At 64.8% G+C, this 115,343-nt stretch carries 105 protein-coding genes and 1 pseudogene (2 of these 106 cut by a window edge); 44 read left to right on the top strand and 62 right to left on the bottom strand.

Annotated features, from left to right (window positions below; all coding sequences use genetic code 11):
* Both trpC and moaC read left to right on the top strand, forming a co-directional pair.
* Positions 1–717, top strand: partial view of an indole-3-glycerol phosphate synthase TrpC gene (gene trpC / locus JQ603_RS01920; protein ID WP_212336065.1) — the 3' portion only. 105 nt of this gene lie to the left of the window's left edge; 717 of the gene's 822 nt are visible here — the last part of the coding sequence; its start codon lies off the left edge, out of view; the stop codon is at positions 715–717.
* A 1-nt stretch (position 718) separates the two neighbouring features.
* A complete protein-coding gene (gene moaC, locus JQ603_RS01915) occupies positions 719–1,237 on the top strand; it encodes a cyclic pyranopterin monophosphate synthase MoaC (RefSeq protein WP_018642268.1) in 519 nt (172 codons plus the stop codon).
* Between the two features lie 4 nt (positions 1,238–1,241).
* Here the strand turns inward: moaC and JQ603_RS01910 are convergent, their stop codons facing one another.
* Positions 1,242–1,406, bottom strand: a complete 165-nt coding sequence (locus JQ603_RS01910; protein WP_026311877.1) for a Flp family type IVb pilin — start codon at positions 1,404–1,406, stop codon at positions 1,242–1,244.
* 311 nt (positions 1,407–1,717) lie between these two features.
* Here JQ603_RS01910 and JQ603_RS01905 point away from each other — a divergent pair, with 311 nt between their 5' ends.
* On the top strand, positions 1,718–4,438 hold the full coding sequence (locus JQ603_RS01905) for a bifunctional diguanylate cyclase/phosphodiesterase (protein ID WP_212338120.1): 2,721 nt from the start codon (positions 1,718–1,720) through the stop codon (positions 4,436–4,438).
* Between the two features lie 187 nt (positions 4,439–4,625).
* Here JQ603_RS01905 and JQ603_RS01900 read toward each other — a convergent pair whose 3' ends face one another.
* The gene (locus JQ603_RS01900; RefSeq protein ID WP_212336064.1) at positions 4,626–5,963 is read right to left on the bottom strand and encodes a S41 family peptidase; all 1,338 of its coding nucleotides are present in this window, start codon (positions 5,961–5,963) and stop codon (positions 4,626–4,628) included.
* Positions 5,964–6,259: 296 nt separating this feature from the next.
* Here JQ603_RS01900 and JQ603_RS01895 point away from each other — a divergent pair, with 296 nt between their 5' ends.
* The 8 genes from JQ603_RS01895 (at position 6,260) to JQ603_RS01860 (ending at position 12,877) form a co-directional block, all read left to right on the top strand.
* Positions 6,260–7,393, top strand: coding sequence for an alpha-hydroxy acid oxidase (locus tag JQ603_RS01895; protein ID WP_212336063.1), 1,134 nt, complete (start codon positions 6,260–6,262; stop codon positions 7,391–7,393).
* Between the two features lie 14 nt (positions 7,394–7,407).
* Positions 7,408–8,034: an HAD family hydrolase gene (locus JQ603_RS01890; protein WP_212336062.1), complete on the top strand. Its 627-nt coding sequence runs from the start codon at positions 7,408–7,410 to the stop codon at positions 8,032–8,034.
* A gap of 157 nt (positions 8,035–8,191) precedes the next feature.
* Positions 8,192–8,386, top strand: coding sequence for a hypothetical protein (locus tag JQ603_RS01885; RefSeq protein ID WP_212336061.1), 195 nt, complete (start codon positions 8,192–8,194; stop codon positions 8,384–8,386).
* A gap of 230 nt (positions 8,387–8,616) precedes the next feature.
* Positions 8,617–9,828 (top strand): molybdopterin molybdotransferase MoeA, encoded by a 1,212-nt coding sequence (locus JQ603_RS01880; RefSeq protein WP_212336060.1) that lies wholly within the window; start codon positions 8,617–8,619, stop codon positions 9,826–9,828.
* 176 nt (positions 9,829–10,004) lie between these two features.
* A complete protein-coding gene (gene lexA / locus JQ603_RS01875) occupies positions 10,005–10,706 on the top strand; it encodes a transcriptional repressor LexA (RefSeq protein WP_145665872.1) in 702 nt (233 codons plus the stop codon).
* Positions 10,707–10,879: 173 nt separating this feature from the next.
* Entirely contained in the window at positions 10,880–11,083 is a 204-nt protein-coding gene (locus tag JQ603_RS01870) for a hypothetical protein (RefSeq protein ID WP_212336059.1), read from the top strand.
* A 195-nt stretch (positions 11,084–11,278) separates the two neighbouring features.
* Positions 11,279–11,710 (top strand): hypothetical protein, encoded by a 432-nt coding sequence (locus JQ603_RS01865; RefSeq protein ID WP_183238978.1) that lies wholly within the window; start codon positions 11,279–11,281, stop codon positions 11,708–11,710.
* 225 nt (positions 11,711–11,935) lie between these two features.
* Positions 11,936–12,877, top strand: coding sequence for a GAF domain-containing protein (locus JQ603_RS01860; protein WP_212336058.1), 942 nt, complete (start codon positions 11,936–11,938; stop codon positions 12,875–12,877).
* A gap of 9 nt (positions 12,878–12,886) precedes the next feature.
* Here JQ603_RS01860 and JQ603_RS01855 read toward each other — a convergent pair whose 3' ends face one another.
* Entirely contained in the window at positions 12,887–15,169 is a 2,283-nt protein-coding gene (locus JQ603_RS01855) for a ComEC/Rec2 family competence protein (protein ID WP_212336057.1), read from the bottom strand.
* A 98-nt stretch (positions 15,170–15,267) separates the two neighbouring features.
* Positions 15,268–15,501, bottom strand: coding sequence for a DUF2171 domain-containing protein (locus JQ603_RS01850; RefSeq protein ID WP_212336056.1), 234 nt, complete (start codon positions 15,499–15,501; stop codon positions 15,268–15,270).
* A 386-nt stretch (positions 15,502–15,887) separates the two neighbouring features.
* Here JQ603_RS01850 and JQ603_RS01845 point away from each other — a divergent pair, with 386 nt between their 5' ends.
* Complete coding sequence (locus JQ603_RS01845; RefSeq protein ID WP_212336055.1) at positions 15,888–17,216, top strand: MFS transporter; 1,329 nt, start codon at positions 15,888–15,890, stop codon at positions 17,214–17,216.
* A gap of 64 nt (positions 17,217–17,280) precedes the next feature.
* On the opposite strand, the gene JQ603_RS01840 is transcribed toward JQ603_RS01845, so the two are convergent.
* Positions 17,281–17,652, bottom strand: a complete 372-nt coding sequence (locus JQ603_RS01840; protein ID WP_212336054.1) for an SPW repeat protein — start codon at positions 17,650–17,652, stop codon at positions 17,281–17,283.
* A gap of 267 nt (positions 17,653–17,919) precedes the next feature.
* Here JQ603_RS01840 and JQ603_RS01835 point away from each other — a divergent pair, with 267 nt between their 5' ends.
* Both JQ603_RS01835 and glnA read left to right on the top strand, forming a co-directional pair.
* A complete protein-coding gene (locus JQ603_RS01835; RefSeq protein WP_026311880.1) occupies positions 17,920–18,102 on the top strand; it encodes a hypothetical protein in 183 nt (60 codons plus the stop codon).
* 128 nt (positions 18,103–18,230) lie between these two features.
* Positions 18,231–19,661, top strand: a complete 1,431-nt coding sequence (gene glnA / locus JQ603_RS01830; RefSeq protein WP_212336053.1) for a type I glutamate--ammonia ligase — start codon at positions 18,231–18,233, stop codon at positions 19,659–19,661.
* On the opposite strand, the gene JQ603_RS01825 is transcribed toward glnA, so the two are convergent.
* Together JQ603_RS01825 and JQ603_RS01820 are read right to left on the bottom strand one after the other, a co-directional pair.
* Complete coding sequence (locus JQ603_RS01825; RefSeq protein ID WP_212336052.1) at positions 19,662–20,048, bottom strand: nuclear transport factor 2 family protein; 387 nt, start codon at positions 20,046–20,048, stop codon at positions 19,662–19,664.
* 7 nt (positions 20,049–20,055) lie between these two features.
* Entirely contained in the window at positions 20,056–21,732 is a 1,677-nt protein-coding gene (locus JQ603_RS01820) for a glutamine--tRNA ligase/YqeY domain fusion protein (RefSeq protein ID WP_212336051.1), read from the bottom strand.
* 144 nt (positions 21,733–21,876) lie between these two features.
* On the opposite strand from JQ603_RS01820, the gene gltX reads away from it, so the two are divergent.
* The 10 genes from gltX (at position 21,877) to JQ603_RS01770 (ending at position 32,495) form a co-directional block, all read left to right on the top strand.
* A complete protein-coding gene (gene gltX, locus JQ603_RS01815) occupies positions 21,877–23,304 on the top strand; it encodes a glutamate--tRNA ligase (protein ID WP_212336050.1) in 1,428 nt (475 codons plus the stop codon).
* 145 nt (positions 23,305–23,449) lie between these two features.
* Complete coding sequence (gene gltA, locus JQ603_RS01810) at positions 23,450–24,754, top strand: citrate synthase (RefSeq protein WP_212336049.1); 1,305 nt, start codon at positions 23,450–23,452, stop codon at positions 24,752–24,754.
* 94 nt (positions 24,755–24,848) lie between these two features.
* Positions 24,849–25,370 (top strand): GFA family protein, encoded by a 522-nt coding sequence (locus JQ603_RS01805; RefSeq protein ID WP_245003345.1) that lies wholly within the window; start codon positions 24,849–24,851, stop codon positions 25,368–25,370.
* Between the two features lie 99 nt (positions 25,371–25,469).
* A complete protein-coding gene (locus tag JQ603_RS01800; protein ID WP_245003344.1) occupies positions 25,470–26,174 on the top strand; it encodes a hypothetical protein in 705 nt (234 codons plus the stop codon).
* Between the two features lie 126 nt (positions 26,175–26,300).
* Complete coding sequence (locus JQ603_RS01795) at positions 26,301–27,479, top strand: ROK family transcriptional regulator (protein ID WP_212338114.1); 1,179 nt, start codon at positions 26,301–26,303, stop codon at positions 27,477–27,479.
* A 60-nt stretch (positions 27,480–27,539) separates the two neighbouring features.
* On the top strand, positions 27,540–28,826 hold the full coding sequence (locus JQ603_RS01790) for an ABC transporter substrate-binding protein (protein ID WP_212336048.1): 1,287 nt from the start codon (positions 27,540–27,542) through the stop codon (positions 28,824–28,826).
* Positions 28,823–29,746 (top strand): carbohydrate ABC transporter permease, encoded by a 924-nt coding sequence (locus JQ603_RS01785; RefSeq protein ID WP_212336047.1) that lies wholly within the window; start codon positions 28,823–28,825, stop codon positions 29,744–29,746. The genes JQ603_RS01790 and JQ603_RS01785 overlap by 4 nt, the downstream gene beginning before the upstream one ends.
* The gene (locus JQ603_RS01780; protein ID WP_212336046.1) at positions 29,739–30,596 is read left to right on the top strand and encodes a carbohydrate ABC transporter permease; all 858 of its coding nucleotides are present in this window, start codon (positions 29,739–29,741) and stop codon (positions 30,594–30,596) included. The genes JQ603_RS01785 and JQ603_RS01780 overlap by 8 nt, the downstream gene beginning before the upstream one ends.
* A 25-nt stretch (positions 30,597–30,621) precedes the next feature.
* Positions 30,622–31,731 (top strand): ABC transporter ATP-binding protein, encoded by a 1,110-nt coding sequence (locus tag JQ603_RS01775; protein ID WP_212336045.1) that lies wholly within the window; start codon positions 30,622–30,624, stop codon positions 31,729–31,731.
* On the top strand, positions 31,728–32,495 hold the full coding sequence (locus JQ603_RS01770; protein ID WP_212336044.1) for an SDR family NAD(P)-dependent oxidoreductase: 768 nt from the start codon (positions 31,728–31,730) through the stop codon (positions 32,493–32,495). Before JQ603_RS01775 ends, JQ603_RS01770 begins: the two co-directional genes overlap by 4 nt.
* Positions 32,496–32,644: 149 nt before the next feature.
* Here the strand turns inward: JQ603_RS01770 and lpxB are convergent, their stop codons facing one another.
* Genes lpxB through lpxA form a run of 3 tightly spaced genes read right to left on the bottom strand, consistent with a single transcriptional unit; the run spans position 32,645 to position 35,488 of the window.
* Positions 32,645–33,823 (bottom strand): lipid-A-disaccharide synthase, encoded by a 1,179-nt coding sequence (lpxB, locus tag JQ603_RS01765; RefSeq protein ID WP_212336043.1) that lies wholly within the window; start codon positions 33,821–33,823, stop codon positions 32,645–32,647.
* A complete protein-coding gene (locus tag JQ603_RS01760; RefSeq protein WP_212338112.1) occupies positions 33,820–34,677 on the bottom strand; it encodes an LpxI family protein in 858 nt (285 codons plus the stop codon). Before JQ603_RS01760 ends, lpxB begins: the two co-directional genes overlap by 4 nt.
* A 19-nt stretch (positions 34,678–34,696) precedes the next feature.
* Positions 34,697–35,488 carry an acyl-ACP--UDP-N-acetylglucosamine O-acyltransferase gene (gene lpxA, locus JQ603_RS01755; RefSeq protein ID WP_212336042.1) on the bottom strand — a complete coding sequence of 264 codons (792 nt, stop codon included), beginning with the start codon at positions 35,486–35,488 and terminating at the stop codon, positions 34,697–34,699.
* 159 nt (positions 35,489–35,647) lie between these two features.
* Here lpxA and JQ603_RS01750 point away from each other — a divergent pair, with 159 nt between their 5' ends.
* Positions 35,648–35,971, top strand: a complete 324-nt coding sequence (locus JQ603_RS01750) for a KTSC domain-containing protein (RefSeq protein WP_212336041.1) — start codon at positions 35,648–35,650, stop codon at positions 35,969–35,971.
* A gap of 23 nt (positions 35,972–35,994) precedes the next feature.
* On the opposite strand, the gene fabZ is transcribed toward JQ603_RS01750, so the two are convergent.
* The 15 genes from fabZ to JQ603_RS01675 all read right to left on the bottom strand — a co-directional run bounded on the left by fabZ (position 35,995) and on the right by JQ603_RS01675 (position 56,556).
* Complete coding sequence (gene fabZ, locus JQ603_RS01745; protein WP_183238958.1) at positions 35,995–36,456, bottom strand: 3-hydroxyacyl-ACP dehydratase FabZ; 462 nt, start codon at positions 36,454–36,456, stop codon at positions 35,995–35,997.
* Positions 36,453–37,520 (bottom strand): UDP-3-O-(3-hydroxymyristoyl)glucosamine N-acyltransferase, encoded by a 1,068-nt coding sequence (gene lpxD, locus JQ603_RS01740; RefSeq protein ID WP_212336040.1) that lies wholly within the window; start codon positions 37,518–37,520, stop codon positions 36,453–36,455. Before lpxD ends, fabZ begins: the two co-directional genes overlap by 4 nt.
* 136 nt (positions 37,521–37,656) lie before the next feature.
* Positions 37,657–40,197 (bottom strand): outer membrane protein assembly factor BamA, encoded by a 2,541-nt coding sequence (gene bamA / locus JQ603_RS01735; protein WP_212336039.1) that lies wholly within the window; start codon positions 40,195–40,197, stop codon positions 37,657–37,659.
* A 174-nt stretch (positions 40,198–40,371) separates the two neighbouring features.
* Positions 40,372–41,523 (bottom strand): RIP metalloprotease RseP, encoded by a 1,152-nt coding sequence (gene rseP, locus JQ603_RS01730; RefSeq protein WP_212336038.1) that lies wholly within the window; start codon positions 41,521–41,523, stop codon positions 40,372–40,374.
* Between the two features lie 44 nt (positions 41,524–41,567).
* Positions 41,568–42,791 (bottom strand): 1-deoxy-D-xylulose-5-phosphate reductoisomerase, encoded by a 1,224-nt coding sequence (dxr, locus tag JQ603_RS01725; protein WP_212336037.1) that lies wholly within the window; start codon positions 42,789–42,791, stop codon positions 41,568–41,570.
* 4 nt (positions 42,792–42,795) lie between these two features.
* Entirely contained in the window at positions 42,796–43,638 is an 843-nt protein-coding gene (locus JQ603_RS01720) for a phosphatidate cytidylyltransferase (RefSeq protein ID WP_212336036.1), read from the bottom strand.
* The gene (locus tag JQ603_RS01715; protein ID WP_212336035.1) at positions 43,635–44,393 is read right to left on the bottom strand and encodes an isoprenyl transferase; all 759 of its coding nucleotides are present in this window, start codon (positions 44,391–44,393) and stop codon (positions 43,635–43,637) included. The genes JQ603_RS01720 and JQ603_RS01715 overlap by 4 nt, the downstream gene beginning before the upstream one ends.
* A gap of 12 nt (positions 44,394–44,405) precedes the next feature.
* Positions 44,406–44,969, bottom strand: coding sequence for a ribosome recycling factor (gene frr, locus JQ603_RS01710; protein WP_057756077.1), 564 nt, complete (start codon positions 44,967–44,969; stop codon positions 44,406–44,408).
* 66 nt (positions 44,970–45,035) lie between these two features.
* Positions 45,036–45,752, bottom strand: a complete 717-nt coding sequence (gene pyrH, locus JQ603_RS01705) for a UMP kinase (protein ID WP_212336034.1) — start codon at positions 45,750–45,752, stop codon at positions 45,036–45,038.
* A gap of 60 nt (positions 45,753–45,812) precedes the next feature.
* Positions 45,813–46,736: a translation elongation factor Ts gene (tsf, locus tag JQ603_RS01700; RefSeq protein WP_212336033.1), complete on the bottom strand. Its 924-nt coding sequence runs from the start codon at positions 46,734–46,736 to the stop codon at positions 45,813–45,815.
* A 133-nt stretch (positions 46,737–46,869) separates the two neighbouring features.
* On the bottom strand, positions 46,870–47,865 hold the full coding sequence (locus JQ603_RS01695) for a 30S ribosomal protein S2 (protein ID WP_211411005.1): 996 nt from the start codon (positions 47,863–47,865) through the stop codon (positions 46,870–46,872).
* A gap of 212 nt (positions 47,866–48,077) precedes the next feature.
* Entirely contained in the window at positions 48,078–50,570 is a 2,493-nt protein-coding gene (locus JQ603_RS01690) for a caspase family protein (protein WP_212336032.1), read from the bottom strand.
* A gap of 199 nt (positions 50,571–50,769) precedes the next feature.
* Positions 50,770–51,543 (bottom strand): carbonic anhydrase, encoded by a 774-nt coding sequence (locus JQ603_RS01685; protein WP_212336031.1) that lies wholly within the window; start codon positions 51,541–51,543, stop codon positions 50,770–50,772.
* Positions 51,544–51,872: 329 nt separating this feature from the next.
* Positions 51,873–55,376, bottom strand: a complete 3,504-nt coding sequence (gene dnaE / locus JQ603_RS01680) for a DNA polymerase III subunit alpha (RefSeq protein WP_212336030.1) — start codon at positions 55,374–55,376, stop codon at positions 51,873–51,875.
* 457 nt (positions 55,377–55,833) lie between these two features.
* The gene (locus JQ603_RS01675; protein WP_212336029.1) at positions 55,834–56,556 is read right to left on the bottom strand and encodes an outer membrane protein; all 723 of its coding nucleotides are present in this window, start codon (positions 56,554–56,556) and stop codon (positions 55,834–55,836) included.
* A gap of 253 nt (positions 56,557–56,809) precedes the next feature.
* On the opposite strand from JQ603_RS01675, the gene JQ603_RS01670 reads away from it, so the two are divergent.
* The 4 genes from JQ603_RS01670 to JQ603_RS01655 all read left to right on the top strand — a co-directional run bounded on the left by JQ603_RS01670 (position 56,810) and on the right by JQ603_RS01655 (position 60,186).
* Positions 56,810–57,118, top strand: a complete 309-nt coding sequence (locus JQ603_RS01670) for a DUF3551 domain-containing protein (RefSeq protein WP_212336028.1) — start codon at positions 56,810–56,812, stop codon at positions 57,116–57,118.
* Between the two features lies 1 nt (position 57,119).
* The gene (locus tag JQ603_RS01665; protein WP_212336027.1) at positions 57,120–57,368 is read left to right on the top strand and encodes a DUF3551 domain-containing protein; all 249 of its coding nucleotides are present in this window, start codon (positions 57,120–57,122) and stop codon (positions 57,366–57,368) included.
* A 161-nt stretch (positions 57,369–57,529) separates the two neighbouring features.
* Positions 57,530–58,828: an MFS transporter gene (locus JQ603_RS01660; RefSeq protein WP_212336026.1), complete on the top strand. Its 1,299-nt coding sequence runs from the start codon at positions 57,530–57,532 to the stop codon at positions 58,826–58,828.
* Positions 58,829–58,935: 107 nt separating this feature from the next.
* Complete coding sequence (locus JQ603_RS01655) at positions 58,936–60,186, top strand: hypothetical protein (RefSeq protein ID WP_212336025.1); 1,251 nt, start codon at positions 58,936–58,938, stop codon at positions 60,184–60,186.
* Positions 60,187–60,622: 436 nt separating this feature from the next.
* On the opposite strand, the gene JQ603_RS01650 is transcribed toward JQ603_RS01655, so the two are convergent.
* Complete coding sequence (locus JQ603_RS01650) at positions 60,623–60,793, bottom strand: hypothetical protein (protein ID WP_212336024.1); 171 nt, start codon at positions 60,791–60,793, stop codon at positions 60,623–60,625.
* Between the two features lie 49 nt (positions 60,794–60,842).
* Entirely contained in the window at positions 60,843–61,247 is a 405-nt protein-coding gene (locus JQ603_RS01645; protein ID WP_212338111.1) for a response regulator, read from the bottom strand.
* Positions 61,248–61,322: 75 nt separating this feature from the next.
* Here JQ603_RS01645 and JQ603_RS01640 point away from each other — a divergent pair, with 75 nt between their 5' ends.
* The 5 genes and pseudogenes from JQ603_RS01640 (at position 61,323) to JQ603_RS01620 (ending at position 67,315) form a co-directional block, all read left to right on the top strand.
* Entirely contained in the window at positions 61,323–62,327 is a 1,005-nt protein-coding gene (locus JQ603_RS01640; RefSeq protein WP_212336023.1) for a chemotaxis protein CheB, read from the top strand.
* A gap of 11 nt (positions 62,328–62,338) precedes the next feature.
* Complete coding sequence (locus tag JQ603_RS01635) at positions 62,339–62,617, top strand: hypothetical protein (RefSeq protein WP_212336022.1); 279 nt, start codon at positions 62,339–62,341, stop codon at positions 62,615–62,617.
* A gap of 166 nt (positions 62,618–62,783) precedes the next feature.
* Positions 62,784–65,951, top strand: a pseudogene (locus tag JQ603_RS01630) (CheR family methyltransferase).
* The gene (locus JQ603_RS01625; RefSeq protein ID WP_212336021.1) at positions 65,948–66,697 is read left to right on the top strand and encodes a Crp/Fnr family transcriptional regulator; all 750 of its coding nucleotides are present in this window, start codon (positions 65,948–65,950) and stop codon (positions 66,695–66,697) included. The pseudogene JQ603_RS01630 and the gene JQ603_RS01625 overlap by 4 nt, the downstream one beginning before the upstream one ends.
* A 369-nt stretch (positions 66,698–67,066) precedes the next feature.
* Positions 67,067–67,315, top strand: a complete 249-nt coding sequence (locus JQ603_RS01620) for a DUF6894 family protein (RefSeq protein ID WP_212336020.1) — start codon at positions 67,067–67,069, stop codon at positions 67,313–67,315.
* Positions 67,316–67,374: 59 nt separating this feature from the next.
* Here the strand turns inward: JQ603_RS01620 and JQ603_RS01615 are convergent, their stop codons facing one another.
* Positions 67,375–68,148, bottom strand: coding sequence for a helix-turn-helix transcriptional regulator (locus JQ603_RS01615; protein ID WP_212336019.1), 774 nt, complete (start codon positions 68,146–68,148; stop codon positions 67,375–67,377).
* A gap of 108 nt (positions 68,149–68,256) precedes the next feature.
* Here JQ603_RS01615 and JQ603_RS01610 point away from each other — a divergent pair, with 108 nt between their 5' ends.
* Entirely contained in the window at positions 68,257–69,336 is a 1,080-nt protein-coding gene (locus JQ603_RS01610; RefSeq protein WP_212336018.1) for a quinone oxidoreductase family protein, read from the top strand.
* Between the two features lie 130 nt (positions 69,337–69,466).
* Here JQ603_RS01610 and JQ603_RS01605 read toward each other — a convergent pair whose 3' ends face one another.
* From JQ603_RS01605 to JQ603_RS01565, 9 genes are all read right to left on the bottom strand, one after another.
* Complete coding sequence (locus JQ603_RS01605; protein ID WP_174719152.1) at positions 69,467–70,168, bottom strand: ABC transporter ATP-binding protein; 702 nt, start codon at positions 70,166–70,168, stop codon at positions 69,467–69,469.
* Between the two features lie 7 nt (positions 70,169–70,175).
* Positions 70,176–71,456: a lipoprotein-releasing ABC transporter permease subunit gene (locus tag JQ603_RS01600; protein WP_018642337.1), complete on the bottom strand. Its 1,281-nt coding sequence runs from the start codon at positions 71,454–71,456 to the stop codon at positions 70,176–70,178.
* A gap of 90 nt (positions 71,457–71,546) precedes the next feature.
* Complete coding sequence (gene proS / locus JQ603_RS01595) at positions 71,547–72,866, bottom strand: proline--tRNA ligase (RefSeq protein ID WP_183238930.1); 1,320 nt, start codon at positions 72,864–72,866, stop codon at positions 71,547–71,549.
* Positions 72,867–73,017: 151 nt separating this feature from the next.
* Positions 73,018–74,580, bottom strand: a complete 1,563-nt coding sequence (locus JQ603_RS01590; RefSeq protein WP_212336017.1) for a copper resistance CopC/CopD family protein — start codon at positions 74,578–74,580, stop codon at positions 73,018–73,020.
* A complete protein-coding gene (locus JQ603_RS01585; RefSeq protein WP_212336016.1) occupies positions 74,580–75,098 on the bottom strand; it encodes a YcnI family protein in 519 nt (172 codons plus the stop codon). Before JQ603_RS01585 ends, JQ603_RS01590 begins: the two co-directional genes overlap by 1 nt.
* 20 nt (positions 75,099–75,118) lie before the next feature.
* Positions 75,119–75,532 carry a hypothetical protein gene (locus JQ603_RS01580; RefSeq protein WP_245003343.1) on the bottom strand — a complete coding sequence of 138 codons (414 nt, stop codon included), beginning with the start codon at positions 75,530–75,532 and terminating at the stop codon, positions 75,119–75,121.
* 20 nt (positions 75,533–75,552) lie between these two features.
* Positions 75,553–76,071: a copper chaperone PCu(A)C gene (locus JQ603_RS01575; protein WP_212336014.1), complete on the bottom strand. Its 519-nt coding sequence runs from the start codon at positions 76,069–76,071 to the stop codon at positions 75,553–75,555.
* 38 nt (positions 76,072–76,109) lie between these two features.
* Complete coding sequence (locus JQ603_RS01570; protein WP_245003342.1) at positions 76,110–78,587, bottom strand: TonB-dependent receptor; 2,478 nt, start codon at positions 78,585–78,587, stop codon at positions 76,110–76,112.
* An 84-nt stretch (positions 78,588–78,671) separates the two neighbouring features.
* Positions 78,672–79,049 carry a DUF2946 domain-containing protein gene (locus tag JQ603_RS01565; protein WP_212336012.1) on the bottom strand — a complete coding sequence of 126 codons (378 nt, stop codon included), beginning with the start codon at positions 79,047–79,049 and terminating at the stop codon, positions 78,672–78,674.
* A 482-nt stretch (positions 79,050–79,531) separates the two neighbouring features.
* Here JQ603_RS01565 and JQ603_RS01560 point away from each other — a divergent pair, with 482 nt between their 5' ends.
* The 5 genes from JQ603_RS01560 (at position 79,532) to JQ603_RS01540 (ending at position 85,172) form a co-directional block, all read left to right on the top strand.
* Complete coding sequence (locus JQ603_RS01560; RefSeq protein WP_212336011.1) at positions 79,532–79,936, top strand: globin; 405 nt, start codon at positions 79,532–79,534, stop codon at positions 79,934–79,936.
* 152 nt (positions 79,937–80,088) lie between these two features.
* Positions 80,089–81,111, top strand: a complete 1,023-nt coding sequence (locus JQ603_RS01555; protein WP_026311892.1) for a sugar ABC transporter substrate-binding protein — start codon at positions 80,089–80,091, stop codon at positions 81,109–81,111.
* Between the two features lie 21 nt (positions 81,112–81,132).
* Positions 81,133–82,635, top strand: a complete 1,503-nt coding sequence (locus tag JQ603_RS01550; RefSeq protein WP_212336010.1) for a sugar ABC transporter ATP-binding protein — start codon at positions 81,133–81,135, stop codon at positions 82,633–82,635.
* A gap of 12 nt (positions 82,636–82,647) precedes the next feature.
* A complete protein-coding gene (locus JQ603_RS01545; protein ID WP_212336009.1) occupies positions 82,648–83,676 on the top strand; it encodes an ABC transporter permease in 1,029 nt (342 codons plus the stop codon).
* A gap of 401 nt (positions 83,677–84,077) precedes the next feature.
* Positions 84,078–85,172: a hypothetical protein gene (locus JQ603_RS01540; protein WP_212336008.1), complete on the top strand. Its 1,095-nt coding sequence runs from the start codon at positions 84,078–84,080 to the stop codon at positions 85,170–85,172.
* A gap of 1,160 nt (positions 85,173–86,332) precedes the next feature.
* Here the strand turns inward: JQ603_RS01540 and JQ603_RS01535 are convergent.
* Complete coding sequence (locus JQ603_RS01535) at positions 86,333–87,475, bottom strand: aminotransferase class V-fold PLP-dependent enzyme (RefSeq protein ID WP_212336007.1); 1,143 nt, start codon at positions 87,473–87,475, stop codon at positions 86,333–86,335.
* Positions 87,476–87,610: 135 nt separating this feature from the next.
* Positions 87,611–88,516, bottom strand: coding sequence for a LysR family transcriptional regulator (locus JQ603_RS01530; protein WP_212336006.1), 906 nt, complete (start codon positions 88,514–88,516; stop codon positions 87,611–87,613).
* 171 nt (positions 88,517–88,687) lie between these two features.
* On the opposite strand from JQ603_RS01530, the gene JQ603_RS01525 reads away from it, so the two are divergent.
* From JQ603_RS01525 to JQ603_RS01510, 4 genes are all read left to right on the top strand, one after another.
* Positions 88,688–89,644 (top strand): ABC transporter substrate-binding protein, encoded by a 957-nt coding sequence (locus JQ603_RS01525; protein WP_212338110.1) that lies wholly within the window; start codon positions 88,688–88,690, stop codon positions 89,642–89,644.
* Between the two features lie 65 nt (positions 89,645–89,709).
* Positions 89,710–90,495 carry an ABC transporter permease gene (locus JQ603_RS01520; protein ID WP_212338109.1) on the top strand — a complete coding sequence of 262 codons (786 nt, stop codon included), beginning with the start codon at positions 89,710–89,712 and terminating at the stop codon, positions 90,493–90,495.
* Positions 90,488–91,267 (top strand): ABC transporter ATP-binding protein, encoded by a 780-nt coding sequence (locus JQ603_RS01515; RefSeq protein WP_212336005.1) that lies wholly within the window; start codon positions 90,488–90,490, stop codon positions 91,265–91,267. The genes JQ603_RS01520 and JQ603_RS01515 overlap by 8 nt, the downstream gene beginning before the upstream one ends.
* A gap of 76 nt (positions 91,268–91,343) precedes the next feature.
* Positions 91,344–91,853 carry a DinB family protein gene (locus tag JQ603_RS01510; RefSeq protein WP_212336004.1) on the top strand — a complete coding sequence of 170 codons (510 nt, stop codon included), beginning with the start codon at positions 91,344–91,346 and terminating at the stop codon, positions 91,851–91,853.
* 42 nt (positions 91,854–91,895) lie between these two features.
* On the opposite strand, the gene JQ603_RS01505 is transcribed toward JQ603_RS01510, so the two are convergent.
* From JQ603_RS01505 to JQ603_RS01395, 23 genes are all read right to left on the bottom strand, one after another.
* Complete coding sequence (locus tag JQ603_RS01505) at positions 91,896–92,936, bottom strand: ABC transporter ATP-binding protein (RefSeq protein WP_212336003.1); 1,041 nt, start codon at positions 92,934–92,936, stop codon at positions 91,896–91,898.
* Positions 92,929–93,909, bottom strand: a complete 981-nt coding sequence (locus JQ603_RS01500; protein WP_212336002.1) for an ABC transporter ATP-binding protein — start codon at positions 93,907–93,909, stop codon at positions 92,929–92,931. The genes JQ603_RS01505 and JQ603_RS01500 overlap by 8 nt, the downstream gene beginning before the upstream one ends.
* Entirely contained in the window at positions 93,906–94,727 is an 822-nt protein-coding gene (locus JQ603_RS01495; protein WP_183238916.1) for an ABC transporter permease, read from the bottom strand. Before JQ603_RS01495 ends, JQ603_RS01500 begins: the two co-directional genes overlap by 4 nt.
* Positions 94,724–95,647 carry an ABC transporter permease gene (locus JQ603_RS01490; protein ID WP_212336001.1) on the bottom strand — a complete coding sequence of 308 codons (924 nt, stop codon included), beginning with the start codon at positions 95,645–95,647 and terminating at the stop codon, positions 94,724–94,726. Before JQ603_RS01490 ends, JQ603_RS01495 begins: the two co-directional genes overlap by 4 nt.
* 55 nt (positions 95,648–95,702) lie before the next feature.
* Entirely contained in the window at positions 95,703–97,292 is a 1,590-nt protein-coding gene (locus JQ603_RS01485) for an ABC transporter substrate-binding protein (protein ID WP_212336000.1), read from the bottom strand.
* Between the two features lie 354 nt (positions 97,293–97,646).
* Complete coding sequence (gene mtnK / locus JQ603_RS01480; RefSeq protein WP_212335999.1) at positions 97,647–98,936, bottom strand: S-methyl-5-thioribose kinase; 1,290 nt, start codon at positions 98,934–98,936, stop codon at positions 97,647–97,649.
* Between the two features lie 107 nt (positions 98,937–99,043).
* The gene (locus tag JQ603_RS01475) at positions 99,044–99,391 is read right to left on the bottom strand and encodes a hypothetical protein (protein WP_212335998.1); all 348 of its coding nucleotides are present in this window, start codon (positions 99,389–99,391) and stop codon (positions 99,044–99,046) included.
* A gap of 46 nt (positions 99,392–99,437) precedes the next feature.
* Complete coding sequence (locus JQ603_RS01470) at positions 99,438–99,713, bottom strand: DUF1467 family protein (protein ID WP_211402128.1); 276 nt, start codon at positions 99,711–99,713, stop codon at positions 99,438–99,440.
* Between the two features lie 6 nt (positions 99,714–99,719).
* Positions 99,720–100,124, bottom strand: a complete 405-nt coding sequence (gene mce / locus JQ603_RS01465) for a methylmalonyl-CoA epimerase (RefSeq protein WP_212335997.1) — start codon at positions 100,122–100,124, stop codon at positions 99,720–99,722.
* Between the two features lie 42 nt (positions 100,125–100,166).
* Positions 100,167–101,837 carry a ribonuclease J gene (locus JQ603_RS01460; protein WP_212335996.1) on the bottom strand — a complete coding sequence of 557 codons (1,671 nt, stop codon included), beginning with the start codon at positions 101,835–101,837 and terminating at the stop codon, positions 100,167–100,169.
* Complete coding sequence (locus JQ603_RS01455) at positions 101,837–102,643, bottom strand: biotin--[acetyl-CoA-carboxylase] ligase (protein WP_212335995.1); 807 nt, start codon at positions 102,641–102,643, stop codon at positions 101,837–101,839. Before JQ603_RS01455 ends, JQ603_RS01460 begins: the two co-directional genes overlap by 1 nt.
* 1 nt (position 102,644) lies before the next feature.
* Positions 102,645–104,081 carry an NADH-quinone oxidoreductase subunit NuoN gene (nuoN, locus tag JQ603_RS01450; protein ID WP_212335994.1) on the bottom strand — a complete coding sequence of 479 codons (1,437 nt, stop codon included), beginning with the start codon at positions 104,079–104,081 and terminating at the stop codon, positions 102,645–102,647.
* 22 nt (positions 104,082–104,103) lie between these two features.
* Positions 104,104–105,612, bottom strand: a complete 1,509-nt coding sequence (locus JQ603_RS01445) for an NADH-quinone oxidoreductase subunit M (protein ID WP_212335993.1) — start codon at positions 105,610–105,612, stop codon at positions 104,104–104,106.
* Positions 105,613–107,691: an NADH-quinone oxidoreductase subunit L gene (gene nuoL, locus JQ603_RS01440; RefSeq protein ID WP_212335992.1), complete on the bottom strand. Its 2,079-nt coding sequence runs from the start codon at positions 107,689–107,691 to the stop codon at positions 105,613–105,615.
* A gap of 8 nt (positions 107,692–107,699) precedes the next feature.
* Positions 107,700–108,008 (bottom strand): NADH-quinone oxidoreductase subunit NuoK, encoded by a 309-nt coding sequence (gene nuoK / locus JQ603_RS01435; protein WP_008547737.1) that lies wholly within the window; start codon positions 108,006–108,008, stop codon positions 107,700–107,702.
* Positions 108,005–108,643, bottom strand: coding sequence for an NADH-quinone oxidoreductase subunit J (locus JQ603_RS01430; RefSeq protein ID WP_212335991.1), 639 nt, complete (start codon positions 108,641–108,643; stop codon positions 108,005–108,007). Before JQ603_RS01430 ends, nuoK begins: the two co-directional genes overlap by 4 nt.
* Before the next feature lie 9 nt (positions 108,644–108,652).
* On the bottom strand, positions 108,653–109,141 hold the full coding sequence (gene nuoI / locus JQ603_RS01425; RefSeq protein WP_026232873.1) for an NADH-quinone oxidoreductase subunit NuoI: 489 nt from the start codon (positions 109,139–109,141) through the stop codon (positions 108,653–108,655).
* Positions 109,142–109,158: 17 nt separating this feature from the next.
* On the bottom strand, positions 109,159–110,226 hold the full coding sequence (nuoH, locus tag JQ603_RS01420) for an NADH-quinone oxidoreductase subunit NuoH (protein ID WP_018642373.1): 1,068 nt from the start codon (positions 110,224–110,226) through the stop codon (positions 109,159–109,161).
* 10 nt (positions 110,227–110,236) lie between these two features.
* Complete coding sequence (gene nuoG, locus JQ603_RS01415) at positions 110,237–112,312, bottom strand: NADH-quinone oxidoreductase subunit NuoG (protein ID WP_212335990.1); 2,076 nt, start codon at positions 112,310–112,312, stop codon at positions 110,237–110,239.
* 5 nt (positions 112,313–112,317) lie between these two features.
* Complete coding sequence (nuoF, locus tag JQ603_RS01410; RefSeq protein WP_212335989.1) at positions 112,318–113,643, bottom strand: NADH-quinone oxidoreductase subunit NuoF; 1,326 nt, start codon at positions 113,641–113,643, stop codon at positions 112,318–112,320.
* A 15-nt stretch (positions 113,644–113,658) separates the two neighbouring features.
* Positions 113,659–113,865, bottom strand: a complete 207-nt coding sequence (locus tag JQ603_RS01405; protein ID WP_212335988.1) for a hypothetical protein — start codon at positions 113,863–113,865, stop codon at positions 113,659–113,661.
* Positions 113,865–114,476 carry an NADH-quinone oxidoreductase subunit NuoE gene (gene nuoE / locus JQ603_RS01400; protein WP_011087680.1) on the bottom strand — a complete coding sequence of 204 codons (612 nt, stop codon included), beginning with the start codon at positions 114,474–114,476 and terminating at the stop codon, positions 113,865–113,867. The genes JQ603_RS01405 and nuoE overlap by 1 nt, the downstream gene beginning before the upstream one ends.
* A gap of 12 nt (positions 114,477–114,488) precedes the next feature.
* A protein-coding gene (locus JQ603_RS01395; RefSeq protein WP_212335987.1) for an FkbM family methyltransferase crosses the window boundary here: on the bottom strand, positions 114,489–115,343 show its 3' portion. 108 nt of this gene lie beyond the right edge of the window; 855 of the gene's 963 nt are visible here — the last part of the coding sequence; the start codon falls outside the window, past its right edge; it ends in the stop codon at positions 114,489–114,491.

Raw genomic sequence — 115,343 nt, 5'->3', positions numbered from 1 at the left:
CCCGCTCCACGCGGCTTCGTGCGTGCGATCAGGGCCAAGCATGCCAACGGCGACTACGCGCTGATCGCCGAGGTCAAGAAGGCCTCGCCGTCGAAGGGATTGATCCGCGCGGATTTCGATCCGCCGCTCCTCGCCAGGGCCTATGAGGCCGGCGGCGCCGCCTGCCTTTCGGTGCTGACCGACACGCCCTCGTTCCAGGGCCATCTCGACTTCATGGTGGCTGCGCGCGCGGCGACCTCGCTGCCGGTGCTGCGCAAGGATTTCATGTTCGACATCTATCAGGTGGCGGAAGCGCGCGCGCATGGCGCCGACTGCATCCTGATCATCATGGCCGCGCTCGACGACGCCACCGCCAAGGACCTCGAAGACGCGGCCCTCGCCTACGACATGGATGTGCTGATCGAGATCCACGACCGCGCCGAGCTCGACCGCGCGCTAAAACTGCGTTCGCCGATGATCGGCGTGAACAACCGCAATTTGCGCACCTTCGAGACCACGCTCGCGACCAGCGAGACGCTGGCGCCGCTGATCCCCGAGGGGCGGCTGATGGTCGGCGAAAGCGGCATCTTCACCCCGGCTGATCTCGCCCGGCTCGAGCGCGTCGGTATGTCGACCTTCCTGGTCGGCGAGAGCCTGATGCGGCAGGCCGACGTCACCGCCGCCACGCGCACGCTGCTCGCGCGCGAGACCGGCGCGCGCGCGACCGGTACGCGCTGACATGGCGCGCAAGGCTTCCACGACCAAGCCATCGAAGACCAAGGCCGGGCCTGCCCTCACCCATATCGGCGCCTCCGGCGAAGCGCGGATGGTGGACGTCTCGGCCAAGCCCGCGACCGAGCGGCTCGCGGTCGCTGAAGGCCGTGTCGTCATGACCAGGGCGACGCTCGATCTGATCGTCTCGGGCAACGCCAAGAAGGGCGACGTGCTCGGCACCGCGCGCATCGCCGGCATCATGGCCGCGAAGCGCACCTCCGAGCTGATCCCGCTCTGCCATCCGCTCGCGCTGTCCAAGGTCACCGTCGACATCGAGCCGGACGCGAAATTGCCGGGATGCCTCGTGCGCGCCAGCGTCAAGGTGACAGGTCCGACCGGCGTCGAGATGGAGGCGCTCACGGCCGTGTCGGTCGCCTGTCTCACCATCTACGACATGATCAAGGCAGTCGAGCGCGGCGTCCGCATCGAGGGCATCCATCTCGTCGAGAAGCTCGGCGGCAAGTCCGGCCATTACCGCGCCTGATCTTCTACTTCAGCGACGTGCTGATCGATCCGAATTTCAGCTTCAGCGTCGAGCCGAGATTGTTGACCACGGCGATGATCGCAAGCGCGATGCCGGCGGCGATCAGGCCGTATTCGATCGCGGTCGCACCGGATTCGTCGGCAATGAAGTTCTTCAAAACGGTTTTCATGATCAACTCCTCACTGTGTCGTCGGCAGGCATGTTCGCAAATCGCGTGCCAATGGCGACTTGAGGATCGCCAACGCCTTAGATGGTTAAGCCTTGGTTGAACTTGATCCAGCCGGCAGGAACTGACCGGCATCGCAGGTGTCTTGCGGCAATTCCTGCACGGCTTGCACGCCGCGTTCGATCGCTTTTGTGTGCGGCGATTCATGTCGCGTTAACCGCGCTTCCTAACTTCGCCTCCATACCGTTCCCGTAAACCAACGGATGTCTTGAGGATCAAGAATTGATCCTGGCGTGTGCGCGGCAACAATCGACATGATGACGAAATACGGCAGTCGCCTCTTCGACCAGGCCTTCGTGCGCAGCGGACCGATCCGCTGGCTGGTCGTGGGCGGCGCGCTGCTGATCGCCGGAATTGCCGTCGGCGCGACGCTGATGGCGCAGAACTTCCGCGAACGTGCGCTGCGCAATTCCGGCCGCGAGCTGGAAAACACCGTGCTGATGCTGGCCCATCATTTCGATCAGCAATTGCAGGATTTCGCGGTCATCCAGAAGGATTTCGTCGGCCACGTCCGCGCGATCGGGGTTTCCAGCGCGGAAGACTATCGCAAGCGCCTCTCGGGTGAGGACATCCACCGGATGCTGCGCTCGAAGATCGAGGCGCTGCCTTACATCGGCGGCGTCAACATCATCGATGCCGACGGCAACGTGATCAACTCGTCGACGGCATGGCCGGCGCCCAAGGTGAACGTCGCCGACCGCGCCTATTTCCGCACCTTCAAGTACGATCCCTATTCGCCTGATGTCCTGATCGAGCCACTGCACAGCCGCATCTCCGGCGCCTGGACCATCCTGCTCGTCCGCAAGATCGTGGGCCCGAACGGCGAGTTCATGGGCGTGGTCGGCCGCGGCATCGAGCCTGCCAATTTCGAGAAGTTCTTCGAGTCCGTCGTGCTCGGAGAAGGCGCGACGATCTCGATGCTGCATCGTGACGGCACGCTGCTCGCCCGCTATCCCCATTCCAGCGAATTGATGGGGCGGAATTTCAAGACCGGTTCCTTCGCGCAGCAGCGGGTCTTCGGGCTCGATCACTTCGCAGGACGCTTCATGAGCCCGATCGACGGCGACGACCGCCTGATCGCCTCGCACGCCCTGCCCCACTTCCCGATCCTGATGATGGCCACCACGACACGCGCGGCGGCCTTGACCGACTGGCGTGAGCAGATCGGCATCCTGATCTCGGTCGCCGCCTCTTCCGCGCTCGCCATCGCCGGCGTTCTGATCGCGATCGTGCGCAAGCTTCTGGAGCAGCACCGCCTCTCCAGGGAGCGGCTGACGCTGGAGAAGCAACGCCTCGACCGCGCCGTCAACAACATGACCCAGGGCTTGCTGCTGTTCGGCGCGGACCGCCGGCTCGTGGTGTGCAACCAGCGCTATATCGACATGTACGGCCTGTCGGCCGCCGTGGTGACGCCGGGCTGCAGCTTCCACGACATCATCGCCCATCGCAAGACGACCGGCTCGTTCACCGGCGACGTCGATCAATATGTCGAACGCGTGCTGCGCGACATCCATGTGCGCAATTCCATGGTGGTGGACACCGCGGACGGCCGCTCGATCCAGGTTCTCAACGAGCCGCTCGCGGACGGCGGCTGGGTGGCGACGCACGAGGACATTACCGAGCGCCGGCGCATCGAGGAGCGCATCATCCATCTTGCCCATTACGACGCGCTGACCGATCTGCCCAACCGCGCCATGTTCCACGAGCATCTGAGGCAGGAGCTGGCCGCCATCGCCGACGGCGAAGAGGTCGCGGTGCACTATATCGACATCGACGAGTTCAAGGGCGTCAACGACGCGCTCGGCCATCTCGTCGGCGACGAGCTGCTGAAATTGGTCGCAACCAGCCTCAGCCGCTGCGCCGGCCCGACCGATTTCGTGGCGCGGCTCGGCGGTGACGAATTTGCCATCGTGCAGAGCGCAGTGACGTCGCCGGACCAGGTCAACGATCTCGTCGCCCGGGTCTTTCAGGCCATCCGCACGCCGTTCGACTGCATGGGTCATCATCTCACCAGTGACGCCAGCATCGGCATCGCGCTGGCGCCGGGACACGGCACGGCGCTGGACCAGATCCTGAAGAACGCGGACCTTGCGATGTACGCCGCCAAATCCGCAGGACGCCGCACCTACCGCTTCTTCGAGCCCGAGATGGATGCCAAGGTCCGCGAGCGGCGGCAGCTCGATATCGACCTGCGCCACGCCATCGCCCATGGCGAGCTCGAGGTCTATTACCAGCCCTGCCTCGGCCTGAAGGACGACCGCATCACCGGCTGCGAGGCGCTGGTACGCTGGCGCCATCCCGAGCGCGGCATGGTCTCGCCGGCCGAGTTCATCCCGATCGCCGAAGACACCGGTCTCATCAACGAGATCGGCGAATGGGTGCTGGCGACCGCCTGCCGGGATGCGGCCGGCTGGCCCGACGACATCCGCCTTGCCGTCAACGTCTCGCCGGTGCAGTTCAAGAGCGGCACGCTGGCGCTGAAGATCATGGCGGCGCTCGCCGCCTCCAACCTGCCGGCGAGCCGGCTCGAGCTCGAAATCACCGAAGCGGTGCTGATCCGCGACGATGACACGGCGCTTGCGATCCTGCACCAGCTCCGCGCCATCGGCGTGCGTATCGCGCTCGACGATTTCGGCACCGGCTATTCCTCGCTCAGCTATCTGCACCGCTTCCCGTTCGACAAGATCAAGATCGACCGCTGCTTCGTCGACGACATCGCCGGGCCCGACGGCTCCGCCAGCATCGTCCAGGCCGTCGTCAACCTGGCGACCGCGCGCCGCATGACCACCACGGCCGAGGGTGTCGAGACCGAGGAGCAGCAGCGGCTGCTCCGCGCGCTCGGTTGCTCCGAGATGCAGGGTTACCTGTTCAGTGCCGCCAAGCCCGCCGACAAGATGCTGGAGCTGTTCGCGCTGCATCGCAGCCGGCTCGCCCGGCGCGAAGCCAGCGAGAGCCGCCGGCGCGAGGCCGGTTAGGTCGGAATGTCGCGAACATAGCCCGGATGGAGCGAAGCGTAATCCGGGGCCGATCGTTCGCCGCGACAGGGACCCGGATTGCGCTGCGCTCCATCCGGGCTACAGATCACTGCGACAGCCCCCAAAACAGAATCGCCCGGGAGCGGTCATCCACTCCCGGGCGATCGATGTCTGGAGATCGTAAGATCTAGTTCGGCACCGCCGCCTTCGGCGCCGGCTTTGCGGCGACTGCGTTCGCGGTGACGCCGTGCAGGAAGTCGTAAGCCGCGTGCAGGGCCTTGTCGTCCTTCTCTTCCGGCGGGACATAGGATTGCGACCCGGTCTGCTCGGTGCCGTCGGCGGCTTGCAGATGGCCGCGCATCTGGGACTCCGCCATGGTGTCCATCCGGCCCTTCAACTCGGGCGGCACGTCCTGGAGGATCTCGATGTCGGGCGCGATGCCCTGGGCCTGGATCGAGCGGCCCGACGGCGTGTAGTAGCGCGCTGTGGTCAGCGCCAGCGCGCCGTTGCCGGTGCCGAGCGGAATGATGGTCTGCACGGAGCCCTTGCCGAACGAGCGCGTGCCGATGATCGTGGCACGCTTGTGGTCATGCAGCGCACCGGCCACGATCTCCGAGGCCGAAGCCGAGCCGCCGTTGACCAGGATCACGAGCGGCTTGCCCTTGGTGAGGTCGCCGCCATGCGCGGTGAAGCGCTGGGTCTCTTCCGGATTGCGGCCGCGCGTCGAGACGACCTCGCCGCGCTGCAGGAAGGCGCTCGACACCGACACGGCCTGGTCGAGCAATCCGCCCGGATTGTTGCGCAGGTCCATCACGTAGCCGACCAGCTTCTCCTGCGGCACCTGCTTGGAGATCGCCGCGATCGCCTTCTTCAGGCCGTCGGTGGTCTGCTCGTTGAACGAGGTGACGCGGATATAGCCGATGTCGCCATTCTCGACATGGAAGCGGACGGGGCGCACATGAATGATCTCACGCGTGATCGCGACGTCGAGCGGAGCGTCCGCGCCCTTGCGCACGATGGTGAGCTTGGTCTTGGTGTCGACCGGGCCCTTCATCTTGTTGACGGCCTGCTCGAGCGTCATGCCCTGCACGGCCTCGCCGTCGATCTTGCTGATGAGGTCGCCGGACATGATGCCGGCCTTCGAGGCCGGCGTGTCGTCGATCGGCGAGACGACCTTGACGAGGCCCTCCTCCATCGTGACCTCGATGCCGAGGCCGCCGAACTCGCCGGAGGTGGTCTCCTGCATCTCGGTCCAGGCCTTGTCGTTCATGTAGCGCGAATGCGGATCGAGCGCGGTCACCATGCCGGTGATCGCGCCTTCGATCAGCTTGGAATTGTCCGGCTTCTCGACATAGCTGGCCTTCACGCGCTCGAACACTTCGCCGAACAGGTTGAGCTTGGAATACGCATCGTCCGCGCCCGCCGCCGCCCTCGCCGCCCATAGCCCGCCCTGCGGACCGGATACCAGAAGGGTCAGGCACACTCCGGTGAGCGCACCAAGGGGGAACAGCAGGGATTTCCGCATGGATGGGTTAGCCTTCTTGCTCGGGGCTCGGGAGCCGCCATGCAAATGGCGATCCAGCCCGGTTCTCACAATACCATTCAGGTTTCTTCAAGGCCGGCCCGCAACGCCGGCGGGGCACTTGCAAAAATCCCTTCGTCCCGGCCTAAACTTTTGGCAACGTTCCGAAACCGTCTCGCGCGAAAGGCGGGAATCGGTCGACCGGTCCGCGCCTCGCAGCTATGCGATTTTAGGATGGTTTTGGAGAGGCGGACGGGTTAGGCGATGACACAAGGCTTCAAATTCTCGGGAGGATAACAATGAACGAAGCGCCCCGCATCCGGCCGGAACGGAACGTCGAACTCGGCTCCAGCAACGAGCCGTTCCAGAACCTGCACGAATTCATCAAGAAGGCGCGCGCGAACCTCAACCAGAACGCCTGGGATTACATCGTCGGCGCCGCCGAGACCGAGACCACGATGCGCCGCAACCGCATGGCGCTGGACGAGATCGCCTTTCGCCCGCGCGTGCTGCGCGACGTGCATGAGGTCGACGGCTCCGTTGAGCAGTTCGGCCGCAAGATGCGCCTGCCGGTGGTGCTGGCCCCGGTCGGGGCGCTGGAAGTCTTCGACCCGCACGGCGCGGCAGCCGTCGCCCGCGCCGCCGGCGCCTTCGGTGCGGCACACATGCTGAGCTCGGTAACCGAACCCGGGCTGGAGAAAACCGCCGAAGCCGCCCCCGATGCGCTGCGCCTGTTCCAGCTCTATGTGCGCGGCGACGACGCCTTCGTCACCGATGTCGTCAGCCGCGCCGAGAAGAACGCCTACGCCGCCTTCTGCCTGACCGTGGACACCGCCCATTACAGCCGTCGCGAACGTGACATCGCCAAGCGCTATGTTCGCGAGAGCCGCCTGCGCGCCACCGGCGGCGACTACCAGAAGGGACTGGAGTGGCGGACCGTGAAGATGATCAAGGATAAGTTCAAGATCCCTCTGATCCTCAAGGGCATCGCCACCGCCGAGGATGCCTTGATTGCGCTCGATCACGGCGTCGAGTGGATCTACGTTTCCAACCATGGCGGCCGCCAGCTCGATCACGGCCGCGGCGCCATGCATGTGCTGCCTGAAATCGTCGACGCCGTGAAAGGCCGCGCCAAGATCATGGTCGATGGCGGCTTCTGCCGCGGCACCGACATCGTCAAGGCGATTGCGGCAGGCGCCGACCTCGTCGGCATCGGCCGGCTGCAATGCTGGGCGCTGGCGGCGGCCGGCGAAGCCGGCGTGACGCGAATGCTGGAGTTGCTGGAAGACGAAGTGCTGCGCTGCCTCGGACTCTTGGGCGCCACCTCGTTCGCCGAGGTTGGCAAGTCCTGCCTGCACCCGGCCACCGCGACCAACGCGCCGAGCGTGTTCAGCGCATTCCCGCTGTTCGACCACGATCCCTATCGATACTGAGTGAAAGGACGCAGGTGACCTCGCTCTCTCCCGGCAGCGCCGATGCGCTTCTGTTCGATCTCGGGCGCGTGGTGCTCGACATCGATTTCTCGAAGGCAATCGCCTGCTGGGCGGGACATGCCGGCTGCCGGCCCGAAGCCATTGTCGCGCGATATGTGCGCGACAGCGAAGCCTACCGGCTGCACGAGGTCGGCAAAATCAGCGACGAGGACTATTTCGCCTCGCTTCGCTCATCGCTCGGGATCGCGATTTCCGACGCGCAGTTCCTGGAGGGCTGGAACGCGATCTTCGCCGGCGAGATGCCTGACATCGCCGAGCTGTTGCCGCGTGCGGCCAAGCAGATGCCGCTCTACGCCTTCTCCAACACCAATCGGCCGCATGTGGACTACTTCTCGAAGGAATATGCCGGCCTGCTCGGCCATTTCCACGAGCTCTATTTGTCGTCCAGCATCGGCCTGCGCAAGCCGGATGCGGAAGCCTTCGATCACGTGGTGGCGGCGATGGGCGTGCCGGCAAGCCGCATCGTCTTCTTCGACGACCTCGCAGAAAACATCGAAGGAGCCCGGGCGCGCGGATTGACCGCGGTGCATGTGACCTCGCCCCGTGACGTCGGCGATGCGCTGAAGAAGCTCGGGATTTGAACGGATCCGCCTCCTGGCGGACGCGGTTCCAGGAACCGGTTTTTGCCCAAAATGAGGAACCAAATCACTTTGTGCATTTTTGTACGGAGTTCCGGGAACGAAATCGGCCCTTCCGGACTCTTGAGTCCGTTGGGACTTCTGCATTGGACCGATCGACGTGCTGGGCAAATCCTACCTCACCAAGCAAGCCTCTCTGCTGCTCGAGTTCGCAAGAACCACCTCGGACTCCGACCTATCCGCCAAGCTGATCAGGAAGGCCGCCGACCTGAAATCCCAGGCCGACCCGCTGCCCGACAAGGACCAGGGTCCCAAAGCGCCGGACGTCAGTCCGGACGAACCGGCCAGGAGTTGACCGATGCTGGCCGTGGCGCTCGTTCTTCTCGTGCTTGCCATGGCCGTCCTTGTGCCGGTCTGCCTCGCCTTCCGGATCATGCCGCGGCGGATTTGACGTCCATCTTTCAGGACAGAGCGGACAACGCAGGCTGAATCATCCTGCATCTCCGCTGTTTTGCCTCTGCGCCCGCACTCGGCTAGAACTCTGGCCGCCGATTTGCCGAACGTGCGCAGCAGGAGTTTTCAGCCGTGGCCTTGATGCCGGTTTCTGACGCGCTTGCCGCGGTGCTCGCCGGCGCGGAGCCGCTGCCTGAGGAAACGATCCCCCTCGACCAAGCCTTCCATCGCGTGCTCGCGCGCGACGTCGCGGCGCGGCGCACGCAGCCGCGGGAGGCGATGTCGGCGATGGACGGCTATGCCGTGCGTGCGGCCGATGCGGCGACGATCGATTCCCAGCTGACGGTCATTGGCGAGGTTGCGGCCGGACGGCCATTTGCCGGGTCGGTCGGCGCCGGCGAAGCAGTCCGGATCTTCACCGGCGGCGTCGTTCCCGCCGGCGCAGACGCGGTCGTGATCCAGGAGGACACGGCCGCGGACGGCAAGCGCATCACGATCAAGGAAGCGGCGATTCCCGGACGGCATATCCGGCGCGCCGGGATCGACTTCGCCGAGGGCGACGTGCTGCTGCGCAAGGGAACCCGGCTCACCGAACGCGATCTCGCTCTCGCCGCCGGGATGAATCACCCGCATTTGCCCGTCCAACGCCGTCCGAAGGTCGCGGTCCTCGCCACCGGCGACGAGCTGGTGATGCCGGGCGCAACGCCCGGCCCCGGCCAGATCGTCTACTCCAACGGCTATGCCCTGCACGCGCTCGCCTCCCAGGAGGGCGCCGATACCGTCGACCTCGGCGTGGCCGCCGATACGCTGGAGGCCACCGCCGCCGGGATACGCCGGGCCCGCGAGAGCGGCGCCGACATCCTGGTCACGAGCGGCGGCGCCTCGGTCGGCGACCACGATCTGGTCCAGCAGGCGCTCAAGGCCGAGGGCATCGCGATGTCGTTCTGGAAGATCGCGATGCGGCCGGGCAAGCCGATGATGCACGGCCGGCTCGGCACGATGCGCGTCATCGGCCTGCCCGGCAATCCCGTGTCGTCCTACGTCTGCGCTTTCCTGTTCATGGTGCCGTTGATTCGCGCGCTGTCGGGCCGCGCCGTGATTCACCATCGCCGCGAGCGCGCCGTGCTCGGCCGCGACCTCAATGCCAACGACCAGCGCGAGGATTATCTGCGCGCGCGCCTGGAGCGGCGCGACGACGGCACGCTGATCGCCCTTCCCGTCGATCACCAGGATTCTTCGCTGCTTGCGAATCTCGCTGCGGCACAGGCACTTCTCGTGCGCGCACCGTTCGCGCCGAAGGCCGAAGCCGGCTCGCCGTGCGAGGTGCTGCCTCTGCCCGTCTGAGCGCCGTCACCACACGCGTTCCGCGAACTTTGTCGCGTTCACGGTAAATTAAGCAGTTGCGGAACATGTATCGAACATATAGTGTCCGTTCATGATTTGTTTCGAGCATGCAGCGGCTTATCGCTGAACTGAGCGTCTCGGAATCGAACGACATCAACCGGGGGATTTTGGTCGAGATGTTAACGCGCAAACAATACGAGCTCCTGCGGTTCATCAGCGAGCGACTGAAGGAAAGCGGCGTGCCGCCTTCCTTCGACGAGATGAAGGACGCGCTCGATCTGCGGTCGAAATCGGGCATCCATCGCCTGATCACCGCGCTCGAGGAGCGCGGCTTCATCCGGCGCCTGCCCAACCGCGCCCGCGCGATCGAGGTCATCAAGCTGCCCGAGCTTCAGGCTGCCGCCGGCAACCGTCGCGGCTTCACGCCGAGCGTCATCGAAGGCAATCTCGGCAAGGTGCGCACGACCTCCAGCCCGTCCGCCGACGAGGGTGAGCGTCCGGTCGCCGTGCCTGTCATGGGCCGTATCGCGGCCGGCACGCCCATCGAGGCGCTGCAGACCCGCAGCCACACCATCAGCGTGCCGCCTGACATGCTTGGCTCGGGCGAGCACTACGCGCTCGAAGTGCGCGGCGATTCGATGGTGGAAGCCGGCATCCTCGACGGCGATATGGCGCTGATCCAGCGCAACGAGAGCGCCGACACCGGCGACATCGTGGTGGCGCTGATCGACGACGAGGAAGCGACGCTGAAGCGCTTCCGCCGCCGCGGCGCCTCGATCGCGCTCGAGCCCGCCAACGCCGCCTATGAGGTCCGCATCCTGCCGCCCAACCGGGTGAAGATTCAGGGCAAGCTGATCGGCCTGTACCGGAAGTACTGAGCTAAGCTCACGATCGTTCGACATGCGTTGGAGCGGACGATTGTCCGCTCCGGCTGGATAGTCTTTCTGGTTCTGCACAGATTATCCGGCCACCTCTCCCGCGCTAGATCCTCGGCACGCCGCGCGAAGCACTCATCGCTTCGCAGGCCTTGTGAGAAACTGAGGAGACAACCATGCGCAAGATCGTCTTGAGCATCGTCACGATAGCGCTGATCGCAACGTCAGTGTCACAGGCCGTCGCCGCACAGTCGCATCATGTCCGCAAGACGACGCCGGCGACGACGAGCGAGCAATTCCGCAACGCACGCGGCGCCATTGCACAGCCGTCGCAACCCACCTGGCCGTATTCGGGCTGGTCGGCACCTGCTGGCCGCTGACGAAGAAGCATGCCGAATGCACAGGAGCGGGCTTTGTTCCTCGTGCATCTGAAAAAGATATTGTGATGGCGGCCTGCGGACCCAAAGCCGCAGATTTGCCCACAACCAAGCAGACCGTTGTATGCTTCCACTCTGATAGAGGCCTGTGCCTCGACAAGAGGCGCGGGTTGCTATCTTCGAATGAGGAGCACCCCGATGTGTGACTACAGCCTGCACGCCGTCGCGACGCGTCCCGCCGAAGTCGGCGAGACGATCGTCACGACAACCTTCCGCGGCACCTCGACACGCGGCTTCGCCTCCGAAGCCGACATGTCGGTCGCGGTATGCCTGCTGCCGGGAACGGAGCTCGCCTTCGCCGACAATGTCCGCTACGACAATCGCTGGATCTGGACGCGCACCATCAACTCGCGCGTCGGCAAGTTCGGCAAGATCGATCCGCACATTCCGGATCGCCATCACGATGCGATCGAATTCCCCGACGGCAAATACGTGCTGGTGACTCAGCTCGTGGAAGGCCAACGCGCAACCGTGCTGCAATTGCCGGTGACCCAGCCACTCGGCGAGCGCGAGCACAAGCCGCAGATCACCGCCGACAGGCCGACGATCACACGCCTGCCGATTGGCTGACCTAGCTGCCCCCCGGCTCGCGGGTCGGGGCCAGGATTGAAATCGCCATCGCCGGCCGCGGCCGGCGAGATGGTGAGGTTTGCATCTTCGAAAATACCTTCGGCGGATCGCCCGCCGCTGTTCTCCGTCGCACGAAGTTTGCGCTGCCCTGCCTGAATTTTGAACGTCCGTTCTGCAGGCAAATGGCCGATGCTGCCAGAAGGCTTGAGGCAGCGGGCACGTTCGATGAAGACCTTCATTCGCGTCGTTGAACTCTGGGTGCCCGACCGGACGCGCATGCGGCTGGAATTCGGCGGCGGCCTCTACGGCGAAGGGCTGTCCGCGTTCAGGGCCGCAAGCGAAGATCTGCGCTTCGGTCGGGATGAGGGCCTTCCCGGCAAGGCCTGGGCTTCCGGCCATCCCGTCATCCTCACCAAATTCGCCAACTCCTATTTCAAGCGGACCGACCAGGCGCTCGCGGCGGGCCTGACCTGCGGCGTGGCGGTGCCGGTGTTCTCAGGCGAATTCCTGCAGGCCGTGATGGTGCTGTTCTGCGGCGACGACGAGGCGCATGTCGGCGCGATCGAGCTCTGGCACAATGACCCCGATACCTCCCACGAGATGGGACTGGTCGACGGTTACTATGGCACCGCCGACATGTTCGAGTTCAACTCCCGTCACACTAGGTTTCCGCGCGGCTTCGGCCTGCCCGGACGCATCTGGAAAGCCGGCCTGCCGCTGATCATCAAGGACCTGCACAACGCCAAGAGCTTTCTGCGCTGGGAAGACGCCGCCGAGGTCGGGATCAATCTCGGCGTCGGCGTGCCCTACCGGACCGGCACCGACCAGACCTGGGTGCTGACCTTCCTCTCCGCGCAGGCGACGCCAATTGCACGGCGCTTCGAGATCTGGGTGCCGAACGAGACCCGTTCTGCGCTGGTCTTCCGCGCCGGAGATTGCAGCGCCCAGACCGACCTTGCCGCGCTCTATGCGGACAAATCCATTGCCAGCAGTGACGGCAGCATCGGCGGCGCCTGGGCCACCGGGATGCCCGCGCTCAACGATGATCTCGCGCATGACAAATCGATCGCGGCCGCTGAGGCCCGCGCGTCCGGGCTGAGCCAGTTGGTGGCCCTGCCGGTGATCGGGAGCGCCGGGCTCGACGCCGTGCTGGCCTGGTACCTGTAGCCCGTCCGCTCAATCCTCAGCCTGCATATCGGCCTCCGACGGCGTCGCGTCCCGGCTGCGGGAAGCCGGCGCCGGCGGCGCAAGGCTCGCGCCGTAATCACCCTCGCCGGCGATGGCCGGCGCCCATGGGCGATCAGCGCCCCTTGCCTTGACCGCCTGGACCGCAAAGCCGTCGCCTCGCCGCGTCAGCGCGAGCGCGCCCTGCGCGGCAAGACGCTGCCGATCCACCACCATCGCCGCGCAATCCGGCGCAGCGGGCCGGGCCGTCACCACCAGCGCGGCGCGGCTGCAATCGTCCGCGAGTGCATCGATGCGCAAAGCCAGCGCGACGAGGTGACCGTCGGCGAGCGGCGTCACGCAGCCGGCCTCGTCGCACGACACGCCGTCGGCCAGTGAGGCACTGCCCGCATCGCGCGGATCGGCGTCGGCAGCCAGCCACTCCTTCAGCAGAAAGCTGTCCTTGCTCGCCCGGATCATGTGGAGGTGCCCGTCCCTGCCCCGCACCGCGACGCTCGCGCCGTCTCCGGCAATCAGGACGTCCGGCGGCCGCGCCGACAGGCCCCAGAGGATCGCCGCCAGCAGCACCAGCCCGCCGGACCAGCGCAACGGCGTGCGCAAGAGGCCCATGACAATGATGCCGAGACTGGCCGCGATCAGCGGCGCGATGCCGAACGCCGGGATGCGCCCGACTGCGCCCGGCAGCGCCGCCACCCAGCGCGACACCGCGACCATCCAGTCGATGCCGATCCCCATCAGCCACCAGAACACGCCGTCGAGCCCGAAGGGAGCGGCGAGCAGGCCCAACAATCCGGCCGGCATCACCAACGCCGAGACCACCGGCATCGCGCCGAGATTGGCGAGCACGCCATACGGCGTGACCCGGTGGAAGTGGAAGGCGGCATAGGGCGTGGTCGCAAGCCCCGCGATTAGCGAGGCAAGAAACAGCATCGCGATCTCGCGGCCGCCCCACAGCGCGATGCGCGCGGTCGCCGAATGGTCGGGCGAGGCAAACAGGTTCGGCATGCCGAACTGCACCAGCGCGACCAGCCCGAGCGTTGCCGCAAACGACATCTGGAAGCTCGGATGCACCAGCGCCTCCGGCGCGACCGCGAGCACGATCAGCGCGGCCACCGCCAGCGTGCGGAAGGTGATGGCGCGGCGATCGACCATGACCGCGATCAGCACCACCGCGGTCATGAAGAACGAGCGTTGCGTCGCGACCTCCGCACCCGACAGCAGCAGATAGAACGCCGCGGCAACCAGCGCCGCGGCCGCCGACCATTTCTTGATGGGAAAGCCGACCGCCAGTCCCGGGATCAAGGCCAGCAGCGCGCGTACCGCGAAGAACACGACGCCGGCGACCACCGCCATGTGATAGCCCGAGATCGACAGCACATGGCCGAGCCCCGAGACGAACATCGCGTCATTGACGGGCGCAGTGATCGCATCACGCCGGCCGGTCAATAGCGCGGTCGCGATCGCGCGGTTGTCGCCTTCGAGCGTGGCACGAATGCGCGCATCGATCGCATCGCGCAGGCCCTGCATGAAGGCGCCATAGCGCAGCCGCAAGCCGCCGGCATCCGGCGGCACCGAAGCCGTGATGGTGCCCATCGCGAAGCCGGAGGCACCGATCCCCTGGAAGAACATGTCGCGCGAGAAATCATAGCTGCCGGGGCGCACCGGCGAGATCGGCGGCATCAGCCGCGCCTTGAGCTGCACGAAGCTGCCGACCTCGGGCGCGGTGCCCTTGCGCACCGACAGGCGCACGCGCTCGAGCTTGACGTCGCTGCGCTGCGCCTCCATCGCGGTGACGCGCAGCACGAAGCGATCGGTGCGCTCGCGGATGTCGCGCGTCTCGACGAAGCCCGACAACGACACCGAATAGAGCGGTTTCGCCAGAACGGTGTGCGCGATGCGCGCCGTCTTCCAGGTCGCGATGGCAAAGCCGGCCGCGACCGCCGCAATCAGAAGCGCAGGCGCAAACAGCCGGCTTCGCCGCAACAGGACGGCGCCGAGCATCAGCGCGATGGCCGTCGCGGCGGTCACCCACAGCACCGGCTCGTGATCGGCCGCAAAGTAGAGCGCAATGCCGCTGCCGAGAGCGATGGGCACCCACGGCAAAAGCCGCCCGGCGCCGGCCTCGGCGCTGGCCCATTGGCGCAGCGTCTCGACGAGCGCGGGCCAGGCACCAAAGCCTACCGGTGCAAAGCCGCCCGCCGACGCGGTGCGGCCCGCCGGCCAGGTTCCTGCGATCCCTTGCGAGACACGCTGCGGCCGGCCCGGCTCCGCCATTCCCTAGCAACCCCTGAGATACGCGACAGGCGCAGAGGCTACCGGAACGTGCAGGAGGCCGAATAGCGGTACAGATCAGGAACGAAGAGGGATGCGCCCTACTTTTCCTCTTCCATCGTCACGGCGACAGCCGCCTTGGCCGACAGGCGGACCTTGTTGCCTTCGACACCGGCGACGAGGCCCTTGTCGATGAAGTGATGATGGCCCTTGTGGCTGCCCTCTCCGCTGTCTTTCTTCGTCAGCTTGATGCGGTTGCCCTCGACGCGGTCGACCGTGCCGACATGGACGCCGTCGGCGCCGATGACTTCCATATGCTCTGCGATGTTCTGCATAGTGGGCTCCTGGTTGGACCCACACAACGCCTGAGAGGCTTTTCCGTTCGCTCGTGACAAAACTGCCCGGCACGATGGGCGCCCGTTCCATCTCAGGACGGATCAGCCTCGGTTCAGATCGATTGAGCCGAAAGTCTCATAAGACGCCAGCCCCGGCGGGATTACACTGCTTCACCGCCTCCCCGGCAGACGGGCAGGTCGTGATAGCTCGCGGTACCGAAGTGACCGCTGGAGCTCTTCTCAGATGGCTCAGGCCTCCCTGAGATTAGGCGTTGCGGACGCAACTCGCAATTTTCGCCTGTGGCGACGCGCACCAAACGTACTCCGCGAGCGAATGGGCGCTGAAGAGCGCCAGGAGTAGCGTTTGAATTCGATAGGAGCAGCACATGGCAGTTCAAGTACCGAGCGATTTTCGTCGCGTGATTGTTGCTGCGTCGGTGGGAAACGTCATCGAATGGTATGATTTCTATATCTTTGGCAGCCTGGCCGCAGTTCTGTCGGTCAAGTTCTTCGAGCAGTCCCACCCGGTTGCAGCCCTCCTCAGCACGATTGCGCTGTTCACTGCGGGCTTCCTGATCCGCCCGCTGGGAGCCTTCCTCTTTGGATGGATGGGCGACAGGGTCGGACGAAAATATACGTTCCTCATCACGCTGAGCGGAATGGGACTGGGCACCGGGGCAATCGGGTTGATCCCGACCTACCAGTCCATCGGTCTGACGGCGGCGTTCCTTTTATTCGGCTTGCGCATGATCCAGGGTCTGTGTCTGGGCGGCGAATATGGCGGCGCCATCACCTATGTCGCAGAGCATGTTCCGGACGACAAGCGCGGCTACTACACCGGCTGGCTGCAGACCTCGCCAACTCTCGGCATCGTCGTGTCCCTGGCCGTGATCATCCTGACACGGACCTGGTTCGGCAATCAGGCCTTCGACGAATGGGCGTGGCGCGTTCCGTTCCTGGTGTCCTTCCTGCTGGTCGCCATCGCCATCTATATCCGTCTCCAGCTCCAGGAGACGCCGATCTTCCAGGAGATCAAGGCTCGCGGGCAGATGACCAGGAACCCCTGGAAGGAGGCCTTCCTGAGCTCGAACATCAAATACATCGGGATTGCCGTTGTGGTCCTGATCGGTCAGGGCGTGGTCTGGTACAGCGGTCAGTTCTGGGCGCTGTACTTCCTGCAGCAGGTCTCCAAGGTGGACGCGCTGACCTCCGCCTACATCGTGGGTACAGCGCTGCTGATTGCCACACCGAGCCTGATTTTCTTCGGCTGGCTGTCGGATCAGATCGGCCGCAAGCCGGTCATCCTGGGCGGCATGCTGCTCGCCGCGATCACGTACTATCCGCTGTATCTATGGCTGGGAGCGGTCACGCAGCCCGGCAACATCAACTATCCGACCGCGATCTTCATCATCTTCATCCTCGTTTGCTACGTCGGGATGGTCTACGGGCCGGTCGGTGCGTTCCTGGCGGAATTCTTTCCCGGCAGGATCAGGTACACGTCGGTGTCGGTGCCGTATCACATCGGCAACGGCTGGGGCGGCGGATTGGTGCCGTTCATCACGTCGGCGGCCTTCGCGGCGACCGGAAGCATAGGCTACGCGCTGATCTACCCGATTGCGGTCCCCGCGGTGTGCTTCCTGCTCGCGCTGTTCCTGATGCCGGAGACGCGCAAGATCAGCATCTGGCAACCGGTCGAGCCCAGAACCGCATCGTAACGTGATCGCCTCTCCTCCGGCCGCCATACGATGGCGGTCGGAGAAGAGCCGGCAACCTCTCGTCTCAGCCGGCGCGGTGAGGCCAGTGAGGCCAGTGATCGTGCCACCAGGCACTGAAGTTGCGATCGGTCATCAATTCCCAGACCGCGAGCAAGATCACCAATAGGCCGGACACGACGCTGCTAACCGTGGCGGATGCGGACTCGTAGCCGACGGACCAGGGCGCCGCCACCAGAGCCAGTCCCAGCAGCATTTCGCCCCATTCTTCCAGGTCGGACGGGATGACAAAGGCTTCCACGGCAAACAGCATGACGCCTAGCCCGAGTGCGATGGTGATCCAGACCGCCGCCCCGGATAAGCCGAGGACAAAGGACGACAGGACCAGCCATATGCCCACCAACAGACTGGCAGCGTCTTGCCAATGTTGGATGCGCATGATGCTCACCTCCCTTCTGGTGTTCATATGGGGAGCGCACCGGTGATGAACCATCCGTCCGTCCTGCGTTGTGTTGCCGCGAGCGCCGGTCCAAGGCCGGTCCAAGGCCGGTCCAGAGCCGGCGTCCAAGCCAGGCCGCCCATGCCCGGAGAGGGCCCTTGCGAGTGCGGCGCACCCGGATGCAGACTGTCGCCGCTTGACAGGTGTCAATGTCGACCGTTCCCGGTGCCGCGGAAGTTCGCGCCCGGAGCAGAGGGAGATGACGCCATGCGAGAAATGGAAATCCACGATTATGCGCGGCAGTTGCTGGAAGCCCATGGCCCCAAGGCCATTGCGGAAGCCGCTCAAAACGCCATCGACCTCGAGCAGAAGGGCGAGCTCGAATTGGCAAAAACCTGGCGGCACATCGAAGATGCGATGAAGATGATGCGCGGGCCACACCAAAGCTGACTGCCAGCGCGCGGAAAGCTGGCCTGACTGCGGCGACAACGCCGAACGTGGACCACAATCCGTCGCGAGCCGCTAGGTTGCGGCCGAACGGCTACGCGATCTCGGGACGCTGACCTGGGAGCGAAGCCATGGTTGCGAAATGTACGACAGCCGAAGACCTCCTGAAGGCGATCACGGACGAGAAAGTCCAGATGATCGATTTGCGGTTCACCGACCTGCCAGGGGTGTGGCAACATTTTTCCGTCCCGCCGAGCGCGGTGAATGCCGATGCACTCAATGAGGGCATTGGATTCGATGGCTCATCGATTCGCGGCTTCCAGGAGATCCAGGAAAGCGACATGCTCGTCGTCCCGGATCCGACGACGGCCTTCGTCGACCCCTATAGTCCGGCCAAGACGCTGGTTCTCATCTGCAACATCCGCGACCCCGTGACCGGCCAATCCTATAGCCGGGATGCCCGCTACATCGCCCAGAAGGCCGAAACCTACCTTGGGGGTACCGGGCGTGCCGATACGAGCTATTTCGGCCCGGAGGCCGAGTTCTTCGTCTTCGACGAGGTCCGCTACGGCCAGGGCATCAACTTCGCCATGCACGCGATCGACTCCAGCGAAGGCAGCTGGAACACCAGCACGGATGAAGGACCGAATCTCGGTCACAAGCCGCGCCCGAAAGAGGGATACTTTCCCGTTCCTCCGACCGACAGCATGCAGGCGCTACGCACCGAAATGGTGATGACGATGGAATCTCTGGGGATCCAGATCGAAGCCCATCACCATGAGGTCGCGACCGGCGGCCAGAACGAGATCGACATGCGCTTCACCACGCTGACCCGCATGGCCGACAATTTGATGATCTACAAATACGTGGTCAAGAACACCGCGCATCAGCACGGCAAGACCGCGACATTCATGCCGAAGCCGCTGTTCGAGGACAACGCGTCGGGCATGCACGTTCACCAGTCGCTCTGGAAAGGCGAGACCAATCTGTTCTACGACAAGGGCGACTACGCCGAGCTGAGCCAGCTCGCGCGCTACTATATCGGCGGGCTTTTGAGCCACGCCTGGGCGTTGTGCGGGCTCTGCGCGCCCACCACGAACTCCTACCGGCGCCTGGTGCCGGGTTATGAAGCTCCGATCAACCTCGTCTACTCCCAGCGCAATCGCTCCGCCTGCTGCCGGATCCCGATGTATTCGCCGAATCCGCGCGCCAAGCGCGTCGAGTTTCGTTCACCCGATCCGTCCTGCAATCCCTACCTGGCCTTCGCCGCGATGCTGATGGCCGGTCTCGACGGTATCGACATGCGGATCGATCCTGGCAGCCCGATCGACAAGAATCTCTACGACCTCCCACCTGCGGAGGCGAAGGAGGTGAAGTCCACGCCGGGATCGCTGGATCAGGCGCTCGACGCGCTCGAGCGCGATCACGCTTTCCTGCTGCGCGGCGACGTCTTCACCGCCGACGTGATCGAAACCTGGCTCGACTACAAGCGCAAAAAGGAGGTCGACCCGATCCGGCTGCGACCGCATCCTTACGAGTTCCATTTGTATTACGACATCTAGCTAGATCAGCGACGCCTTCGACGAGGCGTGGTGATTGACGATCTTCCAGTCGCCGTCCTCGCGGATGATGACCCAGCTCATCTTGACGACGAGATCGTCCCGCTCGCCTGCGAGATCGAACGAGATGGTCGCGCCCATGTTGATCAGATCAGGGCCGGCCTGCGCTGCGTTCACCTCGGAGAACACCGCGCTCGGCTTGCGCCAGCGCGGCAGGCCGTTGAAATAATCGGCGACGCCGTCCCGGCCCCGATAGAGTTTTGGGTTGGAGCCGAAGAAGAACGCGTTTTTCGCATATAGCGACGACAGCGCCGCCGCGTCGAGCGTCGCGAAGCCGGCGCACCATTTCGCGATGATGACGGAAACGATGGCGTCGGCTTCGCTGCTCATGTCCGCCTCAGCCTTTGGCCACTTCCTTCGCGAACGTGTCGCGCAGGCCGATGGTGCGCGAGAACACCGGCTTGCCCGGCGTCGAGTCCTTGTCGCGCACGAAATAGCCCTGGCGCTCGAACTGCATCGGCTCGGTCGAATTGCTCTCGGCCACCGCTGCCTCGATGCGCGCATCGGACAGGATCTCCAGCGAATTCGGATTGAGATCGGCCGCGAAGTTCGAGGCGTCCGGGCTCGGATTGGAGAACAGCTGGTTGTAGATGCGGATCTCCGCCGGCTTCGACGCCGCCGCCGGCAGCCAGTGCATGGTCGCCTTGACCTTGCGGCCGTCGGGCGCATTGCCGCCCTTGGTCGCGGGATCGTAGGTGCAGCGCAATTCCACCACCTCGCCTGCATCGTTCTTGATCACGCCGGTGCACTTGACGAAATAGGCATAGCGCAGCCGCACTTCGTTGCCCGGCGACAGGCGGAAGAACTTCTTCGGCGGGTTCTCCATGAAGTCGTCCTGCTCGATATAGAGCTCGCGGCCGAACGTGATCTTGCGCGTGCCGGCGCTAGCGTCGTCGGGATGGTTGATCGCCTCGAGCTCTTCGGTCTGCCCTTCCGGGTAGTTCTCGATCACGACCTTGAGCGGCTTGAGCACCGCCATGCGCCGCTGCGCCGTGCGGTTCAGCTCCTCGCGGATGCAGAATTCGAGCATGCCGACGTCGACCACGCTGTTGGCCTTGGCGACGCCGATGCGCTTGACGAATTCACGCAGCGCCGCCGGCGGCACGCCGCGGCGGCGCATCCCCGCCACCGTCGGCATGCGCGGATCGTCCCAGCCGGCGACGTGGCCGTCGCGGACGAGCTGGGTCAGCACGCGCTTGGACAGTACCGTGTAGGTCAGGTTCAGCCGCGCGAACTCGTACTGGTGCGGCTCTGACGGCACCGGCAGCTTCTCGATGAACCAGTCGTAGAGCGGCCGGTGGTCCTCGAACTCCAGCGTGCAGATCGAGTGCGTGATGCCTTCGATGGCGTCCGACTGGCCGTGGGCATAGTCGTAGCTCGGATAGATGCACCATGCGTTGCCGGTGCGCGGATGATGCGCATGCAGGATGCGGTACAGCACGGGGTCGCGCAGATTGATGTTGCCCGCGGCCATGTCGATCTTCGCCCGCAGCACGCGCGCCCCGTTGGGGAATTCGCCGGCCTTCATGCGGCGGAACAGGTCGAGGTTCTCGTCCACGCTCCGGTCGCGGAACGGCGAGTTCTTGCCCGGCTCGGTCAGCGAGCCACGCGAAGTGCGGATCTCCTCCTGGGTCTGGTCGTCGACATAGGCGAGCCCGTCGCGGATCAGCTTCTCCGCCCATTCGTACAGGCGGTCGAAATAGTCGGAGGCGAAGAACAGGTTCTTGCCCCAGTCGAAGCCGAGCCAGCGCACGTCGGCCTGGATGGAATCGATGTACTCCTGCTCTTCCTTGACCGGGTTGGTGTCGTCGAAGCGCAGGTGGCAGCGACCCGGAAACTCCTGGGCGATGCCGAAATTGAGGGCGATCGACTTGGCGTGACCGATATGCAGGTAGCCGTTCGGCTCCGGCGGGAACCGGGTCACGATCTCCTTGTACTTGCCCTGATCGAGGTCGGCCTGGATGATGTCACGAATGAAATCGCGCCCAACCTCAGGTGCCACCGGTTCTGTCATTACGAAAATCCTGTAGGGAAATCAGCGGTCCTTCTGCCAAATTCGGGAGGCCGCGCCAAGGCCTTCAGCCGTCCGCCGTCGGGCTTTAGTTATGCTCCGGTCCTGCTATACACCACCGCCTCCAATGCATAGGCCCTGCCAAGAATGACCGATTCCGTCGTCACCCGCTTTGCCCCCTCGCCGACCGGCTTCCTCCATATCGGGGGCGCCCGCACGGCGCTGTTCAACTGGCTCTACGCCAAGAAGCATGGCGGCAAGATGCTGCTCCGGATCGAGGACACCGACCGGGAGCGCTCCACGGAGGCGGCGATCGGCGCCATTCTCGACGGGTTGAAGTGGCTCGAGCTCGGCTGGGACGGCGAGGTCATCTACCAGTTCAGCCGCGCCGCCCGCCACCGCGAGGTCGCCGAGCAGCTGCTCGCCGACGGCAAGGCCTATCGCTGCTACGCCACGGCGGAGGAGCTCGCCGCCATGCGCGAGAGGGCCCGCGCGGAGGGCCGCACCCGTCTCTATGACGGCATGTGGCGCGACCGCGACCCGGCCACGGCGCCGAGCGACGTCAAGCCCACCATCCGCCTGCGCGCGCCGCAGACCGGCGAGACCGTGATCGAGGACCAGGTCCAGGGCCGCGTGGTCTGGCAGAACGAGAACCTCGACGATCTCGTGCTTTTGCGCGGCGATGGCAATCCGACCTACATGCTCGCCGTGGTGGTGGACGACCACGACATGGGCGTCACCCACGTCATCCGCGGCGACGACCATCTGATCAACGCCGCCCGCCAGAAGCAGATCTACGACGCGATGGGCTGGGCGCTGCCAAGCATGTCGCACATCCCCCTCATCCACGGCCCGGACGGCTCGAAGCTGTCGAAGCGGCACGGCGCGCTCGGCGTCGATGCCTACCGTGCCATGGGGTACCTGCCGGCCGCGCTCCGCAACTATCTTGTCCGCCTCGGCTGGAGCCATGGCGATCAGGAGATCTTCTCGACCGAGGAGATGATCGAAGCGTTCGACCTCGCCAGCGTCGGCCGGGCCGCCGCCCGCTTCGACTTCGCCAAGCTGGAAAACCTCAACGGCCATTACATCCGTCACGCCGACGATCAATCACTCGTGAGGATGTTCGAGGACGTGCTCGACCACGTCGTGCCCAGCCGCGACGAGATTAAGGCGAAGTTAAACGACACCACGCGGGCGCAGCTTCTCAAGGCCATGCCGGCCCTGAAGGAGCGCGCCAAGACGCTGCTCGAGCTGATCGACGGCGCCTATTTCATCTTCGCCGACCGGCCGCTGCAGCTCGATCCCAAGGCACAGGCGCTGCTGACGCCCGAGAACCGCAAGCTGATCGGCCAGCTTCATTCCGCGCTGGAGAAAGTCGAGACCTGGAGTGCGGCCAGCGCGGAAGCTGCGCTGCGCGCCTTTGCCGAGGAAAATAGTCTCAAGCTCGGCGCGGTCGCCCAGCCCTTGCGGGCGGCGCTGACCGGGCGGACGACATCGCCTGGTATATTTGAGGTTTTGGACGTGCTGGGACGCCAGGAAAGCCTGGGGCGGCTCAAGGATCAGTCTACGACGTAGGTAGGCCATGGCTGCCATGATCTTGCAGCGCACACAGCAATAATATACCCATCTCCCCCGTACCTTCTGGAACATCCGGCCTGCCCCGGCATCTCATCGGGGCCTTCCGGGTCCGGCCCGTTTCACCACACATCGGGGACCTCTGATGGACGCTAAAGAAAGCCCAAAGACCGCCACGCTGACGGTCGGAAACAAGAACTACGATCTCCCGATCCTCAGCGGCAGCGTCGGGCCCGATGTCGTCGATATCGGCAAGCTCTACGGCCAGTCCGGTCTGTTCACCTACGATCCCGGCTTCACCTCGACCGCGAGCTGCCAGTCCAAGATCACCTATATCGACGGTGATGCCGGCGTGCTGGAATACCGCGGCTACCCGATCGAGGAACTGGCCGAGCACGGCGATTTCCTGGAGACCTGCTACCTCCTGCTCTACGGAAACCTGCCGACCGCTGAGCAGAAGAAGGATTTCGATTACCGCGTGACCCATCACACGATGGTGCACGAGCAGATGGCCCGCTTCTTCCAGGGCTTCCGCCGCGACGCCCATCCGATGGCGATCATGGTGGCGGCGGTCGGCGCCCTCGCCGCGTTCTACCACGACTCCACCGACATCAACGATCCCAAGCAGCGCATGATCGCCTCCATGCGCATGATCGCGAAGATCCCGACGCTGGCCGCGATGGCCTACAAGTACACCGTCGGCCAGCCCTTCGTGTATCCGAAGAACTCGCTCGGCTTTGCCGAGAACTTCCTGAACATGTGCTTCGCGGTGCCTTGCGAGGACTACAAGGTCAGCCCGGTTCTCGCCGACGCGCTGGAGAAGATCTTCATCCTGCACGCCGACCACGAGCAGAACGCCTCGACCTCGACGGTGCGCATCGCCGGCTCCTCGGGCGCCAACCCGTTCGCCTGCATCGCGGCCGGCATCGCCTGCCTCTGGGGCCCGGCGCATGGCGGCGCCAACGAAGCCGCGCTCAACATGCTCTACGACATCGGCACGGTCGACAAGATTCCCGAATTCATCGCCAAGGTGAAGGACAAGAACTCCGAAGTCCGCCTGATGGGCTTCGGCCATCGCGTCTACAAGAACTATGATCCGCGCGCCAAGATCATGCAGAAGATGTGTCACGCCGTGCTCAAGGAGACCGGCCATGGCGACGATCCGATGCTGAAGGTGGCGATGGAGCTCGAGAAGATCGCGCTCAGCGACCAGTACTTCATCGACCGCAAGCTCTACCCGAACGTCGACTTCTATTCGGGCATCACGCTGAAGGCGATGGGCTTCCCGGTCTCGATGTTCACCGTGCTGTTCGCGGTCGCCCGCACCGTCGGCTGGATCAGCCAGTGGAGCGAGATGATCGAGGACCCGCAGCAGAAGATCGGCCGTCCGCGCCAGCTCTACACCGGCGTCACCAAGCGCGATTACGTGCCGATCAAGGATCGCAAGTAAGACTTAAGCCGAAACGGCTCTCAGAACGGCGCCATCTCACGATGGCGCCGTTTTTATTTGTGCCATGACCTCGTAGGGTGGGTTAGCCCTGCAGATGCGCGAAGCGCATCTGCTCGGCGTAACCCACCACTTCTCGCGCGGCTACAAAGCTGGTGGATTACGCCTTCGGCTAATCCACCCTACGGCCTCCAATGGAAAGGACACCCTGATGCTGAGCGGAAGCTGCCTCTGCGGAGGCGTTGCCTACGAGGTCGACGCCGCCCCGAGCATGATCGTCCACTGCCATTGCCGGACCTGCCGCAAGACGCACGGCTCCGCCTTCTCCACCGTCACCAATGTCCCTCGCGATCGCTTTCGCTGGACCAAGGGCGAAGAGCTGCTGCGCGGCTTCGAATCCTCACCCGGCAAGACCCGCTATTTCTGCTCGCAATGCGGATCGCACATCGTCGCCGCGCGCGACGGCAAGAGCACGGTCCTGCTTCGAATGGGTTGCCTGGACACACCGATCGCAGAACGGCCCGAGGTCCACATCTGGCGATCGGACGCCGCCAACTGGTATGATCCGAAGGCCGAATTGCCGGAGTGGCCGGAAGGCACGCCGCCAGCTGCCCCATGATCTGCAAGACAGCGAGCTGTCGGAAACGGTGCCCTCTCACGATGGCGCCGTTTTTGTTTGGCAGGGTCCGACAAAGCGAGCGAAGCGCAGGACAAGCGGATGCGGATCACGAACCCGGTCGACGGATTGTTGCAGGTCGTGGCCTGTTCACCCTTCCCCGACGCCGCCGGCGAGATGGTGCTTCATCCCAGATGCGACATTGACGGGGTGGTGACTGCGGAGCGCCTCGCGGCGGCTGCCGTGCAATACAGCGGCTACGACGTTCCCAAGGCGAAATGGCCGCGTCCCGGGATGATGCTTCCTGTGACCGTGGACCTCGCCGATCCCACGCGGTTCAGGATCGAATGGGGTCGGGTGCCGACCGGGCGCGAAGTCGCCGAAAAGCTGGCGGCAGATCTGCGTGGCGAGGAGCAGGCCGACACGCCGGGTTGTCGCCCGTCTCCCCGCGTCTGGCGCGAGATAGAACATGCTGCGTCCTCGCCGGCGTTGATCTATGGGCTCACGCCGCAGCAGACGGAGATTGCGCTGGCTGGCGGCGCCGCCGCGCTCGGCCTGGTTCCGACGACAGCGAAGGTCCTGAGCGCGCGTGAAGTGCAACCGAGCAGTGCAACGGGCGGGACGTGGGACATCGCCGTCGCGGTGAACGACCCGAACGGCGGAGCCGCCTGGGACGCGGTCACGCGCATGTCGTTCAGCAGCTCAAGCCGACGCAAGAGCCGCACCGCCGCTGGGGTCGAGTTGCCTGTCCTCGTCGATCCCGACAACCGCAAACGGATCATCGTCGACGTCGCGCGTCTGTCCTGAGTGGCGTCACTCTCTCCGCCTTTGCTGCCGCGCACAACAACAAGTCGCCGCCTCACGTCGGCAAAGGCTTGACAGTCGAAACGCTCAGCGCGCAAATTCTTACACTAAGTAAGAATGACGACAGGGATGGAAATGCCGGAGCAGCCGAGAAGTCGGCGGCAGACGCGCGCCGCCATTTTGACTCATCTGCTTCAGTCGGGCGGCTCGTTTCGCCCGCCGCTGGCGAAGGCCGTTCGCCTGTCCGAAGCGAGCCTGTCGCGCATCCTGTTCGACCTCAAGGCCGAAGGCCTGATCGAGGAAGTGCGGCGCCCTGCCCCTTACGTCGGCGGCCCCACGGCGCTCGTCGCACTCGATGGCTCGGTGGCGCTCGCCGCTTTCGAGCTGAGCGCTCAGCGGCTCAGCGTCGGCGTTGGCAGCCTGTCGGGCGAGCTGCACTACACCGAGCGTGTACCGCTGCCGAAAACGCCGACCGTCGAGTCCGTCGGGCGGGTGTTTCGCGAGGCGATGACATTGCTGCGCGACTGGACGCGCCGCCGCCGCATCACCCTCGCGCAGATCGGCGTCTCCATTCCGGGCCTCGGCCGGCTCAGCATATCGGCCAATCCGATCATTCCCTGCGATGTCGGGCGCATCGGCGACATGCTCGGCGCGACGTTCGCGGGCGTGCCGATTGAATTCACCAATTCGGTCGTCGCCCACGCCACCTTTCACCGTTGTCGCACGGAGAACTATCCGTTCGGCGATACGCATCTCTTCGTCCTTGTGAGCCAAGGCGTTGCCGGCGCCTGGATGGATGATCCGGCCGAAGCCGATGCCCTGCAGCCGATCGAGCTCGGCCACATGGTGTTCGGTCCGGATGGACCGCGCTGCCGCTGCGGACATCATGGCTGCGTCGAGGCCTACACGTCGCTGCCGGCCCTGGCCGATCTTCTTGGCGTTTCCGAAACCGAGTTGCTTCAGCTCGGCCACGAATGGGTCAACACGATCCCGCTCTCATCGCGCGTTCGCCAGGAGTTGCGCCGGCGGCTGTTCCGGCTCGGCCTTGCAATCGGCAACACGCTGAACGTGAAGCCTTGCGGCGGGGTCGCGATCAGCGGCTGGCCGTCGCTTCTCGCCGAGGACGACCGCAAGGCCGTGGTCGAGGGGATCGACGCCTGCCTGCTGGGCGGTCGCAAACTGGCGCAGGTGTCCCTCGCCTTCGTGCCGCCCTCGACCGGCAACGATCCGCAGGCCGCGCTTGCCTTCGCCGCCTTCTGCCTCGCCAGAAGCGGCGGCATGCCCGCCGCATCGACGGAGGCTGCCTGACATGCCCTAAAGCCGCGCCGTCTGCACGCGCCACGAAAGTTCACACCGGGAGGAACTGTCATGCCGATCACAACAACAAGGCGTCGTCTGCTCGCTGGATCCGCTGCCGCGCTCGCACTGCCGGCCTTTGCCCGCGCCCAGGGCGCGGTCAAGCCACGCCTGACCGCGATCTCGCAATGGTCCGCAGGCAGCGACGGAGCGGCCATCACGGCACTCGGCAAGAGATTCGAGGAGAAAGGCGGGATCTGGCAGCACTCGCCGGTCCCCGGCTTCACCACCGAGATGATGAACAAGCTGCGCGCCCAGATCATCGCCGGCGATCCGCCGGCCTGTTCGCAGCTCAAGGGCCCGGAGATCGCGGCCTGGTCGAAGATCGCCCCGACCGTCGATCTCGACGCGGTCGTCGCGGCCGCCGGTTACGAAAAGGTCGTCGCGCCCGACCTTGCCAAATTGCACAGGCCGGCCGGCAAGTGGATCGCGCTGCCGCTGCAGATCTACAGCACCAACATGCTGTTCCTCTCCAAACGCGCGATGGACAAGGCCAAGGCCGACAAGATCCCCGTCACCTGGGCCGAGTTCAACGATCTCGCCGAAAAAATGAAATCGGGCGGCGTCGCCTATCCCGTCGCCAACGGCGGCACCCGCCCCGACGACGGGCAGAAGTTCGAGGCCGCTCTGGCGGGCATCAGTCCCCTCGCATATCGCGCAGCGATCATGAATCTCGAGAAAAAGGCGCTGGAGGGCCCCGAGATCAAGGCTGCGTTCGTGCAGGTCCGCAAGATCGCCGACTGGATGGACCCCAACGTCGGCGCCCAGCACTTTTCCACCAACCTGAAGCGCTTCGTCGACGGCGACATGGGCATGATGATCATGGGCGGCTGGGCGCAAGGCGTGCTGCGCAACGCCGGCTTCAAGTTCGAGGACTTCGTGATCGCCCCGGGTCCGAGCGACAATGGCAAGCCGGTCTTCCTGCTGAATGCCGATGCTTTCATCTTCTGGCAGCGCAAGGAGGCGGACCTGCAAGCCGGCCAGACGCTGATGGCCCAGCTCGTCATGGATCCGGCGATCCAGACCATGTATTCGCAGATCACGGGATCGATCCCGGTGCGCACCGATGTCGATCTGTCCGGCGAAGGCTGGTCGGACGGCCAACGGCGGACCGCAGCAGCTCTCAAAGACGCGATCGCCAGCAATCAGGCCGTCCTCAGTCTTGCGCACAACATGGCGCAGGAAAACGGCATGACCGCCGCGATGATCGACGTGATCACGGAGTACGTGAAGAACAAGACCATCAAGCCGGAGCAGGCGGCCACACGCCTCGCCGACGCCGTCGAGAGCGCACGTTGACGATCGCCGTCTCGACAAGACCGGGCCGGCCGGCGGCCTCTGAAATGGTCCGCCGGCTGCCCGAATATCTGACGATCTGGGTGCCGCTGCTGTTGTCCGCCGCGCATCTCATTGCGTTCTCGCTGTGGACGATCTGGATATCGTTCACACCATCCACTCTGGTCCCTGTTACGGGCTGGGTGGGTCTGCGCAACTATTCAGCGGTCGCAGCATCGCGCAACTGGCAGATCGCCCTCGACAATCTGCTGCTGTTTGGCAGCGCTTTCGTGTTGCTGAGCCTGGCGACCGGCCTGATCCTTGCCATCCTGCTCGATCAGCGCATTCGCGGCGAGAACGTGCTGCGCTCCATCTTCCTCTATCCCCTGGCGGTGTCGTTCGTGGTCACCGGCACGGTCTGGAGCTGGCTGCTCAATCCCGGCCTTGGCATCCAGAAGCTGGTCCACGACCTCGGCTGGACCTCCTTCCGGTTCGACTGGCTGATCGACCGTGACATGGCGATCTGGACCATCGTCATCGCCGCGATCTGGCAATCCTCGGGCTTTGCCATGGCGCTCTTCCTCGCCGGCCTCCGCTCGGTCGATGCGGACCTGATCAAGGCCGCGCAGATCGACGGCGCCGGACCGGTCCGAATGTACCGGCGCGTCATCCTGCCGACGCTTTGGCCGATCACCATCACCGTCATCGTCATCCAGCTGCAGTTCGCGATTTCGACCTTCGACCTCGTCCGCGCGCTCACCAATGGCGGGCCCGGAATCGCGACCCAGCTGCCGGCCCTCGTCGTCTATGACCTGATGTTCCAGCGCAGCCTGCTCGGACGGGGAGCGGCGGCGGCAGTCCTCATGTTGCTCATTCTTCTCGTCGTCTTGCTGCCGTATGCAGCGTGGCGTTATGTCCAGCGGCGGCGGGCGATCCATGCGTGAGCAAACCTTCGTCCCAGGCCGGATCCTGATCTATCTCATCGTCTCGCTGATCGCGGCAGCATGGCTCGCGCCATTGGCTGTTGTCGTGCTGAACTCGCTCCGGACCAACGAGGAGATCGCACAGGGCTCGATGATCGGCTGGCCGCAACATCTGGCCTGGAGCAACTACGCCGCCGCCTGGAGCGGTTTCTGCGTCGCCGAGACCTGCGCGGGAATCCGGCCGTACATGCTGAACTCCGCGCTCGTGACCATTCCCGCGACGATCTTCTCCACCCTGCTTGGCGCAGTCGCCGGTTACGCGGTTTCGCTCTGGCGCTTCCGCGGCGATAGCTGGATCTACGGTATCGTCACGCTCGGCATCTTCCTTCCGCAGCAGATGCGCCTGCTGCCCTGGACCATCGTACTGCGCGACACCGGCCTGATGAACACGCTGACGGGGCTGGTCGTGATCCACACGATCCAGGGGCTGTCCTTTACCACCCTGTTCTGCCGCAACTACTACGTTGCCATCCCGCAAGAGCTGATCAGAGCTGCGCGTATCGATGGCGCGGGGTTCTTTCGCATTTTCTGGCGCATCATCCTGCCGCTCTCGCCGCCGATCCTGGTCGTCACCGTGATCTGGCAGTTCACGCATATCTGGAACGAGTTTCTCTATGGCGTGACGTTCACCACCGGTCAGCAGCAGCCGGTCACCGCCGCGCTGATCGCGCTGTCGGCCGCGGTCGCCGATATCCCTCAGCATGGCGTGCAAAGCGCCGCGGTGATGATCGCCGCCCTGCCGACCCTGCTGATCTATCTGATCGGCGGCAAGTACTTCGTACGCGGCCTCACCGCCGGCGCCGTGAAATGATGGAGTTGCCGTCAATGGAGTTGCCATGGCAGCACTGAGCATTCGCGCCCTGTCCAAGCGCTACGCCAATCTGGAGGTGCTGAAGGGCATCGATCTCGACATCGAGAGCGGCGAGTTCACCGTGCTGGTCGGGCCGTCCGGCTGCGGCAAGTCCACCCTGCTCAACATCATCGCCGGGCTCGATCGGCCGAGCGCGGGCACCGTCGAGATCGGCGGGCGCGTGGTCAACGATGTTCCGCCGAAAGACCGCGACATCGCCATGGTGTTCCAGTCCTACGCGCTCTACCCCTCGATGACGGTACGTCAGAACATCACCTTCGGCATGGAATGCCGAGGTGTAGCCAAGGCCGAGCAGGAGAAGGCCGTCGCGAACGTCGCCAAACTGCTCCAGATCGAGCAATTGCTCGGCCGCAAGCCGTCGCAGCTCTCCGGTGGCCAGCGCCAGCGCGTGGCGATGGGCCGGGCACTGGTGCGCAATCCCCTGCTCTTCCTGTTCGACGAGCCGCTCTCCAATCTCGATGCCAAGCTGCGCGTCGAGATGCGGATGGAGATCAAGCGCCTGCACCAGCGTATCGGCGCCACCATCATCTATGTCACCCACGACCAGATCGAGGCGATGACGATGGCAACGCGCATCGCCGTGATGCATCGGGGTGTGGTGCAGCAGTTTGCTGATCCCGACACCGTGTATCGTTATCCTGCCAATCTGTTCGTCGCCCGCTTCATGGGCTCGCCGCCGATGAACACGATACCGGCACGGCTCGAGACCGATTCCGGCGGGCTGGTGGCTGCGATCGGCGCGGGACGGCCCGACGAGGTCCGTCTGCGCCTCCAGGCCTATGACGTTGCGGTGCCCTATGTCGGCCGCGACGTGATCGTCGGCATCAGGCCGGAATGCATCGCCGAGGGCGGCCGCGTGTTTTCCGGCGAGGCGCCCATCCTCGTCAATGCACCGGTGGAGATGGTCGAGCCGACCGGGGCCGAGACCATCGTGTTGCTGCGGCTGGGCGGCGAGCCCGCGCAGGCGCGCATCTCGCCGGACGTCCGCCCCGCGCCGGGTGACGTGGCGCCCTTCGCGCTCGACACCCGCCGCATCTGCCTGTTCGACCCCGAGACGGAGCGACTGATCGCATGACAATGACGAGCTATGCCGGCCTCGCGGACCGCGTGGTGCTGATTACCGGTGGCGCCAGCGGCATCGGTGCCGCCTTCGTGCGCGCCTTCGCTGGCCAGGGCGCCCGAATCGCATTCCTCGACATCGACGAAGCAGCCGGCGCGGCGCTGGTGGCGGACGTGGCGGCCGCGTCCGGCACGGCGCCGCTGTTCGTACCTTGCGACCTCCTCGACATCGATGCCTTGCACACCGCCATGGCCGAGGTCCGCCGAAAGCTCGGGGACGCCGCGGTGCTCGTCAACAATGCCGCCAACGACCAGCGTCAGGTGCTCGCGGACGTGACGCCCGCCGAGTTCGACTGGACGATCGGCGTCAACCTCAAGCACGTCTTCTTTGCCGCACAGGCCGTGGTGCCGCAGATGCAGGCGCGCGGCGGCGGCTCGATCATCAACATGTCGTCGATCGCCTGGATGCGCGGCGCGCCGGCGCTGCCGGTGTATGCCGCTGCGAAGGCGGCCATCGTCGGCTTCACCAACTCGCTGGCGCGGTCGGTCGGCCCCGACCGCATCCGCGTCAACGCGATCGCGCCGGGCATGGTGATCACCGAGCGCCAGCGCCGGCTGTGGTATCCGGACGAGCGGGTCATCGCCGAGTTTCGCACCCGTCAGGCCATTCCCGATGCGGTGACGCCCGAGGACATCGCGCGGATGGCGCTGTTTCTCGCATCCGACGAGAGCCAGCGCATCACCAGTCAATGTTTCCGGGTCGACGGCGGCTTGGCCTAGTGCACGATCCGGCCGCGCTAGCGCAACAGGCGCGGTATCGTAGGGTGGGCAAAGGCGCAAAGCGCCGTGCCCACCATCTCTCTGTAACGGGCAAGGAATGGTGGGCACGCTGCGCTTTGCCCACCCTACGGGACCTACAAAACCGTCGCTTACCGCCGTGCCTTCCGCATTGTCGCCAGCACGACGTCGGCAGCGAGCACGCTTGGCGATTTGTTGCCTGTCGACATGATCTGATCGAGCCGGGCGAAGGCTTCGACCTGCCGCTTGCGCAGCGGCGTGTCGGTCAGCACCTCCGACAGTGCCATCGCGAGCTTCTCCGGCGTGCAGTCCTCCTGCAGATACTCCGGGATGACGTCCTCGCCGATCACGAGATTGGCGAGGATCACCGAGGAAACGCGGATCGCGCGGCGCAGGATGAAGGCTTCCATCGCGCCGACACGGTAGGCCGTCACCATGGGAATGCCCGCCAGAGCGAGCTCCAGCGTCACGGTGCCGGATTTTGCCAGCGCGGCATGCGCAAGGCGGAAGACGGCGCGCTTCTCGTTCTCGCCGACCACGATCCGCGGCTTGATCGGCCAGCTCGCGGTGCCCTCGCGCACGGTGGTTTCAAGATGTGGCATGGTCGGCAGCATCAGCTCGAACGCGCGGCCTTCGGCCTGCAACCGTCCAAGCGTTGCGCCGAACACGTCGAGATGATGCCGGATCTCGCTGCGGCGGCTGCCGGGCAGCACCAGCAGCACCGGCGGCTCAGCATTGCGGCGCGCCTGCTCCTCCGCATTCGGTCGCAGCGACGCCAACTGCTCGATCAGGGGATGGCCGACATAGCTGCAGGGCGGACCGCCGAGCTTGCGGTATTCCTCCGGCTCGAACGGCAACAGGCCGAGCACGTGATCGACATAGCCGAGCATGGTCCGCGCCCGTCCCGGCCGCCAGGCCCAGAGCTGCGGCGAGACGTAGTCGACGACCGGGATCGCAGGATTCTTCGCGCGCACGCGACGGGCGACGCGATGGGTGAAGTCGGGGCTGTCGATGATGACGAGCGCGTCCGGCGCGGCCTCCAGCACGGCATCGACAGTCTGGCGGATCAGCCGCAGGATCTTCGGCAATTGCTGCACCACTGCGGCAAAGCCGACGATCGACAGCTCCTCGATCGGAAACAGCGTCTCCAGTCCCTCGCGCGCCATGGTGCGGCCGCCGACGCCCTCGAACTGCACGCCGTCGCCGAGGCGCTGGCGCAGCACCTTCATCAGGGCCGAGCCGAGCCGGTCGCCGGACTCCTCCGTCGCGATCAGGAAGATCTTCCGCTTGGGATCGCGAGTCTGCATCATTTGGGCAGGCCGATGACGAAGAGATATTTGGCGTCGGCAAGCGCGATCATCGCCTGCGGCTCTGCGGCAATCGTGTTGCCGGCGATGACGGCGATGCCGGCAAGGCCGGCCCTGGCGACGCCCTCGATGGTGCGCGGGCCGATCGTCGGCAGATCGAAGCGCAGATCCTGGCCGCTCTTCGGTGCCTTCACCAGCACGCCGCGGCCGGTGGCTGCGCGGATGCGGCCCTCCTCGCGCAGGCGCGCGACGCGCGCCAGCAGCGCGTCGGTGCCCTCGATGTCCTCGACCGCCACCACATGGCCGTCGATCACGACGGCAGCCTGACCAATATCGAACGGGCCGAGCGCCGTCAGCACGGCGCGCCCACGCTCGATGTCGGCCTTGGCGTTGTCGTTCGGCCAGGCCCGACTGATGGAGCCCTCGGGCATCAAGAGGTCGGGCGCGACATCCTTGATGCCGACCATGCGAAAGCCGTCCTGCTCCAGGATGCGGCCGACACCGGAGAGAAGATGATCGTCGCCGCCGCGAAACGCGCGGATGACGTTGCCGAGCAGGCGCAGCGTCTTGATGTCGAACCGGATCTCGGAGAGCGAAGGCCGCACCAGGGTGCCGATGAAGATCAGGTCGCGGCAGCCCTCCTCGCGGAACAGCCGCATGGCGCGGCCGAGCTGGCCGACCGAGATCCAGCGGTGGCGGAACTTCTCCACCCGCGACGGATCGCAGGCCCCGCGCAGCGGAAACAGCACCGGCGTGATGCCGCGCGCGGCGAGCGACTCAGCGACGGCGAACGGCATTGCGCCACCGCCGGCAACTACGCCGACCGGCGATGAAATCTCAGAAGCCGCCGATGTCATGTCCGCGGCCATCCCGGTTTCACTTCGCGATGGCGGGAAGACAGAGCGGGCGCTTGCCCTTGCCGATGAAGTCGAGGATTTCCGCGATGGCCGGATCTTCCCCTGCGAGCGGCCGCGCCGCCTCGAGCCGCTCGGCAAACGTGCCGGGCCCGTGGAAGAGCTTCTGATAGAAGCCGCGCACGGTCGCGAGCCGCTGCTTGGTGAACTTGCGCCGCTTCATGCCGATGATGTTGAGCCCCTCGAGCACCGCATACTGGCCGTTGACCAGCCCGAACGGGATGATGTCGTCGCGCACGCCGCAGACGCCGCCGACCATGACCTGCGGCCCGATGCGGGTGAACTGGTGCACTGCGGACAAGCCGCCGATGAAGACGAAGTCGCCGATCTCGCAGTGACCGCCGAGCGTTGCCGACGTCGCGAAGATCACGTCGTTGCCGACATGGCAGTCATGGCCGACATGGCTGCAGTTCATGAAGTAGCCGCGGTCACCGACCGTGGTGATGCCGCCGCCGGCGACGGTACCGGCGTTCATGGTCACGGATTCGCGGATGGTGCAGCCTGCGCCGATCTTGAGCTTCGTCAGCTCGCCCCGATAGCTGAGCGACTGCGGCGGCGTGCCGAGCGAGGCGAAGGGATAGATCGTGCAATCGTCGCCAATGGTGGTCTGAGCCGTGACGTGCACATGGCCGATCAGCTTGCAGTTTTTGCCGATCACGACGTTCGGGCCGAGGATGCAGAAGGGCCCGATCTCGGTGCCCTCGCCGATCACGGCGCCGTCCGCGACCCGTGCGGTGGGATCAATCTTACTCATCAAAAAGATCTGCTTATGTGTTGAAGTCGCTCGGTTTTCCGGTGGTTAGCGCGACTATGCCCGATCTGTCCAGTGACGTATCATCTCGGCGTGTTTCAAGTGCCGGATGAGATTGCCGTCCCGGCCCTTCAACGTGTTCATGTGGAGCTTGAAGTCATCATGGTCAGGGCCCTGGCAGTTCTGCTCGCGCAGCTCGCGGCTGCGCCTGTTGTCTCCGAGACGATCGAGATCGGCGAGCGCCACCGCGTCGATCTCGGGACATTCGAGTGCCGCGACATCACCCGCAGCACGGTGCTCCAGCGGGTCTGCTACGATCGCGCGCGGCAGGACCTCGTCGTCGTGGCGGGCGGCGCCTATGACCGCTATTGCGGCGTCACGGCCGAGACGGTCGACCGCCTCCTGGGCGCACCGTCCATGGGCCAGTTCTTCAACCAGAATATCAGGCGCGCGACCGCGGGCAGCCGCTACGACTGCCACGCGTGAATCCGTTCGTGCAAGCTGCTCCCTCAATCCGTCAGCATGGCGCCGACGTCGGCCTCCGCAACCACCTGGCCGTTGACCTTGGCGTCGCCGTGAAACCACCACATGGTCTTGCGGCGGCCGAGCGAGCGCATGTGATACTCGATGGTATCGCCGGGCAGCACGGGCTTGCGGAATTTGCACTTGTCGATCGTGAGGAAATACACCGCGCGCGGCTTCTCGGTGCCCTCGACCGATTTGATGCCGATCACGCCCGCCGTCTGCGCCATCGCCTCGATCATCATGACGCCGGGATAGACCGGACGCTCGGGGAAATGCCCCTGGAAGGCCGGCTCGTTGAAGGTGACGTTCTTGATGCCGATGCCGCTGTAATCGGCGCGAATGTTGATCACGCGGTCGATCAGCAGCATCGGAAAGCGGTGCGGCAGCGTCTGGAGGATCGCGTTGATATCCACCAGCTCGAACTTGATAGGCGATTCCTCCGTCATTCCCGTCCCTCGTCCTTCGGATCGGCCTTGCTGTCGCGTACCAGGCGCTCCACCGCGATAATTTCCTTGAACCACTGCTTGGTCGGCTTGGCAAAGAAGCCACCCCAGCGACCGTTCGGCGGGATGTCGTCCTTGACCCCGCTCATCGCCGTGACCTGGGCGCCATCGCCGATCTTGAGGTGATTGTTGATGCCAACCTTTGCTCCCAGCGCCACGTTGTCGCCGATGGTCAGGCTGCCCGCGAGGCCGATCTGGGCCGCCAGCAGGCAGTTCCGGCCGATCGTCACATTGTGGCCGATCTGGACCTGATTGTCGATTTTGGTGCCCTCACCGATCACGGTGTCGCGCAAGGAACCGCGATCGATGGTGGTGCCAGCGCCGACCTCCACGTTGTTCTGGATCAGCACCCGGCCGGTCTGCGGCACCTTCAGATGGCCCTCGGGGCCGAAGAAGATGAAGCCGTAGCCGTCCTGGCCGATCGAGCAGCCCGGATGGATCAGCACGTCGTTGCCGATCAGCGCGCACTGGATGGCCGTGCGGGCGCCGACATTGCAATCTCGGCCGATCTTGACGCCGGGGCCGATGACCACGCCGGCGCCGATTACGGTGCCGCTGCCGATCTCGACATCTGGACCGATGACGGTCAGCGGTTCGACGACGACGTCATCCTCGAGCCGGGCGGAGGGGTCGATGATGGCGGACGGTGCGATACCCTCATTGCCGAACCAGGACTGCGGGCGCAGCGCATCGCCGTGCCACTGCCGGGCGATCCCGACGAAGGCGCGGAACGGTTGCGCCACCCGCAGCACGGCGACATGGGCAGGTACCTGGGCCTCGAAGCGCGGGCTCACCAGACAAGCCCCGGCCTTGGTCGCCCTGAGCTGATCGACGTATTTGAGGTTGTCGAAGAACGCCAAGTGCATCGGGCCGGCTTCGTCCAGCGAAGCCAGGCCCGTGATGACGTGGCCGGCCCTCGTGGGGTCGACCAATTGCGCCTTGGTCAGCGTGGCAATGTCGGCCAACGCTGTGGCAGGCGGCTTTGTGAAGAAGGTCGGCTGCGCCATTCCACCCCGTCGCGGTCCGGCTTCGGCATGAAGCGGTCAGGCCGCATCATGCCTTATCTCATGGACTGAGCACGATCTTTTTAGAGATCGGCCCCCCAGGAAAACTGAGGGGCCGGATCATGCCATGCTGTTCGAATTAGAAGGTGGTACCGCCGCCGAACCGGAACTCCTGGGTACGGTCGTACTTGCCCTTGCTGAGCGGCACGGCGTAGTCGAAGCGCAGCGGACCGAATGGCGACTGCCAGATCAGGCCGACACCCACCGACGAGCGGATCACCCTGCTGTCGTCATAGATCAGGCCGGTACAGGTTCCGGGCGTCGCCGGATTGGTCGTCGACGGAGTACAGCCCGAGTTGGACGGCGTGGTCATTTCGTTAGTCACACTCCACGTCGTCGGTCCCTTGTAGTCGTAGAGACCGCCGGCGTCGGCATAGACCGCGCCCTTCAGACCCACTTCCTTCGGCAGGAACCAGAACGGCATCTGCAATTCGAGCGAAGCGCCCCAGTACTTGGTGCCGCCGAGCGCGTCCTGCGTGTCGTACGGGTTGATGTCGCGCGGACCGATGCCGTTCGGGGCGAAGCCGCGGACGAGGTTCGGGCCCATCTGGAAGTGATCGAGCATGCGCAGATCGTTGCTGCCGATCTTGTTCAGCATGCCGCTCTGCACGTGCACGAGACCGACGATGTCAGACACCAGCGGGGTGTAGTACTTCGCGTCGATCACCGACTTCAGGTAGGAGACGTCGCCGCCGACGCCGGCGAAGTCCTGGCGGAAGTCGACGAGCAGACCGTCGGTGGGGTTCTTGTTGTTGTCCAGCGTGTTGTAGGTCAGCGTGTAGCCGAGCGCCGAGGTCAGGGTCTTGCCGTTGGCAAGCTCCTTGCGCACCGGCAGCGAGGCCTCGCCGTCGAAGTAGCAGCCGAGGCCGTTGGTCGAGCTCAGGTCGATCGGCGGCGTCTGCGCATTGGCGAAGGCCGGGCTCGGGTTGAATGCCGACGTGCCCAGATTGTTGTTACAGTTCGCCAGGTAGTACGGCAGCGTGATTTCCTGCTGATAGATCGAGTAGCGCAGCTGGAGCGCCAGATCTTCACGCAAGGAGAAGCCGAGACGGGGCGAGAAGCCGAGCGTCTTGGTGCCGTAGGAGATGTAGCTGTTGGACAGCTGCTGGCGCTGATAGAGGTCGAGGCCGAGCGCGACGCGATAGTCGAGCAGATAGGGCTCGACGAACGACAGCGAATAGCCGCGCGCATACTGGCCGTAGGTCACCGACGCCTTGGCGAACAGGCCGCGGCCGAGCAGGTTGCGCTCGGAGATCGAGACTTCGGCGAGCGCGCCGTCGGTCGTGGAGTAACCGCCCGAGATCGAGAAGTCGCCGGTCGATTTCTCTTCCATGTCGACGATCAGGATGACGCGGTCGCTCGACGAGCCGGGCTCGGTCGTGATCTTGACGCTCTTGAAATAGTCGAGGTTCTTCAGGCGCCGCTCGGCGCGATCGACCAGTGCGCGGTTGTAGGCATCGCCCTCGGAGATATCGAACTCGCGGCGGATGACGTAGTCGCGTGTGCGGGTGTTGCCGCGCAGGTTGATGCGCTCAATATAGGTGCGCGGGCCCTCGTCGATGTTGAACACGACGGACACCGTGTGCGCCTCGAAATTGCGGTCGCCGCCGGGACGGACCACGGCGAAGGCATAGCCGCGGCGCGAGGCTTCGATCTGCATCTCCTCGACCGACTTCTCGACCGATTCGACGTTGTAGAGCGAACCGACACCGACGCGCGAATAGGCCCGCATCGAAGACGGATCGAAGTTCGGAATGCTGGAGCGGAAATCGACCGCGCCGACGCGATACTGCGAGCCTTCCTCGATCTTGAAGGTGACGTTGAAGCCCTTCTTCTCCGGATCGTATTCGGTGAGCGCGGCCACGACCTGGACGTCGGCGAAACCGTTCTTGAGATAGAAGCGGCGCAGCAGGTCGCGGTCAGCCTCGACACGATCGGGATCGTAGATGTCGCCACTGGCGAGGAAGCTGAGAAGGTTCGATTCGCGCGTCTTGATGACGTCCCGCAGGCGGTAGGACGAGAACGCGACGTTGCCGACGAAGTCGATCGACTTCACGCCGGTCTTGGAGCCTTCCACGATCGTGAAGATGAGGTCGACGCGATTGTTCGGCTGCTCGATGACTTCGGGCGTGACGCGCACGTCGTAGCGGCCGGAGCGGCGATAGATTTCGGCGATTCGCAGCGTGTCGGACTGCACCATGGCGCGGGAGAAGGTTCCGCGCGCCTTGGACTGGACCTCGGAGGTGAGCTGCTCGTCCTTGATCTTCTTGTTGCCCTCGAAGGCGATGCGCCCGATCACCGGGTTTTCCACCACGGAGACGATGATCTGGCCGCCGGAGCCGCGGTTGATCCTGACGTCCTGGAACAGGCCGGTCTCGATCAGCGCCTTGAGGCCGTCATCGATGGCGCCCTGATCCAGGCGGCCGCCCGGACCCGGCTTGAAATAGGAGCGGATCGTCTCCACCTCGACGCGGCGATTTCCTTCGACGGAAATCGACTGGACCGTCTGAGCAAGCGCAGACGAAGACACAAAAACAGCCCCGACCGGGGCAACCACCGGCGCGCCGAACATGATCAGGGTTGCGAGCAAGCCCCCCCGGAGTCGCAGTCCAAACTTCATGCGCAACGCGCCCTTATCATTCCGTGCCAGACCCACCCCAACGCCGGTCTGGAGATTCCCCAAGTTCAGGCCGCTTGTAGCCAATTTCGCCGACGCCGCAAACGGCCGAAAGCGTCGTGATTTCAATTTCATTCCAGGACGTTGCTCAACAGCAACGCCACAAAAAAGCCCCTATCAGGAAGCTGCCATCCGCAGGATGTCGTTGTAGGTCGCAAACACCATCAACATCAGCACCAAACCCAACCCGATTCGGAACCCCATCTCCTGAGTCCGCTCGGACAAGGGCCGGCCGCGAACCACTTCGGCCGCATAGAACATAAGGTGACCGCCATCGAGCAGCGGGATCGGGAACAGGTTCAAGAGACCGATCGACACCGACAGCACTGCGCAGAGGTTGATCACGAACTGGAACCCGGCGCTGGCCGCCTGCCCCGACATCTTCGCGATGCCAAGGACGCCGCTGACCTCGTTCGGGTTACCGTGTCCGACAAACAGCGAGCCCAGGAACTTGAAGGTGCTGGTGATGATGAACCAGACCTGCTCCACGCCGATCTTGAACGCTTCGCCGACACCGACCGGAGCGGTCGAAGCCTCGCCGGCCTGCGTCTTGTGCTCGACGCCGAGCACGCCGACACGGTGGCTGTTCCCGAACGGATCCTTGCGCTCGAGCAGCGCCGGGGTCGCAGACAGCGACACGATGGCGCCGTCACGCTTCACCTGGAACGCAAGCGTCGAACCGGCATTCATCGCAACGATTCGCTGCATGTCGGCAAAGCTCTCGATCGGCTTGCCGTCGATCTGAACGACGACGTCCCCGATCTTGAAGCCGGCCGCCGCCGCCGCGCCATCGGCGACGACGCCGTCGACGCGCGCGATCGTGCTCGGCTTGCCGTAGTACAGGGCCATGCCCGCGAAGATCAGCGCGCCCAGAATGAAATTGGCGATCGGTCCGGCCGCGACGATGGCCGCGCGCGGGCCGACCTTCTTATGGTGGAAGCTGCCGGCACGCTCCTCGGGCGTCATGGCCGCAAGCGTCTCGGCCGACGGGGTCGAGGCTTCGCTCTCGTCGCCGAAGAACTTGACGTAGCCGCCGAGCGGAATCGCCGAGATCTTCCAGCGGGTGCCGTGGCGGTCGTTGAAACCGATCAGCTCCGGTCCGAAACCGAGCGAAAAGGTCAACACCCGAACGCCCGCCCAGCGCGCGACCAGGAAATGGCCGAGTTCGTGGAAGAACACGACGATGGTCAGGACGAACAGGAAGGGAACCGCGTAGCCGAGGAGCCCATGGCTCAATGCATTGAAACTATGGACAAAAAAGTCGATCATCGATTTCCCTCACCCAGCGCCGCAAGGCCCTGGCCCCGAACCAACTAGGATGCCTTTAAGGCAATTTGAGGCAATAGGGCGGCAGCTCTATTTCGAGCAACATGGTCAACAGAGATTGCATCATCGGCTGACGTCAGGGGCGCCTGGTTCCCGCCCCGGATCCAGTCATCCAGGGTCGCCTCGACCAGCCGGGCAATGGCGCCGAACCGGATCTTGCCGGCGATGAAGGCCGCGACCGCGACCTCGTTGGCGGCATTGTAGACCGTGGTGGCCCCCTTCCCGGTCCGCAGCGAATCGTAGGCCAGCCGCAGTCCCGGGAACCGCTCGAAGTCGGGCGCCTCGAAGGTGAGCTGGCCGATCTTGGCGAGGTCGAGCTTGGCGGCCGGGCCCTTGATGCGATCGGGCCAGCCGAGGCAGTGCGCGATCGGGGTGCGCATGTCGGGCGCGCCGAGCTGCGCCATCACCGAGCGGTCGGAAAACTCGACCATGCCGTGGATGATCGACTGCGGATGCACCAGCACGTCGATCTCGTCGGGCGAGAGCGCGAACAGATAGGACGCCTCGATCACCTCGAGGCCCTTGTTCATCATCGAGGCGGAATCGATCGTGATCTTCTGGCCCATGCTCCAGTTCGGATGCTTGAGCGCCTGTTCCAGCGTCGCCTGCTCGATATCGGCCGGCTTCCAGGTGCGGAACGGGCCGCCCGAGGCGGTGATGATGACACGGACCAGCTCGTCGCGATTGCCCGATGCCAATGCCTGGAACAGCGCATTGTGCTCGGAATCCGCAGGCAGGATGCAGGCGCCCGCTTTCGCCGCGCGCTGCATGAAGAAATCGCCGGCGCAGACGAGGCATTCCTTGTTGGCGAGCGCGACATGCGCGCCGCGATCGACTGCGGCGAGAGCCGGCTTCAGCCCGGCAGCGCCGCTGACGGCTGCCATCACCCAATCGGCGGGACGCGCGCCAGCCTCGATCACCGCGCTTTCACCGGCGCCGCATTCGGTGCTCGTTCCCGCAAGCAGAGCCTTGAGCTCGCCGAGCTTTGAGCTGTCCGCGATCGCCACGAAGCGGGCGTTGAATTCCTTCGCGAGCTTGGCCAGCGCCTCGACATTGCCGTTCGCCGTCAAGGCCTCGACGCGGTAGCGCTCGGGCGAGGCGCGCAGCAGATCCATCGTGCTGTCGCCGATCGAACCGGTCGCACCGAGGACTGTGACGCTGCGAATGTCGGACGCAGCAAGCCTGTTATTACGCAAGGGAACGGCGCTCATATCCTCACCAAACCATAAGACCGCTTCCGGCGCTATGCACACCGTGACGGAGAAAGCCGATAAACCAGGCCGCCAGGATGGCGGCAACAAAGCCGTCCAGGCGGTCCATAAGCCCGCCATGGCCGGGAATTAAGTGACTGGAATCCTTGACGCCGAACCGCCGCTTCACCGCGGATTCGAACAGGTCGCCGGCTTGCGACACCACCGAGAGCACGGCGCTGACGAGCAGCAGCGGGATCGCCTTCCCGACCCCGAAAGCCGCAAAGCCGGCGGCGACCGCAAGGCTGGCGGCAAAGCCGCCGAGGGCTCCGGCCCAGGTCTTCTTCGGGCTCACCCGCGGCCACAGCTTCGGTCCGCCAATGCCGCGGCCGGCGAAATAGCCGCCGATATCGGTCGCCCACACCACGAGCAGCACGAACATCAGTGCGGAGAAACCGTTGACGAGGTCCTTCCGCACCAGGATCGAGGCCAGCAGCGCCGCCGACGCATAGGCGAAGCCGGTGGCTGCCCATAAGAACTTGCCCCGCGCGATCAGCGTCACGATCGCACCGCCGATGAGGCCGGTGACGACGGAGGTCTTGAGCGCGCCAAAAGCGACGGCGGCTCCCATCATGGCGATGACGATCGTCCCTGCCCCGGTCAGCGCGGCCGATCCTGCGCCCACCACCATCAGCCATTCCGCGAACAGCCCGATCGAGACCAGGGTGACGAGAAGCGCCCACAGCCAGCCGCCGGCATAAGCGATCGCAATGGTCAGCGGCGCCAGCACCAGCGCCGCGAGGACGCGCAGCACGAGATTGCTCGGGGCAGGCTTGGCGCCCGCCGGTGCGGTGTCGGATTCGCTCACGAGGCGGTTTTCGCGACCAGGCCGCCGAAACGGCGCTCGCGCCTGGCAAATTCGGCGATCGCGCCCTCCAGCGCCGCCTTGTCGAAATCGGGCCAGTGGATCGGCACGAACACGAGCTCGCTATAGGCGGCCTGCCACATCAGGAAATTCGACAGGCGCTGCTCGCCGCTGGTGCGGATGATGAGATCGGGATCGGGAATGTCGGGCGCATCGAGATGCGCGCCGAGCGTCTCGGCATCGATCGTGGCAGGATCGCGCTTGCCTTCGGCAACCTCGCGCGCCAGCTTCTGCGCCGCCTTTGCGATCTCCTGCCGCGAGCCGTAGTTGAAGGCGACGACGAGCGTGAGGCGGGTGTTGTCGCGCGTCAGCTCCTCGGCCTCGTTGAGCAGCGCGCAGATATCGCTTTCGAGCCCGTCCCGCTCGCCGATGATGCGGACCTTGACGCCGTCGCGATGCAGACTCGCCAGATCGTTGCGGATGAAGCGGCGGAGCAGACCGAAGAGATCGCCGATCTCGCTCGCCGGACGCGACCAGTTCTCCGACGAGAAGGAGAAGATGGTGAGATAGCGGATGCCGAGCTCGTGCGAGGCGCGCACCACGCGGCGCAGGGCCTCGACGCCGCGGCGATGCCCCTCCGCACGCGGCAGGCCGCGCGCGGCCGCCCAACGCCCGTTGCCATCCATGATGATGGCGACATGCGCGGGCGCGTCGGACCGGTCAGGCCCTTCCGTTGCTGGCGCGGCGACGTCGGACATGAAGGCGATGCCTTAAACGGTGAGGATTTCTTTTTCCTTGGCGGCGAGCAGCTGGTCGATCTCGGCGATGGTGCCGTCGGTCGCCTTCTGCACCTCGTCGGCATGACGCTTCTGGTCGTCCTCCGACATCTCGTGATTCTTCTCGAGCTTCTTGAGGACGTCCAGACCGTCGCGGCGGACGTGGCGCGCGGCGACCTTGGCGGCTTCGGCGTATTTGTGCGCGACCTTCACCAGCTCCTTGCGGCGCTCCTCGTTGAGTTCGGGGATGCGCAGGCGCAGCACCTGGCCTTCGGTCGCGGGCGACAGGCCGAGATTGGAATCGACGATCGCCTTCTCGACCGCCTTGACCATTGACTTGTCCCAGACCTGCACCGAGATCAGGCGCGGCTCGGGCACGCTGACGGTGGCGAGCTGATTGAGCGGCATGTGGCTGCCATAAGCATCGACCTGAACGGGATCGAGCATCGAGGCCGACGCGCGCCCCGTGCGCAGACCGCCAAGCTCGTGCTTGAGCGAGGCGACGGCGCCCTGCATGCGGCGCTTCACTTCGTTGAGGTCGAAATTACCCGTGGCCATCACGTTTCTCCTTCAAAATCCCGGCGACCTCACCGTGCCTTCCCTTGAGGCACGGCAGCTGAGCCGTCAGCCGGCGACGATGGTTCCGTGGCCGACACCACGCAGAATCGCACCGATCGAGCCCGGCTCCGCGATCGAGAACACGATGATAGGCAGCGACGTCTCGCGGGCAAGCGCGAAGGCGGTCGCATCCATCACCTTGTAGCCGCCTTCGATCGCCTGCGAATGCGTCAGCCGGTCGAATCGCGTGGCGCTCGGATCCTTCTTCGGGTCGGCTGAGTAGACGCCATCGACATTGGTCGCCTTCAGGACCGCCTCCGCGCCGATCTCGGCGGCGCGCAGCACCGCGGTCGTATCGGTGGTGAAGAACGGGTTGCCAGTCCCGCCGCCGAGCAGCACGATCCGGCCTTCGGCGAGGTATTTGTGCGCCGCGGTACGGGTGAACAGCTCGGAAATCTCGGGCATGACGAAGGCCGACAGCGTCCGCGCCGGCGTGCCCTTGCGCTCGATCGCCGCTTCCAGCGCGAGGCAGTTCATCATGGTGGCGAGCATGCCCATGGTGTCGCCGGTGGTGCGCGAGACCCCGCGGGCCGAGACCTCGACGCCGCGGACCATGTTGCCGCCGCCGATCACGACCGCCACCTCGGTGCCGAGCTTGCGGGCGGCGATCAGATCGTCCGCAACCCGGTCCACGGTCGGCTGATCGATGCCAAACCCCTGCTGTCCCGCGAGATATTCGCCGGACAGCTTGATCACGACGCGACGATAGACCGGATCAGTCATGAGCACTTTCCTTGTCCGGGCGCCGCTTCCGGCGGCACGCCGGAAGGAACGTTCCGGCGCTTACTTCTTGCCGCTGGCCGCCGCGACCTCGGCTGCGAAGTCGCTTTCCTGTTTCTCGATTCCCTCACCGAGAGCATAGCGCACAAAGCCGGCGATCTTCACTGCACCGCCGACCTTGCCCTCGGCTTCCTTCACCGCCTGCGCCACCGACTTGCCGGTGTCGTGGATGAAGGCCTGCTCGAGCAGGCAGACTTCCTTGTAGTAGGTCTTCAGGCCGGACTCGACGATCTTCTCGATCACGTTCTCGGGCTTGCCCTGCTGACGATATTTGTCGGCGAGCACGTCCTTCTCGCGCTTGACCACCGCCGGATCGAGGCCGGACGGATCGAGCGCCAGCGGGTTGGCGGCGGCGACATGCATCGCGATCTGGCGGCCGAGCGCCGCGAGTTCGTCGGCCTTGCCGGGCGATTCCAGCGCAACGATCACGCCCATCTTGCCGGCGCCGTCGATGACCGCGCCGTGGACGTAGTGCGACACCACGCCCTGCTTCACCTCGAGGGCAGCAGCGCGACGCAGGGTCATGTTCTCGCCGATGGTGGCGATCGCATCATTGATGGCGGCTTCGATCGTGACGTCGCCGACCTTGGCGGCCTTGATCTTCTCGACGTCGGCACCGGCGTCGAACGCGACCTGGGCGATCATCTTGACGAGGCCCTGGAACTGGCCGTTGCGCGCGACGAAGTCGGTCTCGGAGTTGACCTCGACCACGACGCCCTTGGTGCCCTTGGTGAGCGCGCCGATCAGGCCCTCGGCCGCGACGCGGCCCGACTTCTTGGCGGCCTTCGACAGGCCCTTCTTGCGCAGCCAGTCCTGCGCCGCTTCCATGTCGCCATTGTTCTCGGTGAGCGCGGCCTTGCAGTCCATCATGCCCGCGCCGGTCGATTCGCGCAGGTCCTTGACCATCGCAGCTGTGATCGTTGCCATCGTTGAAAATCCTTTGTGCCTGCCGGTTTGCCGCGGCGTGGCATCCAATCGCCCCGCCGCGGTCCATCTCAGGGATTCGCGTCAACTGAAATGGTGGCCGGATCCTATCCGGCCAACCCATCGCTCTTTTTGACTATTCCGCTTCCGCGGTCAGCGCCTTGGCCTTGGCCACCCACGCATCCGCACGGCTCGGCAGACCGACTTCTTCGCCGATCGTGTGCGCGGTGTCGTGGTCGAGCTCGGCGAGCTGCCAGTAGTGGAAGATGCCGAGGTCGTTGAACTTTTTCTCGATCGCACCCGACACGCCCGGGAGCTTCTTGAGATCGTCGGCAGTGCCGCGGGGACCAGCGAGGCCCTGGAAGCCGCTCGAGGACGCCGCCGGCAGCTCTTCGGCGAGCGGACGAGCGGAAGCACCGATGTCGATGCCCGAATCGCCCTGGGCGCGCGAGATGCCGTCGATGGCCGCACGCGCGATCAGATCGCAATACAGCGAGATGGCGCGGCCGGCGTCGTCATTGCCGGGGACCACATAGGTGATGCCCTTCGGGTCCGAGTTGGTGTCGACGATCGCGGCGACCGGGATGTTGAGGCGCTGGGCCTCCTGGATCGCGATGTCTTCCTTGTTGGTGTCGATCACGAAGATCAGGTCGGGCAGACCGCCCATGTCCTTGATGCCGCCGAGCGAGCGGTCGAGCTTGTCGCGCTCGCGCTGAAGCGTGAGGCGCTCCTTCTTCGTGTAGGAATTGGCTTCGCCGCCCGAGAGCACGTCGTCGAGGTGACGCAGGCGCTTGATCGAGGCCGAGATCGTCTTCCAGTTGGTCAGCGTGCCGCCGAGCCAGCGCGAATTGACGAAATACTGCGCGCAGCGCTTGGCCGCGTCGGCAACGCCGTCCTGCGCCTGGCGCTTGGTGCCGACGAACAGGATGCGGCCGCCCTTGGCCACCGTGTCGCTGACGGCCTGGAGGGCCTGGTGCAGCATCGGCACGGTCTGGGCGAGATCGACGATGTGGATGTTGTTGCGGGTGCCGAAAATGAACGGAGCCATTTTCGGATTCCAGCGGTGAGACTGGTGACCAAAGTGCACGCCAGCTTCGAGCAGCTGACGCATAGTGAAATCGGGCAGTGCCATGTTTCTAATTCTCCGGTTGGTTCCTCCGGAAACGTGTGAGCAAAACGGAGCGTTCTCGCCCCGGTTGCCACCGGACGGCCTTGTGAGCCATGTTTCCGTGTGAGATGGCGCGCTCTATAGCGCAATTTCGGCCAGAAGCAAGGAAATAAGGGCCTTTCGGGGGCGGTTTTCGCCCGCGAAAGGCCCCTATTCCGTCAGTACCGCCGTACCATCTAGCACTTCGGCTGGTTGGGCGGACACTTCTTGGCGGCAGGCGGCGGGGCCGCCGGGCGTGGCGGAGGTGCCGCCGGACGCGGTGGGGCCACGGCCACCCGGGGCGGCGGCGGTGGTGGAGCCGGTCGGGCAACAGGCGGTGGCGGCGCGGGACGTGCCGCAGCGACCGGCGGCGGAGCGGGTCGCGGCGGCGGAGGCGCGGCTACCCGTGGCGGCGGAGGCGCAGCCACCCGTGGCGGCGGCGCGGACACATGCGGCGGAGGTGGCGGCGTTGGCCGCGCCACGGCCTGGGGCCGCGGCGGCGGTGCGACGGGTCTCGCGGCCTGCGGCGGAGCGGCCGATGGCCGATTCTGCGGCCTGATCGGCTCATGCCCAGCCGCGGGCGGCAGCGCAACCGGCTTTCCGGCCGCGGCCGGAGGTGTGCCGGGTGACTCCCGGGTTGCGGATTTGGCGCGATCGGCAGGCCCGGCTCCCGGCGGGGTCTGTGCCACCGGCGGCTTCGGCGGCTGGCCGGGCGCGGCAGGCGGGCTTGTCGTGGTGGGTGCAGCCGCCGCAGAGCCGGCGGCATTTGGTGCACCGGGATGAGCAGGCAGCGTCGTGCCGGGAACTGCAGCCGTCGGCGCCCCCGGATGAGCCGGCGGCGGCGCGCCGGGCGCAACGGCGGTCGGCGCGGGCCTGCCGTTCGGCAGCGGGCCAGCGCCGGCCGGCGGCGCAGGCGGACCGCCATGGGCCCCTGGCACCGGCAACGTGTTGGCCGCGGGCAGCCTGGCCTGTGGTGCAGCGTTCGGGGCCACACTTGGTGCGGCGGCGCCCGGCAAGGCGTTTGGGGCGACATGTGCCGGCGCCACCGGCGGCGCCCCGGGCCTCGCCGTCGGCTGGATCGTCGCGCTCGGCGGCAACGGCGCCTTGCCCTGCTGGATCAGGGCGGCGCGCTGCATCACCGCCTGCGGCACGGCGGGTGCCACCGGGTTGGCACGACCGGCAACCGCCGGCGCCAGATTGGCCGGACCAGCGCCGGCTCCGGCAGCTGGCGCCGGTGCCGGCGCCTGGTTGATCACGGTGTTGATGACCGTGGTGTTATGGATGTTGTTGAAGATGATGTTGTTCGGCGGCGGCGCGACATAGACCGGCGGCCGCACGAACACCGGGATCGGCACGAACACCGGCTGCGGCAGCACGAACAGGCCGACCACGGGCAGCGGCGGCGGCAGCACGACGAAATCCGGCGGCGGCGGCGGCAGATAGTAGACCGGTGGCGGCGGTGGCGGCGCGAAGCCGAAATCGGGGTCGCTGAAATACAGCACCGGGCGATCGACATAGACCACCTCCTCCGGCGGCGGTGGCGGCACGTCGTAATCGAGCATGGCGAAGCTCGGCGGCGGCTCGAGCGGCGCGGTCAGGATCGCAAGCCTGCGCCGTGCGTCGCCGGCATGAGGCCCGCGCGGATAGCGGTGCAGATACGACCAATAGGCTTCCGGCGTGTCGGTCCGATACGTGCGCCGCCAGGTGATTGCCTCGCGGCGCGCCGCGACGATCACCGTCACGCGCCTGGACATGGGATCGTTCGGATAGGCCGCGAGAAATTCCTCATAGGCCGGCAGCGTGTCGCGCGAGAGCGCGGCGGCATAGGCATCCTGCGCACCGAGATCGCGGATCGGCTTGCTCCGGATCGCAGCGACCTGGTCCGGTGCCGTCTCCGGCGGCGGCGCGTCGGGCCCGCGCTCGAAGAAGGAGAACGGCGCCGAGATCTTCTGCTCGTTCCAGGGCACCTGCGCCCCCTTGCTGGCCTCGTTGACGCGCAGGCGGACACGGTCGAAGACGTCGGGCAGCGCCAGGCCGCCGGTGCGGATCATCTCGGCGAGCGATTGCGCGTAGATGCCATAGGGTCCCGGCTCCTCCGGCGCCACCGTGCCGGGCGCGGCGTTGAACGCGATCAGCATGTTCGGATCGGGCTCGACCAGCGCCAGCCCGCTCGCGATCGGCTGGCCGCCCTCGATGAAGGGCTGCGCGCGGGCTGCGTCGAGCACGACGATGTTGGCCTTGAGCGGAATGGCCGCAAGCTGACGCGCATAGTCGCTGATGCGCAAGCCCTCAGTCGGAATGTCGGTATCGCGCGTGATGTTGGAATCGACCGGGATGAAATAATTCTCGCCGGCGAGCTGCACGCCGTAGCCGGCGAGATAGACCATCGCGACGGTGCCCGGGCCCGAGGCCTGCGCCTTCTGGACGAAATCGCGAAAGCTCTTGCGCAGCGTGTCGCCGTCGAGATCACGGGCGCCGACGACGTCGAAGCCCGCCGCCTGCAGCGTCTGCGCGATCAGGCCGGCATCGTTCGCAGTGGTTGCCAACGGCGACTTGGCATAGGCGCCGTTGCCGACAACGAGCGCGATGCGCTTTTCCTGCTGCTGCGCACGCACTGGCCCTGGACCGCCAGCGGCAAGGACCATGATCGGCAGGAGAAGGCAGATGAAGACTTTGAGCGTCCCACGCATGGCTTGTGCCCGCTTTTGTCGTTGAGGTGGCCATCGCACATCAGACGCGCGGCCAGCTGAATGGCGCTTGAACGAAAGGCTTGGATTGAGGCGGCGACATGGCGCCCGCCGCAGGTCAGGCGTCAACGTCGGCGCCCGCGTCAGACCCGCGTAAGCCTCGCGACGATGGAACGCCGCGAGGCCCGATAGTGCGCCTTAATTAGCCCTGCGCGATCAGGTCGACCGTTCCCGTCGTGAGCCGGTAGATGCCGCCGACGACCTTGAGCTTGCCCTGCTCCACGGCCCCGTTGAGGATCGGCGCGGCTGATTTCAGCTTTGCGACGTTGTCGATCACGTTCTGCCGGATCGCCTTGTCGAGGACATCCCCGCCGCCCTGCTGCATCGCAGCCTTTGCGGCGGGCGCGATCGCATCAATCAGCGAGGGAATGTGTCCCGGCGGCGACGTATTGTCCTTGATCGCCTTCAGCGTCGCATCAATCGCGCCGCAGGCATCATGGCCAAGCACGAGGATCAGCGGCGTGTTCAGCACCGCCACCGCATATTCCATGCTCGCGATGGTCTCGGTCCCGGCAAAGTTGCCCGCAACGCGACAGACGAAGAGGTCGCCGCGCCCCGTGTCGAAGGCATATTCCGGCGCGATGCGCGAGTCGGCGCAGCTCAGAACGGCCGCGAACGGGTTCTGGCCACCAACCAGCGCCTCGCGCTCATGCTTGAAATCGTGGCGCCGCGACACGCCCTCGACGTAGCGCGCATTGCCCGCCATCAGCCGCTTCAGCGCCGCGTCGGGCGCCAGCACGTTCTGCGGCTTGGGTGGCTGCTTGGTTTCCTTGGCCAAGGCGCGGTTGGCGAAAGCTCCGCCGGCGAAAGCCATGCCAAACGCAGCGGCGCCAAACAGCATCGCGGACCGCCGTGACGGCGCGATGTCTTCATGCAGAGATTGATGATGCAGAGATTCAGAGCACTTGTCACACATGTGATGTTTCCCCAGGTCAGGTGGACGAACGGAAGCATCGCGATGATAGGTGCGCCGATATGAAGAAATCACCAATTATAATTGACGCAACTTATGATTGCTGCACCGCGCGAACCATGCTGCTAAGCCGAAGCGACCGCTCGCCTCACGCGCAGCGACTGCGCAGACCTGCGCTCGCCCGCATATATTCGCGACCGGCTGCTAGGGCCTGATCCGAAAAAAACGCAGCAATTTTCCCTCGCGACAAAAAGCGGCACGCGTTTGTACGGAGCTCATGGTCCAATAACGATCCAAGGCACGACGACGATTCTTCCAAATCTCATCGCGCTCTACAGCTGCTGCACGTCCACGACGCCGGCGACCGCCTTGATCGCGCCGGCGATCTGCGGCGAGACCTTGAAGCGACCGGGCAGCTTCATCTCCACCTCGGTCTCGAGGTCGAGCATCAACACCAGCGAGACTTCGCCATCGCCGTTGGAGCGCGGCGCAATCCCCGGACTGCCGACCTTTGGCGCGGCGCCGTTCGACGCAGCTGCATCGGGGCCGGCGAGGCGCTTGGCGATCGAGTCCAGCGGCTTGGTGTCGCGCAGGAAGATGCGCAGGCCCTTCTGCGTCTTGGCCGCGGCATCGTCGAGCGGCTCGGCATGCAGCACGCGCGCGCGGACGTCCTCGCCCTGCAACTCGGCACCGAGCTGGAGCAGCACGGCGGCGCCCGGCTCCAGCACGTCACGATATTGCGCGAGCCCTTCGGAGAACAGCACCGCCTCGAAATGACCGGTCGGATCCGACAGGCCCATGATGCCCATTTTATTGCCGGTCTTGGTGCGGCGCTCCATACGCGACACAACTGTGGCCGCAACCTTGCCGGCGGTGGCGCCGGTCTTCACCGCGCGCGAGAACTCAGCCCAGCTCTGAACCCGCAGGCGCTTCAGCACGGTGGCGTAATCGTCGAGCGGATGGCCCGACAGGAAGAAGCCGATCGCGTCGTATTCGCGGCGCAGCCGTTCGGCCGGCAGCCACGGCTCGATCTGCGGCAGCATGATGGTCGGCGCATCCGCAGACATGCCGAACATGTCGTTCTGGCCGATCGTCTCGGCCTGATGCGCGCGCTGGCAGGCGGCCAGGATCGAGTCCGCCCCGGCGAAGACGCGGGCGCGGTTCGGCTCCAGCGTGTCGAAGGCGCCGGCGGCAGCCAGGCTTTCGATAATGCGCTTGTTGATCGCACGCGGATTGACGCGCGCGGCGAAGTCGGCGAGCGAGGTGAACACCCCACGCTTCGTCCGCTCCTCGATGATCTGCTCGATCGCCTGGATGCCAACGCCCTTCAGCGCAGCGAGCGCGTAGTAGATGACCTTGTCGCCGACCTCGAAGGTTGCGCCCGAGCGGTTGATGTTGGGCGGCTCGACCTTGATGCCGAGGCGCTGCGCCTCGGAGCGAAATTCGGAGAGCTTGTCCGTGTTGTTGAGATCGAGCGTCATCGACGCCGCGATGAACTCCACCGGATAATGCGCCTTCATGTAGGCGGTGTGGTAGGACACCAGCGCATAGGCCGCCGCGTGGCTCTTGTTGAAGCCGTAGTCGGCGAATTTTGCGAGCAATTCGAAGATGGTCTCGGCCTGCCCTTTCGGCACGCCGTTCTTCACCGCGCCCGCGACGAAGATGTCGCGCTGCTTGTCCATCTCGGCGCGGATCTTCTTGCCCATGGCGCGGCGCAAGAGGTCGGCGTCGCCGAGCGAATAGCCCGACATCACCTGCGCGATCTGCATCACCTGTTCCTGGTAGATGATGACGCCGAAGGTCTCCTTCAGGATCGGCTCGAGCACGGGATGCAGATATTCCGGCTCCTCGTCGCCGTGCTTGCGCGCGCAATAGGTCGGGATGTTCGCCATCGGGCCCGGCCGATAGAGCGCGACCAGCGCGATGATGTCCTCGAAGCGGTCGGGGCGCATGTCGACCAGCGCTCGCCGCATGCCCTGACTTTCAACCTGGAACACGCCGACCACCTCGCCGCGCGCCAGCATCTGGTAGCTTTCGGCATCGTCGATCGGCAGCGTCGCCAGGTCGACATGGATGTCGCGCGGCTTGAGCAGTTTGCACGCGACGTCGAGCACGGTCAGCGTCTTCAGGCCGAGGAAGTCGAACTTCACGAGGCCCGCGGGCTCGACCCATTTCATGTTGAACTGGGTCACCGGCATATCCGACTTCGGATCGCGGTACATCGGCACTAGCTCGCTGAGCGGGCGATCGCCGATCACGATGCCGGCCGCGTGCGTCGAGGCGTGGCGGGTCAGGCCTTCGAGGCGCTGCGCGATGTCAAAGGCGCGCGCCACCACCGGGTCTTCGTCGCGGAACGCCTGCAGCTTCGGCTCGCTCTCGATCGCAGCCGCCAGCGTCACCGGCGCGGCCGGATTCTGCGGCACCAGCTTCGTCAGCTTGTCGACCTGGCCGTAGGGCATCTGCAGCACGCGCCCGACGTCGCGCAGCACGCCGCGCGCCTGCAGCGTACCGAAGGTGATGATCTGCGCGACCTGGTCGCGGCCGTAGCGATCCTGCACGTACTTGATCACCTCGCCGCGGCGGTCCTGGCAGAAGTCGATGTCGAAGTCCGGCATCGAAACGCGTTCCGGGTTGAGGAAACGCTCGAACAGCAGGCCGAACTTGATCGGGTCGAGGTCGGTGATGGTCAGCGCCCACGCCACCAGCGAGCCTGCGCCGGAGCCGCGGCCCGGCCCGACCGGGATGCCGTGCGCCTTGGCCCATTTGATGAAGTCGGACACGATCAGGAAGTAGCCCGCGTACTTCATGCGCATGATGACGTCGAGCTCGAACGCCAGGCGCTTGTTGTAGTCTTCGTCCGTCGTGCCCTGCGACAGGCCGTGGACGCGCAGACGGTTGGCAAGCCCCTCCTCCGCCTGCCGCTTCAACTCGGCGGCTTCGACCGCGGCGGCGTCCGAGCTCGCCGCGGCGCCGACCGTGAAGAACGGCAGGATCGGCTTGCGCGTCATCGGGCGGAACGAGCAGCGCTCGGCGATCTCGACCGTGGACGCCAGCGCCTCCGGAATGTCGGCGAACAGCACCGCCATCTCGGCGCGGGTCTTGAAGCGGTGATCGGGGGTGAGCTGCACGCGATCGGTCTCGGCGATCAGCCGGCCGCCGGCGATGCACAGCAGTGCGTCATGCGCCTCGTAATCGTCGGTCGAAGCGAAGTACGGCTCGTTGGTCGCAACCAGCGGCAGGCCCTTCGCATAGGCGATGTCGATCAAGCCGCTTTCGACGCGCCGCTCCTTGTCGATGTTGTGGCGCTGCAGCTCGATGTAGAGCCGGTCGCCGAACAGATTGGCCAGACGCTCGCAGCGCGCCGCCGCAAGCTCGGCCATGCCGCCGGCAAGCGCCAGCGAGATCGGCCCGTCCGGACCGCCCGTGAGCGCGATCAGCCCCTCGGTCTCGCCGTCGAACCAGTCGAACTTGATGAACGGGGCATGGCTGTCGGGTGTTTCCAGGAACGCCCGCGAATTGAGCCGCATCAGGCTGCGATAGCCGCGCTCCTGCGCGGCCAAAAGCACCACGCGCGAGGGCCCCATCGCGTTGCGCGCGTTCGGGTCCTGATCGCCGAAATCGATCGCAAGCTCGCAGCCGACGATCGGCTGGATCCCGGAACCCGCCATCTTGTCGGAGAACTCCAGCGCCCCGAACAGATTGTCGGTGTCGGTCAGCGCCAGCGCGGGCTGGTGGTCTTTCTTGGCAAGCTCGGCGAGCTTGGCGATCTTGATCGAGCCCTTGAGCAGCGAATAGGCCGAGTGAACGTGAAGGTGGACAAATCCGGCGCTCGGCATGGTCGCGTGACGGCCTCTTGCAGATGAGATGGAGCGGTCGCCGGCTCCTCAAGGCATCATGCACCCGTGCGGCCGACTCGCATCACAATGGTGGGGTCTCACAGCCTCAGAGTCCACGCCGGAGCGGCCGCTTCGCCGCGTCGTCCCGCTTTTCCCCAGCCGAGCCTGTCCTGGAGCTGCGGAATCAGAGCTGCGGTATGACCTGGGCCCAGATCGCGATCATCCCGACGAACAGCGTGATGGACGCCAGTGCAGCCGCCTCTTCCACGAAAATCCTGAACATGGTCTCGCTCCCTTGCTAGAACGTATGAAGAACATTGTTCTCATTTCGTTCACGGGAGTCAAGCGGTCTCGGCGACCTCGAAATGCGATGGTTAACTCGCTGAATTCACGCAACAAAAAAGCCCCGGCCGACGGCCGGGGCTTTCGACAACCGCTTCTTGCGAAGCGATCGGTATCAGTAACGGCCGAGGATCGGGCCGCCGAACTTGTAGTTCAGGCGGACGAGGCCCATGTCGACGTCCTGACGGATGCGCTCGGTGCCGGCGAAGCCAGCAAAGGTGACGTCCTTGTCCGACAGGAAGATGTGGTTGTACTCGACGCCAACCGACCAGTTCGGCGCAAAGCCGTACTCGAGGCCGGCACCGACCGTGCCACCCCAACGGGTGTCGCTGGTCGAGGAGAGGAGCGCACCGGCCGTGCTGGAGATCTCGTACTTGTCGCTGACCACAGCGGCACCGCCCTTGACGTAGATCAGGACGTTGTTCCAGGCGTAGCCGACCTGGCCGGTGATCAGACCGAACGCGTCGATCTTGGTGCGGTTGCGGGTGGCGAACAGCGCGCTCTGATTGTCGCCCGAGAAGTCGGCCCAGTTGCCCTGGCCTTCAACGCCGAACACCCACTGGCCCGACTGCCAGCGATAGCCGATCTGGCCACCGACCGTGCCGCCGGTCGCATCGTGCGAGCCTTCGCGACCAACGCCAACGAAATCCCAGGTCGCGTGCGACGAACCACCGCCGCCGTTGATGCCGATGTAGAAGCCGCTCCAGTCGTAGATCGTAGCGATCGCGGCAGGCGGCGCCTTGGTGTACGGACGCGCCGCGAGATCGGCAGCCAGCGCCGGTGCAGCTGCGCTGAGCGCGACGAGGCTCACAGCGGCAAGCAACAAATTCTTCTTCATTTCAATCCCGTTCCAGTTTCGTCGTTAGGCCCCCTGGCCGTGTCGTGGTCATAACAGCGATCGATGGAATTGCTGTAACCTCGACGCAACAGTTCACGCCAAAGGCCCGCGCTTCATTAATGAAGATTTATCAGAGCGCACTGGAAACCCTTTGAAACAAGTGTTTTCGAGAGTTCCAATGTCGACGAGACGAGATAAACTGCACGCGCGCGTAACATCGTCGCGCGCACAATTGTGTGATTGGAGATTTCAAATGCGCGCACGAATTACTCTCCCCATTGTCGCCACACTTTCGCTCGCAATCGCCACATTCACGCTCACGCTGAACGCAAGCACGCCTGCACGCGCATTCGGTACGCATCACGCATTCTGCCTCACGGGCGATGAGTGGCCGGGACTGAGCAATTGCAGGTTCGATACTTACGCGCAGTGTCAGGCGAGCGCATCGGGCCGCGCGCTGACCTGCATCGCCAATCCCTATTTCGGGGGACAGAGTGATGATCCCTACGCCTATCAGAATCGTCCGCGCACGCTGGCGCCGGGCTATTTGTTGTCGCGCTGAGATGCGCAGCGCCTGGCTTGCGCTCGTTGCGACCGGCACACTCTTCGTGAGTGCGCAGGCGCGTGCGCAGACCTATGATCCCAGCTATCCCGTCTGCATGCAGATCTACGGCCAGGTGGGCTATTTCGATTGCCGCTACACCTCGCTCGAGCAATGCAGATTTCTCGCCGTCGGGCGTTCGGCGAGCTGCGTTGCGAATCCTTACTTTTCGCAGCGGAGACCTGCTCCGCGGTCGAAGCGCCCCGGCTAGTTCTCGGCACACGCAAATCGGGACGCTGATATGCGGCTTGCCGTGCGCTCGGCCTTAAGTGTTGACGCAGACTGATCCGGGTTTAAGTACGACGGACAAATCTTGCAGGGATGGCGACGTTCGCTGGGCTGGTTCCCATTGACGCCACCGATGCAGGACTCATGACGATCTCGCCTCACGCGACCTCGCCCCGCGCTAATCCCCCTCACCTCGCCATCGTCCTGATCTCGCTCGCGATGGGCGGCTTTGCGATCGGGACCACCGAATTCGCGTCGATGAGCCTGCTGCCGTTCTTCGCCGCCGACCTCCACGTCGACGAGCCGACCGCAGGGCACGCGATCAGTGCTTACGCACTCGGCGTCGTGCTGGGCGCGCCGCTGATCGCGGTGCTCGGTGCGCGGTTCGCGCGGCGCACGCAGCTGCTCGCCCTGATGGCCGTGTTTGCGCTCGGCAACGCGCTCACTGCGCTCGCACCCGGCTTCGGCTGGATGATCGCGGCACGCTTCCTCTCGGGGCTGCCACACGGCGCCTATTTCGGCATCGCCGCGCTGGTCGCGGCTTCGCTTGTTCCGCAACAGCGGCGCTCGCAGGCGATCGGCCAGGTCATGCTTGGCCTGACCTGCGCCACCATCATCGGCGTACCGCTGGCCAATCTGATCGGCCAGGCGGTCGGCTGGCGCGCGAGTTTCGGTCTCGTGTCGGTGCTGGCGCTGCTCACGGTGCTGCTGTGCGCCCTGTTCGCGCCGCGTGACCGGGCGGGCAGGTCCGATCCGCTACGCGAGCTCGCCGCCCTCAGAAGCGGCCGCGTCTGGATCACGCTGGCGATCGGCGCCATCGGCTTCGGCGGCATGTTCGCCGTCTACACCTATCTTGCGACGACGCTGATCGAGGTCACCAAGGTCAGTGCCACGACCATTCCGTTCTTCCTCGCCATATTCGGTGTCGGCGCCACGCTCGGCAATCTGTTCGTGCCGCGCTTTGCCGACCGCGCCTTGATGCCGACGGCGGGCGTCATCCTGCTGTTTGCCGCGGTCGCGCTGCTGGTCTTCCCGCTTGCCGCCGCCAATCCCTGGCTCCTGGCCGCAGACGTCTTCGCCATCGGCGCCAGCGTCTCGCTCGGCGCGATCCTCCAGACGCGGCTGATGGACGTCGCCGGCGACGCGCAGGCGCTCGCGGCCGCGCTGAACCATTCGGCCTTCAACACCGCCAACGCGCTCGGCCCTTTCCTCGGCGGCCTTGCGATCCGTGCGGGGTTGGGCTGGACCTCCACCGGTCCCGTCGGCGCTGCATTGGCGCTTCTCGGTTTGCTGATCTGGGCCGTCGCCCGGCGCGATGCCGGGTCTGCGCCAGTCAGCATCAACGCGAAAAGTCCCGCCGCGGCATCGGACGACGCTCCCGCGCGATCGGCGCCGCACTATCGAAACCGCTCCGCTGCTGCTCACGAGGATCCGGTGGCGTGACCTGCGGCCTGCGGAAATAAACGCCAATCGGAGCGCCACCGCAAGTTGTGCAATCGGAAAGCGTCGTATAGCGTCAGGACCGGCATCACCGCATAGTCGATCGTTTCATGCTCGTCCGTATCCTGCTTGTCGTCGCCGCGCTGTCGCTTCCCGGCGCATTGCGCGCCGAAACGGCGTCGGAGAAAGCCGGATTTGCGTCCAAGCTGACGATCTATCTTGCCAAGGGGGCGGCCGATGCGTGCGGGCCGGGCTGCGATCGCTGGATCGCCATCGAAGGCGAGATCGATGCGGACGCCGCCCCACGCATTCGCCGCTTCCTCGCCGCCGTCAAGGACACGCAGCGCCCGATCTATCTCTATTCACCCGGCGGGAATGTGGAGCAGTCCTATGCGATCGCACGGTTGCTGCGCAGCCGCAAGGCGATCGCCCGGGTCGGCCGCACCCTTGTGACGGCATGCGCCGCAGACACGCAGGTGGACGCCGCCTGCCTGAAGGTGAAGAACGCAAGCGGCGAGGTCGAGGCAGAGCTCACCACCCGCAAGGCCATGTGCAACTCGGCCTGCGGTTACCTCTTCCTCGGAGCGACATCCCGCGAGGTGGCCCCCGACGCCGTGGTGGCGGTCCATAATTCCAGGCTGGTGCTGCGCTTTCGGGGAAATCCTCCGCCGCAGATCGTCGCCGAGGCGAGGCAGCGCCGAATTGCGAGCGCCGAGCGCGACCGCATTGCGTTCATCGCGTCGATGGGGATCAGCCGCGAGCTCGATGCTCTCATCCAGACCGTGAAGTTCGAGAACCTTCACGTGCTGACCCGGACCGAGCTCTATCGTTTCGGGATCGACACGCGACCGCTCGCCGAGACGATGTGGAAACTGGAGAAGGACGCACGACCGTTCGTCCGCAAGATCGCGGTGCTGAAGAAGAACGACTCTTCGTTCCGGACCATGGAGTGGCGCCTGTCGTGCGAAAGCAGGGCGCGCGTGCCGCTGTGGTTCGCAGCCGAGATCGACGAGGCCTCCAGCGGCAAGAGCACGATCCTGATGACGGCGGACGCCGCCGCGGACAAGGAGGCCGGAGGGCCACCGCTGCGATCGGGCAAGTACGAGGTCTGGCGCGGCAGCATCGACACCGACATGGTCAAGGCGATCCTGGCCTCCCGCTCCCTCCATGTCCGCGAAACCACGACGATGCCCGACGACAAGACGGACATGACGAAATTCGACATCGACCTGACGGGCCTCGCGCCGGCGTGGACGCAACTCAAGTCATCCTGCGCGTTGTCGGCGCTCAGCCCGATCAGCCCCTGGCCGGCCACGGTGCCGAACGCCGGCACGACCCCTCCGGCTGCAGTGGCGCCGTAAGCCCAGCTTCGCTTGGACGCAGGGCCGGCCCGCTCAGAAAGCGACGAGCGATTCACATAGCCTAATGCGCACCGCGCGGCAAAACGTCAAAATCGTGTCCGGGATGAGGGCAACACGATGACGATGGATCGGGTCGAACGGGCTTTCATCGCGACAGCGATGCTGGGTTTCCTGGTGATGCTGGGAGCGATCATATGGATGATGGTGGCTTGACGGACTCCTCGTTGCGCCAAGCCGTGTCGCAAGGCTTGTTGCAAGCCTTGCCCTATCTCGGGATAGCTCTCTGCATTGCCGTGGCCATGTGGCTGACCTGGAGCCGCCTGCTCTAAGCATGATCCGGACCCGAAGGGCCGCGTTAGCGCAAAGTGCGAAGCGGTTTTCCGAGTGGATCATGCTCAAACAACAACTGAAGCGCGATGACGCTTCACATCGCGCTTCAGGCTGGATCGCCCTGCCCGCGAACCGGTTCAACCCCAACCAGTTCATCGCGGACACGCTGCGCCCTTGCGATGTGCTCGCTGTTGCGCAGTATCTCGAGGGCATCGCGAACCAGTTCGCGCGAAAAGGCCAGGAGCTGCGCGTCGTCCGCGCGGACGGTGTAGATCATTCGAACCTCACTCGGATCGTGTGCGGGCTGCGCCAGGTGCGACGCTGGCTCACGCCTTCGGCTTCCCGATCAGGCCGGCCAGGCGGCGGACCATCGCTGCGATGTCGATCGGCTTTTCCAACAGCACCACGTCTTGAAATTGTGGAGCAATGCTGACCCTGTCGTAGCCGGTCGTGAATACGAACGGCACCTGGCGCGCCCTGAGCTCCTGCGCAATCGGGAAAACCATCTCGCTACGAATGTTCACGTCGAGCACTGCGCCGTCGAGAATACCGCCGTCGTTGATGATCGGGAGCGCATCGTCGAGCTCGCCGACCGGACCGGCAATTTCCGCACCCGCCGACCGCAGCGCGCGGCTGATGTCGTCGGCCAGGAAATACTCGTCCTCGACCACGAGGATGCGACGTCCCGACAAGGGGGCATGCCTGCGCGACAATGTTGGCGATAGCGCCATGTTTCCTCCAGCACGGATAGGAACATAGGCCTCAAGGCCGTCTTGGTGCAAACAAAGCATTGAATGGCGGGTTCCATGAGCAACCGCGACATCATCGTCATCGGCGGCTCCTCCGGGGCCACGGCGCCGCTGAAGCAGATTCTGGCGGGTTTGCATCCGAATGTTCCGGCAGCCGTCTTTATCGTCCTCCACCTTCCCATGCAGGGCATCGGTATCCTGTCCACTGTCGCCGCTTCCGCCGGCAGGCTCCCGGTGCATCAGGCCGTCGACGGCATGAAGTTCGAGCGCGGCCACGTCTATCTCGGCGCTCCCGACCATCATTTGCTGCTGTCAGGCGATCGTATTCGGCTCGGGCGCGGCCCGCGCGAGAACATGGTGCGGCCGGCGATTGACCCGCTGTTCCGCTCGGCCGCGCTCCACCACGGCCCACGCGTGATCGGAGTGGTGCTGAGTGGATTGCTTTCGGACGGCGCCGCCGGCCTCAACGCGATCAAGCGCTGCGGCGGGATCGCGATCGTGCAGGATCCAGTGGAGGCGATCGCGGCGGAGATGCCGCAGCGCGCCCTGGAAGCGACCACGGCCGATCTTTGCGTGCCAGCCGCGCGGCTCGGCGACGTCCTCTCCGATCTCGCCCGGGAACCGCCGGGCCTCGCGCCTCCGATCGCCCCGGATATCCGCCTGGAGGTGGAGATCGCCGCGGGTGAAAGAATTGGCTCCGCGATCCTGGCAGACATCGCCGATCCGGCGGCGCTGACCTGCCCCGGTTGCGGCGGGGTTCTCTCTCAGGTGAAGGAAGCGCGTCCCATGAGGTTTCGCTGCCAGGTCGGCCACGCCTACACGGCCGATGCGCTCGCCAAGGAGCAGGAAGGACAAGTCGACGAAGCCCTGCGCGTCGCGCTCCGGATCATCGAGGAGCGGGCCGAGCTGGTGCAGCGCATGGCCGCGGACGGCCGCCGCAGCGGCAGGCCGGCAGTGGCCGAAATGTACCAGCAGCGCGCGGCCGAGTATCGCGAATATGCCGACATGATCCGGCGCGTCGTGTTACAATCGCTCGATCCTCCCATCCAGCGAGGGAAGTGAGAAGCGCCGCCATGGCAGCATCCCTTACCGAGCGTACCCGGCAACTCCGCGACGAGCAGCGGCTTCTGAAGAAAGCCGATCTCGACATCGAGGAAGGCTTGCAGCGCGTCCGCAGGCAAGAGGATCGGGTGCGGGAGTTGCAGGCCGGCGGATACGATTGCCGGCAGGCGGAACGGCTGGTGGAGCTCCTCAAGCAGACCCTGGTGGAATGGGAGCGGCATCGCACCCTGATCATTCAGAGGGTGAATTACCTCCAGGAGGAGGTCGATCCGGTGCCGCCGATCACCTAGCGCAGGGCATGGTCCGCGCTGCCCTGCCGAGGCCCACGCCTCCCCGGATCCGGGCTCTCGGTCAACGCAGAACGTTTCCCGCTTTTAGCTGTTGGGATAACATCGATTTCTGCTATTTGCAGAAACCGGAATCCGTTGGTCCCGGGCAACGAGAGTAGCGGCGATCATGGACGAAGTCGGCAAGACGGCGGGGGAGCCGGAGCCTCAAGCCAAGGCCCCGTTGGTCATCGGCGTGGGGGCATCGGCCGGTGCAATCGACAGCATCGAGCGGTTCTTCGCCAAGCTGACATTGGGCGACGACCAGGCCGTCGTCCTGGTCCTCCAGAATGCCGAGGCGCTCGGCGACGGGCGGTTGCGCGGCCTCGTCCAGCGCGCCGATGGCGCGCGTCTTGCCGACATCCACGATGCGATGGCGGTCGAAGGCGGCGTCATCTATCTCAGTCCCGCGGCCAAGATCACCACGATCCAGGACGGGCGCTTTGCGGTTCGCAAGGCCGAACAGGGCCCGGGCGAGCGGGCCACCATCGACAGCTTCCTGGTGTCGCTCGCCGAAGAGCGTGCCGAGCAATCCATCGGCGTTCTCTTGAACGGGACCGGCGGCGACGGCACGCTCGGCGCGGCCACGCTGAAGGACCACGGCGGCCTCGCCATTGCGGAAAGATTGGCTGGCGACGAATCGTCCGACCATCTGGTCGACAGCAGCAGACCGGCGGCGATCGCAGATTACGTCCTGCCGCCCGAGGACATCCCGGAGCACATCCAGGTCTATGCCCGCCATCTCCGGCGGCTCGAAGAGAAGCAGGGATTCGACGAGGTCCTGGCCGCGGCGGCGAGCTCGCTGTCGCGCATCGCCGATATTCTGCGCAACAAGACCGGCAACGATTTCCACGGCTACAAGCAGAACACCTTCCTGCGCCGCGTGCAGCGGCGCATGCAGGTCGTGCAGATCGAAGAGATCACCGCCTATGTCGACTTCCTGCGCACCGACAAGGACGAGGCCCAGAATCTCTTCAACGATCTTCTGATCGGCGTCACCGAGTTCTTCCGCGACAAGCGCGAGTTCGAAGTGTTCGAGACGCAGATCATCCCGAAGATCTTCGAGGGCAAGGCAAACGGCCAGCAGGTTCGCGTCTGGGTGCTGGGCTGCGCCACCGGCGAGGAGGCCTATTCGATCGGCATCCTGCTGCGCGAACACATGGCCACGCTCGACTCCACTCCTCAGGTCCAGATCTTCGCGACCGACATCGACGGCCGCGCGCTCGCAACCGCCCGCGTCGGGCGCTACCGCACCAATATCGAGCAGGACATGTCTCCCGAGCGCCTGGCGCGCTGGTTCGTGCGCGAGGGCGACACCTATTGCGTGGTGAAGGAATTGCGGGAGATGTGCATCTTCTCCCAGCACAACGTGATCAAGGATGCCCCGTTCTCCAAGCTCGATCTCGTCTCCTGCCGCAACCTGCTGATCTACCTCAACGCAGAGCTTCAGAACCGGGTGATCCCGCTGTTCCATTTCGCGCTGCTGCCCGAGCGCTTCCTGTTCCTCGGCAACTCCGAGAACGTGACCCGGCACCCGAAGCTGTTTGCGCCGATCGATCGCCGCGCCCGCATCTTCAGGAAGCTCGATACCGGCACGCGGCTGCCGCCGGAATTTCCGATCTCGACCTCGGCCGGGCGTACGCCGGTCGAGGTGCCGCCGGTCCGCTCGTTCGGGCCGGACGTCGGCCTCGAACGCCGCGCCCAGCGCATCGCCGAGCGCTATGCGCCAGCTTACGTGATTACGGACGACAATTTCCAGATCCTGCACTTCTCCGGCCGCACCGGACGCTACATCGAGCCGACCGCGGGGGCGGCCTCGCTCGACCTGCTCCAGCTGGTGCATCGCGATCTCAGGCTGGAATTGCGCACTGCCCTCTCCCGCGCCTCGGAGACCAACGAATCCGCCCATGCCGAGCAGGTTCAGCTCGGCGTCAACGGCCATCGCGTGCTCGTCGACATCACCGTCGAGCCGATCCTGGAGGGCGCCGGCGGCCATCGCAACTTCATCGTCCTGTTCAAGGACGGACCGGCGCGCGCCGCCGATGTCCCCGAGAACAATCCCGGCGCGCTGGTGCGGACCGAGCATGTCGAACGTCTCGAGGGCGAATTGCGGGCGACCCGCGAACGCCTCCAGGCGACGATCGAAGAGCTCGAAAGCACCAACGAAGAGCTGAAATCCTCGAACGAGGAATATCAGTCGCTCAATGAAGAGCTGCAATCCGCCAACGAGGAGCTGGAGACCTCGCGCGAGGAGCTGCAATCGGTCAACGAGGAACTGACCACCGTCAACGGCGAACTGGCGCACCGGGTTCAGGAGCTGACCCGCGCCACCAGCGACCTCAAGAACTTCCTCGAAAGCACGCAGATCGCGACCGTCTTCCTCGACAACGATCTGCGCGTGATGAACTTCACCCCCGCGATCACGCACATCCTGCACCTGGTCGAGACCGATGTCGGCCGCCCGATCGCCCACATCAAGGCCCGCATTCCGATCGAGGAGCTCTACGACGACGTGCGCCGCGTGCTGCGCACGCTCGCCAGCGCCGAACGCGAGCTGACCGCGCCCGACAGCGGCACGCGCTATATCGTCCGCATCCTGCCCTATCGCAGCATCGACAATTTCATCGCCGGCGTCGTGATCAACTTCATCGACGTCACCGCGATCACACGCGCAGAGGAGCGGCAGCGCCTTCTCGCCGAGCTTCAGCACCGCGTTCGCAATACGCTGGGCGTGGTGCGGTCGATCGCGCGCCGCTCCGCGGAGACGAGCTCCACAGTCGAGGAATATTCCGCCCATCTCGACGGGCGCCTCAATGCCTTCGCGCGCACCTAGGCGCTCGTGACGCGGGATCCGGAGGGCGGCGTCGATCTCGAATATCTGGTGATCGAGGAGCTGCTGGCCTATAATGCCCACGAGGGCGAGCAGGTTCGCGCGTCCGGGCCGGCGGTCCGTTTCCAGCCGAAGGCAGCGGAGACGTTTGCGCTCGCAATCCACGAGCTTGCGACCAATGCGCTCAAATACGGCGCGTTGAGTCAACCGGGCGGTCGGCTCGAAATCTCGTGGCGTATCGACGGGGCGGTCGAGCTCCCGCAACTGCTGTTCGAATGGCGTGAGCGCGGCGGTCCGGCGGTGACACCACCGCCGCGCAAGGGTTTTGGCACCGAGCTTCTGGAACGCACCCTTGCGTTCGAGTTGAAGGGGCAGACGACCATGTCGTTCAACGCGTCCGGCCTGATGTGCTTGATCGCGATCCCCCTGACGACGCGCACCTTCCATACGCCGTCGCTGGAGGAATGATGCGCTCTCACGGGACCGATGGCGGTGTGGCGCAGGCGGTCCTCCGCCGCTTCAACGCCTTGCGCCCGCTGTCCGATGAGGACGCCGCTGCGCTGGAACATGCCATTCCCGAGGGTTTGTTGCGTGCCGGGCCGGGCGAGGACCTGATCGCCGAAGGCGATCCCGTCGACAGCGTCCGCCTCGTTCTCTCGGGCTGGATGTTCCGCCACAAGACGCTGGAGGACGGACGTCGGCAGATCGTCAATTTCATCCTGCCGGGCGAGACCTGCGACGCCCACGCCTATCTGCTGTCCACCATGGATCATGCGATTACGACGGCGACGCCGGTTGCCTATGCCGAGATCAAGCGCGCGCGCTTCGAACTGCTGATGGCGGCTCACCGTACGCTGGCCGAAGCCTTCATGTGCGAGACGCTGCTGAACAGCGCGATCCAGCGCGAGTGGGTCATCAACCTCGGCCGGCGGGCAGCCTTCGAGCGGGTAGCCCATCTGTTCTGCGAAATCTTCGAACGGCTTCGCCCCGTGGGCCTCGTCGACGGCAATTCCTGCGCGCTTCCGGTGACCCAGACCGATCTGGCCGACGCGACCGGCCTGTCGGTGGTTCATGCCAACCGCACGATCCAGGAATTGCGCGCGTCCGGCCTGATCGTCCTGAAGGACCGGACCCTGACGATCAGAGATCTCGAAGCGCTCAAGAATGCGGCGATGTACTCGCCGGGCTATCTTCGGCTCTATCGGGCGAAGTGAACGATCCTACGACCGGCGACTTCAATACGGCGGCTCAAGACGTCCCCCGATGATCCGACAGCAGCACTGCCTGACCTTGTTTAATCGAATTTCGCACTGCCCCCTATCAGTTCTGACTGGAACGAGTTTGCTGCCCGTTAGCTTATGTTAAAGCGGACGCATCGAGGGGAGCTTCGCGCGATGAAGCCGATGCGAAGCGCTGACGCCTTCAGGCGGAACAGTGCCGCTGATTGACGGCGGAGCGCTCGATCCGCTCGCTTACGACGCATGCTGGCAGCTTGCTGCCGAATGGCACAGAACGGCCAACAACGCGCAATATGAAACGTCCTGGCGCAGACCGCCCTTGAGCGACTGGCATCGGAGATCAGAATGCCACGTTACTATTTCGATCTTCGGGACGAAGATGAGTTGGCCCCCGACGAGGAAGGTCTCGAGCTCTCCGGCCTTCGCGCAGCCCAGGTCGAGGCCGCCAGGTCGTTGGTCGATATGGCGCGAGACGCGGCCTGTGCGTCGGCTCCCGTGAATGGCACGCACCGCATGGCGATCGAAGTCCGGGACGCCGGCGGCCCCGTGATGCAGGTGAAGTTCACTTTCGAGGTCGAGACGCTGAAGCATTGAAGCGGCCGCGGGCGACCGCCGCTGAAGAAGCCGGCAGTTGAGCTCTGTGTCTTCAGGCCTCACACCGGCGTGTAGATCACGAGCTTCAGCGCGGGATCGTCATTGGCCTGGAAGCTCGTGTGCTCGAACCGGAGCAGGCCCTTGGTCGGATGGTTCATGGTCTTGAGGCCGGACGAGGTGTTGCGGATGTCATGCGCCTCCCACCATTTGACGAACTCCGGACTGCCCTGACGCAGCCGCGCGAGCAGCCCGGTGAAGGCGGGATCGCCGGCCCAGACGTCGTGGGTGGCGCGAAACATCGCGACCATGCTCCTGGCCACATCGGTCCAGCTCGCGCCGTAGAATTTTCGGGTCTGTTTGCTGGTCAGCACCAGCAGCAGCGTGTTGCGGTCCTGCTCGGGCAGCTTCCCGAAACCGAAGACCTCCTCGGCCGCGTCGTTCCAGGCCAACACGTCCCAGCGCCGCCCGGTGATGTAGGCCGGCTGCGTCAGGCTCTCGATCATCCGCTGGATCGGCGGCGGCACGATCTCGCGCGTGAACGCGCCCCTGGCGCCGTCGCGCGCCAGCGCCTTGAGATGCGCGTGCTCGGTCTTCGAGAGGCGCAGCGCGCGGGCCAGCGCGTCGATCGTGGTGACCGAGGGACTGACGGTGCGGCCCTGCTCGAGGCGGATGTACCAGTCGACACCAATGCCGGCGAGCTGGGCGACCTCCTCGCGGCGCAGCCCCGCGGTGCGCCGCCGCCGGCCGGCGGGCAGACCGACGGTCTTCGGCGACAGCTTTTCGCGGCGGGACCTGAGGAAGTCGCCGAATTCGACGCGGCGCGGGTCAGCCATGATGCGTGTCCTCGATGGAGGGCCTTTGTAATACTAGGATAATACCAGGCCTTCTTGTCCCTTCAAGGGCGGTGCATATCCACCTCACCCGTCCCTGAGGTGAACATCATGAAAGCTGCCGTGCTCAAATCCTTCGGCTCGCCGCTGGCGATCGAGACTACCCCCGACCCGGTGCTCGGCACCGGCGAGGTCGTCATCGACGTCGTCGCCACGCGCGTGCTGTCCTACATGAACGAGGTCTTCAGCGGAGAGCGAAACTACGCGCTCGACCTTCCGATCATCCCCGGCCCGGGCGGCATCGGCCGCGTGCGCGCGGTCGGCCCGGACGCGACCAGGCTTGCCGTCGGCGACTGGGTATTTTGCGACCCGACTGTGCGCTCGCGCGACGACGCCGTGGCGCCCGATATCGCCTTGCAGGGGCTCACGGCGGCCGGTCCCGGCGGCATGCGCCTGCAACAGCATTTTCGTCACGGCTCGTTTGCCGAGCAGATGCGCGTGCCGACGGAGAACGTCAAACGCCTCGGCACGATCACGTCCGAGGAGGCCACGCGATGGTGCGCGCTGGGCACCCTGCTGGTGCCCTATGGCGGGTTCCTCGCCGCCAACCTGCGAGCAGGCGAGACCGTGCTGGTGAGCGGAGCCACCGGCAACTTCGGCAGCGCGGCCGTCTCGGTCGCGCTCGCGATGGGCGCAGCCTGCGTGGTCACGCCCGGCCGCAACGACAAGATTCTGGCCGACCTCGTCCGCCGCTTCGGCAGCCGCGTGAAGCCGGTCAGGCTCAGCGGTCACGAGGACGACGACCGCGAAGCGATGAAGCGCGCCGCGCCCGGGCCGATCGACTGCGTGTTCGACATCATGCCGCCCTCGGTGAGCCCGACCGTCGTGCGCGCGGCGGTGATGACGGTGCGCGCCTATGGCCACGTCGTACTGATGGGCGGTGTCGGCATGGCCGGCGGCGCGGGCCTCGAGCTGCCCTACCCCTGGATCATGCGCAACTGCATCAACATCCACGGCGTCTGGATGTATCCGCCGGATGCAGCAAGCCGCCTGATCGCGCTGGTGCGCTCAGGGCTGCTGCGGCTGGAGGAATACGAGACGACGGCCTTCGACCTCGACCATGCCAACGAAGCCGTGGCACATGCCGCCGCCAATGGCGGGCCGTTCAAATTGACGGTGATCAGGCCGTAACTGGCGCACCCGCTGCGGCGATGCGCCGTCGCAGCGGGTTTGCCCGACATGTCAAAGGATTGCGAGACATCGCCCCGACCAGAGCCGCCAAAGGCCGGCTACTGTGCATGGGGTTGTTTTCGCAGTTTTTTTATTCGAGCTCGACCACCTGGCCGTTCGACAGCGAGACCCGCCGGTCCATGCGGCCGGCGAGCTCCATGTTGTGGGTCGCGATCAGCATCGAAACCTTGGTCGCCTTGACGAGCTGCATCAGGGCCTGGAACACGTGATCGGCCGTGTGCGGATCGAGATTGCCGGTCGGCTCGTCCGCAAACAGCACCCGCGGCGCATTGGCCACCGCGCGCGCGATGGCGACGCGCTGCTGCTCGCCGCCCGACAGCTCCGCGGGACGATGGGTGATGCGGTCGCCGAGGCCGAGATAGCCGAGGATCTCCTTGGCGCGCTTGACGCTCTCGGACTTCTTCAGGCCGCGGATCATCTGCGGCATCATCACGTTCTCGAGCGCCGAGAACTCCGGCAGCAGCCGGTGCGACTGGTAGACGAAGCCGATATCGGTGCGGCGCAGCTGGGTGCGCTCGATGTCGGGCAGTTGCGAGGTCGGCGCGCCGTTGACATAGACCTCGCCGGAATCGGGCGCCTCGAGCAGACCCGCAATGTGCAGCAGCGTCGACTTGCCGGAGCCTGACGGCGCCACCAGCGCGACCGACTGTCCGGCCCACAGCGCGAGCTTGGCGCCGTCGAGGATCGTCAGCGGCACCTCACCCTGCAAGTACTGCCGCTTTATCTCGTGGAGATAAATGACCGGTACATCTTCAGCCCCCTGCTGCTCCATCAGCCCCTCACTCGTACCGGAGCGCTTCGACGGGATCGAGGCGCGCGGCGCGCCAGGACGGATACAGCGTCGCCAGGAACGACAGCGTCAGCGCCATGATGACGACCGCCGTGGTCTCGCCGATGTCGATTTCGGCGGGCAGCTTGGACAGGAAATAGAGCTCCGGCGAGAACAGCTCGGTCGAGGTCAGCCAGGACAGGAATTGCCGGATGGACTCGATGTTGAGGCAGATCACGAGGCCGACGACGAATCCGACCAGGGTGCCGACCACGCCGATCGAGGCGCCCGTGATCAGGAAGATGCGCATGATCGAGCCCTGCGAGGCGCCCATGGTGCGCAGGATCGCGATGTCGCTGCCCTTGTCCTTCACCAGCATGATCAGGCCGGAGACGATGTTGAGGGCCGCGACCAGCACGATCATGGTCAGGATCAGGAACATGACGTTGCGCTCGACCTGGAGCGCGTTGAAGAAGGTCGAGTTGCGCTGGCGCCAGTCGACCAGGAACACCGGCCGGCCCGCGGCCTCCGTCACGGCCTGGCGGAAGGCGACGATCTGATCGGGATTGGTGGTGAACACCTCGATCGAGGTGACGTCGTTGCTGCGGTTGAAATAGGCCTGCGCCTCCGCAAGCGGCATGAACACGAAGCCGAGATCGTATTCGGACATGCCGATCTCGAACACGGCGACGATCTTGTACGGTTTTATGCGCGGCGTCGTGCCCATCGGCGTCACCGCGCCCTTCGGCGCCACCAGGGTGATGCTGTCGCCGGCATGCAGCGACAGCTGGTCGGCGAGGCGCCGGCCGATCGCGACGCCCTGCCCCTCGTCAAACCCCTCGAGCGAGCCTTGCTTGATGTTCTTGGCGATCGAGGTGAGGTTGTTGAGGTCGTCGGAGCGGATGCCGCGCACCAGCACGCCCGAGGCGTTCCACGGCGAGGACGCCAGCGCCTGGCCGTCGACCACGGGTGCGGCGAGCCGGATGCCTTTCACCTGGCTGAGGCGGTCGGCGACGTCCTTCCAGTCGGTCAGCGGCGATTCCAGCGGCTGCACCAGGATGTGGCCGTTCAGGCCCAGGATCTTGTCGAGCAGCTCCTTGCGGAAGCCGTTCATGACGGCCATGACGATGATCAGCGTCGCAACGCCCAGCATGATGCCGAGGAAAGAGAACCCGGCGATGACCGAGATGAATCCCTCCTTGCGGCGCGCCCGCAGGTAGCGCGCCGACAGCATCCACTCGAATGGCGCAAAAGGCGCGGTTTGCACGGTTTCAGTCATGGTCTCGTCCATCGCTCGATAATCCCATGATTCGGGGTCAATTGTGGCCGGATTGGCGGCCGCGATATCGGGCGATGAACAATATTCAGCCGACCAGCCTTATCAGCCCACAAGTCTTGCGACCGCGTCCGCAGGCGACATGGTCTCGCGGGAGCCGTCGCTGCGCCGCTTGATCTCGACCTTGCCGTCGGCGAGCCCCTTCGGCCCGATCATGATCTGCCAGGGGATGCCGATCAGGTCGGCGGCGGCGAATTTGGCGCCGGCGCGCTGGTCGGTGTCGTCGTAGAGCACGTCGACGCCCTTGGCCTGGAGCTCGGCATAGAGCTTCTCGCAGGCCGCATCGACCGCGGCATCGCCCTGCTTGAGGTTGAGCACCACCGCGCGGAACGGGGCGACGGCCTCGGGCCATTTGATGCCGGCATCGTCATGGCAGGCCTCGATGATGGCACCCAGCAGGCGCGAGACGCCGACGCCGTAGGATCCGCCATGGATCGGCACATCGACGCCGTCAGGCCCGGCCACCAATGCCTTCATGGGCTCGGAGTACTTGGTGCCGAAATAGAAGATCTGGCCGACCTCGATGCCGCGGGTGTTCACCCGCTTGTCCGCGGGCACTTCCTGCTCGAACCGGGCGGCATCGTGAACGTCTTCCGTGGCGGCATAGACCGAGGTCCACTGCTTGATGATCGGCGTCAGGTCGCTGTCATAGTCGACGTCCTCGCCAGGCACCGGCAGGTCCAGCACGTCGCGATTGATGAACACGCCGGATTCGCCGGTCTCGGCGAGCACGATGAATTCGTGGCTGAGATCGCCGCCGATCGGGCCGGTCTCGGCGCGCATCGGGATCGCCTTCAGCCCCATCCGCGCGAAGGTGCGCAAATAGGCGACGAACATCTTGTTGTAGGCCACGCGCGCCGCCGCCTCGTTGAGGTCGAACGAATAGGCGTCCTTCATCAGGAACTCGCGGCCGCGCATCACGCCGAAGCGCGGACGCTGCTCGTCGCGGAATTTCCATTGGATATGATAGAGATTCAGCGGCAGGTTCTTGTAGGACTTCACGTAGGCGCGGAAGATCTCGGTGATCATTTCCTCGTTGGTCGGCCCGTACAGCAGCTCGCGCTTGTGGCGGTCGGCGATGCGCAGCATCTCCGGGCCGTAGGCGTCGTAGCGGCCGCTCTCGCGCCAGAGGTCGGCGAGCTGCAGCGTCGGCATCAGCACCTCGATCGCGCCGGAGCGGTCCTGCTCCTCACGCACGATCTGTTCGATCTTCTTCAGCACGCGGAAGCCGAGCGGCAGCCACGCATAGATGCCGGCGGCCTCCTGCCGGATCATGCCGGCGCGCAGCATCAGCCGATGCGAGACGATCTCCGCCTCTTTCGGATTTTCCTTCAGGATGGGCAGAAAGAACCGCGACAACCGCATGGCAATACTCTGGGAATCAGTGAGGGGTTGCAGTGAAACCGGATTGCGAGCGAAAACACAAGGCCGGGAATGAGGAAAAGCCGCTAAGGCGGCGGAATTCCTGTCATTTTTCCGTTGCCTTCAGATTCAGCTTGAGCTGCAGCGGCACCGGTTAAGGCGCTGCCACATCGAGATCGTCCTCCAGCGTGATCTGCTCGAAATCGGTTACCAGCGCATCGATCCGCACATGCCAGCGGCCGGCGAAGGGCAGCTCGACCTTGCGCACGTGCCAGTAGCCGTCCTGCCCGAGCGAAGCGGCCCGCTCGATCGGCTCGATGCCGCGCTCCGGCAGGCTCAGGGTCAACGTCACCTCCTTGGCCGCAAGCGGCGTCCCCTCGCCGGTCATGAGCTGGAGCACGAAATCGTCGACGCCCGCCTTGCCCGGCGAGACCAGCACCTGGAACATCGCTCTGTCGGTGTGGATGTGGATTGCCAACGGCGTCTCGGGAACAATGGTCCGCGGCGGCGGTGTGAAACGCCAGCCGGCCACGACGGCGAAGATGGCGAATGCGATCACGCATTCGAGCAGGATCGAGCGCTTGAGCGCAGGCGCAGCGTTCTCGTCCTGCGCCAGAGCCGACGTCAGCCGGAACCGGTTGAGTGCGGCAAGCGCCAGCAGCAGGACGGCCAGACCAAGCTTGATCGACAGGATGGCCCCGTAACGGGTCTCGATCAGCGCGGACGGCCTTTCGAGCTGAAGGATGGCGAGGCCAAGGCCGGTCAACGCCAGCGCGCCGACCGCCAGCACGGCAATACGTGAAAAGCGGTTCACGACCGGCAGCGCCGCAGTCGCCGGTTTCGACATCAGCGCGGCGAGCGGCGCGAGGGCTCCGATCCAGAAGGCAACGCCAAGACCGTGGAGGAAGACCGCCGGCCGCGTCAGCACCTCGGGCGGTGCGGTCGCTGCGTGCCCGGTCATGGCGAGCGACAGGCCAACGCCGATGAATGCGATCATCGCAAAGGCGCGCGCATACCACGCGCTGCGCAGCGCCATCATCGCGAGCAGCATCGCCGTGACCGCAACGAGCAGCGCGCGCCCGGCGCTGGTCGCGAATGCGACCTTCCATGGAGCAGCCGTCGCGAGCGAGGCCGGCGGCAGGCCAAGAAGGTCGAGGCCCAGCATACCGAGCGAGACGATCGCACTCGGAATGCCGATGACGAGCCCCATGCGAGGCACAGCGGTGCCCGTCATCGACCACGCAATCCACCGCGAAAAGAACACGCCGCCGACGCCGACGAACAGGCCGAGATAGAGACCGACCCGTGCCAGCCAGATCAGCGCGCTCAATCCGCCGTCCGCCCGTCCGGGCGGCTTCGTCGCCGTCGGAGCACCGACCGAGAAGATCACCGATCCCGCGACGGGATGGCCGTCCTGCGAGATCACGCGATAGCTGACCACGGTCGTTCCCTGCGGCAAGTCAGGCGGCATCACAACCGAAATGGTCTCGCCCGATGCGTCGATGCGCGCGTCGTCCCGTGCCTTGCCCGCACCGTCGATGAGCAGAATTGCGCCCGGCGTCACCGCCTCGTTGAAGCGCAGCTCCACCGCCTTCGGCGCGGTCTTCAGGATGCTGCCGCTCGCCGGATTGACCGAGACGAGCGCGGCATGGGCCGACGCGCCCGTCGCAAAGCCGGCAACGAGCAACAGCGTCGCGAGCGCGGCGAAGAAGCGCATCAGGGTTTTGGCAGCAGCTTCACCCCGGGCGCCGGCGACTTGCTCTCATGCGAATGCCCTGCCCCCTCCGCCGGGATTTCGATCCAGCGGCTGACACCGGTCTCGCATTCCTGGACCACGGGGAAGTACAGGGTCGTGTTCGGCTTGAGCGCGTCGGTCAGCACAGTGTGCATGACGAACTCGTCATAGTTCTTGTCCGACAGCTTGCCGCCGGACCATGCGACCTCCTTGACACCGGAGGAGAGCTTGTTGCCGTGATAGTTGTACTCGGCGGCATATTGGCCCTCGACGACATCGACACTCCAGCCCGCCTTCGGCATCGGCTTCACCGCGATCACCCCTTCCGGGACCTGCACGCGGATCTTCACCGTCGGCGAGCCCGCGCAGCCGTGCGGCACCGCGAACACCGCCTTGTAGGACGCCCCGACGGTGGCCTGTTTGCTCTCCAGAAAGACATGCGCTGTTGCAGGCGACGCGGCGAGCGCAGCAATAAGGAACAAGAGAGATAGTTTCGACATGTTCGGCCTCTCGAGTGAAGTCATTTGATCAGGATCGGCGATTCAACGCTGACATGATCGGCCTCTGAGATCGAAATGCCGAGCCCCAGCATCCAGCGTCCGGGCGTCAACTGCGCCACCTTCACGCGCCAGCCATCCGCGCCGTCGCGCGAGGCCGCGACCGGTGCGAGCTTTCTTCCGGTCTGCGTATCCACGAGCGTCACCGATACGGCTTTGGCCGTGAGCGGTGTCTCGTCGACCGTCTCGAGCTGGATGGCAATCTCGACCGGGCCGGCGCGGCCGGGCGAGACCGTGACATTGGCCATCGCCTTCTCGGTGTGCAGATGGGTGAAGAAGCTGTCGTCATCGGTCGCCGCGGCAAGCGGTGTCGCGGCAACCGACAACAGCGCGGTCATTGCGAACGCGAGGCTCGCGATGGTTCGATTCGAGGTCATGAGAGACTTGATCCGTTTCATCACATTTTCATTCCCGAATGATCGTGCATCTTCTTCATCTGCCCGCCGTCGCCCGGCGCCTGCGCACCGACGGCCTGCACATCAAGGGAGACGGCGACCTTGCCGGCCTTCTCGAACTGAAGCGTCACCGGAACCTTGTCGCCCTGCTTGAACGGCCCCTTCAGTTCCTGGAGCATCAAATGATTGCCGCCCGGCGCGAGCTTCACGGTCTTGCCGGGATCGATAACAAGACCCTTGTCGAGTGGACGCATCTTCATCACGCCATTGTCCATCGCCATCTCGTGAACCTCGGCCTTGCCGGCGATGTCGGCGGAAACGCTGACCAGTCTGTCCGCGGCCGTTCCCTTGTTCTCGATGGTCAGATAGCCGCCCGCGACCTTCGCGCCGCCCGGCGTCGCCCGGCTCCACGCCTGCGAGATGACGAGATCGCCGGCCTTGACGTCCTCGGCGCGGACGGGGGCGGCGAACATTGCGGCGGAGAGCGCTGCGAGCGCGAGGATGCGTGAGAGCTTGGTCATGTCCTTTGCCTTTCTTGTCGTCAACATCGCCCCACCCGTCAGAACGTGTACTTGCCGGCGAGAACGAAGGTTCGCCCCGGGAACGGATGGAACAGGAAATACTGCTCGTTGAAGAGATTATCGATGCCGAAGTCGAATGCGAAGTTCTTCGTTGCGTTGTAGTGGATCTTCAAGTCCACGACGAAAAAGTTATCGAACGCGCCATAGACGTGGGAGACGCGATCGGTGTTGTCCAGCGTCGAATACTGCTTGCCGCTGTAGCGTGCGGCAACCGTGTAGGCCCAGCTGTCGTTCGGCCGATAGGTCACGCCGAACTTGGCGCGCCAGTCGGGCACGTAAGGCACGCGCTTGCCGACGACGGTCGTGGGCAGGTTCGTCAAGGGATCAACGCCGGCCCAGCCCGAGTCGGCGAGGATTCGCGAGTCGACATAGGTCACGCTGCCGAACAGCTGTAGACCGCTGACGAGAACGTTGTCCTTGTCGGCGGACAATTCGATTCCCTGCAGCCGGATCGCATCGACATTGCTGATCACTGTCGTCGGGATTTGCGCCTTCGTGACCGGGTTGGTGACAAGGTTGGTCTGGGAGATGATCGCATGATCGGTGTGCTCCCGAAACAGCGTCAACCGGACGCGGCCGTCGCTCCATCTGCGTTCGATGTTCAGCTCACCCGTCAGATCCTGCTCGGGTAACAGATTGGGATTGGCGATCGTTGCCACGCCGCCGACCGTCAGGTTTTGATAAAGCTCCATGACGGTCGGGTAACGATAGGCCTGCCCGAAGCTTGCCGTGATGTTCCAGTCCTTGTTCGGATCAAAGGACAGCGACGCCTTCGGTGAGAAATTCGTCGAGGAGAGTTGCGGCTGCTGAACCGCCGCGATCGATGTAATTGCACCGGCGGCGCTCGTCGCGCTGCTGATATTGAAGCCGTCCTGGGCTCGCCAGGTCTCGAACCGTCCACCGAGCGTGAGCTTCAGATTGGGAAGGATCCTCCAGGCATCCTGAAGCCAGATCGCACCGGTACGCGTTTCACCCTGGCCCTGCGAATACAGCGTGCCTGTCCCGGTGTCTCCCGTCGCATACCACACCGACGACGCATAGACCGGACTTTCCAGGCGGTAACGATCACCATGCAGGCCGAAACTGACCTCGTGCGGTCCGTCGTAGCCGAACGGCCGCCAGATCCCCTTGGCGTCGGCGTTCTGCCAGTTGGTGCCGTCCATCCTTGTGATCTTCCCGTTCTGGGAATAGCCGACACCCGTGGGCGTGACGGTGAACGGATTGAGCTGGATGTCCTGGAGATAGTTGTAGCTCGAAGCCGACAGGTCGAAATCGTAGGTGCCTTTGGTGTCGCTCTTGATCGCAACGGCATTGCTGACGTGGGTCTGGTCCCAGACATATTTGCCCGAGGCAAATCCGGACAAGCCCGCGAATGTGGGCGCACCGGTCGCGGCCGACTTCAAGTAGGTCTGGGGATCGGAGACCTGGTGGTTATTCCAGATCCCGAACGAATAGGTCGCCTGCACCTGCGCGGTCACGTCATAGGCGAGGCGGATGTTGCCGGACGTCTGCTGCGAATGCGCGAGGATGCCCGCACCAACCACGTTGGCCGCGATGCCCTGCTTGTTCAGCGCGGGAAACGCGCCGGTTGTGCCAGCCGGAATTGCAGCGCTCGTCACGTATGTCAGCGGCTGCTGGTAGCTGTCGAGATAGTTGGCGCTGACGAGCCAGGACAGCTTGCCGTCGCGATTGCCTGCGGCGGCGCTGGTCTGGCTGGTCACGTAGGTGTCCTTGGTGCCGTATTGATTCCACGGCATGACGGACACGGTTTCCTTGGCGACCGCAAACGGCTTGTCCGGCATCTTTGACGAGATCAGCAGCACACCGCCGATCGAGTTGCCGGGATAGGCGGCCGCGAACGGACCGTTGAGATAGTCGACCCGCCCGATCGCTTCCGGCGAGATCAGGTTCCATTTCGGCGAGGCATTCGTGTTGTTGTTGCCGATCAGCGCCGAGATCAGGAGATCGTCGTAGTAGATCAACGTCCGCGAGCTCGAATTGAGGCCCCAGCTGCGCGTCGCGAGCACGGCATTGTTGTCCCCGTCATTGCGCTTCCGCACGAACAGGCTCGGCATGTATTTGACGGCGTCCTCGGGGTCCTTGAGGTTGATGGTCTCATCGACCTCCTTCGCCGTGACGCTGAAGGACCGTTGCGGCAATTGATAGCGCGCTACGGCGGCCGGCGGCTCCAGTGACGGCCGGGCGCCGCCCGCCCCCTGCTCGCCCGTGACGATGGGAGTTCCCCGCTCGCTGGCGGGCTTTGCCGACTGGGTCCTGGCGGCAGCCCTGTGCACCGCTGGCTTGCGCGGCTTGGGTTTCACTGCCGCCGGCGCATCGACGGTAACCGGCGGCAGCACTGCGCTGCCGCTCTGGGCGAAAGCTCCGCTCGAGGACGCAAGCAGCGCCGCCTGGACGGCAACAACGCTCACGCCGCGGCGGGCATGACAACGTAACATAGGGCATTCCTGACGCCGGCTTTCTTCCCGGCTGTTCGACAGCATCAATCGCCAGCGGACGAGCCGCGGCGACGGTGGAGGTCGTCAGGAAATGCGAGGAGGCGCGCGCGCCTGGGCGCTCGAGCCCTTGTGGGCGAAAACGGCCGGTACATCCGCCGCGTGCCACACCACGCGCTCGGCGTGGCGGAAGGGAATGGCGAGCGCCGGCTGCGGCGGCGAATCCAGCGATGCGTTGGCCTGCGCAAGACAGCAGAGTGCACAGGCGCCGGCATGCGCGGTCGGCGCGCCGGTCCGATCGTTCAGGCCGCCACCCTGGTCGCTCGCGCTATGGCAGATGACGGCGGCGGACAGCGGATCGGCCACGGCCTGGCCTGCCGCGAGACAAGCGGCAATCGGCGCCAGCACCTGCATCACCAAAGCGAGCAGGACCAGAGGTAGGAATTTTTGCAGCCGTGCGCGCATCCACCGAACCATTCGTTCGTGCGCTAACTAAACACCGCGCCGGCACCCGAGTCGAGGCCAGTTCCGCCGCCCGCTTGGCCCAGCGCAAATTTCCTCAAAAACTGCGGTCGGGGCCCCTGCCACGGGTGGGGTCCGGCATTTGAGGCAGCCAAACCGCCCTCGCCCATCCACAGATTTCTTATATTTGTCATATGCTTAGATGGCCAAGAGCCCGAACATTTCGTCAGCTGCTCTTATTTTGAACAATCGTTGCCGAAAATGATGACAAGTGAGAAAAGTTGATCTAGCATCCTCTTGCTCAGGCGCTGACCGCGAGGTCGAGGCCTGGTGGTCCAAGTCTCGGGAGGAGCCCCTGGCGCGCAAAATGCAGCGTCGCCCCGTCAATCAAGATCAAATCTTAAGATCGGGGATAATAGGGTCGACACAATTTTTGAGCGGGGCCAGGGCCCCGCTCTTTTTTTGCCCGCATGGCTGAAAAGCCGATGAATACCTTCCCCAATCCGATCGAACAGAGTTTTGAGATCGCGGCACAGCGCTGCGCTGATTTCACGCCGCTCGTCTACCAAAGGCTGTTCGAAGCACATCCGGAAACGCGGACGATGTTCCGGGCGCAAGGCAGCGAGTTCGTGAAGGGATCGATGCTGGCGCTGACGATCGAGGCGATTCTCGATTTCGCGGGCGAGCGCCGCGGGCATTTCCGGATGATCGCCTGCGAAGTCGTATCGCACGATGCCTATGGCACGTCGCGCGAGCTGTTCATCGCCTTCTTCGCCATCATCAGGGATACGCTGCGCGATCTGCTCGGCGATGAATGGACGCCGGACATGGCACTGGCCTGGGACGCATTGCTCGTCGAGATCGATACATACGCCGGTATTCCGGCCTGACGCTTTGCGCTGCACCAACGCACGGCAGCGGTGACGCTGCGGCGATGTCGCGACTGATTGCAGATTGAGTGCCAACAACTCTTGTGAGAGACTTTCGGACATCGGTCGCGCAAACAATGACGCGCCGACGACAAGATATATGGGAGCGAGCGATGTCCGGGACGAAAGATTTCTCGACGACGAGGCGCGATCTTCTTCAGGCGGCAGCGACCGCCGGCGCCGGGGCTGCCCTCTTCGGCAGCATGGGCATAAACCCCGCACTGGCAGCCGAGGTCGGACGCAGCGAGAAGCCGCTGAAAGCGGCATTCTCCAACGCCGGCCTTCAGGCCACCTGGTGCGCGCAGGGCAAGCAGGCCGCGGAATTCTGGGGTAAGCTGTTCAATGTCGAAGTCACCTGGTTCGACGGCCAGCTCGATGCGGTGAAGCAGCGCGCCGCGATCGACAACATGGCCTCGCAGAAATGGGACTTCGTCGCGATCCAGGCGTTCGGCATCGGTACCCTCACCCAGCCGGTGCAGAAGATGATCGACGCCGGCACGCCCGTGATCGACATGGACACGCTGATCGCGCCGCTCGACCAGATCAACGTCCACTCCTTCCTCGCCCCTGACAACGAGTTCATGGGCGCCTCGGTGACGCAGGCGCTGTGCAACGCCATGGGCGGCAAGGGCAAGATCATCATGACGCAGGGCGCCCTCGGCCACACCGGCGCGCAAGGACGAGCCAAGGGCTTCAACTCGGTCGTCAAGCAGTTCCCCGGCATCGAGGTGCTCGACACCCAGCCGGCCGACTGGGACGTCTCGAAGACCGCGCGCCTCTGGGAAACCTACCTGACGAAGTATCCCCAGATCGACGCGGCGTTCTTCCACAATGACGACATGGCGCTCGCGGCGGCCAACATCATGAAGGCGCGGGGCCGCACCAACATCCTGATCGGCGGCGTCGATGCGATGCCGCCGGCGATCCAGGCCGTGAGCGAAGGCCGCATGTTCGCAACCGTGCGCAATCCGTCCTGCCGCATCCATGGCGGCGCCATCATCGCGGGCGTCTCCGCCGTGGTCGGCGGCGAGAAGAGCGGACAGGGCATTCCCAAGAACGTCGTCACCGACGGTCCTGTCGTGACCAAGGCCAATGCCGCCGGGATGCAGTGGATGCAGGATCACTTCCTGATCTGAGCCTCCAAGATCTGAACTTTCATGTCAGAGGGTCGATCGCCCATCCTGGAACTGCAGGGCATCACGAAGAGCTTCGGCGGCGTCGAGGCGCTTCGTGGTGTCGACTTTGCGCTTCACGCCGGCGAGATCCACGGTCTCGTCGGCGAGAACGGCGCGGGAAAAAGCACGCTGATGAAGATCATCGCCGGCGTGCACAGCGAATTCTCCGGCCGCTTCCTGATCGACGGCAAGGAGACGCATTTCCGCTCGGCCCGCGATGCGCACGCGGCCGGCATCGCCATGGTGCATCAGGAGCTCTCTGTCGCCCCCGATCTCACGGTCGCCGAGAACGTCTTTCTCGGCAACCAGCCGACCAACGCCCTCGGCCTGGTGCAATGGCGGCGCATGGCACGCGAGGCCGGCGAGCAGCTCGCCCGCTTCGGCATCGACGTCGATCCGATGACCCGGCTCGGCGATCTCCCGATCGGGCTGCAGCAGCTGATCGAGATCGCGCGCGTGCTGTTCTCCGGCGCGCGCATCGTCATCCTGGACGAGCCGACCTCCGCGCTCTCCCCGCCCGAGGTCGAGCGCCTATTCGCAACGCTCAGGCGCCTGCGCGAGGAAGGCACGGCAATCGTCTTCATCTCGCATTTCATCGAGGACATCCTGCTCGTGTCCGACACGGTGACCGTGTTCCGCAACGGGCGGAAGGTCGCGGAGACCGCGAGCGCTGCGACCAGCAAGGGCGCGCTGATCGAGGCCATGATCGGCCGCGGCGGCGAGGCGCTCGAGCACAGCTATACCGACGATCTGATGCTGCCGCAGCCGAGCGACAGCACGGTGGTGCTGAAGGCCGATCAGCTGTCGCTGGCGCGCAGCCTGAAGGACGTCTCCTTCGAGGCGCGCGCCGGCGAGGTGCTGGGCATCTACGGCTTCATGGGCTGCGGCCAGCAGGAATTGTCGCGCATCCTGTTCGGCAAGCTGAGGCCGGACAGCGGCACGCTGGTGGTCGATGGGACGCCAAAAGCCTTCGCCAGCACGGCGGCGGCGCGGCGCGCGGGCGTTGCGCTGGTGCCGGAGAGCCGGCGCGACATGCTGTTTCACCAGGAGCCGGTCTACAAGAACATCTCGATCAGCATCCTCGACCGCATCTCGTCCCTCCTGCTCAAGCCAACACAGGAGCGCGACATCGCCAGGCGTCAGGTCGAGCAGCTGCAGATCCGGCCGCCGGTGGTGGGCCTCGATCTCGGCATGCTCTCCGGCGGCAACCAGCAGAAGGTCGCGCTGGCAAAATGGCTGACCTATCCGCCAAAACTGCTGGTGCTGTGCGAGCCGACCCGCGGCATGGATGTCGGGGCCAAGAACGACGTCATCAACATCGTCCGCGACCTCCGCGCCAGGGGGCTCGCGATCATCGTGCTGTCGACCGAGCCGGAGACGGTGCTGTCGCTGGCCGACCGCATCCTCGTGCTCAAGCGCGGCGCATTGGTGCGGGAATTCAGGAACGAGCCGGTCAGCAAGGACCGCCTGCTGGAAGCGGCGTGACGGAGAAGCACAATGGCGAGCAGTGAGACAGTTCCAGCGGCGGGACAGCGGACGCGGGGCCTTGGGCCCTTCCTGCGCTCGCAGATGCGCAACATCGCGCCGTTCCTGACCTTGATCTTCCTCTCCGCCTTCTTTGCCTTCGCCAGCCCTTCCTTCGCGACGCTCGACAATCTCGGCAACATCCTGACGCAGGTGTCGGTGACAGGCATCATCGCCGTCGGCCTCACCTTCGTGATCCTCTGCGCCGAGATCGACCTGTCGATCGCAAGCATCGCCAACGTCACCGGCATCGCGGTCGCCTATTTCACGCTGCAGGAATCCTACGTCAACATCGCCAACATTCCCCTGCCCGGCGCAGTTGCGATCATCCTGTCGATCCTGCTCTGCGCCCTGCTCGGCCTCGTCAACGCGCTGGGGCTGACCGTGATCGGCATCCCCTCCTTCATCATGACGCTGGCGATGATGCAGATCGCCGCCGGCATCTCGGCCCTCCTGGTGCGCGGCCAGATCGCCTACAAGGTGCCGAGCCTGATCACGACGCTCGGCTCGGGCTCGATCGGCGGCATCCCCTGGATCGTCATCGTCGCCGCCATCATGCTGCTCGGCGGCCATCTGGTGCTGACCTACACGCGCTTCGGCCGCTACGTCTACATGGTCGGGGGCAATCGCGAGGCCGCCGAATATTCCGGCCTCAACGTCAAGCTGATCCTCGGCGCCGTCATGGTGATCTCGGCGGTGTGCTCCGGCATCGGCGGCATGCTCGGCGTCGCCCATTTCGGCAGCGCGCAGCAGAACGAGTTCGACACCTATTTGCTCGACTCCATCGCCGCCGTCGTGGTCGGCGGCACCAGCCTGTTCGGCGGCCGCGGCGGCATCGGCAACACCATCGTCGGGCTCTTCGTTCTCGGTGTCCTGAATAACGGACTCGACCACGTCAACATCGACAGCTTCCTGAAGATCCTGATCCGCGGCCTGATCCTGCTGGCGGCGCTGATCATCAACGTCTACGCCCAGCGCTTGAGGGAAAAAGCGGCGGAGTAGACGGCCGCCAAAACAATAAGTGCGAAAACAACCCCATGCACAGTAGAACCCGTGAGGAAGTTCAGCGGCTTACCAAACGTGCAAATGCATGAAGTGCGATCGCACCGAGATTTGACTCGTCGGGCAAAACAGGAGCAGGATGTCATGCTGCCGCTGCTCGCCTGCTCTACCCCCTCAATCCGCAACTCGAACGCGACGCTCGGGCGCGTCCCGCCCGCCACGAAGCGAATTGGGAAAATCCAGCCAGAAGCTGACTCTGCCATGCCCGGTCCGAGCCTTCTCGCTTCTCCGCAGCCGGCGTTCGCCCTTGCAACTGCTGGCTGCGATCGTGTCGGCACCGCACTAGCGGCCACATCCGCTGTTTGGCTATTCTCGGCGAGAGATTCGAAGGCGGAAACGAGATGAGATTTCGAGGATTTTCAAGCACCTCGGCGGCAGCTACGGCTGCTTTCCTCCTGATCCTGGCACAACCTGCCGCTGCCCAGTCCGGCGGCATCAGCCTCTATCAGCAGATCAACAACAACGCGGTGCAGAACATCCTGCAGAACCTTCGTGACCAGATCCGTGGACGCCGGCCAGTTTCGTCTCCCACTAGGCTCGCCTTCAGCGCAGGCGGATCGGATTTCGACACTCGAGATCCGTTTGCAGCCACCGGTTTTGACGATCGCTTCGGTGCTCTTGCCTACGCGAAAGCCCCGGCAGGCACACCTGCCATCGCTTCGGACTGGCTTTATGGTGCCAATCTGATCGGCAGCGGGGAGCGCTCCATGACCGCCGGTATCATCACCGACACGGCGTCGGTCACAGGGGCATTCGACGTTACGAAGATCGGGGTCTTCACCGTGAACGACGCCTTGACCTTCATGGGGACGGGAGGCGAGGCCTGGTCCCACCAAGGCGGCCTGTTGAACGTCGACACCTCCGTCCCTTCGACCTCCGCCACGCTTGCCTATCTCAACGGCGGCTTCTCCCTCGACCTCACCAGCTTTGTCGGGTGGACGAGAAGCGCTCTGTCAGGTCCCGTATTCGTCCCAACCGTCATCAAGGGCAGTTCGGTCGGCTTCACCGGAAACGTGCAATACCGTTTCGATTTCCCGTATTCCGTATTCATCGAACCCGGAATTGGCATGACCTATTCCGAAGGCTACACGGCCAATTTCGGAACGAAGCTCTCGGACACCACGGAAGTGCACGCTGGCGCGCGGTTGGGCACGGAAATGAAATGGATGACCTATACGGTTCAGCCGGCCGTCGCCCTGTTCGCCTATCAGATTACGGACTCGAGCGCGCTGGGAGTCGTCGGGCCGATCTTCCCCTCGAGCGCAATTGGCTATCGCGGATCTGGAAAGATCAACGTTGTCTGGAGCGCAAATTTTTCGTCGTACCTCGAGGTGCACGCGACCGGGCAGGCCAGTGGCCCCAGCAAGCCGATAGCGACCTACAACGCGACCCAGACGACGGGATTCCAAGCCGGCCTCCGCTACACGTGGAATTGAGCACCTCTTTTGCTTGGCTGTCTTCTGATTGCTACCAGTGCCTACGCACAGAATGTACAGGTGCCCACCGGTGGGAACGGCGTCACGGTTCGCACATTACCCACCCCCAACACGCCAAGGCAGCCCAATCAGGTCCAGCCCCAGGGATTGCAGACAGGCAATTATTCCCGTCCCAACAATCCGCAGAATTTGGGTCAACGCCCGGAACAGAATATCGCTGTCTCAGGTCCCTATGTAGGGGCGAAGGTGATCAGAAACGTGCCGTAAGAGCTGGCGGCGCTGATCGTCGACGTTGACTGCGAGCGATGCCGCGTCGTCCCCGCGCAACGGCGAAGCCGTTGTCGCTGGAGGTGCGAGGCATGCGATGCAAGCGCATTGCATGTGGAGCCTCGAAGGATGAACGGCCGAGGTGCCAGCCGGGCCGTCGCCCTTCGAGGGCCGCTGAAGGAGCGGCCACCTCAGGGTGACGGAGATAGAGCGAGGCGCGCGGCAGCGATTTCCACACCTCGCTAACACCTCAATGCCTGCGAACAAGCCCCCGCCCCGCGCGTTTGCCAATCCACATGCTGTGCCGGACAAAGCAGTAAGCGGTCAGCAGGACGAGAAGCACGCCGGCAACCCAATGGCCATCTCTAATCGCCGCAATGCAAAACGCGGCGACCAAAAACGGCGCGGTCGTCCAAACTAACACGAACCCAACATAAGTCCGTCCGGTCGGGATATTGCTCACGTTACGTACCATGGCTTCCGTCCAACCCGATGCCTCACTACCTGTACATCGCAAGCCAACGAGGCAATAGGCGATCGCAAGCGCGTACTTTCAGGGCCAAACTGCGATAAGTTAGGAGCCAATGATTAGAACGGTTAAAGTTGCTGCGCAGATCGCATGGTCTGTTTCGATCATTGGCATCTGTACGGCCATCGGCGGCGTCTACGGTTGGACCCATCACGAGTCGTTGGGTGCCATCGCACTTGGGACCGTCGGGTTTTGCGCAGGAGCGGTGCTGGCGGCATCGCCTCTCGCGTTTCTCGAAATCCTGAGCGGCGGATTGTGACCGACGATGCGGCCGAGATACATCACGGCGACGCGGTCGCTCATGTGCTCGACGACGCCGACGTCGTGGCTGATGATGTAGGAGAGGCGCCCCCCCCGGGCAACCTTAAGCCCGGGCCGAGGCCATGATGGACATGACCTGCTCCACCTCATCAACCGTGTTGTAGTAATGCGGCGCAATCCTCACGGCGCCGTTTCGGATACTCGCGAAAACCCCGCTCGCCCCGAGCAGTGAATTCATGTCCGGGGCAGCGATCCCCGGCTTCCGCAACAAGGCGATACCAGACCGCGAGCGGCGCTCGAACTGATAGACCGGCTGGATGCCGTGGCGGAGAGCGAGCTCGCAGACCAGTTCGTTCAAATCCAGCACGCGCGTTTCGATCCAGGCAATCCCAAGCTCATCGATCTGAGCCAGCCGTTCCGTGAGGCCGAAAATGCCAGTCCCGTTTGGCGTGCCCGATTCAAACCGCCTCGCGTCCGGCAGATAGTCGAGCGTCCGGTTGAACGCGAAAGGATCGTTGACACTCATCCAGCCGACAATGGCAGGCGTAACCTGATCCAGGGCCCGGCCGGAGAAACTCGCAAAGCCTATTCCGCGGGGGCCCATCAGCCATTTGTGTGCGCTGACGACAAGCACGTCGACGCCGGTGGCCGCGACATCCAGCCCGAGCGCACCGATGGACTGGGTGCCATCGACAACCAGGAGAGTGCCATTGACCGAGCAGAGCTCGCCAAGAGCCGCGACATCGATCCGAAAGCCGCTGTAGAACTGTACATGGCTCACGGCGACGACGCGGGTTCGGCCGTCCATCGCTTGCCGGATCAGATCCGTCTCCAACTTCCCGTCGGGAGCGGGCACCCGACGAATTTCCACCCCCTTGGATGCCAGCTGGACCCAGCACAGATAATTCGAAGGAAACTCTTCGGCGCAGACGACGAGGTTGTCCCCCTGCCGCCAGTCGATACCGAGCGCGACCAAGGACAGGCCGTGAGACGTATTCTGGACGTAGGCGATATTCCGAGCCGACGAGCCCACAAGCTTTGCTGCGAGCGCGCGACCCTTGTCGTAGACTCCCGTCGCAATCGCCTTCGACTCGCGCAGCTGTGTCGACGTTACCGTGTTGAAGCGGTCGCTCGCCGCCTGGACGCGCGTCGACATGGGCGAAACAGAGGCATTGTCGACATAAATCCCGTTCTTCAGGAACGGAATATCGTCGCGGGCATCTGAGATTTGCTGCTCGTCCGTCACGTCTTATCTCTCATGATCGTCGCGTCGCAAACGCTGCTTGTGTCCGGTGAGTGTAGGGAGTTGATGGAGGATCGGCAATCTGTAGTCCTGCGCAGAGGATCGTGGCCGCATTTGACCAGCCGGCCATGCATTCATCTATTCGGCGATGGGATCGTGCCGCGCCAAATGAATGCTCAGTTGATCGGCGAATTTTGCCGCAGCGACCGACAGTACGCGTCCTCTCAGCTGTCCGAGCACGATTTGAATCGGCGCGACGTCCCGTGTGTCGATCGGTCTGGCGTAGATGCGGCGGTCCTCGCGTGGAACGGCGCTGAGGGCGTGAAACGTTACCGCCTGCTCGCGCATGACGTAGTTGCGCAAGAACTCCAATGATCCCGACTCGACCTGGATGTCCGGAACGATCTGGCGCCGTGATGTTGCCACGTCCAGCAAATGGCGTATCGCGAGAGTCTGGTCCGGCATGGCTGTCGGAAATGCAAAGCAGTCCCGTAGGCGTACCGAACCCGGACGCGCCAAAGGGTGATCGGCGCGAAAAACCGCGCAGAGCGGCTGATCGGTCGCGAACAGAATGCGCATGTCGGGGACCGGCGGCGGATTCAGAAGCAGCGCAAGGTCGACTTCGAATGTGCTCAGGGCTGTCGCACCAAGGATGTGATCGCGAACGACGAGCGAGAACGTCACTTTCGGAAATTGAGCGCGATATGCCGCGATCTCATCGGGCAGCACATTGTCAATGAAGGCCTGGCTGCAGGCGACCGATACGTGGCCGAGACGAACCCCCGAGAGATCCGCAATCTGGGATCGCAGTCGTTCAAAGTCCGCCCTCTGGTCGCGGATATGCCGGATCAACAGCTCGCCGGCGGAATTCAACCGCATGCCCTGCGGCAGCCGCTCGAAGATGGGCGTGCCCAGCTCGTCCTCAAAGTCCTGAATTTGCCGGGTTAACGCCGACGGCGTGATGTTCAGATGCTCGGCTGCGCCGCGAATGGAACTGCGGCGGGCGACCTCCGCAATATACCGGTGAATCTTCAGGTGACGCATGAACGGCCCCGGCCAGACGGGCCTGTTGCGTTTCTAGCAACAGGGCGATCAAAATCAAGCACTGGTTTGCAACACCGCGATCGCTATCGTCTTCCCAACCCTCGATGCCAGATGAAGGCCGCCCACCTGATCCGCCGCGGCGGCCGACGCGCTCACAAGGAAAGTGTGGTTATGCGAACCGTCATCCGCCGCCGAGACGTCATTGTCGGGCTCGGCGCAAGTCTCCTTGCAGCTCCGGCCGTCGTGCGTGCGCAGACTCCTACCGTCATACGTGTCGGCGCACTGAAACTGATCCATTCGATCGCCCCCTACTTCTATGAGCGCTTCGTGCCAGCCGGCTTCAAAGTCGAAGTGCTGCCGTTCGAGACACCGACCGAATGCAAGACCGCCGTCGTCACGCGGTCCGTCGATTTTGGCAATTTCGGTATCGCGGCCGGGGAGCTTGGCGCCGCAGCCGGCGAGCCAATCGTCCTGATTGCGTCAACCTGCAATCGCGGGATGGCAATCATCGCCAAGAAAGACAGTCCGATTCACGCCCTCAAGGACCTGAAGGGCAAACGTGTCGCGGTCTTTCCGGGAACGACGCAGGAAGTTTTCTTCCTCGAGCGCCTGCGGATGGAAAGCATGTCCATCAAGGACGTCGAACCGGTCCGGGTTTCGTTCAGCGAAATGCATATCGCGCTCGCGCGCGGCGATGTCGATGCCTATGTCGGCGCCGAACCGGCCCCCGGCGTTTCATTGTCGACCGGGATTGGCCAGCTGGTCGAATATCCCTATTCGACGGCCATGGGCTCGTTGAACATGGTGTTCGGCACGCATCGCGACGTCATCACCAGCAAGCCCGACCTCGTCCGAATGATGCTGAGCATTCATCAGCAGGCGACGGATTATGCGACCAGGAACAAGGACGAATTGATCGCGCTGGCTTCCGCCAAGCTTGGCCAGAAGAAGGAAGCGATCGAAGCCTCGATCCCGAACGTCGAGCTGACCTGGCGCTTCGGTCCCACCCAGATCGAGCAAGCGAAGGTCTATGCCGAGCACATGCTGGCGCTCAAGCAGATCAAGCGTCTGCCGGACTTCAACACCTTCATCGATACCAGCTTCGTCGACGCATTGAGGCCGCTGTGAGCAGTGTCGTCGTGTCGACGCATGAAAAGGCCGCCGATCAGCCGCGACCGGCGATCATTCCAACAATGATCATGCGGCGTGTGACGAGGCTTGCACAAGCCCTGGCCCTGCCCGTCGCGCTTCTTGCGATCTGGCATTTCGCGACCGTCGGGCGCCCGGCCAGCCTCATCCCGCCGCCGCTGGAGGTCTGGCTGGAATTTCGCGATCTCGCAGTCGGTGGCATCAATGGCGACGCCTATAGCGGCACGCTGCTGACGCACCTCCTCGCGTCGGTCGGTCGCGTGCTCGGCGGGTTCAGTCTCGCGCTCGTCGTCGCACTTCCGCTCGGCATGCTGATCGGCCGGATTGAGCTGGTCCGGCGATTGATCGAACCGCTGTTGCAGATCTTGCGCCCAATTCCGGTGACGGCATGGTTGCCGCTCGCGATGATCATCTTTGGATTGGGCCCGCGCTCGGCGCTTTTCCTGGTCTTCCTCGGCGCCTTCTATCCCATCTTGCTGAATACCGTGTTTGGCGTCCGCTCAGTCGAGCCGCGCCTCTTCGAAGCTGCTGCCATGCTGGGATGTCAGGGAACGGCGCAGTTCTTTCGTGTCGTCCTTCCTGCCGCCCTGCCCTCGATCTTTACCGGCCTCCGTCTGGGCCTGGGATTTTCGTGGGTTGTGATCGTCGTCGGCGAGATGACCGGCGTGCCGACCGGACTTGGCGCCATCATCATGGAGGCGCGTCAGCTATCGCGCACCGAAATCGTGATCTGCGGAATGCTCGTCATCGGCATCTTCGGTTTCCTGTCCGACCAGATCGTCGTGCTCATCGGTCGGCGCTTCCTTGCCTGGAACCCCTCCCATGTCTGACAGCGCGCTTCCGATCCTGGAGATCAAGAACGTCCACAAGACGTTCTCCCTGAACGGTCAATCGATCGAGGCGTTGCGCAATGCCAGCCTGACCGTTCGCAAGGGCGAATTCATCTGCCTGATCGGCGCGTCCGGCTGCGGTAAATCGACATTGCTCCGCATGGTGGCGGGATTCGAAACGCCGACCAGCGGCGAGGTCCTGATGTGGGGCATGCCGATAGCCGGCCCCGACCCGTCGCGCGGCATGGTCTTTCAGGATTACGGGCTGTTTCCGTGGCTGACGGTCAGGGAGAACATCGGGTTTGGTCCAAGATCCCGCGGGCTCGCGACCAAGGATGTCAGGGAGACAGCCGAGAAATTCATCGAGCTCGTCGGGCTGCAGCGCTTTGCCGACGCCTATCCCCATCAGCTTTCCGGCGGCATGAAGCAGCGTGTCGCCATCGCGCGCGTGCTCGCAAACGACGCCGAGGTCGTGCTGATGGACGAGCCGTTCGGTGCGCTGGACGCCATGACGCGCGAACGCCTGCAAGATGAGCTGGTGGACATCTGGTCGCGCACCAAACTGACGGTCTTGTTCGTCACGCACGCCATCGACGAAGCCATCTTTCTGGCAGACAGAGTCGTCGTGATGTCGCCCGGCCCGGGCCGGATCGACAACGAATACGCCATCGACCTGCAGCGGCCGCGCGAGATTGCGAGTTCGGAATTCAACGAATGGCGCGGCATCCTGTCGAGCAAGCTTCACAGCCATCACGGCCGAAAGGTCGCCTAGAAGTTGGACGCCTTGCCCCGGGGTAGCGGCCCCGCGGGAAGCCGGACGACCGCGCGCGCATACGAAAGAGACGACGATGCTGACGACGGAAACGGCCGTAATGCTTGCGAACTATGGCAACTGGGCCGATCAGGTGCTGTTCAAGGCCATGGCCGAACTGCCTGAAGACGCCATCTACCGGACACGCCAGACGCTGTTTGGCTCGATGATCGGCACCCTCAATCACAACTACGTGGTGGATTTGATCTGGCGCGCCCATCTTCTCGGCGAGAAGCACGGTTTCTCGACCCGCCGCGATCTGCTGCATCCGGAGCTTGGGGCCCTGATCAGGGAGCAAACCGCGATCAATCATTGGTACGTCGACTGGGCCAGGAGCCAGAATGTCGAGAGCTTGAGCGAGCGCCTGAAGTTCACCTTCGTGTCGGGCAAAGCCGCTGAAATGACGCGGGGTGGCATGTTTCTGCACATCGTGAACCACAAGACCTATCACCGCGGATGGGTCAGCGAGATGTTTTTCGATTCGAACGTCAATCCGCCGGAAACCGACCTATGCGTCTTCCTGTGCGAAGATGTCGCGCCAGCCTGACATGCAGCCGCGCGCGGATCGGCGCCGCGTCCGGAATAAGGGCTAGGGACGTCCGCCCTCTACCGAAGCCAGCGCCATCCGCCCCGCAATCTCGTCAGCCCGCCAGCACCGTACCGCATGCCCGTCAGGCCGTGTTTCGAGCAGCGGCCCCGGCTCGCTCCGGCACACGGCCTCCGCATAACGACACCGCGGGCTGAAGGCGCAGCCGTTCGGTGGGTTGAGCGGGTTGGGCAAGTCGCCCCCTGTCGTCGCCAGCGGTGCGTGGCGCAAGGGATCGGGGATGGCGGCGATCAGGGCTTGCGTGTAGGGGTGGGCCGGCCGTTCAAAAATCTCGCGCCAGTCGCCGTTCTCGACGATGCGGCCGAGATACATCACGGCGACGCGGTCGCTCATGTGCTCGACCACGCCGAGGTCGTGGCTGATCATGATGTAGGACAGGCCGAGCGTGTCTTTCAGTTCCAGCAGCAGGTTGATGATCTGGGCGCGGATCGAGACGTCGAGCGCCGAGACCGGCTCGTCGCAGATGACGATCCTGGGATTGAGGATCAGCGCGCGCGCAATGCCGATGCGCTGGCGCTGGCCGCCGGAGAATTCATGCGGGTAGCGGTCGGCCTGCTCGGGGCGCAGGCCGACATGCTTGAGCATGGTCGCAACGCGGTCCTCGATCTCGCTTTTCGCAGTCACGCCGTGCACACGCAGGGGATCTTCGAGCGTACGACGCACGGTCTGGCGCGGGTTGAGCGAGGCGTAGGGATCCTGAAACACGATCTGCACGGTGCGCGCCAGGGCCTTGCGATCGCCGGATTGGCTGTTCGTCACGACCTCCCGGCCGTCCACCACGATATGGCCGCGCGTCGGCTTCAACAGTCCCAGGATCGACAAGGCGACCGTCGACTTGCCCGACCCGGACTCGCCGACGAGGCCGAGGCATTCCCCACGCTTCAGCGTGAGATCGACGCCGTCGACGGCACGGAGCAGCCGCCGCTCGCGACCGAACAAGCCGCCTCCCAGCGGAAAATGAACCGCGAGATCCCTAACACTGAGGATGAGATCGTCGTCCGGCTTCCGCTGCGGCTCATGCATGGTGGTAACACCTGACGAAACCACCGGCCTCGAGGACATCCGTCTGCGGCGCGACTGTCCGGCAGATGTCGGTCGCCTGCGCGCAGCGTGGATTGAACCGGCAGCCATCCGGAAAGCTGGTGATCGCCGGAACCACGCCCGCGATCTCCTTGAGCCTGGTGCGCCCGAGCGCGGCACGACTGCCGAGCCGCGGCAGCGAGGCGACGAGGCCCTGCGTATAGGGGTGCGAGGGCGCGCGGAAGATGTCGGCCGAGCCGCGCTCCTCGACGATGCGGCCCGCATACATGACGGCTACGCGGCGGCAGACGTTTGCGACGAGGCCGAGATCATGGCTGATCATCAGGATCGCCGTTCCCCGCTCGGCGCAGAGATTGCGCATCAGCTCGATGATCTCCGCCTGCACGGTGACGTCGAGCGCGGTGGTCGGCTCGTCGGCGATCAGGAGATCTGGACCGCAGGCCAGGGCAATGGCGATCATGACGCGCTGGCGCATGCCGCCGGACAGCTGATGCGGATAGTCGTTGACGCGCCGCTCCGGCGCGGGCACGCGGACGCTCGCGAGCGCTTCGATCGCCAACTGATTGGCTTCCCGCCAGCTCTTGCCCTTGTGCAGCACGAACATTTCGGCGATCTGCCGTCCCACCGGCGAGACCGGGTTCAGCGCCGTCATCGGCTCCTGGAAGATCATGGCGATGCGGTTGCCGCGCAGCTCCCGCTGCCCGGCGGCGGAAAGGTTCTGGATCTCCCGTCCATCGAACCGGATGACACCGCTGCCGATCGACAAGGGCGACCGCAACAGCCCGATCAAGGCGAGCGCCGTGATGCTCTTGCCGCAGCCGGACTCGCCGACAAGGCCGAACGTCTCGCCGCGATCGATGCGGAACGAAACGCCTTCGGCCGCCGCAACACGCCTCGATCCATCATCGAGATCGATGCGCAGATCCTCGACCTCGATCAGCGGGGAGCCCGTCATGTCCGCCGGCTCCGCGAGTGGGGATCGAGAATGTCGCGCAGGCCATCGCCGAGCAGATTGAGGCCGAGCACCGTCAGGAAGATGGCAAGGCCCGGAAACAGCGAGAGCCACGGCGCCGTCGTGATCTGGTCGCGCGCCTCCGACAACATGCTGCCCCAGCTCGGAAAGGGCGGGCGGACGCCGAGGCCGAGGAACGACAAGGCGGCTTCGGAGAGCACAGCGCTACCCATGCCGAGCGTGCCGATGACGACGATCGGCCCGAGCATGTTCGGCAAGAGCTGCGTGATCATGATGCGCAGGTCGCCGTAGCCGAGCACGGTTGCGGCCTGCACATAGCCCTGGTTCCGCAGCGACAGCGCCGAGGCGCGTGCGAGGCGGCAGGTGAAGGACCAGTTGGTCAGCCCGAGTGCGATCAACAGGCTGGTCAGGCCGGGGCCCAGCACCGCCATGATGGCGAGCGCGAAGATCAGCGAGGGGATCGCGAGCATCAGATTGGTCAGGGCGTTGACGACATCGTCCCACCAGCCGCCGAAATAGCCGGCGCTGAGGCCCAGCCCCACGCCGATGACGCTGTTGATGAGCTGGGAGACGATGCCGACCGTCAGCGAGACGCGTGCGCCGTATAGGACGCGGGAATAGATGTCGCGGCCCTGCCCGTCGGTGCCGAACCACCAGGTCCAGCTCGGCGGCTCCTCCGCATTCATCAGATTGGCGTCCATCACGGGATCGGTGTGCGCCAGCCAGGGCGCGAGCAGGCCGACGATGATCGCAAGCGCGAACAACGAACCGCCGATGACGAGATTGGCGCGGAGCTTCATGCGTATCTGATCCTGGGATCGATCACGCCGTAGAGCACGTCGATCAGCAGATTGATCGCGAGAAAGAACAGAACCACCACGAGAATGGAGCCCTGGACGGCGGGAATGTCGCGCTGCAGGACGCTGTCGACCAGCAGCGAGCCGATGCCCGGCCAGGAGAACAGCTTCTCGACCACGACCGCCTGCCCCATCAGCGCGCCGAATTGCAGGCCCATGGTGGTGAGGATGAGGACGAGCGCGTTGCGCATCACGTGCCACTTCACGACCCTGGTCTCGCTCATGCCCTTCGAGCGCGCCGTGCGGACGAAGTCGGCCGTCATGATCTCGAGGACCGCGGCGCGCGTCGTCCGCGCCAGCAGCGCCATCGGCGAGACGCCGAGCGTCACGGCCGGCAGGATCAGATATTTGAGGCCGCCATCGCCATAGCCGAAGCTCGGCAGCCAGCCGAGTTTCAGTGCGAACAGGTACATCAGGAGCAGTCCGAGCCAGAATTTGGCCAATGACAGACCCGACACCGCCAGGACCATCGAGACGGTGTCGACGAGGCTGCCCGGCCGCAACGCCGCGATGAAGCCGAGCGGCACGCCGAGCAGAACCGCAAACGCCATGGAGGCGAAGATCAGCTGCAGCGTCGGCCATGCCCGCTTGGCGATCATGGTCGTGACGGGCTCACGCGTCCGGAACGAGGCTCCGAGATCACCGGTCGCGAGCCTTGCGACATAGGCGCCGAAGCGCATGTAGACGGGCTGGTCGAGGCCGAGCTGCTTCTTCATGCGCAGCTCGACCTGCGGATCGCTGTCGTCGCTCATGGTTGAGACGATGCTGCCGGGAACGACGCTGAACAGCACGAAGACCAACAGCACCACGGCCAGCACGGTCGGAATGGTCTGCAGGAGGCGACGGATCAGGAACGCGAGCATCTCAACTTTTCCCGGCTCCCTCCCTCGCCTGTGGCGCTAGGCGGGAGCGCGCGTATCACTTCGCAGGCGAGGTCTCGTCGACCCAGAGGTCTTCGACGTTCTGATGGGTCAGCTCCGTCGCGTTCAACTGAACTCCCTTGAGCCAGGGCTGCACCGCCATAACCGCCTTGTTGTAGTTGAAGAACCAGACCGGCGCCTCGTCGTAGAGCAGCGCATTGGCCTTCTGCAGCAGCTGGCCGCGCTTTGCCACGTCGTCGGCCTGTCCGGCCTCGTCCATCAGCTTGTCGAAGTCGGCGTTCTTGAAGTTCATGTAGTTGCAGGCCGATTGCGGCGTCGCCGAGTGGAAGCATTTCAGCGCCGCCTGGGGATCCGGGCCGGTCTGCTGGGAATAGATGAAGGCCTGGTAGTCGCCGGTGCGAACCACCTCCGCCAGCACCGCGGTCTCGACCTGCTTGACCTTGGCCTTGATGCCGACCTTGTCCAGCATCGGGATGACCGCCGTGACGATCGGCAGGCCCCAGCTTTCATTCTGGCTGGTGGTCCATTCGAATTCGAAGCCGTTGGGATAGCCCGCGTCCGCGAGGAGCTGCTTGGCCTTCGCGGGATCGAAGGGATACGGCTTCATGGTCTTGTCGTAGAGCGGCGAGGTCAGCGGCAGCCAGCTGGTGGCGCGATAGGCCTTGCCCTTGACCAGCTTGTTGATGATCAGGTCGGTGTCGATCGCGTGGTTGATCGCCTGCCGGACGCGCTTGTCGGCGAACGGCTTGAACGAGGTGTTCATGCCCATGTAGCGCGTGAAGACCTCGGCGACCTCGACGATGGTGCCCTTGAGGGCTGCGTCGGACTGGTAGGCGACGTACTGCGCAGGTCCCAGCACCGAGGTGTCGATCTCCTTGTTGCGGAAGGCGACATCGCGGGCCGCGGCCTCGCCCATGACCGACACGATGAGCTTGTCTGCGTAGGGCTTGCCGGGCTTGTAGAACCGGTCCCACCGCTCCAGCACGATGCGCGATCCCGGCACGTGCTCGACGAACTTGAAGGGCCCGAGACCGATCGGTTTCTGGATGAAGCTCTCCTTGGCGGCCTCGTCGGCGGGATAGATCGAGGTCAGCGCGGTGAAGAAATAGAAGCCCGGATCGACCTTCTCGGTCAGCTTCATCTCGAGGGTGAAGTCGTCGATCTTCTTCAGGCCGGAGATGTCCTTGGCCTGGCCCTTCTCCACCGCGGCGGCCCCCTCGATCACACGGACAAAGCGCGCGCCGGGATAAGCCTTGGTGCCGTCCATGATGCGGTTGTAGGACCAGATGACGTCGTCGGCCGTCATCTTGCGGCCATTGTGGAAATAGGCGTCGTCGCGAAGCTTGAAGGTGTAAACGAGGCCACCACCCGAGACGACGACCTCCTTGGCAAGTTCCGGAACCGGCTTGCCTTCCGCGGAATCCCAGATGTAGAGCGAGCGGTGCAGTCCCTTGGCGTAGATCTCGTCCTGGGCGCGCTGGGTGGTGTGAATGTCGAGGCTGGTGAAGCTGGAGCCGTAGGGCGCCGTCATCCGGATGGTGCCGCCCTTGCGCGGCGTCTGGGCCTCCGCTGATCCGGCGAGCGCCAGTCCCAAACCCGCGACGATCGCAATCATCCTGAACATCATGAGTCCCCCAACAACGCAGGTGTGTTCCGAGAACAGATTTGATCATTCGTCGCGTGTCGAAAGCAAGCTTCGTTTTGGTGGCAACCGATGCCGGTTCCTGAGGCAGTGCTTCGACGGAGACCTCCGGGGCAAGCCGATTGACGCGGTGCGTCATCCAGGGACCGGTGAACATTTTTCGTGATCGAGGCGACCAAGCTCGGAATCGTTATCTGAGCCCAAGGGATCGCGGAAAAAATGAACCGCCGAACGCCAGGTGCCCTGCTCGCCGGCAGTCCGGTCGTCGCGACGGCCGTGCTGGCAAGCCCGGTCGCTGCGCTCGCAATGACGGAGGCTGGTGGCTGCCACCAAGCCCTCTCAGCCGGTTAGTTCCGGCTGCCAATCCCGCAGTTTTCGCGCGGCGCTGGTCACGTCGGCGATTGCCCCAAATGTCCCCGTCTCCACCATCATCGCGCGCGCCAGCCGTACGGCGCGGGCTTCGCTGATCGCCCGCTGCCTGGGGTCCTCGATCAGCTCGAAATCGATGTTGTGGGCGAGGCCGAAGATGCGGCGGATGATCTTGGCTGCGGCGAAGCCGATCGTGTCCGCGAACAGGCGTTGCATGTAGGCCTGCCGCTCCGCCTCGAGCCGCGCGGCGCCCTTCTCGCCCGGAAACAGCGAGGGCAGATAGGCATCACCGGCCGCGCCGGCGCGCCAGAGATCGAGGAACTTGCCGGCGAACCCGGTCCAGACCTGCTCGACCGCCTCCAGCACCCAGCCCTCGAACGCGGCCCGCTCGCCCGGTGCGTTCTCGTGGCCGGCGGAGGCAAAATAGGCCATCAGGAGATTAGCCAGCACCGCACCGACGTCGAACCCCATCGGGCCGTAGAAGGCAAATTCCGGGTCGATCACCCGCGTCTGGCTGTCCGTGACCATGATCGAGCCGGTGTGGAGGTCGCCGTGCAGGAGAGCCTCGGGGCTCGCCATGAACTTCAGCTTCAGCCGGGAGATGGCGACATGCAGCTCCAGGTCGTCGCGCAGATCGACGGCAAGGCCGTCGAGATAGGGTGCGGTCCAGCGGTTCTGTTCGGCGACGCGGTAGGGATCGGTGAAGATCAAATCTTCGGTGATCTTGCAGAGCGCATGGTTGCCGGCGAAGGCCGCGATACCCTCCTTCTTCTCGGCGGCGGAGAATGCGAGGTCGGAGGTGAAGAACAGTGTCCGCGCCATGAAGGTGGTGATATCGTCGACGAAACGCGGATAGCGCGTTCCCGCGACCAGCCCTTTGCGCATGATGATGTGGGGCTCGAGCAGCTCCATCACCGTCAGCGCCAGCTTTTCGTTGTGATGCAGCAAGGCCGGCACGAGGCCGGGCGCGAGCTCGGCCTGCCGGGACAAGGCCAAAAATTCGTAGTGGGCCCGCGACAGCGGCAGCGGCCAGCTCTCGCCGACGAGGCGGACGTAAGGCAGCGCCTGCTTCACGGCGATGCCGCCGCTTGCGCCCTTGACGATGAAGACAAGGTTGAGATTGCCGTCGCCGACCTCGGTGATCGCCCAGGACGCGGGATCGCCTCCGAGAAGCGCCTTCAGGTCCGGAAGGCCCGCGAGATAATCCCGCAAGGCCGCCTCATGCAGAATCCGATAATCCCCTGCCCGGTCCCCGGTCATGACGATCCCACCCCACTTATTTGAGCATGATCTTTTCGGAAAACCGCTTCACACTTTGCGCTAACGCGGCCCTTCGGGTCCGGATCATGCTGGTATGGGCCGGATCGTTACTCCCGCTCCAGGAAGCTCGCGCCGATCTCGGCCTTTCTTTTGATGGGATCGTAATCGCAATAGACGCCGTCCGCCACCAGCGTGTAGCTGGCGAAGACGTTGTATTTGTCTGGCTTGACCGAGTTCAGCCCGATCACCGAGGTGCTCTTGCCGCCGTTCCACTTGAACGGCGTCGAGCTCTTGGCCTGCTCGCAAGCCATCACCGCCTCGTTGAAGACATAGCCCTCGACGAACGCCTTCAGCGTCCGGGCCTGAACGGCGATCCTCCATTCGAAATAGCCGATGGCACTGATCCCGGCGACGATCAGCAGCAGAAGCGCGACGACGATCCGTTGAAAAGTCATTCGTTCCCCCAACAAACACGCAACAAAAAAATCTAGCGAAGAATGCCTAGAACGGCATACCCATCATTTTCGACAGGCGTTCGATCGAGAGATAGCCGGCATGGTAGGCCACCATGCCGAGGCCGTAGATGACGGCCGAGATGATCGTGGTCCAGATCAGCTTGCGGCCCATCCGCGTCAGGATCGGCGCGCCGGGGTCGGTGCCGGGGGCGCCGACGCCGTCCTCGTGCTGGCTGCGCACGCCGAATGGCAGCGTCAGGAACAGCGCGACCCACCAGATGACGAAGTAGATCGCAAGCGCGGTCGATATCTGGATGGCCATGGGGCCTTACGCCTGCTCGATCTCGACGAGGGCGCCGGAAAAGTCCTTCGGGTGCAGGAACAGCACCGGCTTGCCGTGGGCGCCGATCTTCGGCACGCCGTCGCCGAGCACCCTTGCGCCCTCCTTCACCAGCGTGTCGCGCGAGTGGATGATGTCGACGACCTCGTAGCAGACATGGTGGATGCCGCCGTCGGCATTGCGCTCCAGGAACTTTGCGATCGGCGAAGCCTCGCCGAGCGGCTCAATGAACTCGATCTTGGTATTGGGCAGTGTCGCGAACACGGTGGTGACGCCGTGCTCTGGCAGCGGCACGGCCTCGGAAATCTGGGCACCGAATGCCGCACCGTAGATCTTTGCGGCCTTGACGGCGTCCTTGGTCGCGATCGCGACGTGGTTGAGGCGACCCAGCATGTTTCTTCTCCCTCAGAGCGTGATCTGGAGAACACGCCCAATCTACACTGTCAGGACGTGTACCAGACAGGGGGGCTTTTTGCCCCAATGTTCGTTGATGACGGCCCGGACCGCGCGTCGCACCGACTCGGCCAGCGCGTCCGGATCCCGCCGCCGCGCCTTCGGCAGGCCCTCGATCGTGGACATCACGGCATCGAAGACCAGGTCGTCAAAAGTCTCTCCCGCCCTGTTCTTCTCGGGGATGCCGACGAGATCGACCTCGGGTTCGTCGGCGAGCTCGCCCTGCGCGGTCAGGGCGATGGCGACGAAGGCGCAGCCGGAGAAGGCCATGCGGCGGCGCTCGACCACGGCACGGGACTTGGAATCCTCCAGGATCGTGCCGTCCTTGTAGAGCCGGCCCGAGGGCACCTCGCCGACAATGCCGGGATCGCCGGGGCCGAGCTTGACGAGATCGCCATTGCGGCAGACCAGCACCCGCGGCACGCCGGCGGCGCGCGCGAGCTTTGCGTGCTCGTGCAGATGCAGGGCCTCGCCATGGACGGGGATCAGCAGTTGCGGCTTCACCCAGGAGATCAGGTCACGCAGCTCGTCGCGGCGCGGATGGCCGGAGACGTGAACCAGCGCGTCACGGTCGGTGATGATTTCGACGCCCTGGAGCACCAGATTGTTGATGATCGAGCCGACCGCCTTCTCGTTGCCCGGGATGGTGCGCGAGGAGAAGATCACGCTGTCGCCGCGGTTCAGCGTGATCTCGGGATGGTCGTCATTGGCGATGCGCGCCAGCGCGGCGCGCGGCTCGCCCTGGCTGCCGGTGCAGAGCGCCAGCACCTTGTCCTGCGGCAGGTGGCCGTAGACCTCGGGCGAGCGGAAGTTCTGCACGCCGTCGAGATAGCCGGTCTCGCGCGCGACCTGGACCACGCGCTCCATCGCGCGGCCGACCACGACGACCTCGCGGTCGGCAGCCCTGGCGGCATCGGCCACGGCTTTGACGCGGGCGACGTTGGAGGCAAAGGTCGTGACCGCGACACGGCCCTTGGCCGATTTGACGAGGTCGATGATGGTTTTGGCGACCTCGGCCTCCGAAGGCGAGCGGCCGTCGCGGACGGCATTGGTGGAATCGCCGATTAGGGCGAGCACGCCCTCCTCGCCGAGCTCGCGCAGCCGCTTCTCGTCGGTCGGGGCCCCCAGCGTCGGGGTCGGGTCGATCTTCCAGTCGCCGGTGTGCAGCACGATGCCGGCTTCGGTGTGGATCGCCAGCGCGTGCGCTTCCGGAATCGAGTGCGCGACCGGAATGAACTCGACATTGAACGGGCCGATATCGACGCGGCCACCCGATGGCACCACGGTCACCGGGATCTCGGGCGCATTGCGCTCGGCGGCGCATTTGGCCTCAAACAGCGCGGCGCTGAACTTGGTCGCATAGATCGGGCATTTCAGCTTCGGCCAGAGATCGATGATGGCGCCGAAATGATCCTCATGGGCGTGCGTCAGCACGAGGCCCATCAGGTTTTTGCGTTCCTTCTCCAGGAAGCTGATGTCGGGCATGATCAAATCGATGCCCGGCAGATGCTCCTCGTCGCCGAAGGAGACGCCGAGATCGACCGCGAGCCAGGCGCGCTGGTGACGGTTGCCGAGGCCGTAGATCGACAGGTTCATGCCGATCTCGCCGACGCCGCCGAGCGGCGCAAACACCAGTTCGTCCGGCCTCGCCATCACGCAGCCCCCACGGAGCGGGCCGGGCCGAAGAAGACTTCACCCGCTGCGACGGGCACGTGGCGGCCCTCCGCGGTGCGGACGATCAGGCAGCCGGTGTCGTCGATGGTGTCGAAAATGCCTTCCAGTGTCGTCGTCCCCGTATGGATCGCGACCCGCTCGCCGAGGCCGGCAGCGCGCTCAAGCCACAGTTTACGGATATCGGCAAAGCCACGGCCATTGTCCCATATGCCACGGAACTCGACCCAGGCATCCGACAGGGCCGTAAACAGCTCCTCCGCGCTGATCTGGACGCCAAGGTCCGCGAGCGACACGGCGGGCGTCGGCGTGCCCTCGGGCGCGGCGACGACATTGGTGCCGATGCCGACGACGATGGCAAGGCGATCGCCGACGGCCTCAGCCTCGAGGCCGATGCCGACCAGCTTCTTGCCGTTGGCGAGGACGTCGTTCGGCCATTTCAGGGCGTAGCGGGGACGGTCAGGACCGAGCCGTAGCGCGGCTTCTAAGCTGACCTTCTCCAGGGCAGCCTCCTCCGCCAGCCCCGCCGCAAACCCGATGGTGGCGGCAACCGCAGGCGGGATGTCGAGGATCTCGAGGACGCTGGCGGCGAGATTGCCCTTTGGCGCGATCCAGGCGCGCTGGCGCCGGCCGCGGCCGGCGGTCTGCTCTGACGTGACGAACCACATCGGGCCGCGTTCGCCGGCCCGCGCGTGCTCGATCGCGTCGGTATTGGTCGAGCCGGTCCGTTCGAAAGCCGCGAGCTTGTAGCCCGCGGACTGTGCGCGAGGACCGAGCGCGAATCCCATCCTAGAACAGCGACTTTGCCGCGGCCGAGGCGACGCTCACCACGGGGCCAGCGAACAGTGCGAACAGGATGTTGAACAGACCCGCAACCGCCAGCACCGTCTTCACCTCGACGCGCACCGGATCGACCTGACCGGCCGGCTCGTCGAAATACATCGTCTTGACGATGGCGAGATAGTAGTAGGCACCGACCACGCTGGAGAGCACGCCGATCACGGCGAGCGTGAACAGGTTCGCCTTGATGGCGGCGACGAAGACGTACCACTTTGCGAAGAAGCCGGCGAGCGGCGGAATGCCGGCGAGCGAGAACAGCAGCATCGCGAACATGAAGGCGAGCAGCGGGTTGGTCCGCGACAGGCCGGCGAAATCGCTGATCTGCTCGACGGCCTGGCCGTTGCGCTTCATGGCGAGGATGATCGAGAACGAGCCGAGCGTCATCGCGACATAGATCACGATGTACATCAGGACGCCCTGCGCACCCTCGACCGTGCCGGAGGCAAGGCCGACCAGGGCAAAGCCCATGTGGCCGATCGAGGAGTACGCCATCAGGCGCTTGATGTTGCTCTGGCCGATCGCGGCGAAGGAGCCGAGCGCCATCGAGGCGATCGCCACGAACACCAGGATCTGCTGCCACTGCGAGACGATGCCCGGGAATGCGGTCAGCGTGACGCGGGTGAAGACGGCGAGCGCGGCGACCTTCGGTGCCGAGGCGAAGAAAGCGGTGACCGGGGTCGGGGCGCCCTCATACACGTCCGGCGTCCACATGTGGAACGGCACGGCCGAGACCTTGAAGCAGAGGCCGGCGAGCAGGAAGACCAGGCCGAAGATCAGGCCGATATTCGAGACCGTCGCGGCCGCGGCGATGCCGGTGAAGCTGACCGTGCCGGTGAAGCCATAGACCAGCGAAGAGCCGTAGAGCAGCATGCCCGAGGACAGCGCGCCCAGGACAAAATACTTCAGGCCGGCTTCGGTCGACTTCGCGTTGTCGCGGTTCGAGGCCGCCACGACATAGAGCGCCAGCGACATCAATTCGAGGCCGAGATAGAGCGAGATCAGATCGCCGGCCGAGATCAGCACCATCATGCCGAGGGTCGAGAGCAGCACCAGGATGGCGTATTCGAAGATGCGGCGCGAGGGATCGGAGAGGAACTCGGTCGACAGGATCAGCGTCACCGCCGAGCCGATCAGGGCCAGGATCTTCATGAAGCGGGCGAAGTCGTCGACGATGAAGCTGCCGCCGAAGGTTACGGTCTTGCCCGCCGGCTGGAGATATTCGAGCACGCCGACCACGATCAGGAGCAGGACCGCCAGCGACGTCACCGTCCTGGTCGTCTCCTGCCCGCGATAGGCCCCGAGCATCAGAAGCGCCATGGCGCCGACCGCGAGCACGAGCTCGGGCAGCACCGGCGCCAGTTGATAACCTGCAGTCGAAAAGCTCATGGCGATATCCTGACCTGCCCGATCACTGGAGCAGTGCGGCGGCCTTCACGGCCGTCACAGCGGTGTTGTAATTGTTGACGAGTTGCTGGACCGAGGCGGCCGACATGTCGAGCACCGGCTTCGGATAGACGCCGAACAGGATCGTCAGCGCGATCATCGGGAACAGAATCACGCATTCGCGCAAGGTCAGGTCCTTCATGCTCGTCAGCGACGGCTTTACCAGCGCCCCGAACACGACCTTGCGGTAGAGCCACAGCGCGTAGCCCGCCGAGAGGATCACGCCGAAGGTGGCGAAGAACGCGGTCGGGATCGAGACCTTGAAGGTGCCGAGCAGCGTCATGAACTCGCCGACGAAGCCGCTCGTTCCGGGAAGACCGACATTGGCCATGGTGAAGACCATGAAGGTCATCGCGTAGAGCGGCATCCGGTTGACGAGACCGCCATAGGCCGCGATCTCGCGGGTGTGCAGGCGGTCGTAGACGACGCCGACGCAGAGGAACAGGGCGCCGGAGACGATGCCGTGCGAGATCATCTGGAACATGCCGCCGGCGACACCCTGCATGGTGCCGGCGAAGATGCCCATGGTGACGAAGCCCATATGCGCCACCGACGAGTAGGCGATCAGCTTCTTCATGTCCTCCTGCATCAACGCCACCAGCGAGGTGTAGATGATGGCGATGGCCGAGAGCGTGAAGATCAGCGGCGCGAAGTCGTGCGAGGCCAGCGGGAACATCGGCAGCGAGAAGCGCAGGAAGCCGTAGCCGCCCATCTTCAGCAGGATCGCGGCGAGGACCACCGAACCCGCGGTCGGCGCCTCGACGTGCGCGTCGGGCAGCCAGGTGTGCACCGGCCACATCGGCATCTTCACCGCAAAGGAGGCGAAGAAGGCAAGCCAGGCCCAGGTCTGCAAGGACCGTGGCACGGCGGTGTGCATCAGGGTCGGAATATCCGTGGTGCCGCCGTTCCAGTACAGCGCCATGATGGCGAGCAGCATCAGGACCGAGCCGAGCAGCGTGTAGAGGAAGAACTTGAAGGAGGCATAGACCCGGCGCGGACCGCCCCAGACGCCGATGATCAGGAACATCGGGATCAGGCCGCCCTCGAAGAACAGGTAGAACAGCACGAGATCGAGCGCCGAGAAGGTGCCGACCATCAGCGTTTCCAGGATCAGGAACGCCATCATGTATTCGCGGACGCGGTTGGTGATCGCCTTCCAGCTCGCGATGATGCAGAACGGCATCACGGCGGTGGTCAGGATCACGAGCGGCAGCGAAATTCCGTCCACGCCCATGTGGTAGGTGATGCCGGTGGCGAGCCAGTTCGCCTTCTCGACGAACTGGAAGTCGGCGGTGTTGGGGTCGAAGCGCATGACCAGGATCACCGACACCGCGAAGGTGATCAGCGTGGTCCAGAGCGCGATCCAGCGCGAATTGCGCCTGCTAGCCTCGTCATCGCCGCGGCTGAGATAGACGATCAGCGCGCCGACCGCCGGCAGGAACGTCGTGACCGAAAGAATGGGCCAGGTTGTCATTTACTGGCCTCCAAAGCCGAACATGAACCAGGTGATCAGGCCGGCGGCACCGATCAGCATGGCGAATGCGTAGTGATAGAGATAGCCGGTCTGGATCTTCACGACGTTGCGGGTGACGTCCAGCACGCGGGCGGAGACGCCGTCAGGACCGAAGCCGTCGATGATGAAGCCGTCGCCCTTCTTCCAGAGCTGATAGCCGATCCACTTGGCCGGACGGACGAAGATGATCTCGTAGAGCTCGTCGAAGTACCATTTGTTGAGCAGGAACTGGTACAGCATCGGATGCTCTGCGGCGAGCCGAACGGGGATGTAAGGCCGGCGGATGTAGAACAGGTACGACACCAGGAAGCCCAGCACCATCATCACCGTCGGCAGGAAGGCGATGGTCTCGGGGATGTGGTGCATCTCCTCGATGATGTGCGGGTTCATCTTCACGGACTCGCGGAAGAATTCTTCGACGCCGTGGCCTGCGAACAGCTCCTTGAACGGCAGACCCGCGACGAACGAGCCGACCGCGAGCACGCCGATCGGGATCAGGATCCAGAGCGGAGCTTCATGCGCGGCCTCGTAATGATGCTCGTCATGCGGCTCGCCGTGGAAGGTCTTGAAGATCAGGCGCCAGGAGTAGAACGAGGTCAGGCCGGCGGCGACGACGGTCATCAGGAAGCCGTAGACCCCGAACGGATTGTGCGAGGCGTAGGCGGACTCGATGATCGCGTCCTTGGAGAAGTAGCCGGCGGTGAGCGGGAATCCGGTCAGGGCCAGCGTGCCGACCACCATCACCGCATAGGTGTAGGGGATCTTGCGCCAGAGGCCGCCCATGTTGCGGATGTCCTGCTCGTGGTGCATCGCGTAGATCACCGAGCCGGAGCCTAGGAACAGCAGCGCCTTGAAGAAGGCGTGCGTGAACAAGTGGAACATGCCGACCGAATAGGCCCCTGCTCCCATCGCCACGAACATGTAGCCGAGCTGCGAACAGGTCGAGTAGGCGACGATGCGCTTGATGTCGTTCTGGACGAGGCCGATCGTGGCCGCGAAGAACGCCGTGGTCGCGCCGAAGAACATCACCACGGCCTGGGCGGTCGGGGCGAGCTCGAACAGCGGCGACAGGCGCGCCACCATGAAGACGCCCGCGGTGACCATGGTCGCGGCATGGATCAGCGCCGAGACCGGGGTCGGGCCTTCCATCGCGTCCGGCAACCAGGTGTGCAGCAGGAACTGCGCCGACTTGCCCATCGCACCCATGAACAGCAGCAGGCAGGTCAGGGTCAGCGCGTCGGCGTGCCAGCCGAGGAAGTTGATGGTCTTGCCGGTGAGGCCGGGTGCGGCATGGAAGATGGTCTCGAAATCGGTCGAGCCGGCCAGCATGAAGATCGCGAAGATACCGAGCGCGAAGCCGAAATCGCCGACGCGGTTGACCACGAAGGCCTTGATGGCGGCGGCGTTCGCCGACGGCTTCTGGTACCAGAAGCCGATCAGCAGGTAGCTCGCCAGACCCACGCCTTCCCAACCGAAGAACAGCTGGACCAGGTTGTCCGCCGTCACCAGCATCAGCATGGCGAAGGTGAACAGGCTGAGATAGCCGAAGAAGCGCGGCCGATACGGATCCTCGTCCATGTAGCCGATGGAATAGAGGTGCACGAGCGAGGACACCGTCGTCACCACCACCAGCATCACGGCGGTGAGCGTGTCGACGCGCAGGGTCCACCAGACCTGGAGGTCGCCGGAGAAGATGAAGGGCAGCAGCTGGATGCGGGCGTCATGGTGCATGAAGCCGACGTCGACCAGCGTCATCCAGGACAGCGCCGCCGCGACGAACAGCAGTCCCGTGGTGATCAGCTCCGCCGCGCGCGAGCCCGCAGCAGCCGGCTCGACCGGGCCGTGGCCGTGGTCGTCATGACCGTGATCGTCGTGCCCATGGTCGTCATGGGCAGCCGATGCGTGGGCATCGCCGTGGCCATGGTCGCCGTGATGCTCGACCTCGTCGCCCGAGGGGTTGCGGGCATGCGCACCGACCAGGGAGATGAGCCCGGCCAGAATGGCGCCCAGCAGGGGCAGGAAAACGATTGCCTGAACCATTTGAGAGCTCAGCCCTTCATCAGATTGACGTCCTCAACCGCGATCGAGCCGCGGTTGCGGAAATAGACCACCAGGATGGCGAGACCGATCGCGGCTTCAGCGGCCGCGACCGTCAGCACCAGGAGCGCGAAGACCTGGCCGACGATGTCGCCGAGGAAGGTCGAGAACGCCACGAGGTTGATGTTGACCGAGAGCAGGATCAGCTCGATCGACATCAGGATGACGATGATGTTCTTGCGGTTCAGGAAGATGCCGAGGATCCCGAGCGTGAACAGGATCGCGCCGACCGCCAGATAATGTCCGAGCCCGATCGTCATTTCACCCACTCCGCCGCATCGGCATCCTGGAGGCCCTGCCCCGGCGCCACCTTGCGCATCGCCATCGCCATCTCGGGCGTGCGCGCGTTCTGAACGTTGATGTCCTGCCGCTTCACGTTGGCCTTGTGCCGCAGCGTCAGCACGATGGCGCCGATCATGGCGACCAGAAGCACCATGCCCGCGAGCTGGAAGTAGTGGATGTACTTCGTATAGAGCACGAGCCCCAGCGCCTCGGTGTTGGAGACGTTGGTCGGGATCGCCGCCGTGATCGTCTTGGAGACGCCGGGGTTGATGACCCAGAAGCCGACGGTGAGCAGCAGCTCGAACAGGAAGATGCCGCCGATCACGAGGCCGACCGGGAGGTACTCGATGAAGCCCTCGCGCAGCTCGAGGAAGTCGACGTCGAGCATCATGATCACGAACAGGAACAGCACCGCGACCGCGCCGACATAGACGACGATCAGCATCATGCCGAGGAACTCGGCGCCCATCAGCACGAACAGGCCGGAGGCGTTGACGAAGGCCAGGATCAGGTACAGCACGGAGTGCACGGGATTGCGCGAGACAATCACCATCACCGCCGAGGCAACGCAGATGCCGGCGAAGAGATAGAAGAACAGCGCGGGAAGGATCATGCTCTCATCTCACCGGTAAGGCGCGTCGAGCTCGATCGCCTTCGCGATCTCGCGTTCCCAGCGGTCGCCGTTGGCGAGCAGCTTGGCCTTGTCATAGAACAGTTCCTCGCGGGTCTCGGTCGCGAACTCGAAGTTCGGACCTTCGACGATGGCGTCGACCGGACAGGCCTCCTGGCAGAGGCCGCAATAGATGCATTTCACCATGTCGATGTCGTAGCGCACGGTGCGGCGGGTGCCGTCGTTGCGGCGCGGGCCGGCCTCGATGGTGATGGCCTGCGCCGGGCAGACCGCCTCGCACAGCTTGCAGGCGATGCAGCGCTCCTCGCCGTTCGGATAGCGGCGCAGCGCATGCTCGCCGCGGAAGCGCGGCGAGATCGGGCCCTTCTCGAACGGATAGTTCAGCGTCGGCTTCGGCTGGAAGAAATAGCGCATGGCGAGGAAAAACGCCGAGACGAATTCCGACAGCAGAAGCGAGCGTGCAGTGGCGTTGATGTTGATACCCATGACGACGGCCCTCACTTCGGCGCGATGCCGGCGAAATGCAGCACGCCGGCCACCACGATCACCATCGCCAGCGACAGCGGCAGGAACACCTTCCAGCCGAGGCGCATCAGTTGGTCGTAGCGGTAGCGCGGCACGATCGCCTTTGCCATCGCGAACAGGAAGAACATGAAGAACAGTTTCAGCGCGAACCAGATGATCCCCGGCACCCAGTTGAAGGGCGGCAGGTCCACCGGCGGCAGCCAGCCTCCGAGGAACAGGATCGTCGCCAACGCGCACATCGTGACGATCGCCACGTATTCGCCGAGCATGAACAGCAGATACGGCGTCGAGCCGTATTCGACCATGAAGCCGGCGACGAGCTCGGATTCCGCTTCGACGAGGTCGAAGGGCGGACGGTTGGTTTCCGCCAGCGCCGAGACGTAGAACACCACGAACATCGGGAACAGCGGCCAGACGTACCAGTTCAGGATGGTCAGCTGCGGCAGCCCGATCAGGCTCGCAAGGCCGCGCGCGTGCTGGGCCTCGACCACGGCCGAGAGGTTCAGCGTGCCGGCGCAGAGCAGCACCGTGATGATGACGAAGCCGATCGAGACTTCATAGGACACCATCTGCGCCGCCGAGCGCAGCGCGGCCAGGAACGGGTACTTCGAGTTCGACGACCAGCCGGCCATGATGATGCCGTAGATCGACAGCGACGAGATCGCGAAGATGAAGAGCACGCCGACATTGATGTCGGAGATCACCCAGCCGAGATTGGTCGGGATCACCGCCCAGGCCGCGAGCGCGAGCACGCAGGACACCAGCGGCGCGAGCAGGAACACGCCCTTGTTGGCGCCGGCCGGAATGATCGGCTCCTTCAGCACGAACTTGAGCAGGTCCGCGAAGGACTGCAGCAGGCCCCACGGGCCGACCACGTTCGGGCCGCGGCGGATCTGCACCGCCGCCCAGATCTTGCGGTCGGCGAGCAGGATGTAAGCGATCGCCACCAGCAGGACGACGAGCACCAGGACGCTCTCGGCGACCATGATGATCAGCGGCCAGAGGAACCCGGTCCAGAATGCGCTTTCGAAAAATTCCATCAGATCACGCTCACTCCGCTGCGGTCAGCATCTGCCCGGAGGCAAGCCGCGAGCACTCCGCCATCACGGCGGACGCACGCGCGATTGGGTTGGTCAAATAGAAGTCCTCGACCAGCGGCTTGAACGGCGCCTTCTCGGGCGAGCCGCCCTTCCCCGCCAGCTTCTTGATCTGGTCGGCGGAGCCGGCCTCGATCTGGTCGAGACGGATCAGATGCGGCACGGCCTTGAAGATCGCCTGGCGCAGCGCCGAGAGCGAGTCATAACCGAGCTTCTTGCCGAGCGCTTCCGACAGCGCACGGACGATCGCCCAGTCCTCGCGGGCCTCGCCCGGTGGGAACGCGGCGCGACCGGTCATCTGCACGCGGCCTTCGGTGTTGACGTAGATCGCGGACTTCTCGGTGTAGGCGGCGGCCGGCAGGATCACGTCGGCGCGATGCGCGCCGCGGTCGCCATGGGTGCCGATATAGACGACGAAGGTGCCGTCCGGCGCCTTGATCTCGTCGGCGCCAAGCAGGAACAACAGGTCCAGCGTGCCGAACGTCGTCATCTGCGCAGCGTTCAGCCCACCCGCGGTTGCGGCGAAGCCGATGTCGAGCGCGCCGACGCGTGAGGCGGTCTCGTGCAGCACGCCGAAGCCGTTCCAGCCGTCCTTGACCGCGCCGACATCGAGCGCGAGCTTGGCGCTAGCTGCGAGGATGGCGGCGCCGTCGTGACGGGCGGCCGCGCCGGCGCCGACCAAAATGATCGGGTGCTTGGCGTTCTTCAGCACGTCCATGAAGGAGTGCTTGCCGGCCGCGAGCTCACCGAGCGTCTCGGTTCCCGCGCCGAGATGGTCGTAATCATAGGTCAGGTCGGCCTTGGCGCCGATCACGCCGACCTTGAAGCCGCCGCCTCGCCAGCGCTTGCGGATGCGGGCGTTGAACACGGCCGCCTCTTTCCGCGGATTGGCGCCGATGATGAGCAGCGCGTCCGCCTGCTCGACGCCGACCAGCGTCGGATTGAAGATGTAGGAGCCGCGGCCGAGCGCGGGGTCGAAGGCATCGCCGCCCTGCACCGCCAGATTGCTCGAGCCGTACTTCGACAGGAGATCCTTCAGCGCGAACATCTCCTCGACGCCGGCGAGGTCGCCGGCGATCGCGCCGATGCGCTTGCCGTCGGTGCGCGCCGCCTTGGAGGCGATCGCGGCGAAGGCCTCCTGCCAGCTCGCCGCGCGCAGCTTGCCGGCCTCGCGGATATAGGGCCGGTCGAGGCGCTGGGTGCGCAGGCCGTCGACGATGTGGCGGGTCTTGTCGGAGATCCACTCCTCGTTCACGGCCTCGTTGATGCGCGGCAGCACGCGCATCACCTCACGGCCGCGGGTGTCGACGCGGATCGCCGATCCGACGCCGTCCATGACGTCGATCGACTGAGTCTTGCCGAGCTCCCACGGACGCGCCGCGAACGCATAGGGTTTCGAGGTCAGCGCGCCGACCGGGCAGATGTCGACGAGATTGCCCTGCAGTTCCGAGGTCAGCGCGTGCTGGAGATAGGTCGTGATCTCCATGTCCTCGCCGCGCCCCGTCGCGCCCATCTCGGGCGCGCCGGCGACTTCCGCCGAGAAGCGGACGCAGCGCGTGCACTGGATGCAGCGGTTCATCGAGGTCTTGACCAGCGCGCCGAGATACTTGTCCTCGACGGCGCGCTTGTTCTCGGCGAAGCGGCTGGTGTCGACACCATAGCCCATCGCCTGGTCCTGCAGGTCGCACTCGCCGCCCTGGTCGCAGATCGGGCAGTCCAGCGGATGGTTGATGAGAAGGAATTCCATCACGCCTTCGCGCGCCTTCTTCACCATCGGCGAACGCGTGGAGATCTCCGGCGGCTCGCCCTTCGGGCCCGGACGGCAGTCGCGCACGCCCCAGGCGCAGCTGGCGACCGGCTTCGGGCCGCCCTTCACCTCGACGAGGCACATCCGGCAATTGCCGGCGATCGACAGCCGCTCGTGATAGCAGAAGCGCGGAATCTCGGCGCCGGCCGCCTCGCACGCCTGAAGCAGCGTGTACTCGGCGGGGACATCGATCTCTTTGCCGTCGATGATGAGCTTGGTCATGTCTCTTACTCCGCCGCGACCATGTTCACGGGATCGCGGACGCCGGCATCGTCGATGTCGGCCTTATGCGAATACTGGTCGATGCGCGCTTCGATCTCGTGACGGAAATGCGCGATCAGGCCCTGGATCGGCCAGGCCGCCGCGTCGCCGAGCGCGCAGATGGTGTGGCCTTCGACCTGCTTGGTGACTTCGAGCAGCATGTCGATCTCGCGCTTGTGGGCGCGGCCTTCGGCCATGCGGGTCAGCACGCGCCACATCCAGCCGGTGCCTTCGCGGCACGGCGTGCACTGGCCGCAGCTCTCGTGCTTGTAGAAATACGAGATGCGGGCGATGGCGCGGATCAGGTCGGTGGACTTGTCCATCACGATCACGGCCGCGGTGCCGAGGCCCGAGCGCAGCTTGCTCAGGCTGTCGAAATCCATCGGCGTGTCGATGATCTGCTCGGCCGGCACCATGCGCACCGACGAGCCGCCGGGGATCACGGCCTTGAGGTTGTCCCAGCCGCCGCGGATGCCGCCGCAATGCTTGTCGATCAGCTCACGGAACGGAATGCCCATGGCCTCTTCGACGTTGCAGGGCCGCTCGACATGCCCGGAGATGCAGAAGAGCTTGGTGCCGACATTGTTCGGACGGCCGATGCCGGCGAACCAGGCGGCGCCGCGACGGAGAATGTCCGGCGCAACCGCGATCGACTCGACGTTGTTGACGGTGGTCGGGCAGCCGAACAGGCCGACGTTGGCCGGGAACGGCGGCTTCAGGCGCGGCTGGCCCTTCTTGCCTTCGAGGCTTTCGAGCAGCGCGGTCTCCTCGCCGCAGATGTAAGCGCCGGCGCCGTGCGCGACGTAGATGTCGAACGGCCAGCCGTTGACGTTGTCCTTGCCGACCAGCTTGGCCTCATAGGCCTGGTCGATCGCGGCCTGCAGATGCTCGCGCTCGCGGATGAACTCGCCGCGGACATAGATGTAGCAGGCATGCGCATTCATCGCGCAGCTCGCGATCAGGCAGCCCTCGATCAGGAGATGCGGATCATGCCGCATGATCTCGCGATCCTTGCAGGTGCCGGGCTCGGACTCGTCGGCGTTGACGACGAGATAGCTCGGCCGGCCGTCGGTCGATTCCTTCGGCATGAAGGACCATTTCAGACCGGTCGGGAAGCCGGCGCCGCCGCGGCCGCGCAGGCCCGACGCCTTCATCTCGTTGATGATCCAGTCGCGGCCCTTGTCGATGATATTCTTCGTACCATCCCAGGCGCCGCGGCGCCGCGCACCCTCGAGCCCCCAGTCGTGGAGGCCGTAGAGGTTCTTGAAGATGCGGTCCTTGTCCTCGAGCATATCAGTGCTTTCCGATCAACGATTGGACTGCTTGTAGGCAAGTCCGGCGGCGCAGACGGCAAAGGTCAACGCCCAGAGCAGGCTGGATTCCAGCGACGCGTTCAGGCTGAAGCGTTGCAGGAGAAAGATGAAGGCAGCCGCCACGGCGGCATGCATCGCGATGAAGCCCCACTTCTTCATGGCACCGCTCCCCTCCACCGAAGGCTGCGAGAGATCACGCATCAGGTGATCTCCTTCAGCGTGGTCGGCCCGGTGATCGGCGCCGAGAACTGGCGGCCGTTCTGCGGGCCGGGCTTGGGCGGATTGCCCGAAGCAAAGCCGTCGAGCACCTTGCCGAAGCTTTCCTTGGTCAGGTCCTCATAGGTGTCCTTGCCGATCAGCACCATCGGCGCGTTCACGCAGGCCCCCAGGCACTCGACCTCCTCCCAGCTGAAATTGCCGTCCTTGGAGAGATGGAAGGGCTCGTGATGGATGCGGTGCTCGCAGACGTGGATCAGATCCTCGGCGCCGCGCAGGCGGCACGGCGTGGTGCCGCAAACCTGGACGTGGGCCTTCTTGCCCACGGGTGCGAGCTGGAACATCGTGTAGAAGGTCGCGACCTCGAGCACGCGGATGTAGGGCATGTCGAGCATGTCGGCGATAACGCGGATCGCGGCTTCCGAGACCCAACCGTCGTGCTGCTCCTGCGCCCGCCAGAGGATGGCGATGACGGCGGAGGCTTGCCGGCCGGCCGGATATTTCGCGATCTGCTGCTTGGCGAATGCGAGGTTCTCCTCCGTGAACGCAAAGCTCGCGGGCTGGACTTCCTTCGGTGCTAATCGGCGAACGGACATCTCTTCAATCTCTCACTGCATGCGGCGCGCGGTTTTGGCATTCAGGGATTCGATCCTGTCCTGCCAGAACGCGCTTGCGGTGCCGAAAACGTTGTAGCCGACATGGGTCGAGACCTTGATGCGATCGAGGATCGACAACTCGGTCACGGTCTCCATCCGGTTGCTGCGCGGATCGAACACGATCAGCTTCAGCGGGGTCTGTTCGAGGATGTAGCGCGACACGGCATGGGAGCGGTCGCTGCCGTGCTCCTCGCACATGATGACGCTGTCGGCCTGGAGCAGCCGGGCGCCGCCCTTGATCGCCTCGATCTCGACGCCCTCGACGTCGAGCTTGATCAGGTACTTGCCGCTGGCGGCGATCTTTCCGTCGTCAATCAGGTTGTCGAGTGCCAGGACCGGCACCTCTTCCCCACCTGCCGATGCGTCACCCGCGATGCTGAAGGCCTCGTGCTTGGTGCCGGAGAGACGCGCCGTGCCGCGGGCGGCGCCGATGGCGCACTTCATGGTCTCGAAGCGGTTGCCATTCACGCGGGCGTTGTTGGCGAGCTTCGGATAGTTCTGGCCCGACGGCTCGATCGCGATCGCCTTGTGCGAGCCGAACGGCTTGCTCGACACCAGCACCGACCAGTAGCCGTAATTGGCGCCGCAATCGAGCAGCGTGTAGTCGACGTCGACGGAGTCGGCGAACAGCACCTCGAGCTCGTCCTCATAATTGTACGAGCGGTTGAGCAGCTTGCTCCAGTAGCCGTCGCCGTAGGGAAATTCGAACACGGCGTCGGGGTTGAGCTTGATCGCAATGTTGCGCTTGGGCAGCGTCTTCGCCAACAGATTGGCGCAGGCAATGTAGCCCATGTGCGAGAAGTGCGA

The sequence above is a fragment of the Bradyrhizobium liaoningense genome (assembly GCF_018130825.1).
In the GTDB taxonomy this organism is placed as follows: Bacteria; Pseudomonadota; Alphaproteobacteria; order Rhizobiales; family Xanthobacteraceae; genus Bradyrhizobium; species Bradyrhizobium liaoningense_B.
Note: the sequence above shows the minus strand (reverse complement) of the source record. Positions and strands in the feature narration are given on the sequence as shown.

Coding starts and splice junctions, on each gene's coding strand:
- JQ603_RS01585 (WP_212336016.1), bottom strand. CDS start 75,098: ATGTCGAAACTATCTCTCTTGTTCCTTATTGCTGCGCTCGCCGCGTCG.
- lexA (WP_145665872.1), top strand. CDS start 10,005: ATGTTAACGCGCAAACAATACGAGCTCCTGCGGTTCATCAGCGAGCGA.
- JQ603_RS01645 (WP_212338111.1), bottom strand. CDS start 61,247: ATGGCGCTATCGCCAACATTGTCGCGCAGGCATGCCCCCTTGTCGGGA.
- JQ603_RS01580 (WP_245003343.1), bottom strand. CDS start 75,532: ATGACCTCGAATCGAACCATCGCGAGCCTCGCGTTCGCAATGACCGCG.
- JQ603_RS01715 (WP_212336035.1), bottom strand. CDS start 44,393: ATGTCCGACGTCGCCGCGCCAGCAACGGAAGGGCCTGACCGGTCCGAC.
- JQ603_RS01590 (WP_212336017.1), bottom strand. CDS start 74,580: ATGCGCTTCTTCGCCGCGCTCGCGACGCTGTTGCTCGTTGCCGGCTTT.
- dnaE (WP_212336030.1), bottom strand. CDS start 55,376: ATGCCGAGCGCCGGATTTGTCCACCTTCACGTTCACTCGGCCTATTCG.
- JQ603_RS01835 (WP_026311880.1), top strand. CDS start 17,920: ATGCGAGAAATGGAAATCCACGATTATGCGCGGCAGTTGCTGGAAGCC.
- dxr (WP_212336037.1), bottom strand. CDS start 42,791: ATGAGCGCCGTTCCCTTGCGTAATAACAGGCTTGCTGCGTCCGACATT.
- JQ603_RS01670 (WP_212336028.1), top strand. CDS start 56,810: ATGCGCGCACGAATTACTCTCCCCATTGTCGCCACACTTTCGCTCGCA.
- JQ603_RS01525 (WP_212338110.1), top strand. CDS start 88,688: ATGCGAACCGTCATCCGCCGCCGAGACGTCATTGTCGGGCTCGGCGCA.
- JQ603_RS01510 (WP_212336004.1), top strand. CDS start 91,344: ATGCTGACGACGGAAACGGCCGTAATGCTTGCGAACTATGGCAACTGG.
- JQ603_RS01560 (WP_212336011.1), top strand. CDS start 79,532: ATGAATACCTTCCCCAATCCGATCGAACAGAGTTTTGAGATCGCGGCA.
- nuoL (WP_212335992.1), bottom strand. CDS start 107,691: ATGGTTCAGGCAATCGTTTTCCTGCCCCTGCTGGGCGCCATTCTGGCC.
- JQ603_RS01760 (WP_212338112.1), bottom strand. CDS start 34,677: ATGACATCGGCGGCTTCTGAGATTTCATCGCCGGTCGGCGTAGTTGCC.
- JQ603_RS01800 (WP_245003344.1), top strand. CDS start 25,470: ATGCGGATCACGAACCCGGTCGACGGATTGTTGCAGGTCGTGGCCTGT.
- JQ603_RS01805 (WP_245003345.1), top strand. CDS start 24,849: ATGCGCGAAGCGCATCTGCTCGGCGTAACCCACCACTTCTCGCGCGGC.
- proS (WP_183238930.1), bottom strand. CDS start 72,866: ATGCGGTTGTCGCGGTTCTTTCTGCCCATCCTGAAGGAAAATCCGAAA.
- JQ603_RS01845 (WP_212336055.1), top strand. CDS start 15,888: ATGGCAGTTCAAGTACCGAGCGATTTTCGTCGCGTGATTGTTGCTGCG.
- JQ603_RS01475 (WP_212335998.1), bottom strand. CDS start 99,391: ATGACTTTTCAACGGATCGTCGTCGCGCTTCTGCTGCTGATCGTCGCC.
- JQ603_RS01530 (WP_212336006.1), bottom strand. CDS start 88,516: ATGCGTCACCTGAAGATTCACCGGTATATTGCGGAGGTCGCCCGCCGC.
- bamA (WP_212336039.1), bottom strand. CDS start 40,197: ATGAAGTTTGGACTGCGACTCCGGGGGGGCTTGCTCGCAACCCTGATC.
- frr (WP_057756077.1), bottom strand. CDS start 44,969: ATGGCCACGGGTAATTTCGACCTCAACGAAGTGAAGCGCCGCATGCAG.
- JQ603_RS01825 (WP_212336052.1), bottom strand. CDS start 20,048: ATGAGCAGCGAAGCCGACGCCATCGTTTCCGTCATCATCGCGAAATGG.
- JQ603_RS01650 (WP_212336024.1), bottom strand. CDS start 60,793: ATGATCTACACCGTCCGCGCGGACGACGCGCAGCTCCTGGCCTTTTCG.
- nuoN (WP_212335994.1), bottom strand. CDS start 104,081: ATGAGCTTTTCGACTGCAGGTTATCAACTGGCGCCGGTGCTGCCCGAG.
- JQ603_RS01575 (WP_212336014.1), bottom strand. CDS start 76,071: ATGACCAAGCTCTCACGCATCCTCGCGCTCGCAGCGCTCTCCGCCGCA.
- JQ603_RS01855 (WP_212336057.1), bottom strand. CDS start 15,169: ATGGCGGAGCCGGGCCGGCCGCAGCGTGTCTCGCAAGGGATCGCAGGA.
- JQ603_RS01625 (WP_212336021.1), top strand. CDS start 65,948: ATGATGCGCTCTCACGGGACCGATGGCGGTGTGGCGCAGGCGGTCCTC.
- JQ603_RS01545 (WP_212336009.1), top strand. CDS start 82,648: ATGGCGAGCAGTGAGACAGTTCCAGCGGCGGGACAGCGGACGCGGGGC.
- fabZ (WP_183238958.1), bottom strand. CDS start 36,456: ATGACGGAGGAATCGCCTATCAAGTTCGAGCTGGTGGATATCAACGCG.
- JQ603_RS01550 (WP_212336010.1), top strand. CDS start 81,133: ATGTCAGAGGGTCGATCGCCCATCCTGGAACTGCAGGGCATCACGAAG.
- JQ603_RS01500 (WP_212336002.1), bottom strand. CDS start 93,909: ATGACGGGCTCCCCGCTGATCGAGGTCGAGGATCTGCGCATCGATCTC.
- nuoK (WP_008547737.1), bottom strand. CDS start 108,008: ATGACGATCGGGCTCGGACATTATCTGGCGGTCGGCGCGATCCTGTTC.
- JQ603_RS01520 (WP_212338109.1), top strand. CDS start 89,710: ATGATCATGCGGCGTGTGACGAGGCTTGCACAAGCCCTGGCCCTGCCC.
- rseP (WP_212336038.1), bottom strand. CDS start 41,523: ATGATCGACTTTTTTGTCCATAGTTTCAATGCATTGAGCCATGGGCTC.
- tsf (WP_212336033.1), bottom strand. CDS start 46,736: ATGGCAACGATCACAGCTGCGATGGTCAAGGACCTGCGCGAATCGACC.
- JQ603_RS01895 (WP_212336063.1), top strand. CDS start 6,260: ATGAACGAAGCGCCCCGCATCCGGCCGGAACGGAACGTCGAACTCGGC.
- moaC (WP_018642268.1), top strand. CDS start 719: ATGGCGCGCAAGGCTTCCACGACCAAGCCATCGAAGACCAAGGCCGGG.
- JQ603_RS01570 (WP_245003342.1), bottom strand. CDS start 78,587: ATGTTACGTTGTCATGCCCGCCGCGGCGTGAGCGTTGTTGCCGTCCAG.
- JQ603_RS01485 (WP_212336000.1), bottom strand. CDS start 97,292: ATGATGTTCAGGATGATTGCGATCGTCGCGGGTTTGGGACTGGCGCTC.
- JQ603_RS01495 (WP_183238916.1), bottom strand. CDS start 94,727: ATGAAGCTCCGCGCCAATCTCGTCATCGGCGGTTCGTTGTTCGCGCTT.
- JQ603_RS01695 (WP_211411005.1), bottom strand. CDS start 47,865: ATGGCACTGCCCGATTTCACTATGCGTCAGCTGCTCGAAGCTGGCGTG.
- JQ603_RS01640 (WP_212336023.1), top strand. CDS start 61,323: ATGAGCAACCGCGACATCATCGTCATCGGCGGCTCCTCCGGGGCCACG.
- JQ603_RS01840 (WP_212336054.1), bottom strand. CDS start 17,652: ATGCGCATCCAACATTGGCAAGACGCTGCCAGTCTGTTGGTGGGCATA.
- JQ603_RS01445 (WP_212335993.1), bottom strand. CDS start 105,612: ATGACAACCTGGCCCATTCTTTCGGTCACGACGTTCCTGCCGGCGGTC.
- lpxA (WP_212336042.1), bottom strand. CDS start 35,488: ATGAGTAAGATTGATCCCACCGCACGGGTCGCGGACGGCGCCGTGATC.
- JQ603_RS01655 (WP_212336025.1), top strand. CDS start 58,936: ATGCTCGTCCGTATCCTGCTTGTCGTCGCCGCGCTGTCGCTTCCCGGC.
- JQ603_RS01795 (WP_212338114.1), top strand. CDS start 26,301: ATGGAAATGCCGGAGCAGCCGAGAAGTCGGCGGCAGACGCGCGCCGCC.
- JQ603_RS01775 (WP_212336045.1), top strand. CDS start 30,622: ATGGCAGCACTGAGCATTCGCGCCCTGTCCAAGCGCTACGCCAATCTG.
- JQ603_RS01660 (WP_212336026.1), top strand. CDS start 57,530: ATGACGATCTCGCCTCACGCGACCTCGCCCCGCGCTAATCCCCCTCAC.
- JQ603_RS01770 (WP_212336044.1), top strand. CDS start 31,728: ATGACAATGACGAGCTATGCCGGCCTCGCGGACCGCGTGGTGCTGATT.
- JQ603_RS01620 (WP_212336020.1), top strand. CDS start 67,067: ATGCCACGTTACTATTTCGATCTTCGGGACGAAGATGAGTTGGCCCCC.
- JQ603_RS01460 (WP_212335996.1), bottom strand. CDS start 101,837: ATGGCGAGGCCGGACGAACTGGTGTTTGCGCCGCTCGGCGGCGTCGGC.
- JQ603_RS01470 (WP_211402128.1), bottom strand. CDS start 99,713: ATGGCCATCCAGATATCGACCGCGCTTGCGATCTACTTCGTCATCTGG.
- JQ603_RS01850 (WP_212336056.1), bottom strand. CDS start 15,501: ATGCAGAACATCGCAGAGCATATGGAAGTCATCGGCGCCGACGGCGTC.
- JQ603_RS01610 (WP_212336018.1), top strand. CDS start 68,257: ATGAAAGCTGCCGTGCTCAAATCCTTCGGCTCGCCGCTGGCGATCGAG.
- JQ603_RS01870 (WP_212336059.1), top strand. CDS start 10,880: ATGCGCAAGATCGTCTTGAGCATCGTCACGATAGCGCTGATCGCAACG.
- gltX (WP_212336050.1), top strand. CDS start 21,877: ATGACCGATTCCGTCGTCACCCGCTTTGCCCCCTCGCCGACCGGCTTC.
- pyrH (WP_212336034.1), bottom strand. CDS start 45,752: ATGACTGATCCGGTCTATCGTCGCGTCGTGATCAAGCTGTCCGGCGAA.
- JQ603_RS01555 (WP_026311892.1), top strand. CDS start 80,089: ATGTCCGGGACGAAAGATTTCTCGACGACGAGGCGCGATCTTCTTCAG.
- JQ603_RS01675 (WP_212336029.1), bottom strand. CDS start 56,556: ATGAAGAAGAATTTGTTGCTTGCCGCTGTGAGCCTCGTCGCGCTCAGC.
- JQ603_RS01790 (WP_212336048.1), top strand. CDS start 27,540: ATGCCGATCACAACAACAAGGCGTCGTCTGCTCGCTGGATCCGCTGCC.
- nuoF (WP_212335989.1), bottom strand. CDS start 113,643: ATGCTCGAGGACAAGGACCGCATCTTCAAGAACCTCTACGGCCTCCAC.
- JQ603_RS01515 (WP_212336005.1), top strand. CDS start 90,488: ATGTCTGACAGCGCGCTTCCGATCCTGGAGATCAAGAACGTCCACAAG.
- nuoE (WP_011087680.1), bottom strand. CDS start 114,476: ATGTCCGTTCGCCGATTAGCACCGAAGGAAGTCCAGCCCGCGAGCTTT.
- JQ603_RS01635 (WP_212336022.1), top strand. CDS start 62,339: ATGGCAGCATCCCTTACCGAGCGTACCCGGCAACTCCGCGACGAGCAG.
- JQ603_RS01820 (WP_212336051.1), bottom strand. CDS start 21,732: ATGACAGAACCGGTGGCACCTGAGGTTGGGCGCGATTTCATTCGTGAC.
- JQ603_RS01860 (WP_212336058.1), top strand. CDS start 11,936: ATGAAGACCTTCATTCGCGTCGTTGAACTCTGGGTGCCCGACCGGACG.
- mce (WP_212335997.1), bottom strand. CDS start 100,124: ATGCTGGGTCGCCTCAACCACGTCGCGATCGCGACCAAGGACGCCGTC.
- lpxD (WP_212336040.1), bottom strand. CDS start 37,520: ATGGCGCAGCCGACCTTCTTCACAAAGCCGCCTGCCACAGCGTTGGCC.
- JQ603_RS01430 (WP_212335991.1), bottom strand. CDS start 108,643: ATGATCCTTCCCGCGCTGTTCTTCTATCTCTTCGCCGGCATCTGCGTT.
- JQ603_RS01540 (WP_212336008.1), top strand. CDS start 84,078: ATGAGATTTCGAGGATTTTCAAGCACCTCGGCGGCAGCTACGGCTGCT.
- JQ603_RS01455 (WP_212335995.1), bottom strand. CDS start 102,643: ATGGGATTCGCGCTCGGTCCTCGCGCACAGTCCGCGGGCTACAAGCTC.
- JQ603_RS01605 (WP_174719152.1), bottom strand. CDS start 70,168: ATGGAGCAGCAGGGGGCTGAAGATGTACCGGTCATTTATCTCCACGAG.
- JQ603_RS01490 (WP_212336001.1), bottom strand. CDS start 95,647: ATGCTCGCGTTCCTGATCCGTCGCCTCCTGCAGACCATTCCGACCGTG.
- JQ603_RS01405 (WP_212335988.1), bottom strand. CDS start 113,865: ATGCGTGATCTCTCGCAGCCTTCGGTGGAGGGGAGCGGTGCCATGAAG.
- JQ603_RS01565 (WP_212336012.1), bottom strand. CDS start 79,049: ATGCGCGCACGGCTGCAAAAATTCCTACCTCTGGTCCTGCTCGCTTTG.
- JQ603_RS01685 (WP_212336031.1), bottom strand. CDS start 51,543: ATGTGTGACAAGTGCTCTGAATCTCTGCATCATCAATCTCTGCATGAA.
- JQ603_RS01600 (WP_018642337.1), bottom strand. CDS start 71,456: ATGGACGAGACCATGACTGAAACCGTGCAAACCGCGCCTTTTGCGCCA.
- JQ603_RS01750 (WP_212336041.1), top strand. CDS start 35,648: ATGGTCAGGGCCCTGGCAGTTCTGCTCGCGCAGCTCGCGGCTGCGCCT.
- JQ603_RS01905 (WP_212338120.1), top strand. CDS start 1,718: ATGATGACGAAATACGGCAGTCGCCTCTTCGACCAGGCCTTCGTGCGC.
- JQ603_RS01690 (WP_212336032.1), bottom strand. CDS start 50,570: ATGCGTGGGACGCTCAAAGTCTTCATCTGCCTTCTCCTGCCGATCATG.
- gltA (WP_212336049.1), top strand. CDS start 23,450: ATGGACGCTAAAGAAAGCCCAAAGACCGCCACGCTGACGGTCGGAAAC.
- JQ603_RS01780 (WP_212336046.1), top strand. CDS start 29,739: ATGCGTGAGCAAACCTTCGTCCCAGGCCGGATCCTGATCTATCTCATC.
- mtnK (WP_212335999.1), bottom strand. CDS start 98,936: ATGACCGGGGACCGGGCAGGGGATTATCGGATTCTGCATGAGGCGGCC.
- JQ603_RS01665 (WP_212336027.1), top strand. CDS start 57,120: ATGCGCAGCGCCTGGCTTGCGCTCGTTGCGACCGGCACACTCTTCGTG.
- lpxB (WP_212336043.1), bottom strand. CDS start 33,823: ATGATGCAGACTCGCGATCCCAAGCGGAAGATCTTCCTGATCGCGACG.
- nuoH (WP_018642373.1), bottom strand. CDS start 110,226: ATGGAATTTTTCGAAAGCGCATTCTGGACCGGGTTCCTCTGGCCGCTG.
- JQ603_RS01865 (WP_183238978.1), top strand. CDS start 11,279: ATGTGTGACTACAGCCTGCACGCCGTCGCGACGCGTCCCGCCGAAGTC.
- JQ603_RS01615 (WP_212336019.1), bottom strand. CDS start 68,148: ATGGCTGACCCGCGCCGCGTCGAATTCGGCGACTTCCTCAGGTCCCGC.
- nuoG (WP_212335990.1), bottom strand. CDS start 112,312: ATGACCAAGCTCATCATCGACGGCAAAGAGATCGATGTCCCCGCCGAG.
- JQ603_RS01900 (WP_212336064.1), bottom strand. CDS start 5,963: ATGCGGAAATCCCTGCTGTTCCCCCTTGGTGCGCTCACCGGAGTGTGC.
- JQ603_RS01910 (WP_026311877.1), bottom strand. CDS start 1,406: ATGAAAACCGTTTTGAAGAACTTCATTGCCGACGAATCCGGTGCGACC.
- JQ603_RS01505 (WP_212336003.1), bottom strand. CDS start 92,936: ATGCATGAGCCGCAGCGGAAGCCGGACGACGATCTCATCCTCAGTGTT.
- glnA (WP_212336053.1), top strand. CDS start 18,231: ATGGTTGCGAAATGTACGACAGCCGAAGACCTCCTGAAGGCGATCACG.